This is a genomic window from Pseudomonas sp. R4-39-08, assembly GCF_003852275.1.
Classification (GTDB): domain Bacteria; phylum Pseudomonadota; class Gammaproteobacteria; order Pseudomonadales; family Pseudomonadaceae; genus Aquipseudomonas.
The window spans coordinates 858,951-973,156 of record NZ_CP027733.1; the positions used below are offsets into that span (position 1 = coordinate 858,951).

The window sequence follows — 114,206 nt, forward strand, 5'->3', positions numbered from 1 at the left end:
CGGCTCGCTGCCTTCGGGCAGCACGATGCGCTTGTTGGCGGCCTGGGCGCGCTGGATCAACTGGTAGCGAAAGACCGCCGGTGACAGGCGCATCTCCCGTGGGGTGCCGCAGCGCTGGTGCAGCCAGCGCGCATCGAGGTGGCTGGCGACGAAGTCGGTGATGATCTCCGCGCGCTCGCGGTCATCGATGGGGATTTCCTTATTGAGGCTGTTGAGCTGGTTGGCGGTGTCGTAGGAACCGGTGCTCACCGACAGTACCGGCAACCCGGCCTGGAACGCGCCACGGCACAAATCCATGATTCGCGGGTCGGGCAGGGTGTCGCTGGTCAGCAACAGGCCGGCCAGCGGTACGCCGTTGATCGCGGCCAGGCTGACGGCGAGGATGATGTCGTCGCGATCGCCCGGCGTCACCACCAGCACACCGGGCTTGAGCAGCTCCACGGTGTTGCGCATGGTGCGCGCGCAGATGATGATCTTGGTCATGCGCCGGGTTTCATAGTCGCCGGCATTGAGGATCTGCGCGCCCATCAGGTCGGCCACGTCGCGGGTACGCGGCGCGTTGAGTTCGGGCTGGTAGGGAATGCAGCCGAGCAGGCGGAAATCACCGCTGCGCAATAACGGCGAGTGCTCCTTGAGGCGCGCCGAGAAGGCCTCCATGCTTTCGTCGGTGCGCACCTTGTTGAGGATTACGCCCAGCACTTTCGGGTCTTTCGGGCCACCGAACAATTGGGCCTGCAGTTCCACGCGGCCGGACAGTTCGGTGAGCACTTCATTTTCCGGGGCCGAGACCAGGATCACTTCAGCATCCAGGCTTTTGGCCAGGTGCAGGTTGACCCGTGCCGCATAGCTGGCGCTGCGGGTCGGCACCATGCCTTCGACGATCAGCACGTCCTTGCCCACCGCGGCTTGCTGGTACAGCGTGATGATTTCTTCGAGCAACTCGTCGAGCTGGCCGTCGCCGAGCATGCGCTCAACATGGGCCAGGCCCAGGGGGTGCGGCGGCTTCAGGCCGTGGGTGCGCGCCACCAGTTCGGTAGAACGCTCGGGGCCGGTATCGCCAGGGTGTGGCTGGGCAATCGGTTTGAAGAAACCGACTTTCAGGCCGGCCCGTTCCAGGGTACGCACCAGCCCAAGGCTGATGGAGGTCAGACCCACACCAAAATCGGTGGGCGCGATAAAAAAAGTCTGCATGCGAATTCTCTGGAGGTGCATGGCTGGGGTGGCACTCTATGCGTGAGTGCCTACCGCGAATCAGGCGCCAAGGTTATCGTTATTCGGGGTGTTGCGCACACCAGCCGCACGCAAAGGGCTGGCCGATTTTTTCAAGGCGCTGCGCGGGGTCGAGCACCCAGGCGCGCGACTGCCATGGCGGCTGGTGGCGCAGATGCTGGGTGTGGCCGCAGGACAGCTCGACGACCCAGTGCAGGTCGTCGTCCTGGTGGAATCCGCTGATCGTCGAGACCGTTGGTCGGCCCCGTCTGTCCGGGTTCTGTTCGCTTTCGGGCAAATCCTTGTTTAGACTTGTCCGTTCTTCATTCTTATGCAAAAGGTCTCGCCCCATGACGATCGCCGCTAACAAGGCTGTCTCCATCGACTATACCCTGACCAACGACGCTGGTGAGGTCATCGACAGCTCCGCCGGCGGCGCGCCGCTGGTCTACCTGCAAGGCGCGGGTAATATCATCCCAGGCCTGGAAAAGGCTCTGGAAGGCAAGGCAGTTGGTGATGAACTGACCGTTGCCGTAGAACCTGAGGATGCCTACGGCGAATACTCCGCCGAACTGGTCAGCACCTTGAGCCGCAGCATGTTCGAAGGTGTTGATGAGCTGGAAGTGGGTATGCAGTTCCACGCTTCCGCCCCGGACGGCCAAATGCAGATCGTGACCATCCGCGACCTGGACGGTGACGACGTGACCGTTGACGGTAACCACCCGCTGGCTGGTCAGCGCCTGAACTTCCAAGTGAAGATCGTTGCCATCCGCGACGCTTCCCAGGAAGAAGTGGCTCACGGTCACGTCCACGGTGAAGGCGGTCATCAGCATTGATCGATGTTTTGATCAAGCGGTAGCAAAAACGCCCCGACTGGTTCGGGGCGTTTTTTTTGCGCGGTTGAAAATGCACCACTATTCAAATGTGGGAGGGGGCTTGCTCCCGATAGCGGTGGATCAGTCACTAGATGCGGTGGCAGACCCTCAGCCATCGGGAGCAAGCCCCCTCCCACATTTTGATTTATGCACTCCAGAAAACAAAAATGCCCCGCACCTTTCGGTACGGGGCATTTCTTAACTGATTCGCAACCTGGGCTGCGTAGCAGTTGTTACCACTTAGGCTGCAGCAGGAACGCTCAGAGCCTTGATGTGGCCATTCAGGCGGCTCTTATGACGAGCGGCCTTGTTCTTGTGGATGATGCCTTTATCGGCCATACGGTCGATAACTGGCACGGCCAGAACGTAAGCAGCTTGAGCTTTTTCAGCGTCTTTGGTGTCGATGGCTTTAACTACATTCTTGATGTAGGTACGAACCATGGAACGCAGGCTGGCGTTGTGGCTGCGACGCTTCTCAGCCTGTTTTGCACGTTTTTTGGCGGAAGGTGTGTTGGCCACCGTCGAGCTCCTCGAAAGACTTTTTAGGAAATAGCAAACAAAATAGGCCGCGAATCATGCCGATGACTTGATGGGTTGTCAAGGGCGGCTGATGCGAACTGCTGAGTGGTCGATCTGAAGAGGCGGGTGATTTATTTCCGGCGCTTGACCTGTAAACTCGCGAGCTTTGGCTCTGTGCTGTTGCAGGCGCGCAGTATCGCATAAGTAGGCGCTTTGTTCGCCTGCTCTTTATCTATAGGCGCAAACTCTTTCAATGAATCTGCTCAAATCGTTGGCTGCCGTCAGCTCTATCACGATGATCTCCCGGGTTTTGGGGTTTGTGCGTGACACCCTGCTGGCGCGCATTTTTGGCGCCAGTATGGCCACGGATGCCTTCTTTATTGCCTTTAAATTGCCCAACCTGCTGCGCAGAATCTTCGCCGAAGGCGCGTTCTCCCAGGCCTTTGTGCCGATCCTGGCCGAATACAAGACTCAGCAGGGCGAGGAGGCAACCCGCACGTTCATTGCCTACGTTTCGGGCCTGCTGACCCTGGTGCTGATGCTGGTGACCCTGGTCGGCATACTCGCCGCGCCCTGGGTGATCTGGGCCACGGCGCCGGGCTTTGCCAACACCCCGGAAAAGTTCGCGCTGACCACCGACCTGCTGCGCGTGACCTTTCCTTATATAGTGCTGATCTCGCTGTCATCCCTCGCCGGGGCGATCCTCAATACCTGGAACCGTTTCTCGGTGCCGGCCTTCGTGCCGACGCTGCTCAACGTCAGCATGATTATCTTCGCGCTGTTCCTCACGCCTTACTTCGACCCACCGGTGATGGCCCTCGGCTGGGCAGTCCTGGCCGGTGGCCTGGCGCAGTTGCTCTACCAACTGCCGCATCTGAAAAAAATCGGCATGCTCGTGCTGCCGCGCCTGAACCTCAAGGACACCGGCGTCTGGCGTGTGATGCGCAATATGTTGCCAGCGATCCTCGGGGTGTCGGTCAGTCAGATTTCCCTGATCATCAATACGGCGTTCGCTTCGCTGCTGGTATCCGGCTCGGTTTCGTGGATGTACTACGCCGACCGCCTGATGGAATTGCCGTCCGGCGTGCTCGGGGTGGCCTTGGGGACAATTCTGCTGCCGACCCTGGCGCGCACCTACGCAAGCAAGGACCGCCAGGAGTACTCGCGCATTCTCGACTGGGGCCTGCGCCTGTGCTTCCTGCTGGTGCTGCCATGCGCCTTGGCCTTGGGAATCCTGGCTGAGCCCTTGACGGTCTCGCTGTTTCAATACGGCCAGTTCGACGCCCATGACGCGTTGATGACCCAGCACGCGCTGGTGGCTTACTCCGTCGGCTTGCTTGGCATTATCGTGATCAAGGTGCTGGCGCCGGGCTTCTATGCCCAACAAAACATCCGCACGCCGGTGAAGATCGCGATTTTCACGCTGATCGTCACGCAACTGCTCAACCTGGTATTTATCGGCCCGCTGGCCCATGCCGGCCTGGCGTTGGCAATCAGCGCCGGTGCGTGCATCAATGCCGGCCTGCTGTTTTATCAACTGCGCAAACAACAGATGTATCAGCCGCAGCCAGGCTGGGGGGTGTTCACCCTCAAGCTGCTCGTGGCGGTCGCCGCGATGTCCGCCGTGTTGCTGGGCCTGATGCATGTCATGCCGGCCTGGGACCAGGGCCATATGCTGGAGCGCTTCATGCGCCTTGGCGTGCTGGTGGTGGCGGGCGTGGTGGTGTACTTCGGGATGTTGCTGCTGCAGGGTTTCCGCCTGCGCGATTTCAATCGCAAGTCCCTGGGGTAGAGAGTTTGTCGCGATAAAACGGCTGTTTTATCGAATCGATCCATTTGGCCTGTGCTGTTGCCTGTCGCCCGGGGCCGGGTGTGGTTATAATCGACCACTTTATGAGCAAGAAGCGCGTTATGCAGCTGGTTCGAGGTCTCCACAACCTGCGCCCCGAGCATCGGGGCTGCGTCGCCACTATTGGCAACTTTGACGGTGTTCACCGTGGCCACCAGGCTATCCTGGCCAGGCTGCGCGAGCGTGCGGTCGAGTTGGGCGTGCCCAGCTGCGTGGTGATTTTCGAGCCGCAGCCGCGGGAATATTTCACTCCCGAGACCGCGCCGGCCCGTCTGGCCCGCCTGCGCGACAAGCTGCAACTGCTGGCAGAAGAAGGCGTCGACCGCGTGCTCTGCCTGGCCTTCAACCAGCGCTTGCAAAGCCTGAGCGCCGCCGAGTTCGTCGACCGCATCCTCGTCGATGGCCTGGGCGTGCAGCATTTGGAAGTCGGCGACGACTTCCGTTTTGGTTGCGACCGCGTCGGAGATTTCGATTTCCTGCAACACGCCGGCGTCAACCAGGGGTTTACCGTCGAAGCCGCGCAAACCGTCGAACTGGACGGCCTGCGCGTGAGCAGTACCCAGGTGCGTAACGCCCTGGCCGCTGCCGACTTCGCCTTGGCCGAGCGTTTGCTCGGTCGCCCGTTCCGCATCGCCGGGCGGGTATTGCACGGCCAGAAGCTGGCGCGCCAACTGGGCACGCCAACCGCCAACGTGCAACTCAAGCGCCGTCGTGTGCCGCTGACCGGGGTTTACCTGGTGAGCGTCGACATCGATGGCCAATCGTGGCCGGGAGTCGCCAACATAGGCGTCAGGCCCACGGTTGCAGGTGATGGCAAGGCCCACCTGGAAGTTCACCTTCTGGATTTTGCCGGTGATTTATACGACCGGCGTTTAACGGTGGTTTTCCACCAGAAGCTGCGTGAAGAGCAGCGTTTCGCCTCCCTTGAGGCGTTGAAAACGGCGATCAATGCGGATGTCGCCGCCGCCCGTGCACTAGCCGCACCTAGCGCCCATCGCTAACCGAAGAGCCTTAAATGACCGACTATAAAGCCACGCTAAACCTTCCGGACACCGCCTTCCCAATGAAGGCCGGCCTGCCACAGCGCGAACCGCAGATCCTGCAGCGCTGGGACAGTATTGGCCTGTACGGAAAGTTGCGCGAAATTGGCAAGGATCGTCCGAAATTCGTCCTGCACGACGGCCCTCCTTATGCCAACGGCACGATTCACATCGGTCATGCGCTGAACAAGATTCTCAAGGACATGATCCTGCGTTCGAAAACCCTGTCGGGCTTCGACGCACCGTATGTCCCGGGTTGGGACTGCCACGGCCTGCCGATCGAACACAAAGTCGAAGTGACCTACGGCAAGAACCTGGGCGCGGATAAAACCCGCGAACTGTGCCGTGCCTACGCCACCGAGCAGATCGAAGGGCAGAAGTCCGAGTTCATCCGTCTGGGTGTGCTGGCCGAGTGGGACAACCCGTACAAAACCATGAACTTCAAGAACGAGGCCGGTGAAATCCGCGCCTTGGCCGAAATCGTCAAGGGCGGTTTCGTGTTCAAGGGCCTCAAGCCCGTGAACTGGTGCTTCGACTGCGGCTCGGCCCTGGCCGAGGCGGAAGTCGAGTACGAGGAAAAGAAATCTTCGACCATCGACGTGGCCTTCCCGATCGCCGACGACGCCAAGCTGGCCGAGGCCTTTGGCCTGGCATCGCTGGCCAAGCCCGCTGCCATCGTGATCTGGACCACCACGCCATGGACCATCCCCGCCAACCAGGCACTGAACGTGCACCCGGAGTTCACCTACGCGCTGGTCGATGTTGGCGATCGCCTGTTGGTGCTGGCCGAAGAAATGGTTGAGTCGTGCCTGGCGCGCTACGAGCTGCAAGGTTCGGTGATCGCCACCACCACCGGCACCGCGCTGGAGCTGATCAACTTCCGTCACCCGTTCTATGACCGCCTGTCGCCGGTATATATGGCTGACTACGTCGAGCTGGGTTCGGGCACGGGCATCGTTCACTGCTCGCCTGCCTATGGCGTGGACGACTTCGTGACCTGCAAGAAGTACGGCATGGTCAACGACGACATCATCAACCCGGTACAGAGCAACGGCGTGTATGTGCCGTCGCTGGAGTTCTTCGGCGGGCAGTTCGTCTTCAAGGCCGACCAGCCGATCATCGACAAGCTGCGTGAAGTCGGCGCGCTGATGCAGGCCGACACCATCAAGCACAGCTACATGCACTGCTGGCGCCACAAGACCCCGTTGATCTACCGCGCCACCGCGCAGTGGTTTATCGGCATGGACAAAGAGCCGGCCAGCGGCGAAACCCTGCGCATACGCTCGCTCAAAGCCATCGAAGACACTCAGTTCGTCCCGGCCTGGGGCCAGGCGCGCCTGCACTCGATGATTGCCAACCGTCCGGACTGGTGCATCTCCCGCCAGCGTAACTGGGGCGTGCCGATCCCGTTCTTCCTGAACAAGGAAAGCGGCGAACTGCACCCGCGCACCGTCGAGCTGATGGAAGAAGTGGCACAGCGCATTGAACAGGAAGGCATCGAAGCCTGGTTCAAGCTGGACGCCGCCGAGCTGCTGGGCGATGAAGCGCCGCAGTACGACAAGATCAGCGACACCCTCGACGTGTGGTTCGACTCCGGCACCACCCACTGGCACGTGCTGCGCGGCTCGCACCCGATGGGCCACGACAGCGGCCCGCGTGCCGACCTGTACCTGGAAGGTTCCGACCAGCACCGTGGCTGGTTCCACTCCTCGCTGCTGACCGGCTGCGCCATCGACGGCCATGCGCCGTACCGCGAACTGCTGACCCACGGCTTCACCGTCGACGAAAACGGTCGCAAGATGTCCAAGTCGCTGAAGAACGTGATCGAGCCGAAAAAGATCAACGACACCCTGGGCGCCGACATCATGCGCCTGTGGGTAGCGTCGACCGATTACTCGGGCGAGATCGCCGTGTCGGACCAGATCCTGGCCCGCAGCGCCGATGCCTACCGTCGCATCCGTAATACCGCACGCTTCCTGCTGTCGAACCTGACCGGCTTCAACCCGGCCACCGACCTGCTGCCGGCCGAGGACATGCTCGCCCTCGACCGTTGGGCCGTGGACCGTACCCTGTTGTTGCAGCGCGAGTTGCAGGAACACTATGGCGAGTACCGCTTCTGGAACGTCTATTCGAAGATCCACAACTTCTGCGTGCAGGAGCTGGGTGGGTTCTACCTCGACATCATCAAGGACCGCCAGTACACCACCGGCGCCAACAGCAAGGCGCGCCGCTCGGCGCAGACCGCGCTCTACCATATCAGCGAAGCGCTGGTGCGCTGGATCGCACCGATCCTGGCGTTCACCGCCGACGAACTGTGGGAATACCTGCCGGGCGAGCGTAACGAGTCCGTCATGCTCAATACCTGGTACGAAGGCCTGACCGAACTGCCGGCCGACTTCGAACTGGGTCGCGCGTACTGGGAAGGCGTGATGGCCGTGAAGGTTGCGGTGAACAAGGAACTGGAAGTGCAGCGCGCGGCCAAGGCCGTGGGTGGCAACCTGCAAGCCGAAGTCACCCTGTTTGCCGAGGACGGCCTGACCGCCGACCTGGCCAAGCTGAGCAACGAGCTGCGCTTTGTGTTGATCACCTCCACCGCCAGCCTGGCGCCATTCGCCCAGGCTCCGGCAGACGCCGTGGCGACCGAAGTGCCGGGCCTGAAGCTCAAAGTGGTCAAGTCGGCCTTCCCTAAGTGCGCCCGTTGCTGGCACTGCCGTGAAGATGTCGGCGTGAACCCGGAGCATCCGGAAATCTGCGGTCGCTGCGTGGATAACATCAGCGGTGAAGGCGAGGTTCGCCACTATGCCTGATGCAACCAGTCGTTTCGGACGTCTTGGCTGGCTCGTATTGAGCGTGCTGGTCCTGGTCATCGACCAGGTCAGCAAGGCTCATTTCGAAGGCACCCTGGAAATGTTCCAGCAAATCGTGGTGATCCCGGATTACTTCAGCTGGACCCTGGCCTACAACACTGGCGCGGCCTTCAGCTTCCTCGCCGATGGCGGCGGCTGGCAGCGCTGGCTGTTCGCACTGATCGCCGTGGTGGTCAGTGCGGTGCTGGTGGTCTGGCTCAAGCGTCTGGGCCGTGATGACACCTGGTTGGCCATTGCCCTCGCCCTGGTGCTGGGCGGCGCGCTGGGCAACCTGTACGACCGCATTGCCCTGGGCCATGTGATCGACTTCATCCTGGTGCACTGGCAGAACCGCCATTATTTCCCGGCGTTCAACTTCGCCGACAGCGCCATCACCGTTGGTGCAATCATGCTGGCGCTGGATATGTTCAAGAGCAAGAAAACCGGAGAGACCGTCAATGACTGATCAGGTATTGGCTGAGCAACGCATCGGCCAGAACACGGAAGTCACTTTGCACTTTGCATTGCGCCTGGAGAATGGCGACACGGTCGACAGCACTTTCGACAAAGCCCCGGCGACCTTCAAAGTCGGCGATGGCAACCTGCTGCCGGGTTTTGAAACGGCGCTGTTCGGATTCAAGGCTGGCGATAAGCGCAACCTGCAGATCCCGCCGGAAAATGCCTTTGGCCAGCCCAACCCGCAAAACGTGCAGATCATCCCGCGTTCGCAGTTCGAAGGCATGGACCTGTCGGAAGGCCTGCTGGTGATCTTCAATGATGCGGCGAATACGGAATTGCCCGGCGTGGTCAAAGCCTTCGATGACGCGCAAGTGACCATCGACTTCAACCACCCGCTGGCCGGCAAGACACTGACCTTTGACGTCGAGATCATCAACGTCAAGGCGCTGGTCTAAAATGTGGGAGGGGGCTTGCCCTAATGCCAGTCAGTTAAGGCTTTTTGTAGGAGCGAGCTTGCTCGCGAAAAACGTCAACGATAACGCGTGCTTCCTGAATAAACGCGGTGCCTGTGAGTTTTTCGCGAGCAAGCTCGCTCCTACAGACGGTGGTGTACGCTTAACTGACTGGCATTAGGGCTTACCCCCTCCCACCTTTGATCCCCATTGTCCTTTAGGTCAGCACAAACCTGGCCCAAAGTGGCTGCAAGACACGAGGCACAGCATGCAAATCAAACTCGCCAACCCCCGTGGCTTCTGCGCCGGCGTGGACCGGGCGATCGAAATCGTCAACCGCGCCCTGGAAGTCTTCGGCCCGCCGATTTATGTGCGGCATGAAGTCGTCCACAACAAGTTCGTGGTCGAAGACCTGCGTGCTCGCGGAGCCATCTTCGTCGAAGAGCTCGACCAGGTGCCCGATGATGTCATCGTTATCTTCAGTGCCCATGGTGTGTCCCAGGCCGTACGCACCGAAGCGGCCGGCCGTGGCCTGAAAGTGTTCGACGCCACGTGCCCGCTGGTGACCAAGGTGCACATCGAAGTGGCGCGCTACAGCCGTGATGGCCGCGAATGCATCCTGATCGGCCACGCCGGCCATCCGGAGGTCGAAGGCACCATGGGCCAGTATGACTCCAGTAATGGCGGCGCGATCTACCTGGTAGAAGACGAAAAAGACGTTGCCAGCTTGCAGGTGCAAAACCCTGAACGCTTGGCCTTCGTCACCCAGACCACCTTGTCCATGGACGATACCAGCCGCGTTATCGACGCCCTGCGCACCCGATTCCCAGCCATTGGCGGCCCGCGCAAGGACGACATCTGCTACGCCACGCAAAACCGCCAGGATGCAGTCAAGCAACTGGCCGATGAGTGTGATGTCGTGCTGGTGGTCGGCAGTCCCAACAGTTCCAACTCCAACCGTTTGCGCGAGTTGGCTGAGCGCATGGCGACGCCGGCGTACCTGATCGACGGCGCCGAGGACATGCAGCGTAGCTGGTTCGACGGCGTAGAGCGCATCGGCATTACGGCAGGCGCCTCGGCCCCGGAAGTTTTGGTGCGCGGCGTGATCCAGCAATTGCACGCCTGGGGTGCCACCGGCGCCGATGAGCTGGCGGGCCGGGAAGAAAACATTACGTTTTCAATGCCCAAGGAATTACGGGTTCGCTCGCTGCTCTGAACCCTGGAGGCTGCCTTAACTTCGGCATAGCGCCTGCTCGGTCTTGTCACTGCGCAGGCTGATACGCCCGCTGGGAGCGAGCACGACCTGATACAGACTCTGGGCCGGTTGTGTGTCGCACACATGCACGGTGCCGGCACGAAATCCCCCGCCCGCAAACACTGGCTCCCCCAAACCGCTGAAACGAACCTGGCTGCTGACCGGGCCGTTGCCGGCAACCGGTACTTGCCCGCTGTCCTGTCGCTCCAGTAGCACCGGATTCTCGTCGTCCAGGTGGCCGCGCCCACTGATATCCAGTATCACCCGCCATCCTTGGCTCCAGTCCTCATCCCGCGCATGGATCACCACCGCATGATTGCGTGCAATCGCCTCGGTGCGCGCGTAACGCAGCCCGTCGGCCAGTGCCCGGGCCACGCTTTGTCGCTGCTGCGATTCCAGCAAACCTTTGAAGTTGGGTATGGCCAGTTGCGCCAGAACACCCGTCAAGATCAATCCCAGCAGTAATTCGATCAGGGTGAAACCTCGTTGTGTCATGTGTGCTCCCTCCGTGGATGCGAGTGATCGTCAAGTGGCAGGCATAGGTATAGCGCTTGGTCCCTGGTGCTGAATGATGGCCTTTACGTCCAATGTATTTCCCTTTGTTCCGGTAGCGGCAGCGGTCGAAAACCGACGCTAGTCTTGGGACGCACAGCAGGTTTTTCCTGTTTTCCTGAGGCCTTCGACATGGATGACGACGGTATGCCTTTCTGCCGGAATACATTTTCTCTACGCGCTTTTTATCGGCACCAATCCGGCATGACGCTGATCGAGGTGCTGGTCGCGGTGCTGGTCCTGGCGCTCGGACTGCTGGGGGCCGCAGCGATCCAGCTCAACGCGCTCAAGACCACCGACAGCGCAAGGATGACCAGCCAAGCCAGTTTTATTGCCTACGACATGCTCGACCGTATTCGCGCCAACGCCGCTGTCGATTACTCCCAGGCTCGCACCGGCAGCACCTCGGCTACCAGCGTGCGTGACCTGGACCTGCGTGACTTCGAGGCCAATATCACTGGTTTTGCCGGCAAGGACGCCAAGGGTGCGATAGCGGCCAGCGGCGATGAGGTCACTGTCAGCATCAGTTGGGAGGATGTCAGGAGCAGACTGGGTGAGCGGCAAACCTTCACCCTGACCAGTCGGATCGCCAATGGGCAAGGGCGGTTGCAATGATCCGTCCTGCGCGAGGTTTCGGGCTGGTGGAGTTGCTGCTGGCGCTGGCCGTCGGGCTGGTGGTAGTGCTCGGGGCGAGCCAGGTGCTGATCGGTTCGCGGTTGACCCAGGCCAGCCAGCAGGCCGCCATGGTGCTGCAGGACGATGCGCGGTTCGTCCTGAGCAAGATGACTCAGGATATTCGCCAGACGGGCATGCTGGGGTGTCTGGCCACGGCTTTTATCGACAACGCCCCGGCGGCCTTTGATCGGCCGATTGGCTGGGAAGCTTCGGCAAGCGCAAAGTCACTGACTCTGGTGACCGCCAATGCCAGCGACAGTACAGGCAAGCCTGACTGGACGGTGGTATCCGACTGCAAAGAGGCCGCCCAGGCCTATACCGGGACGCCGTCTGGGATTGCGCCCGGGCAGATTCGTTTCGCTATACGCGAGCTCACCTACACCTATGAGACGGGTCAGTTGAAGATCAGTACCCCGTCAGCTCCGGCCAAAGCCGTACTGATGGATAACGTACGGGCCTTCGAGATCAGTTTTGGTGTGGCGGCCAGGCCTGAATCGACCGGCGTGGTGCGTTACGACAGCCACCCGGCCGACGCATCGTTGATACGCAGCGTGCGCATCCTCATGACCCTGCAAGACCCCACCGGGCGGGTGAAAGACCAGGCCTACGCCGTCGTGGCGGCACTGCGCAACCGGCTGGAGTAGGGCGATGACAATGATGCGGTGTAGCCAGGTGCGGCAGGCGGGGATGGTATTGCTGATCAGCCTGGTATTTCTGCTGTTGTTGTCACTGGTGGGGTTGTCGTCGATGCAGGGCGCGCTCGCTCAGCAGAAGGCGGCTAATAGCCTGTGGCAGCGTAATCAATCGTTCCAGACGGCTGAAAGTGGCCTGCGGCTGGGGGAGTCGGCGGTGCGCAGGGGCGGGCAGGTGATGCCGGTTTGCCAGTCGATCATCAGTTGCGCGCCGCCCGATGAAGCTTCATCGGTGGTGGGCGCCGGACACAATCCGGTCTCGGCGGTGACGTGGGTGGCGTTCAAGGACGGGGTGTATGGCGTTCAATCCCTGGGCGCGGGTTCGGGCCAGACACATTTGCCGCCGTATGCCCCAGCCGCGCTCTTCCGCGTGACGGCCGTCGGGCTGGGTGGCCAATCGCGCACCGTGCTGGAGGCTGTGTATGCGCGGGTGGAGGAGGGCGACGGCGAACGGTTTCGGCGAGTCTTATGGCGGCAACTTCAATAAGGAGCAATCGAATGGGCATGGATAGCCAGGGCTTTACCCTGATCGAATTATTGATCGCCGTGGCGATCATTGCGTTGCTGGGCGGAATCGCTTACCCCGCATATACCGTCCAGGTGAAAAAGGTCCACCGGGTGCAGATCGTCGCGCTGCTGGCCGAGCAAGCTCAGTACCTGGAGCGTTTTTACACGCGCAACGGCACTTATATTGATGCAAGCGGCGTCAGTACAGGCAACGATCACTATAGAATCAGCTCAGTCTTGAACCCTCAGGACTTTGCCTTGCTGGCCACGCCTGCCACGGGCTCTGTCATGGCGAACGACGCCTGTGGCCGGTTCAGCTTGACCAGCACCGGCATGCGGAGCAATCCGGGAGCGGCACCAGAGATGTCGCTCAAGGCATGCTGGGGGCAGTGATGAGAGTGCTGGATGAATGGGCGCCGGGCGCGCTTTTACCTTTTTATCGGCTGGATCAAATGATGGCTAAGCAACAGCGAGTAGTGATTGTCGGCGGCGGAGTGATTGGCTTGTTGACGGCATACAACCTGGCGAACCGGGGGCTGGCGGTCATATTGCTGGAGCGCGCCGGGCTTGGGCAGGAATCATCCTGGGCCGGCGGCGGAATTGTTTCGCCGTTGTATCCGTGGCGCTATAGTCCGGCGGTGACCGCTTTAGCCCACTGGTCCCAGGATTTCTACCCGCAACTGGCGCAACGGCTGTTCGCCGCGACCGGGGTTGATCCTGAGGTTCACACCACGGGCCTGTATTGGCTCGACCTGGATGACGAAGCCGAGGCTCTGGCCTGGGCTGCGCGTGAAGGCCGGCCCTTGAGCAAAGTGGACGTGTCGGCCGCCCATGACGCGGTCCCGGTGCTGGGCGGCGGTTATTCGCGGGCGATCTACATGGCCGACGTAGCCAATGTGCGCAATCCGCGCCTGGTCAAATCACTCAAGGCGGCGTTGTCGGCGCTGCCCGGTGTGACGATTCACGAGCAGTGCGAGGTCGCTGGATTTATCGTGGAAGGCGGCACTGTGGTGGGCGTGAATACGTCTGCTGGCGTCATCACGGGTGATCAGGTGGTGCTTGCGGCCGGTGCCTGGAGCGGGGCGTTGCTGGGAAAACTGGGCTTGGCGCTGCCCGTGGAGCCGGTAAAGGGCCAGATGATCCTCTACAAATGCGCGCCTGATTTTTTATCGAGTATGGTCCTGGTCAAAGGACGCTATGCGATCCCGCGACGGGATGGGCACATTCTGATTGGCAGCACCCTGGAGCATGAGGGGTTCGATAAAACGCCGACCGAAACCGCACTGGAAAGTCTCAAGGCTTCTGCGGTGGAACTGCTTCCCGCCCTGGCGGACGCCGAGGTGGTGGGGCATTGGGCGGGGTTGCGGCCCGGCTCGCCGGAAGGCATCCCTTATATCGGCGAGGTGCCCGGCTTCAAAGGCCTGTGGCTCAATTGCGGGCACTACCGCAACGGCCTGGTGCTTGCCCCGGCGTCCTGCCAGTTGTTTGCCGACTTGTTGCTGGGGCATGCGCCGATCATCGACCCGGCACCTTACGCGCCCGCCGGTCGACTTAACGCTGGATAGACTTCGGCCCTTGCTGCAGGTGCGCCTGGGTGCAATACCATTGCTGGCCCGAGCTCAGGGCACGATCCTGCGGCACATGCACGCCGCAATGGGCGCAACGCACCATCAGTGCGGCATTGGGTTCGCCGGTACGGGGTTGGCCGGACGCTGGGCTTTTAAATTTGCGCCAGAGCCATACCGCAGCGGCAATGACGGCGATCCAGAACAATAGACGAAGCATGATGGGCAGTTTCTCGATGAGGAATGCGCCAGTTTAGCCAAGGTCGCCATGGGCGCACAGCGCAATAAATATTCGCCCATGAAAAAGGGAGCTCCTGAGAGCTCCCTTTTGCGTTGCGTCGAACGGTCAGTCGAACACACCGAAGGTCATGTAGCTGAACCACGAGCGGTCCTGGTTGTTGCCCAGGGCTTGCGGCTCTTCCTCTTCGATCACGTCGCCGTTCTCGTCGTGCGGCTTGAGATCCGAAGGAATCGCGTCCTTGGCGTCCTGGTACTGCTTGATCACGTCCTGGTTGGCGCGTGTTTCGCCCGGCGGCAGCGGTGGGCGGGACTCGATCAGGCCCAGGGTGTATTTGCTCAGCCACGAACGGTTGTCGGCTTCGTCAACCTGAGGCACGAACTGGCCGTCTTTCAGGCTTGGGTGGTCCGGATAGTTGAGCTTCAGGGTTTCCAGGCTGGTGCTTGCCAGTTCGTCCAGGTGCAGGCGCTGGTAAGCCTCGGTCATCACGGCCAGGCCGTCGCCCACCGAAGGGGTTTCCTGGAAGTTCTCCACCACGTAGCGGCCACGGTTGGCGGCGGCCACGTACGCCTGACGGGTCAGGTAGTAGTGGGCCACGTGGATCTCGTAGGAAGCCAGCAGGTTGCGCAGGTAGATCATGCGCTGCTTGGCGTCCGGCGCGTAGCGGCTGTTCGGGTAGCGGCTGGTCAGCTGGGCGAACTCGTTGTAGGAGTCGCGGGCAGCGCCCGGGTCACGCTTGGTCATGTCCAGCGGCAGGAAGCGCGCCAGCAGGCCGACGTCCTGGTCGAACGAGGTCAGGCCCTTCATGTAGTAGGCGTAGTCCACGTTCGGATGCTGCGGGTGCAGGCGGATAAAACGCTCGGCAGCGGACTTGGCAGCTTCCGGCTCGGCGTTTTTATAGTTGGCGTAGATCAGCTCGAGCTGCGCCTGGTCGGCATAGCGTCCGAACGGATAGCGCGACTCCAGGGCCTTCAGCTTCGCTGTGGCGCTGGTGTAGCTATTATTGTCCAAGTCAGTTTGAGCTTGCTGGTACAGCTCGACTTCGCTCAGGTTTTCGTCGACGACGTCCTTGGTTGACGAGCAAGCAGCAGTCATGGCGAGGATGGCGATCAGCAGCAGGTGTTTCACTTGCATGGCGGCTTGCGTCCCTATGACGGCCGCTGTCTTGGGCGGGGCCGTCCTGTTATGATGAGCGCCCCGTTGAAAGCCTCGGGGCAAAAGACGCCGTATTTAACCACAAGCGCGCAGCCGAAACCAAAGGCTGTGCCACGCCTAGTCTGAGCATGTCCGATAAAATTGAACTTCGCGCAGAGGTGCCGTCCGAATTGGGCGGCCAACGCCTCGATCAAGTCGCCGCACAATTATTCGCTGAGCACTCGCGCTCGCGCCTTTCCGCCTGGATCAAAGACGGCCGCCTGACTGTGGATGGAGCGGTTATCCGCCCGCGAGACATAGTGCATGGCGGTGCGATTCTTGAGCTGACTGCCGAGCAGGAAGCCCAGGGAGAATGGGTTGCCCAGGACATCGAGCTGGATATCGTCTATGAAGACGACGACATCCTGGTCATCAACAAACCCGCAGGCCTGGTGGTTCACCCGGCTGCCGGGCACGCTGATGGCACCTTGCTCAATGCCCTGTTGCACCACGTGCCGGACATCATCAATGTGCCGCGCTGCGGCATCGTGCACCGTCTGGACAAGGACACCACCGGCCTGATGGTGGTGGCCAAGACCATTCAGGCGCAGACGCAACTGGTTACTCAATTGCAGAGTCGCAGCGTCAGCCGGATCTACGAGTGCATCGTGATCGGCGTCGTGGTGGCCGGGGGCAAGATCAACGCCCCTATCGGTCGCCACGGCCAGCAGCGCCAGCGCATGGCGGTGATGGAGGGCGGCAAGCAGGCCGTCAGCCACTATCGCGTGCTGGAGCGTTTCCGTTCCCACACGCACGTGCGGGTCAAGCTGGAAACCGGTCGTACCCACCAGATCCGCGTGCACATGGCCCACATCAACTTCCCGTTGGTCGGCGATCCGGCCTACGGTGGTCGCTTCCGTATTCCGCCGGCGGCCAGCCAGACCATGGTTGAATCGCTCAAGACGTTCCCGCGCCAGGCGCTGCATGCACGCTTCCTGGAACTGGATCATCCGACGAGTGGTAAGCGCATGAGCTGGGAATCGCCGCTTCCAGACGATCTGGTCTGGTTGTTGTCGCTGCTCAAGCAGGATCGCGAGGCGTTTATCGGATGAGTGACTGGCTGATACCTGACTGGCCCGCGCCGTCTCAGGTCAAAGCCTGCGTCACCACCCGTGCGGGCGGCGTCAGTGTGGCGCCGTTCGACAGTCTCAACCTGGGCGATCATGTCGAGGACAGCCTTGAGGCCGTCCTGGAAAATCGTCGCCGTCTTACCGATGCCTTCGGTATCCAGCCGGCCTGGTTGCGTCAAGTCCACGGCACCACTGTGGTCGAGGCCGATCCGGGCCGTATCGCCGAAGCGGATGGCAGTTGGACCAGCACACCCGGTATCGCCTGCACCGCGATGACGGCTGATTGCCTGCCTGCATTGTTCTGCAATCGGGCGGGCACCCGTGTGGCGGCGGCGCATGCCGGTTGGCGTGGGCTCGCGGCCGGGGTGCTGGAGGCAGCCTTCGACAGCCTGGGTTGCGACCCCGCCGACGTGCTGGTCTGGCTCGGCCCGGCCATTGGTCCGCAGGCCTTTGAAGTCGGACCCGAGGTGCGTGAAGCCTTCATGCAACAACTACCTGCGACTGCCCAGGCCTTCGTGCCCAGCTGTAATCCCGGCAAGTTCATGGCCGATATCTATCAGCTCGCCCGTCTGCGCCTGTCTGCGCGGGGCATTAGCGCTGTGTATGGTGGCGGTTTGTGCACCGTAACCGACCCGCGCTTCTTTTCTTATCGCCGCAGCCCACGCACGGGCCGGTTCGCCTCCCTTATCTGGCTCGAACGCTAGACTGTCCTGATCTGTATCAACCATCCGCTGCTTGAATCCCCCAGAATCCACCCCATCTATAGGGGTATCTGGCAGGTTTCTTCATTCAGGATGTTTCTACAGCTCCGGCCTGCTCAAAAGGAAGGTGACTTATGCGTATTGATCGTTTAACCAGCAAATTGCAGTTGGCCTTATCGGACTCCCAATCCCTGGCGGTCGGTCTCGACCACCCGGCAATTGAACCTGCGCACTTGATGCAGGCGCTCCTGGAGCAACAAGGTGGTTCTATCAAGCCCTTGTTGATGCAGGTGGGCTTTGACATTAACAGCCTGCGCAAGGAGTTGAGCAAAGAGCTCGACCAACTGCCGAAAATCCAGAATCCTACCGGCGACGTGAATATGTCCCAGGATTTGGCGCGCCTGCTGAACCAGGCCGACCGCCTGGCCCAGCAGAAAGGTGACCAGTTCATCTCCAGCGAGCTCGTGCTGCTCGCCGCCATGGACGACAACAGCAAGCTCGGCAAATTGTTGCTGGGCCAGGGCGTGAGCAAGAAAGCCCTGGAAAACGCCATCAACAATCTGCGCGGCGGCGAGGCGGTGAATGACCCCAACCACGAGGAGTCGCGCCAAGCCCTGGATAAATACACCGTTGACCTGACCAAGCGCGCCGAAGAGGGCAAGCTTGACCCGGTCATCGGCCGTGACGATGAAATTCGTCGCACCATCCAAGTGCTGCAACGCCGTACCAAGAACAACCCCGTGCTGATCGGTGAGCCTGGCGTGGGTAAAACCGCCATCGCCGAGGGCTTGGCCCAGCGCATCATCAATGGTGAAGTGCCGGACGGCCTTAAAGGCAAGCGCCTGCTGTCCCTGGACATGGGCTCGCTGATCGCCGGCGCCAAGTTCCGTGGCGAGTTCGAAGAGCGCCTCAAATCCCTGCTCAATGAATTGTCCAAGCAGGAAGGGCAGATCATTCTGTTTATCGACGAACTGCACACCATGGTCGGTGCCGGTAAAGGCGAGGGCTCCATGGATGCCGGCAATATGCTCAAGCCTGCCCTGGCGCGAGGCGAGTTGCATTGCGTCGGTGCCACCACGCTCAACGAATACCGTCAGTACATTGAAAAGGACGCGGCTCTGGAGCGGCGTTTCCAGAAAGTGCTGGTGGAAGAACCCAGCGAAGAGGACACCATCGCCATCCTGCGTGGCCTGAAAGAGCGTTATGAGGTCCACCATAAAGTCGCGATCACTGACGGCGCGATCATTGCGGCGGCCAAGTTGAGCCATCGCTATATCACCGATCGTCAATTGCCCGACAAGGCCATCGATTTGATCGACGAAGCGGCCAGCCGGATTCGCATGGAGATCGACTCCAAGCCCGAAGTGCTCGACCGCCTGGATCGCCGCCTGATTCAACTGAAAGTCGAATCCCAGGCGCTGAAGAAAGAAGAGGATGAGGCGGCGAAGAAACGTCTGGAAAAACTCCAGGAAGAAATCGTCCGCCTGGAGCGGGAGTATTCGGACCTCGAAGAAATCTGGACCTCGGAAAAAGCCGAAGTGCAGGGTTCGGCGCAGATCCAGCAGAAAATCGAGCAGTCGCGCCAGGAGCTGGAAGCCGCACGCCGCAAGGGCGATCTGAACCGCATGGCCGAGTTGCAGTACGGGGTGATCCCGGACCTGGAACGCAGCCTGCAGATGGTCGACCAGCACGGGCACAGTGAGAACCAGTTACTGCGCAGCAAGGTGACCGAGGAAGAAATAGCCGAGGTGGTCTCCAAGTGGACCGGCATTCCTGTGTCGAAAATGCTTGAGGGCGAACGCGACAAGCTGCTGAAGATGGAAAGCCTGTTGCACCAGCGCGTCATTGGCCAGGAAGAGGCCGTGGTGGCGGTGTCCAATGCGGTGCGGCGTACCCGCGCCGGGTTGTCCGACCCGAATCGCCCGAGTGGATCGTTCATGTTCCTCGGCCCGACCGGAGTGGGTAAGACCGAGCTGTGCAAGGCCTTGGCCGAATTCCTCTTCGATACTGAAGAGGCGATGGTGCGCATCGACATGTCCGAGTTCATGGAGAAACACTCGGTGGCGCGCCTGATCGGCGCCCCACCAGGCTATGTGGGCTACGAGGAGGGCGGTTACCTGACCGAAGCCGTGCGGCGTAAGCCTTACTCGGTGATCTTGCTGGACGAGGTCGAGAAGGCGCACCCAGATGTGTTCAATATCCTGTTGCAAGTGCTCGAGGACGGCCGCCTGACCGACAGCCACGGCCGTACAGTGGATTTCCGCAACACGGTGATTGTGATGACCTCTAACCTGGGCTCGGCGCAGATCCAGGAGTTGGTGGGCGATCGCGAGGCCCAGCGGGCAGCGGTGATGGATGCGCTGACCTCGCACTTCCGCCCGGAATTTATCAACCGGGTGGATGAAGTGGTGATCTTCGAGCCTTTGGCCCGGGATCAGATTGCGGGTATCACCGAGATCCAATTGGGACGCCTGCGTGCACGCCTAGCCGAGCGCGAACTGGCGCTGGAGCTGAGCAGCGAGGCGTTGGACAAGCTGATCGCGGTGGGTTACGACCCGGTGTATGGCGCACGGCCGTTGAAGCGTGCGATCCAGCGCTGGATCGAAAACCCGCTGGCGCAGCTGATCCTGTCGGGCAGCTTTATGCCCGGCACCCCCGTCAAGGCGACGGTGGAGAACGACGAAATCGTCTTCCATTAAGCCTGGCAGCCAGTGCTGTAAGAGGAGGCCCCGCATTGCGGGGCCTTTTTTTTCGATAGGGCGTTGAACTGTAAGGCAAAGGCTTGTAAAGTGCGCCCCGCAGCAACGTCAGCCCACGGGTTTCTTCTCCCCAAGAAGAAATCAGAAAGAAGCGCAAATCATTGTCTTAAAAGCAATTTAAAGGGTTGACAGGGGTTTTTAAGATTGTAGAATAGCGCGCCTCAGAGACGCTAACGTAGCGATACGGACAGGGTCGAAGAGAAGGTTTTACCGTAGTAAAAGTTGCACTTTGAAATATGTAGTTCCGTGATAGCTCAGTCGGTAGAGCAAATGACTGTTAATCATTGGGTCCCAGGTTCGAGTCCTGGTCACGGAGCCAATTTCAAACCGGGGTATAGCGCAGTCCGGTAGCGCGCCTGCTTTGGGAGCAGGATGTCGGGAGTTCGAATCCCCCTACCCCGACCATATTTGGGTCGTTAGCTCAGTTGGTAGAGCAGTTGGCTTTTAACCAATTGGTCGTAGGTTCGAATCCCACACGACCCACCATTTTTGAGACCAGTTAACGCTGGAATCAGATCTTAAGATCAGAGGCCAAAAGCACTGATCGAAGAAGGCGACTGAAAGGTCGCCTTTTTATTACCGGGGTATAGCGCAGTCCGGTAGCGCGCCTGCTTTGGGAGCAGGATGTCGGGAGTTCGAATCCCCCTACCCCGACCATATTAAAAATCCTCGTATTGAAAGATACGGGGATTTTTTTTGTCTGAAAATTATCTCAAGTTCAACACAGCACTAATGTGGGAGGGGGCTTGCTCCCGATAGCGGTGGGTCAGTTAAGTATTTTTACCTGACCCACCGCTATCGGGAGCAAGCCCCCTCCCACATGTCTCAGTGCAGTTTCAGACGCGGCTCAGTCCCCCGACCGATCTTGCTGCCCAGCATCAGCATCGCCGTGCGGAAAAAGCCATACAGCGCCATCTGGTGCATACGGTACAGCGACACGTAGAACATCCGCGCCAACCAGCCCTCCAGCATCACACTGCCGGTCAGGTTGCCCATCAAGTTGCCCACGGCGGAGAATCGCGACAGCGAGATCAGCGAGCCGTAGTCGGTGTACTTGTAGGTCGGCAGCTCCTTGCCTTCAATCCGCAGCTTCAGCGATTTGGCGAGCAATGAAGCCTGTTGGTGAGCGGCTTGCGCGCGTGGCGGAACATTGCGGTCGGTGCCCGGTTGCGGGCAGGCGGCGCAATCGCCAAAGGCAAAGATGTTTTCGTCACGGGTGGTCTGCAGCGTCGGCAGCACCTGCAGTTGGTTGATGCGGTTGGTCTCCAGGCCATCGAGGTCCTTGAGAAAACCCGGTGCGCGAATCCCGGCGGCCCACACTTTAAGGCTGGCCGGGATCACCTGGCCGCTGCTGGTGATCAGCGCGTCGGCGGTCACTTCGCTGACGGCCGAGTTGGTCAGCACGGTCACCCCCAATTTTTCCAGGGTTTTATGCACAGGCCCGCCAATCCGCTCCGGCAGCGCGGGCAATACCCGAGGGCCGGCTTCGATCAGGGTGATGTGCATGTTTTCCGGCTTGATACGGTCCAGGCCGTACGCTGCCAGCTCATGGGCCGCGTTATGCAGTTCGGCGGCCAGTTCGACGCCGGTGGCGCCGGCGCCGACGATGGCGACGCTGATCTGTTCAATGGTGTCGGTTTGCCCGGCGTGTGCGCGCAGGTAATGGTTGAGCAACCGCTGATGGAAGCGCTCGGCCTGCTTGCGGGTGTCGAGGAACAGGCAATGCTGCGCCGCGCCCTCGGTGCCGAAATCGTTAGTGGTGCTGCCCACGGCAATCACCAGGCTGTCGTAGCTCAGTACGCGCGCAGGTACCAGCTCCCGGCCCTCTTCGTCGAGGGTGGCGGCCAGTTGGATTTTCTTCTGTTCACGGTCAAGCCCGCTCATACGCCCCAGCTGGAACTCGAAGTGGTTCCATTTCGCCTGGGCGACGTAATTGAGTTCGTCTTCCGAAGAGTTCAGCGAGCCGGCCGCGACTTCATGCAGCAGCGGTTTCCAGATATGCGTCAGGTTGGCGTCCACCAGCGTGATGCTGGCTTTGCCGCGTTTGCCCAGAGTCTTACCCAGGCGGGTCGCTAGCTCCAGGCCGCCGGCACCGCCGCCGACGACAATAATACGATGGGTCATGGGGATATCTCGCAAGGCTAAAAGAAATCGGAGCAGTTACCCCCGCGAGCGCCAGGCAGCTCATAGCGTCAGGTAACTCAAAAGGCGGCTCAGCAAGCCGAGCCCGATCACCACCACCAGCACCACACCAAGGAGCAGCCACGGCCTGAAAGGCTTGCGCTCGACTCTGTGCTGGGAGAGTTGCAGGTACTCTTCGACATGCTGTTGGTCATCGGGTTTCAGGCGGCTGGTCATAAAGGCCTCGTCAGGTAGACGTTGCAAAAGGGCGCCACGTTACAGCCAGGGCATCAAAGGCTGATGCCCACATCGAACACTATGCTGCGGCCCAGGTTGTTGCGCAAGAAATCCGGCGCTTCCGGATGCGCGAACAGTACCCGCGCAAAGGTTGGCCCCACCAGCGACAGCGAGCGCCAGCCCTGGCGCAGATATTCGGTAGGCGGTGGGAAGTGGCTGTTGAGGTCCAGCACTTCGCGTTTGAGGCTGGTGAAGGCAATGAGGTCCAGTTCCCCCAGGTCCATTCCGCGTTCTTTGTAGTTGTGCGCTTTTTTGCGCAGGGTCGGGGCCAGGCGCAGGAGGAACTCGTGGGCAGGGATGCGCCTTGGCTTGGCTTCGCGGCGCACCAGTTGGCTCAAGGAAAAGGCGCTGCGCCGGCGCAGCAATTCGTCGCGCCATTCGTCGTTCAGCCGGCGGCCTTCGTCCAATACGAAGAACACCTCAAAACTGGCGTCGCGAAACAGCACGTCCGGCGGCTCCTGGCCGGCGGCGTGGAACTCCTCGGCGCGATAGGGCACGTTCAAGCCTTGCAACAGGCGCTGACAGACCCAACGCTCACGCTCCCATTTGCGGGCATTGGACAGGAACGCGTTGGCTTGTTCGGCTGCTACGGTGAGCAGGCGCAAATAATCTGAGTCATCCATAGGCGTAGCTTAGCGTTCAAATGATGACCGCAGGAAGACTCGTTGCGGGCCCAGCGTTGCTCAGCCTTACAGCTGGCTACCCTGTAACCTGGCGATGTAATCTGACCATCCGGCAGCGACTCTGGAAACGAGGCGTTCATGTACAGGATCAATGCGGCCAGGCCCATGACGGGCTATGAGGCGGCTAGACAGGTGAAACGGTGATCGGCGCGGCGGTACTGATGCCGCAGACCCTTGGCATCGGCTGGCTGTTGTATGCCCCGCTGGTGGTCTGGGCGATCTGGCGTGCGCCTTGGGTCGAGGTGTTTGCCGACCGACGGCGCCAGCATTTGCTGTTCGGCACGGTGTTCGCGCTGTTCATGTTATGGCTGGTGCGGCGGGATTTCGATACGGGGGTGTCTTACCATTTTATCGGCATGACCGCCGTGACCTTGCTGCTGGACTGGCCGTTGGCGATCGTGGGTGGGTGTGCCGCGCAGTTGGGTTTGGTCTGGCTGGGGCGTCAGGATTTCGCCGCAGTCGGTGCGAACGGCCTGCTGTTGATTGGGCTACCGGTGCTGGTGACCGAAACCTGTGCGGCGCTGGTAGAGCGGGCGCAACCGCGAAACCCTTTCGTGTACATCTTCTGTTCCGGCTTTTTGGCTGCCGCCTTGTCGGCGTTGCTGTGCCTGTTGGCCGGCCTGGGGCTGCTATGGTTCGATGGACGATTTGCGATGCCGGAATGGCTGGAAGACTTTGTAGGCTACCTGTGGCTGATCATCTTTCCCGAAGCGTTTATCAACGGCATGGTGATCAGTGCCCTGGTGGTGTTCTGTCCGGACTGGCTGGAGACGTTCAACCGCACCCGCTATCTCTCGGCACCCTGGAAGGATGACGATTCGCGGGGTTGATCCAGATCAAACACCGGATGGCCGCAGGGGCCCATGCTCGGCGAAATTTCAGGAGCACGAATCATGAGTGTGTACGAATGGGCACGGCAGGAGTTGCGCAGGAGCCAGGATGCCGCACAGGAAATCGGGTTTGATCCGGGCCTGACCCTGCGCGCCATGCTCAGCGCGGTGGTGGAGCAGAGCACGGGCGTGCGCAGCTTTGAAGACCTGGCCGACGAGTTGCAATACCTTGCGGAAAACCTCGACGACCAGCAGGAATACGCCTTTATGCGGCCTTAGTGGCGCGGCGGCAGGTCTTCGGAAAACAATTCGTCTTCGGCGTCAGGGGCCACCGGGATCTTGTGTTCTTCAGCAGCCCAGGCGCCCAGGTCGATGAGTTTGCAACGGTCCGAGCAGAACGGCCGGTTGAGGTTGTCGGGTTTCCATTCCACGGGGGCGCCGCAGGTTGGGCAATCGACGGTCAAGGGTTGGCTCATGATCGGCCTCCACGCAAAGTGAGATAAAAGTGGTGCAGTCGCTCGACCTCGCCGTGCAGCCAGGCAAGGTCCTGGTCATTGACCAATACGTCATCGGCATGGTTCAGGCGGTCTTCGCGGCTCGACTGGGCCTTGAGAATGGCCTGCACCTGTTGCTCGCTGATGCCGTCGCGCTGCAGGGTACGCTGAATCTGCAGGGATTGCGGCACGTCGATCACCAGGATCCGTTGGGTCATGCTGTATTGACCGGATTCGATCAGCAGCGGTGACACCAGAATCGCGTAGGGTGATCGGGCGCGCGCCAGATGGTCGCGAATCTCTTCGGCGATCAGCGGATGCAACAAGCCTTCCAGCCAGAGACGTTCGGCGGGTACGTCAAAAATCAATTTTCGCAACGCGGCGCGGTCCAGCTGGCCGTCCGGTTGCAGCACGCCGCTGCCGAAATGTTCGGCAATGCGCGCCAGTGCCGGCCGGCCGGGCTCTACCACCCAGCGGGCTGCATGATCGGCGTCGATCAGGTCGACACCCAACTTGGTGAAGTGCTGGGCCGCAGCGCTTTTACCGCTGCCGATCCCGCCCGTAAGGCCGAGAATCCAGGGTGTTGCAACAGGAGTGGTCATCTGAAACCGACAGACTGCAAATAGAAGTCGGTTATTTGACCACCCCAGAGCAATGCAATCCAGCCGGCAATTGCCAGGCAGGGGCCAAATGGCATCGGCACCGACGCTCCGGTCTTGCGCCAGCGCATCAGCAGCACGCCGACGAACACGCCGAGCAGTGACGCCATCAACAGCGTCATCGGCAGGATTTGCCAGCCACCCCAGGCTCCCAACAATGCGAGTAGCTTGAAGTCACCATGGCCCATGCCATCCTTGCCGGTGACCAGCTTGAACAGCCAGAACACGCTCCACAGGCTCATGTAGCCAAACACCGCGCCCCATAACGCATCGGGCAATGTCGCCAGCAGGCCCGCGCTGTTGACCATAAGCCCCAGCCATAGCAGTGGCAGCACCAATGCATCCGGCAGCAACTGGTGATCCACATCGATCAGGCTCATGCCCAGCAGCCCCCAACTCAGCAGCAGCACCGCGCCCGCCTGCCAGCTGAAACCGAAATGCCAGGCGACATTCGCGCTGATCAGCGCGCATGCCAGTTCGGTGAGGGGGTAACGCGCGCCGATGGTTGCATGGCAATGGCTGCAACGCCCCTTGAGCATCAGGTAGCTGAGCACGGGGATGTTTTCCCAGGGGCGAATCCGCTGGTCGCAGCGCGGGCAGCACGAGCCGGGGTGCATGAGGTTATAGACCGGCCCCGCCGGTACGACGGGCAGGCCGAGAATTTCATGGGCCTGGGCGCGCCATTCCCGCTCGAGCATTTTGGGCAGGCGCCAGACCAGCACATTGAGGAAACTGCCAACGATCAGGCCCAGCAGCAGCGCCACGCCCACAAACACCCAGGGCTGCTCGCCCAGCAACGCACTCAAAATGCCGACCCTAATTGAAACACCGGCAGGTACATCGCAATCACCAATGCACCGACAATGCTCCCCAGCACGACCATGATCAGCGGTTCCATCAGGCTGGTAAGGTTATCGACGAGGGTTTCTACGTCGGCCTCGTAATGGCTCGCGACCTTGTCCAGCATGCGGTCCAGCGTGCCGGACTCTTCGCCGATTGCTGTCATCTGGATCGCCATGCCGGGAAACAGCCCGCTGGCGGCCATGGATTGATTCAACTGCATACCCGTTGATACATCGTGGCGCATATGTTCGATTGCCTGTTTGAAAGGGCCGTTACCGACGGCGCCGGCCACTGAGCCCAGTGCCTGCACCAGGGGAACACCTGCCGCAAAGGTGGTTGAAAGCGTGCGGGCGTAGCGGGCGACGGCCGCTTTGTTCAACAGTTTGCCTGCCAGGGGGACTTTCAACAAACCCGCCTCCAACCCGTGGCGAAAACCCGGCGAAAGCCGGTAGGCGTGGCGCAGCGCGCCTATTGCCGCGCCCAGGCCCAGCGCCAGCATCCACCAGGCCTGTCGCAGAAAGTCGGAGAGGGCGATGACCCCCAGGGTAAAACCGGGCAATGGGCTGTCGACCCCGGCGAACAGGTTCTGGAATTGCGGCACCACCTGCATCAGCAACACTGCGCTGACCAGGCTGGCCACCACCAATACGGCGAGAGGGTAGGTCATGGCTTTCTTGATTCTGGTCTTGAGCCGTTGGCTTTTTTCCAGATGAATGGCCACTCGCTCCAGCAGCGTTTCCAGGGCACCTGCCTGTTCACCGGCGGCAATCAAATGGCAGTACAGCTCATCGAAATAACGGGGGTATTGGCGCAGCGTGCTGGCCAGGCTGTTACCGGCGGCGACGTGTTGTTTCAAACCCTCGACCAACTCGCGCAGCGCTCGGTTCTCGACGCCCTCGCGGATGATGTCGAAAGCTTGCAACAAGGGGATGCCAGCCTTCAACAGCGTCGCCAGCTGGCGGGTGAACAGGGCGATGTCGGCGGACTGAATCGGCGGAGCCAGGCTTGGCAGGCCCGACGATTTCCTGCGCACACGCTCGGGGCAGATGCCTTGCTGGCGCAGTTGCGCCTTGATCAGCGCCAGGTCATGCCCCGTGGTTTGCCCGCACACCCGGCGGCCTTTGCGGTTGATGCCTTGCCAGGTGTAGATCGTTGAGGTGTCGTTCATGTCGCCTTCGCACATGCAGGTTGAGAATTTACAGCTTAGTCAGAGGGCGGATGCAGGCCAGGCTGGCGTTGGCCGATAAAATGTCAGATTGTGCGTCTGGTACGCGATGGGCCACGCAGGGATGAGTACACTGGCGCCGCTGCACAATACGGGGCGCAGGACGCGCCTTGTCATGGTTCTATTCTGGAGAGTGAAAGTGATGCGTCAGAAAGGCTTTACCTTGATCGAATTGTTGATCGTCGTGGCGATCATCGGCATTTTGGCCACGATTGGCTTGCCCATGTACACCAAGCACCAGGCCAAGGCCAAGTTCACGGCGGGGTTGGCGGAAATCAGCGCGTTGAAGGCCGGCTACGAGGATGTCATCAACCAAGGCACGGTGCCCAAGCTTGATCTGATCGGCGGCAACAGTCCCACCGCCAATTGCAAGATCGACGTGACAGGCGATGTTGCGACGGGTAGCGGCTCCATCAGCTGTGAAATCCTTGATGCGCCTGCGCCCGTGCTGGGCAAGACCATCACCTTGACGCGCAGCGCCAACACCGGCTGGACCTGTGTAACCACGGCCGATGCGCAATACGTCGCCAAGGGCTGTGGCGCCAACGGAGCATGACGGCGACCGGGCGGTGAGCGAGCCGGTTGCCGCATGTTCAATGCGGTGCTAGCTTTAGCCCACCGCCCGTGTAGCTCAGCCGGTAGAGCAGCGCACTCGTAACGCGAAGGTCGCAGGTTCGATTCCTGTCTCGGGCACCAAGGCAACACTGTTTCAAGGGCCTGTTTCAAAGGCCTGTTTCAAAGGCAATGTTTTCAGATGATCCCAGAATGGTTCTGAAGGCCAGACGAGCGGGTATTCGCGCCCACTCTTTTGTATCTGCGCAACCTTGATGACCCAGATGCATCCCCATTCCTCGATCTAAGAGAACGACATGACCACGACTGAGATGACCCAGGAAGTTCGGCACCAAGCAGCACTCGACAAATACCTCGAGGCAACGCCGCAGCTTAAAGAAGAGATCAAGGACCTGAGCGCGGATGACCAGCGTGATCAGGTCCAGTGGGCATTCGAGGACGAGGCAGAAAGCCAGGGCCTCCAGCCTTGGGAACTGACCCTCAAATACACCTCTACACCGGAAGAGTTCGAAGCCACACGCCTTGTCTTGCACAAGGAGGCCGCCGAAGTGCTGGGCGTCGAATGGGAAGAGTACTGCGAGATGAACAACCTCGTAGTTTGAAGGCAGCCTGTAGGAGCGAGCTTGCTCGCGAAAAACGTTAACGATACCGCGTGAACTCTGAATGCACGCGGTGCCTTTGAGTTTTTCGCGAGCAAGCTCGCTCCTACAGTCAGGGCGCTTTAGATACTCAACCGCATCGACAAATCCACCGCCTTCACATCCTTGGTCATCGCGCCAATGGAGATGTAGTCCACGCCGGTCTCGGCGATGGGCAGCAGGGTGCTTTCATTGATCCCGCCGCTGGCTTCCAGCTTGGCCTTGCCCGCGTTCAGCCGCACGGCTTCGCGCATGTCGTCCAGGCTCAGCTCATCCAGCATGATGATGTCGGCGCCCGCCGCCAAGGCTTCGCGCAACTCCTCAAGACTCTCCACTTCGATTTCCACTGGTTTGCCCGGCGCAATCCTGTGGGCGGCGCCAATTGCCTGGGCAATGCCTCCGCAGGCGGCGATATGGTTTTCCTTGATCAGGAAAGCGTCATACAACCCGATGCGATGATTTTGGCAGCCGCCGCAGGTGACGGCGTATTTCTGTGCCAGGCGCAGGCCCGGCAGGGTCTTGCGGGTGTCCAGCAGCTTGACCTGGGTGCTGGCGACGAAATCCGCCAAGTATTGGGCACGGGTGGCGACGCCGGACAGCATCTGCAGGAAATTCAGCGCACTGCGTTCACCGGTGAGCAGCGAACGCGCCGGGCCTTCAAGGTGAAACAGCGGCTGGTCGGGACTGACACGCTCACCGTCGGCGACCTGCCAATGCACCGCGACGCGCGGGTCCAGTTGGCGGAATACCGTATCCACCCAGGCGGTACCGGCGATAACGGCTGCATCACGGGTAATGATCGTGGCCTTGGCCAGCCGTTCGGCCGGGATCAGCTGTGCGGTGATATCGCCACTGCCGATGTCTTCCAGCAGTGCGCGGCGCACGTTGGCTTCGATTTCGGCGGTGAGGTCAGCAAGACGCAGATTCGGCATAACAGGCTCCACAAACAAAGTGTCGCGATTATAGGGGTTGTGTGGATTGGAACCCAGGCTGGTCAGTCATTTAGCGCGCAGGGGCAGAGTTTGCTGGCGCAACCGCCCTCATTTGCCAGATAATCTCGCGCCTTGCAATTGGCGTCATAGCTTTGACGTCCTGATGGTGACCAGGTATTGGCAGCGCCCAGAGGGCTTGCCTGCGTTCCTTGCCCATCTCAACACCCGCCGCTTCAGGAGGCCAGGATGCACAATGACGGGAAGGTGGTGCCGATCAAGCAGGCTCAAGCCACGCCATCGCCGCTCGCACGCCTGCCGGTGGTGGTGTTGCAGGTGCGTGACAAAGCCGCGCAACACCTGCAGCAGGGGTTGCAGGAACTGTTCGATAACGCCGACGACACGTTGTTCGAAATGGCCGACAAGGCCCGTAGCACCGTCGACCAGCATATTTTCTTCGAGGCCATGCGCGACCTGCGCCTCAAGCGCAAGAACTTCGAGCGCGTGTTCATGGAGCAGCTGTTTGCGGGCTTCGCCAACCTGGGCCAGGCCGATAGCGTCGGGTTGCATCCGGTGCCGGTGGTGTCCTACGAGGTGACCAGCGGTACGCGGGCGGATGCGCGGGAAAAGGCCGTGGCGCTGGAGGCGATGCTCGGTCGCGTGCAACACCGTGACGGCTTGGCGCTCGGGCAATTGAGCGCGCGGTTGAGTGAGGTGTTGGGCAGGTGCATGAGCGATCAGGAGAACCCACTGGGCCCGGCACGGCTTTGTCAGTTTTTTCTGCAGGCGGGCCGCAGCCTTGGGGTGGAGATCCGGGTCAAGCTGATCATGCTCAAGCTGTTCGAGAAATATGTACTCAGCGATGCCGACCAGCTCTATGGCGACGCCAATCAACTGCTGGTCGCTACCGGGGTGCTGCCTGAACTCAAGAGCGTGCCGTCCCGTCGTGCCGGTGGGCGTGCGGCGCGTGAGCTTCAATACCAGGCCCGTGTGCCGGCTGCCGAACCGCCGTGCGACGAAAACGGCCAACAAGCCTTTGCCGCGTTGCAAGCCCTGCTGGTCGCGGTGCGCGGTAGCGTAGCGCCGACGCTTGAAGCCACTGCACAACCGCAACCCATCGCCACCCGAGACCTGCTGCGTCTGCTTTCGCATTTGCAACAATATGTACCGGAGCCTGCGGCGGAGGACGATTTCGACCTGCGCAACCAGCTCGAACAGTTGCTGACCCGAGTCAGCGTCAAGAGCGGCAAGTCGCGGGTGGTGGAAACGGCAGACGAGGATGTGATCAACCTCGTCGCCCTGCTGTTTGAGTTCATCCTCAATGACCGCAGTCTGCCCCACGCCTTCAAGGCCCTGATCGCGCGTCTGCAGATCCCGATATTGAAAGTCGCCGTGCTGGACAAGAGCCTGTTCAGCTGCGCCGGGCATCCGGCACGGCGCTTGCTCAACGAGATCGCCAGTGCCGCCCTGGGTTACAGCCCGCAGAATGGCGATCAGAACGACAGCCTGTACCTGCGTATCGAACAGGTCATCCAGCGCCTGTTGACTGAGTTCGTTGAAGACCCGGCGATTTTTTCGCAGTTGTTGACGCAACTGAGCCCATTCATTGAAGAAGAGCGTCAGCGCAGCGAGTTGCTCGAACAGCACACCCGTGACGTCGAGCAAGGGCGCCTGCGTACCGAGGTGGCCCGCCAGCGTGTGGCCCAGGCGCTCAACCGGCGGTTGTTGGGCAAGGCCTTGCCGCCGTTCGTGGTGCAATTCCTGCAACAAACCTGGAGCCAGGTACTGTTGCTGGCCACTCTCAAGCATGGCGAACAATCGGTGCAATGGCAGACCGAACTGCGCACCATGGACGACTTGATCTGGAGCGTCGGCCTGCGCGAAGACACCGAGGCCGGCCGGCATTTGCTCGAGCAATTGCCAGGGTTGCTCAAGGCATTGCGCGACGGGTTGGCCAGTGCGGCGTTCGATCCTTTCAGTACGCGTGAATTCTTTTTGCGCTTGCAGGCCTTTCACGTTCAAACCTGCGAAGGCGAGGGCGACGACAGGCTGATTGAAGTCCGCGAGCCCTTGGTTCTCGGCAGCCAGTTGTCGGACGCCTTGGAAGACCCGCCCGACGATGACCCGGACCTGCTCAAGGTTCACCAGTTACGGATCGGCGGTTGGGTAGAGTTCCAGCAGGGCCCGGACACCGCGCTGCGGTGCAAGCTCACCGCGATCATGGCGCCAACTAATCGTTATATTTTCGTCAGTCGCGCGGGGCTTAAAGTGCTGGAGCAAACCGCCGGCCAATTGGCCATGGCGTTCAAGCAGGGCGCCCTGCGCAACCTGGACGAGGGTTTGCTGTTCGAGCGCGCGCTGGCTGCGGTGGTTGGCAACCTGCGTCAACTCAATCGCGGCAAGTGATCGCAACGGCAGGGCGGAACGCGGCATACTGGTAACACTTCGTCTCATTCAAGGAGCCTGTATGCAGTTGGACCCCGTCAGCGGTTGGTTCGAGGGCATTCGCCATTGCCCTTCGCCCAACTTCAACGAGCGCCCGGCCGGCGAGATATCGCTGTTGGTGATACATAACATCAGCCTGCCCCCGGCGCAGTTCGCCACGGGCAAAGTGCAGGAGTTTTTCCAGAATCGCCTGGATGTCTCGGAACACCCCTACTTTGAAGGCATTGCCAGCCTACGGGTGTCTGCGCATTTTCTGATTGAGCGCGACGGCACGGTCACGCAATTTGTCGCATGCCGCGACCGGGCCTGGCATGCAGGCGTGTCCAGCTTTGATGGGCGTGAAGTGTGTAATGACTACTCCCTGGGGATCGAGCTGGAAGGCACCGACGAGCTGCCATTCACCGATGCCCAATACGCGGCGCTGATTGACCTGACGCGCCAATTGCTCGCAGCCTACCCTGGGATCACTGCCCAGCGTATCTGCGGTCACAGCGACATCGCCCCCGGCCGCAAAACCGACCCGGGCCCGGCTTTTGATTGGATGCGCTTTCGCGGCGCGCTGCAGGATGGAGGACATAAACAATGAGTTTTCTGGTGCTGGTGCTGGCGGTGTGGATCGAGAAGTTCTCGGCCTTGCGCCAGCGGTTGCAGCGCGACGGCGGCTGGCTGCATGAGCTGGCCAAGCTTGAATCGAGCCCGCGCATGGGGACGCGGCCGTGGCTGATCCTGCTGGTGCTGGTGGTGCTGCCCGTGGCCTTGCTGGGCTTGCTGCTGTTGGTGCTGGAACCCGTGGCCTATGGCTTGTTGGCGTTGCCGGTGCACGTGTTGGTGGTGATCTACAGCCTCGGCCGTGGCGATCTGCTGGCCGCGCTGGGGCCGTTTCGTGATGCCTGGCGGCGGGGCGATCTGCAAGCCGCCGAGCATGTGGCCGAGCGTGACTTGACGCTGGGTGCCGACAACGGCGCGCAGTTGCTCGAGCGGGTTCAGGGCTATTTGCTGTGGCAGGCCTACCAAAGCTTTTTCGCAGTGATTTTCTGGTATTTCCTGCTGGGCCCGGTGGCCGCTCTGGCCTACCGCCTGCTGGCGCTGGCCAGTGAACACAGCCAGAACCCGCTGGTGGCCGAGCGCGCCACGCAATTGCGTCATGCCTTCGACTGGCTGCCGGTGCGCCTGCTGGCGGCGAGCTTTGCCCTGGTGGGCAATTTCGTCGGGGTCAGTCGGGTGATGCTCCACGAACTGCTGAACTGGGATATCAGCGCAGCACAGTTGGTGGAAAAAGTCGGCCTGGCCGCCGCAGAAATACCGCCGCCAGCGGTGGGCGCCGAGGGCATCAACAGCCTTGATCGCCTGTGGGAACTGCTGCTGCGTGCGGCGGTGCTGTGGTATGCCGGCTTTGCCATCTGGACTGTGTTGCCCTGAGCCACTCGGCAGGGGTTAACCCCCTGCCGTTAACCTTACGTTACAAAACTCCCTTTGAAATTGAGCTATACAGACAGAGCGCCAAATAGTGGCTATCTGCCGCCGCCCTGCGCCTCAATAAAAATAAAAGAAAGGGGGATCACCCGTGAAGCGCTTGCTCTATCCCGCCGTCGCGTTGATGAATCGCCTGAGTTTCGGCATGAAATTCAGTCTGATCAGCGTGCTGTTCCTGCTGCCGATGCTGGCGACCAATTACTTTCTGGTGCGTGACGCCTGGGCTGAATTCCAGGGCACCCGCATCGAACTGCAAAGCCTTGATCTGCTCGGCAGCAGCCTGATAGTGCGTCGCGAGCTGGAGGCGCTCAATAACCAGGTGCAGATTAATACGACCCTCGGCCAGTCCGGCAAGGCCGGCGACCTTGAAGCCAGGATCGCTGCCGTGGAGCAGAGCGTACTCAGCCGTGTGCAGGGGCTCAGCGCGATGGCTACCCAGCCTGAGCAGATTGCGGCCTTCGACACCAAGCGTGACGAACTGATTGCCGCGTTCAAGGCTCAGCAACAGGAAACCTCACTGCTCAACAAAAGTGCGTTGATCGGCAAATTGCTCAACCAGGCCCAGATACTCAGCCAGATCATTGCCAGTCAATCCGGCTTGAGCCGTGATCCCCAGAGCGATCTGCGCCAGCTCAGCGACCTGATCACCGCCGTCACTCCACAAGTCACTCAGCTGCTGGGGGAGGGCCGGGCGATGGGCGCGTATTCCCTCGGCCAGGGTTTTATCAATTCATCCTCCAGCACACGCTTCGACGAACTGCTGCAGCAGCTGGAAAAACTCCAGGGCGAATATGCCTTGAAGCTGCAGGATGCGCTTGGCGCCAGTCATGCCGCGCAGGCAGCACTCGATACTGCGGCGCAAGCCAGCCGGGCCAGCCTCAAGCAGGGTGCGGAGTTGTTCGAAGAACAAGTGGTGGTGGCTGAAACCCTCGACACACCGTGGCAGGGCTTTTACGACGGCGTCAGCCAACTGATGGCCAAGACCTATCAACTGGATGACGCCACCCTGGCATTCCTCAAGCAGCAATTGGAGCAACGCCTGGCACAAAAGCGCGTGCACATGCTGCTGCTGGTCACGGCGCTGGCGGCGGTGTTTGCGCTGATTTTCTATTTATACGCGGGCTTCTATGCGTCCACACGCATGACCTTGCGCAGCCTCGGGGCGATGATGGACAAGGTGGCGGCGGGCGATATGACAGTCACCTTCGTTGCCGACAGTCGCGATGAGCTGGGGGACCTGGGCCAGGTATTCAATGGCACCGTGGCCAAGATCCACGACTTGATCGAACGCGTCGGGCACACGGTCGCCCAGGTCGAGCTGCAAGCCGGGCAGGTACAAACGGTGTCGGCGCAGAGCAACCAGGCAGTGGCCGGCCAGCGCAGCCAGATCGAGCAAGTGGCAACCGCGATGAACCAGATGTCATCCACCGCGCAGGAGGTCGCGCGCAGCGCCGCAGCCGCCGTCGGTAGCGCCCGCAGTGTCAACGATGAAACCGTCAGCGGCCGTGGGCTGGTGCAGTCCCAGCAAGGCAGCATCGCGCGCCTGGCCACGGAGATTGATGAGTCGGTGCGGGTGATCAACCAGTTGGCGGCCGACAGCCAGGCCATCAGCAGCGTCCTGGAAGTCATCAAAAGCATCGCCGCGCAAACCAACTTGCTGGCGCTCAACGCGGCTATCGAGGCCGCGCGCGCGGGTGAGCAGGGGCGTGGTTTTGCGGTGGTGGCCGATGAGGTGCGCACGCTGGCTCGGCGTACCCAGCAGTCCACCGAAGAAATCGAGCAGATGATCGGGCGCCTGCACAGCGGCGTCGGCGCAGCGGTCAAGGCCATGGGCGCCAGCCATGACACAGCCAGTGGCACGGTGGGGCAGTCGGAAAAAGTCCAGCAGGCTTTGGAAAACATCCTTGGTGCGGTAGGAATGATCGTCGATCAAAACCAGCAGATCGCCGCCGCCGTGGAGCAGCAAACGGCCGTCGCCCATGAGATCGACCAGAATATCGTCGCCATTCATCGTGCGGGCGAACACGCGGCGCAGGGTGCCGACCAGACCGAAGCGGCCAGCCGCGAGTTGTCGCTGCAGGTGACGCAATTGAAGCAATTGATTGGCGCGTTTCGCGTGTAGGAATTTTCGTTCGGATTTGATGCTGTCTGGCGTGACTGAACGCCATTGCCATCGACGAACCCTTTATCTGTACGTATTGCCACGCGTGCCTGCAGCTGTGTTGCCAGAAACAGCTGCGCCAATTCCGCGCCCTGGACCAATGGGCGCGGGTGCGGCCGAGCATGATCATGCTGACATGCGTGACCTTGCTGGCGGCACTGTTTGCTGAATGGCTGGGGTTACTCACGGTGATCGGGCAGTTCAATATTTCCCTGACGACGCTGTTGATCCATTGCCTGGTGCTGCGCTACGCCCGTCCTCGACAAAGGATGACCTTGAACCTGCAAGCCGTCAGCCCGCTACCAATTGAACACTTCGCGCGCGTTGCGTGTGCTCGCCTCAGCCAGCCGTGAAGCGCTGATACCCATCCGTTCGGCCAGGGCGTGGCAGATAGCCGGCAAGTGCGCGGGGCTGTTGCGCTGGCCCGGGTACATGGCCGGGGCCATATCCGGGGCGTCGGTCTCCAGCACCACGGCTTCCAGGGGCAATTGGGCCAGCACCTTGTGCATGCGCAGGGCCTGCGGCCAGGTGGCGGCGCCGCCCAAGCCGAGCTTGAAGCCGAGCTTGATGTACTCGCGGGCTTCTTCCTGGCTGCCGGCGAACGCATGAATGATGCCGCCACGCGGTAGGCGGATGCGCTTGAGCGTGGCGATCACTGCCGCGTGACTGCGGCGTACATGCAGCAAGGCCGGCAGTTGAACGTCCACCGCCAGTTGCAGCTGGGCCTCAAACAGCGCTTGCTGGCGCTCGCGGTCCAAGTGCTCCAGAAAGTAATCCAGGCCGATTTCACCCACGGCGCATAGCTGGCGATGGCCCTGCAGTCGCGTCAGCCAGTCGCCCAACTCCAACAGGTCGGCGGGGCGATGCTCATCGAGATACACCGGGTGCAGGCCGAAGGCGGCGAACAAGCCTTCATCCTCCAGCACCAGATCCCACAACCTTTGCCAATTTTTCTGATAAACACCTAGCAGCACCATGCGCCTCACACCCTGATCGCGGCTGCGGGCGAGGACTTCGTGGCGATCGCCATCGAAGTCCGCAAAGTCCAGGTGGGTGTGGGTGTCGATCAGCTCCACGCTCAGGCCTCGTGAATGCGCTGCTTGAAGGTGCGGCTGATCCCGTGCACGCCGGGCTGGTAGTGTTCTTCTTCAATGGCGGCCAGCGCCAGGCGCAGGGCGGTGTCGGCGATCAGTTGATGCTGCTGGGCCATGGCGTTGACCGGCAGCGGCAGGAAGTCCAGCAACTGAGTATCGCCAAAGGTGCCCAGGCGCAGTGGCCGTGACTTGAGTGGCACGTCGTGCAGTGCATCGAACACGCCTTGCAGCAGTACGTAGGACGTGGTCACCAGGGCGTCAGGCAAGTGCCCCAGGCGTTGCAGTAATTGCTCCATCAGCTGTCGCCCGCAGTCTCGGCTGAAGGCTTCGCCCTGTTCGATGATCACCTCACCAGTAAAACCGTGCAGGGCTTCACGAAAACCCGCGGCGCGTTCCTGGCTGATGCTCAGCTCCGGGCGCGCGCCGATCAGCGCGATTTGCTTGGGCAACGGTTGCAGCAGGCTGCTGGTGAGTTGCTGGCAGGCTTGGCGGTCATCGCTGACCACCGAGCAGAACTCGCTGGGCTCCATGACCCGGTCGATGGCGATCACCGGCAAGCCTTTGGCCTGCAGCTCGCGATAGCTGTCATCGCTGGCCGGCAAGCAGCTGGCGACGAACAACGCATCGCAACGCCGCGCGCGGAACAGTTGCAGCAGTTGGCGCTCGCTGTCGGCCTCGTCATCGGAGCTGGCGATCAGCAATTGATAGCCGCGCGCCCGCGCCCCCTGTTCAAGCAACTTGGCAATGCGTGCGTAACTGGGGTTTTCCAGATCCGGCAGGATAAAGCCCAAGGTGCGTGTGTGCCGGCTGCGTAATCCGGCGGCTTGTGGGTTAGGCGTAAAACCATGGGCCTGGACCACGGCCCGCACTCGCTCGACAGTCGCGTGACTGATGCGCTGTTGTTCGGCCTTGCCATTGATGACATAGCTGGCGGTGGTCACGGACACACCGGCCAGACGTGCGATATCACTGAGTTTCAAACCGGGATTTCCTTGTTTTTTAGAGCGTGCCCCGACATTTTGTTCAATCCTAACCGATTCCAGCCTGTGGCCAATGTGCCACAGCAGGCGCCGAGTGGCCCTTCAAGCTTGCGCAATTAACGCGTAATCTGCCATAAATTCTAGATTAAACGTTTCAGCAAGCGTATTTTTACGATGTTCGCCACTGAGTAGCTACTGCCAATTGACTGCTCAGTCAGTTGTTTCTGAACACCGCTAAGCTGATTTATTCAAAACAATACCTAGTGCGCACCTCGCACTAACTAGGAGAACGGCATGCTCGAGCTCACTGTAGAGCAGATATCCATGGGCCAGGTGGCGGTGGATAAATCTGCTGCCTTGCACCTGCTCGCTGAAAAACTGGTGGCCGATGGCCTGGTCGCCGAAGGTTATCTCAGCGGCTTACAAGCCCGTGAAGCCCAAGGCTCGACCTTTCTCGGCCAAGGCATTGCCATTCCCCACGGCACCCCGGAAACTCGCGATCAGGTGTTTTCCACCGGCGTGCGCCTGTTGCAGTTTCCCGAAGGCGTGGACTGGGGCGATGGCCAGGTCGTCTATTTGGCCATCGGCATCGCCGCCAAATCCGATGAACACCTGCGCCTGCTGCAACTGCTGACCCGCGCCCTGGGTGAAACCGACCTCGGCCAGGCACTGCGCCGTGCCGGTTCCGCCGAGGCCTTGCTGAAATTGTTGCAAGGCGCGCCGCAGGAACTGGCGCTGGATGCACAGATGATCAGCCTGGGCGTATCGGCCGATGATTTCGAGGAATTGGTGTGGCGCGGCGCGCGCCTGTTGCGCCAGGCCGATTGCGTGAGCAACGGCTTTGCCGCCGTGTTGCAGCAAGTCGATGCGCTGCCCCTGGGGGATGGCCTGTGGTGGCTGCACAGCGAACAGACGGTCAAGCGCCCGGGCCTGGCATTCGTCACGCCGGATAAACCCATGCGCTACCTGGGCCAGCCGCTTAATGGCCTGTTCTGCCTGGCCAGCCTGGGCGAAGCGCATCAGGCGCTGCTCGAGCGCCTGTGCGCCTTGCTGATCGAAGGACGCGGCCAGGAATTGGGCCGCGCCACCAGCAGTCGTGCCGTGCTTGAAGTGCTGGGCGGCGAACTGCCGCCCGACTGGCCCAGCGCCCGCGTCACCCTGGCCAACGCCCACGGCCTGCACGCGCGTCCGGCGAAGATCCTGGCGCAACTGGCCAAGCAGTTTGACGGCGATATCCGCGTGCGCATTGTCGACGGCCCGGTCGGCGCCGTATCAGTCAAAAGCCTGAGCAAGTTGCTGAGCCTCGGCGCGCGGCGTGGCCAGGTGCTGGAATTTGTCGCCGAGCCGACGATCGCGGGCGATGCGCTGCCGGCGCTGTTGGCTGCCATTGAAGAAGGCCTGGGCGAAGAAGTCGAGCCGTTGCCGACGGTCAGCGCCCAGCCCGTCACCGTCGACATCGAACCGGTCATCAGCGCGCCGCTGCCCGGCAGCCAGATCCAGGCAATTGCCGCCGCGCCCGGTATCGCCATCGGCCCCGCGCATATCCAGGTGCAACAGGTGTTCGACTACCCGTTGCGCGGTGAGACCTGCGCCGTTGAACGCCAGCGTCTGCACACCGCGCTGAGTGAGGTGCGTCGAGATATTGAGGGCCTGATCGAACGCAGCCAATCCAAGGCCATCCGCGAGATTTTCATCACCCACCAGGAAATGCTCGACGACCCGGAACTCACCGACGAAGTCGACACCCGTCTCAAGCAAGGCGAAAGCGCCGAAGCCGCGTGGATGAGCGTGATTGAAGCCGCCGCCAAGCAGCAGGAATCGTTGCAGGACGCCTTGCTCGCCGAACGCGCCGCTGACCTGCGCGATATCGGTCGCCGCGTATTGGCGCAACTGTGCGGCGTCGACACCGCTCAGGAACCTAATGAGCCCTACATCCTGGTAATGGACGAAGTCGGCCCTTCGGACGTCGCGCGCCTGGACCCGGCCCGTGTTGCCGGCATCCTCACGGCCCGTGGTGGCGCCACGGCCCACAGCGCCATCGTCGCCCGTGCCCTGGGCATTCCTGCGCTGGTCGGCGCCGGGGCGGCGGTGTTGCTGCTCAACGCCGGCACGCCTTTATTGCTCGACGGCCAGCGCGGCCGCCTGCACGTCGACCCCGACATCGCCACCCTGCAGCGCGCGACGGTCGAGCGCGACACCCGCGAACAACGCCTGCAAGCCGCCTCGGCGCAACGCCATGAACCGGCGCTGACCCGCGACGGCCACGCGGTGGAAGTGTTCGCCAATATCGGCGAAAGCGCCGGGGTTGCCGCTGCGGTGGAACAGGGCGCCGAGGGCATCGGGCTGTTGCGCACTGAACTGATTTTCATGGCCCACCCGCAAGCGCCGGACGAGGCCACCCAGGAAGCCGAATACCGTCGCGTGCTCGACGGCCTCGACGGGCGTCCGCTGGTGGTGCGCACCCTCGACGTGGGCGGCGATAAACCGCTGCCGTACTGGCCGATTGCCGAAGAAGAAAATCCCTTCCTCGGTGTGCGCGGTATTCGCTTGACCTTGCAGCGCCCGCAGATCATGGAAGCGCAATTGCGTGCGTTGTTACGCTCGGCGGACAACCGGCCGTTGCGCATCATGTTTCCCATGGTCGGCAGCGTGGATGAATGGCGCGCCGCCCGGGATATGACCGAGCGCCTGCGCCTGGAAATCCCGGTGGCCGACCTGCAACTGGGGATCATGATCGAAGTCCCTTCGGCCGCGCTGCTGGCACCGGTACTCGCCAAGGAAGTCGACTTTTTCAGCGTCGGCACCAACGACCTGACCCAATACACCCTGGCCATCGACCGTGGCCACCCGACCTTGTCGGCCCAGGCCGACGGCCTGCATCCGGCCGTCCTGCAATTGATCGACATCACCGTGCGCGCCGCCCATGCCCATGGCAAATGGGTCGGCGTGTGCGGCGAGTTGGCGGCCGACCCGCTGGCGGTGCCGGTGTTGGTCGGCTTGGGGGTGGATGAGTTGAGCGTGTCGGCGCGCAGCATTCCCGAAGTAAAGGCGCGCGTGCGCGAATTCAGCTTGAGCGAGGCCCAGGGCCTGGCGCAAAAAGCACTGGCGGTGGGTTCGCCCGCCGAAGTGCGTGCCCTTGTGGAGGCCGTGTAGATGGCAAAGATTCTGACCCTGACGCTGAACCCGGCGTTGGACCTGACGGTGCGCTTGGCGCACCTGGCGCCCGGCGCAGTCAACCGCAGTGAAACCCTGCTCACCCATGCCGCCGGCAAAGGCGTGAACGTGGCGCAGGTGCTGGCGGACCTCGGCCACGAGGTCAGTGTGGGCGGCTTTCTCGGCGCGGATAACCCCCAAGCTTTCGAAGCTCTGATCGCCAGCCGTGGGTTTGGCGATTCGTTCATCCGCGTGCCGGGCGAAACCCGCAGCAACATCAAGATTGCCGAGCACGACGGCCGGGTGACCGACATCAACGCACCGGGACCGTTGGTGAGCGAGCAGGCGCAAAAAGAGCTGCTCAAGATGATCGCGATGGTCGGCCCCGAATTCGACGCGGTGGTGGTCGCCGGCAGCTTGCCGCGTGGCGTGAGCCCGCAATGGTTTCAGGCACTGATCGAGCAATTGAAAAACCTCGGTTTGAAAGTAGCCCTGGACACCAGCGGCGAAGCCTTGCGCGCCGGGTTGAAGGCAGGCCCGTGGTTGGTCAAACCCAATACTGAAGAGCTCGCCGAAGCGCTGGACAACGCCACCGATGCCATCAGCCAGCTGCATCAACAGGGCGTCGAGCATGTGGTGGTCTCGGACGGTGCTGCCGGCGTGAACTGGTACAGCGCGGGCGCGACCCTGCAGGCCACGCCGCCCAAGGTGACGGTTGCCAGCACCGTAGGCGCCGGCGATTCGCTGCTGGCCGGCATGCTCCACGGCCTGCTGCGCGACGAAGCGCCTGAGCAGACCCTGCGCCGCGCCACGGCGATTGCCGCGATGGCGGTGACGCAAATCGGTTTCGGCATCAGCGATGACGCGCAGTTGGCGCGCCTTGAAAGCGGTGTCGATGTACACGCGCTGACAGAACAATAAGAGGGTTTGTGATGAAGTTAGCCATTGTTACCGCCTGCCCGAACGGCATGGTTACCAGTGTGCTGTGCGCTCGTTTGCTGGACGCCGCCGCACAGCGCCAGGGCTGGAGCACCAGTGTCGAAGTGGTGGACGTGCAACGCCCGGACAGCCAGCTGTCCCAGGCGACCCTTGATGACGCCGAATGGGTGTTGCTGGTCAGCAGCACGCCGGTGGATATGCACCGTTTTGTCGGCAAGCGCGTGTTCCAGAGCACGCCGGCCCAGGCGTTGGCGGATGTCGACGCGGTGCTGCGCCGGGGCGCAGAGGAGGCGCAGGTGTATGTGGCGACCGAGGCGCCGGTCGGGAATGTCCCGCGCATTGTCGCGATTACCGCTTGCCCCACCGGCGTGGCCCATACGTTCATGGCCGCCGAGGCCTTGCAGCAGACCGCCAAGCGCCTGGGCTACGACTTGCAGGTCGAGACCCAGGGCTCGGTCGGTGCGCGCACGCCATTGACGCCTGAGGCCATCGCCAACGCCGACGTGGTGCTGCTGGCGGCGGATATCGAAGTCGCCACCGAGCGCTTCGCCGGCAAGAAGATCTACCGCTGTGGCACCGGCATTGCCCTCAAGCAATCGGAAGCCACGCTCAACAAGGCGCTGGCCGAGGGCGCGGTGGAAAGCGCGGCCAGCGGTGCGGTGGCCAAGTCGGAAAAAACCGGCGTGTACAAACACCTGCTCACCGGGGTGTCGTTCATGTTGCCGATGGTGGTGGCGGGCGGCCTGTTGATCGCCTTGTCCTTCGTGTTCGGCATTCATGCCTTTGAGGAGAAGGGCACCCTGGCGGCGGCGCTGAAAACCGTCGGCGACCAGGCATTCATGCTGATGGTGCCGTTGCTGGCGGGCTACATCGCCTACTCGATCGCCGATCGCCCCGGCCTGGCGCCGGGCATGATCGGCGGGTTGCTCGCGGGCACCCTGGGCGCTGGTTTCATTGGCGGGATCTTCGCCGGTTTCCTCGCCGGCTACAGCGTCAAGCTGATCTCACGCGCGGTGCGCTTGCCGCAAAGCCTGGAGGCCCTCAAGCCGATTCTGATCATCCCGTTGCTGGCAAGTTTGTTCACCGGCCTTGCGATGATCTATCTGGTCGGCCCTCCGGTGGCACGCTTGCTGACCGGGCTGACGGATTTTCTCAGCACCATGGGCACCACCAACGCGGTGCTGTTGGGCATCCTGTTGGGCGGCATGATGTGTGTGGATCTGGGCGGGCCGATCAACAAGGCGGCGTATGCGTTTTCCGTCGGCCTGCTGGCGGCGTCGAGCGGCGCGCCGATGGCCGCGACCATGGCGGCCGGCATGGTGCCACCGATTGGCATGGGCATCGCCACCTTCCTGGCCCGGCGCAAGTTCGCCCAGACCGAACGCGAAGCCGGCAAGGCTGCGATGATTCTCGGCCTGTGTTTTATCTCCGAAGGGGCCATCCCGTTTGCGGCCAAAGACCCGTTGCGGGTGATCCCGGCCAGCATTGCCGGCGGCGCGCTGACGGGGGCGCTGTCGATGTACTTCGGGTGCAAACTGGCCGCGCCCCACGGCGGCTTGTTTGTGCTGGTGATTCCGAACGCGATGAATCATGCGCTGCTGTACCTGCTGGCGATTGTGGCCGGCAGTGTGCTGACCGGGTTGGTGTATGCGCTGATCAAGCGGCCGGAAGCGGCGGAGTTGGCGGCGGGCTAAAAATGTGGGAGGGGGCAAGCCCTAATGCCAGTCAGTTAAGGCTTTTTGTAGGAACGAGGCGGGCGGCTAGCCCTTGCTCGCGAAAAACTCACAGGCACCGCGTTCATTCAGAAAGCACGCGTTATCGTTGACGTTTTTCGCGAGCAAGCTCGCTCCTACAGACGGCGGTGTACGCTTAACTGACTGGCATTAGGGCTTGCCCCCGATAGCCATAGGTATCTACACAACTTTGTAGCCGCCACGGTAACCACGATGCGAAGCGAGCCGCTCTTGATCTTGCTCTTGATCTAGGCGCCCCGTTAAACCACGCTGGCCGTAATCCGATAGTGATTTGGGGGGTAAACCGGCAGGGATGCCGGTTTAGCCGCCCCGCGCCATGGATGGCGCGTGGCGGCGGCCCCCCAAATCAATGTCGGATTACGGGCACACCGAGCCTAGGCGAGGTGCCGAGTGGTGGGGCAAGAGCGTTTTGCTTACTTTTGCGCTTTTCAAAAGTGAGACGCCGTAAGGGCGGAACCCTAAGCCGCCGTTACCGCAGCAACGGATATGTACTCGCCCTGATCCAGCATCTCGGTCGGCTGTCAGGCCGCCATCGGGAGCAAGCCCCCTCCCACATTTGGATCTTCAGTGTCTGTGAGGGCGGTGTCATATCTGCTTCATCCCATCATGCTTAAGTTGGCCTTTTGATACTCAAGAGGGCACTGCATGAGCCACTTCGATCTCGGCCGTCGCCGCGTGATGCAAGCTGTCGGCGCCGGCCTGTTGTTGCCGGGACTGGCGCCGGCGGTGATTGCGTCGGTAAAGGACCGTCCGCTGCTCACCGATGGCGTGCAGTCCGGCGACCTGCTGGGCGACCGCGCGATGATCTGGAGCCGCAGCGACCGCCCGGCGCGGATGGTGGTGGAGTGGGACACCCGCAGTGTGTTCAGCAACCCACGCCGGTTCGTCTCGCCCCTGGCCGATAACCGCAGCGATTTTACGGCCCGCGTTGAACTCACCGGGCTGCCCGCCGACCAGGCGATTTTCTACCGCGTGCATTTCGAAGACGCCCAGACCGGCATCGCCAGCGAGCCGTGGTTCGGCCACTTGCGCAGCGTGCCGCAACAGCGTCGCGACATCCGCTTTGTGTGGAGCGGCGACACCGTCGGCCAGGGTTTCGGTATCAACCCGGACATCGGCGGCATGCGCATCTACGAAGCCATGCGCCTGCGCCTGCCGGATTTCTTTATCCACAGCGGCGACACCATCTACGCCGACGGCCCGGTGCCGGCGCAACTGGCCACTGAGGGCGGGCGTATCTGGCGCAATATCACCACCGAAGCCAAGAGCAAAGTCGCCGAAACCCTCGAGGAATATCGCGGCAATTACCGCTACAACCTGCTGGATGAAAACGTGCGGCGCTTCAATGCCGAGGTGCCGCAGATCTGGCAGTGGGACGACCACGAGGTGATCAACAACTGGTCATCGAGCAAACAGTTGGACGAGCGCTACCAGACCCGCGACATCAATACCCTGGTCGGCCGTGCGCGCCAGGCCTGGCTGGAATATTCACCCATGCGCCGGCAAAGCGCCGACGGCGGCGGGCGGATTTATCGCAAGCTCAGCTATGGGCCGCTGCTGGATGTGTTCGTGCTGGACATGCGCAGCTATCGCGGCCCCAACGACGACAACCTGGGCGGCGCAAAACCCTTCCTGGGGCGCGAACAGTTGGACTGGCTCAAGCGCGAACTCAAGGCCTCCCAGGCGCAGTGGAAAGTGGTCGCGGCTGACATGCCCATCGGCCTCGGTGTGCCGGATGGTGAAGTCAGCCCTGGCGTGCCGCGCTGGGAAGCGATCGCCAACGGTGATCCCGGCGCGGCCCAGGGGCGTGAGCTGGAAATTGCCGAGCTGCTGGGATTCCTGCGCGCACACCAGGTGCGCAACCACGTGTGGCTGACCGCTGATGTGCACTATTGCGCCGCGCATCACTACCACCCGGATCGGGCGGCGTTCCAGGATTTCGAACCGTTCTGGGAGTTCGTCGCAGGGCCGTTGAATGCAGGCAGCTTCGGGCCGAATCCGTTGGACAAGACCTTTGGGCCAGAGGTGGTGTTCGAGAAGGCACCGCCTGCGCAAAACACTTCGCCGTTTGCCGGGTTTCAGTTTTTTGGCGAGGTGCAGATTGATGGGCAGACGGCGGAGTTGACGGTGATCCTCCGGGACTTGGACGGAGTCTCGGTGTTCGAGCAAAAACTGCAACCCGTCTGAAAACTGTGGGAGGGGGCTTGCCCTAATGCCAATCTGTAGGAGCGAGCTTGCTCGCGAAAAACGTCAACGATAACGCGTGTTTTCTGAATGAACACGGTGCCTGTGAGTTTTTCGCGAGCAAGCTCGCTCCTACAAAAAGCCTTCCCCCTCCCACATTTGATCTTCAGTGTCTGTTAGGGATCAGTACACATCCCGGCGATAGCGGCCTTGCTCGATCAAGCGCTCCACTGTTTCACTGCCGAGGATATCCACCAGCGCCTGATCCACCCCCGTCGCCATCCCCTGCAAGCTGCCGCACACATAAATCGCTGCGCCATCGGCCAGCCATTTGCGCAACACGTCCGCCGATTCACGCAGGCGGTCCTGCACGTAGATTTTCTCCTCCTGGTCCCGCGAGAACGCCAGGTCCAGCAGGGCCAGATCACCACTGGCCAGCCAGCCTTGCAGTTCTGCCTGGCACAGGTAGTCGTGGGCGATGTGGCGCTCGCCGAACAGCAGCCAGTTACGCTGCTGACCGTCGGCGATGCGCGCCTTGAGCAAGCTGCGCAAGCCGGCCAGGCCCGTGCCGTTGCCCAGCAGGATCAGCGGCACCGCTGCTTCGGGCAGATGGAAACCGCTGTTGCGGCGCAGGCGCAGGCTGATGCCCGCGCCGATGGCGGCGTGTTCAGTCAGCCAGCCGGAACCCAGGCCCAGGCTGCCGTCCGGGTGGCGTTCCTGGCGCACGATCAGCTCCAGCACACCGTCGCTGGCAATCGAGGCGATCGAATATTCACGCAGGCCCAGCGGTATCAGCGCATCGACCAGTGCCTGGGCATGTAGGCCGACTAGGTGGGTGCGGTTGTCCGGCAATTGGCGCGTGGCCAGGGCCTGGTTGAGCGTTTGCGCCAGGCCTTCAATCAACACGCCGTCGCTGCCGGCCAGCCCCAGCCCTTCCAGGAAGTGCTCGACGGCTCGCGGGCTATTGCGCGGCAGGATTTCCACCAGGTCACCGGCCTGCCAACTGAGGGGCGAGGGCGGTGTGAGGCCCAGCAGGTACACGGGCGCGCCGACGCTGCCAGGGTTGAGCAGGGTGCGTTGGCGCAGGGTCCAGTGTTCGAACTGGGCGGTCTGCCAGGCCGCTGCCGGCGTGTGGCCGGTGAGCTGGCCGAGCTGCTGTTGCCAGGTCAGCAAGGCCTCGGTATCGCCGCTGTCGACTTCCACCGGCGCAAACAGCGGGTTGCCGCCCTGATGGGTCAGCCAGAAATGCAGGCGCCGGGCAAAGCCGCAGAAGTGTTCATATTGCCGGTCACCCAGGGCCAGTACCGAGTAGTTCAAGCCCTTGAGGGACACGTCCTGGCCGAGCACGCTGCGTTCGAAGCCACGGGCGCTGTCGGGGGCTTCGCCGTCGCCGAACGTGCTGACCACGAACAAGGCATTTTCCGACTGGCTCAGGTCGTGCTGGCTAAGCGTGCCCAAGGGCTGCACCTTCACCGGCAGACCTGCCGCCTGCAATTGCCCGGCCGTCTGCCAGGCCAATTGTTCGGCGAAACCGCTCTGGCTGGCAAAGCCGATCAACCAGGCCGGGGCATCGCTGGAGTGGGCGTCAAGACCCTTGCGTGCGTCCCTTACCTGGCGTTTTTTGCGGCGCCGGTCGAGGTACAGCAACCAGCCGGTAATGAAGAACAGCGGCATGCACAACGCGCTCAGGGTGAGCACGATCCGTCCTGCCAGCCCCCAATAGCTGCCGGTGTGCAGGGCATAGACGCTGGTCAATAACTGCGACTTATAGCTTTTGCTGGCGTAGCGCTCATGGGATTTGACCTCGCCGGTGGCCGGGTCGAGGTTGATCTGGTTCAGTGCACGGTCATGGGGTGAGTCTTCCAGCAGGTAATACACGGTGGCCGGTTGCCCGGCGACGGCCGGCATACGGATGTTGTAGGCGCTCAAGCCAGGCCCCGCGTTGCTGTAGATGCTGCTCCAGATGGCCTCATAGTTGGTCACGTAGTTGGCCACGGGCGCAGGGCCTGCCGGCGGCGGGCCGCGCTTGAGCGTGCGCTCGTTCTGCGGCGCATCGGACAGCAGTTGGGTCACGCCACGGTTGTACCAGTCGTACGACCAATACAGCCCGGTCAGTGCCGCCAGCAGATAAAACAGCAGGCACCAAGTGCCGAACACCGAGTGCAGGTCCCAATTGAAACTGCGGCCCTTTTTACGCCAGTCCAGGGTCAACCACACGCGCCAGTTCTTTACCTGGCGCGGCCAGCGCAGGTACAGGCCGGAGAGGCAGAAGAACAGCAGGATCAGGGTGCAGGCGCCAGTGATCGTGCGCCCGGTGTCGCCTATCGCCAGGAAGCGGTGCAACTGCAGGATAAAGCCGAATACATCCTGGCCGACGGCGTCGCCCAGGTAGTCGCCGGTATACGGGTCGAAGTAGCGTAGCGGGCCCCGGCGCTCGCCCGGCGGCGGGGTGAAGGACACGCGCCCGGCGTTGCCGCTGTCGCGTTCCACCCACAGCATCGCCACGGTGTTGCCTTCGGTGGCTTCCAGTTTGCGCACCAGTTCGGCGGGCGGCAGCACCCCTGCTTCGCGTTTTTCGACATGCAAGACGTGCGGGTTCAGCGCCCGCAGTATTTCATCCTGGAAGGAGTACGCCGCCCCGGTGATCCCCATCAAGGCCAGCACCAGCCCGGCAGTGATGCCGAAGAACCAGTGCAACTGGAACAGGGTTTTCTTCAACACGTCGGACCGCCTCGCTCAACTGGTTATGAATGCCACGGCGCGCATTATGCCGTGGCTTATCGAGAAATATTCTGTTTAGCATGCAAAAGCCCCACGCATCCGATGCGTGGGGCTCAAGTCGTGGCGCGCTTGCGCTTAGAAGTGGAAGCTGGTGGTCAGCAACGCCGTCCGACCGGCCGCCTGGTTGGCGAAGTGCGAGGCGTAAGCTTTGTCGTAGTAGGTTTTGTCGGTCAGGTTCTGCACGTTCAATTGCAGGTCGACGTTTTTAGTCAGCTTGTAGCTGGCCATGGCGTCGTAGCGGGTGTAAGACGGCACGTACACCGTGTTGCCCGCATCGCCGTAAACCTCGTCGACATAGAAGGCGCCGCCGCCGATGGTCAGCTTTGGCGTGATGTCGTAGGTGGTCCACAGACTGAACGAGTTCTTCGGCGTGTTGGGCATCTGGTTGCCAGTATTGGAACCGGCGCTCACCACGCCGTTACGCCCGTTGAGGCCGGACTTGACCAGTTCGCTGTCCAGGTAGGTGTACCCGGCGAACACTTGCCAGTGCTCGGTCAGCTTGCCGCTGGCGGACAACTCGACGCCGTCGACCCGTGATTCGCCGGCGTTCTCGTAGGTGAGCGCATCAACCAGCACGCGGGTGTTTTTCTTCTCGGTACGGAACACGGCAGCGGTCAGGGACAGGCGGTCGTGGAACAGGTCCCACTTGGTGCCCAGCTCGTAGTTGACCGTCTCTTCCGGCTGCAGGTCGCTGATGGCGGCACCGGCTGACAGCGGGTTGCCATCGGCGCCTTCACCCACCAGGCCACCGGCCGGAGTGGCCGACGTCGCGTAGGAAGCGTAGATACTGCCATTGTCCAGCGGCTTCCACACCAGGCCCGCCTGCCAGTTGAAAAACTGGCTGTCATCCTTGATTTTGCTGCGCCCGGTGGTGGCGTTGGTGTTGGCTTCGGTGTCGAAGGTGTCGTAGCGCAGGCCCACGTTCAGCAGCCATTTCGGGTCCAGTTCAATGGTATCGAACACATAGGCGGCGCGGCTGGTGGCCTTGGTGTTGGTGCCGTTGTAGTTGCGCGCGACGCTGCCGTTCCAGGCATCGTCCGGGTTCGGGTTGCTCAGCGAGGTGCACTGGCCGCCCAGGCTGCCCTTGGCCACGGTGCACACCGGGTTGGCGTTGGGGCTGACGGTGTAGCCGCTGACACGGGTTTCTTCACCGGTGAATTCCAGGCCGGTGGAGTAGGTGTTCTTGAAGCCCAGCGCCTGGAAGCTGCCGAACAGGTCGGTCTGGTTGGTGGTCGTGGTGGTGGTCGAGACGCGGCTGTTGGCACGACGCCACACAGTGCCGAACTTGTTGACGTTGAGCTTGCTGTCATCCGGCTGGGTGAGCACATAGTCCTGGCCGGTGCTGCCGTGGCGCAGGGTGTTCTTCAGCGTCATGTTGTCGTTCAGGTCATGCTCGATGGAGAACGTGCTGATGTCGGCGCGGGTCTTGCGAAAGTCGCGGCTCTTCAAGCCATAGAAATTGTTGCTGTCGCCGCCGTCGTCGGGTTTGTCATGCCCGTGGGCGGTGGCGGTCGACGAGCCGTAGCCATACGGCATTCCTGAATCCGGCAGGTCGTCGCTTTCCATGTGGTAGTAGCTGAGGTTGACGCGGGTCGGTGTGCCCAGGCCAAAGGTCAGCGACGGCGCCACACCCCACCGGTCGTAATTGATCGCGTCGCGACCGGCCACGTTTTGTTCGTGGCTCATCAGGTTCAGGCGAAATGCCGCGCTGTCGTCGAGGAACTGGCGGTTCACGTCGAGCACGTAGCGGCGGGTCTGGTCGGAGCCGTAGGTAAAGCCGCCGTTGGTGAAGTCCCGCGCTTGTGGGGTTTTGCTCACCAGGTTGAGGCTGCCTCCGGCTGAGCCGCGGCCGCCGAAGGACGAGTTCGGGCCCTTGCTGACTTCGATCGATTCAATGTCGAAGATCTCCCGGCTCTGGCCGCCGGTATCGCGCACGCCGTCCAGGTAGGTGTCGCCTTGGGCGTCGAAACCACGGATGAACGGACGGTCGCCCTGGGGGTTGCCGCCTTCACCTGCACCGAAAGTAATCCCCGGTACGGTGCGCAGTGCATCCTGCAGCGAGGTGGCGGCAGTGTCTTTGAGCACTTGCTGCGGGACCACGGTGACCGAGCGTGGTGTGTCTACCAGCGGTGCGGTGTATTTCTGCGAAGCGGCTTTTTCTACCTGATAGGAAGGAGTGACCTGCTCCTGACCGGTAATGTTGGTGGCGCCGAGGGAGATAGGGTTGCGCTCGCCTTGTTGTTCGGTGTTCTCCGCCGCCTGCGCCAAGTGGGCGGCTGAGCTGGCGCTGAGGGCTACGCCGATGGCCGAAGCCAGCATGCGTGGTGAACTGGCGGTGGTTGTTGGTGTGATGCGCGACATGACGTGTCCTTTCCCCAAGGATGTGAGGTCGCGGAATATAGGGCTAACAAGACTTTCTATCAATTGCGATACATTGCTATTCGCATCGAATTTACATTCTTTACACTTTTTGCTTACGGTTTTTACAGTCTCGTTCGTCTTGATGTTTTACACAGAGGATAAGAATCAATACCATTGGCACCCCTCTGATCGCAGGTATTGCCCCATGTTGCTGCATATTCCCGGCCTGTTCTCGCGCGAGGAAGTGCAGCGCATTCGCCAAGCCCTGGAAGCGGCCGAATGGGCCGACGGTAAAGCCACCGCCGGCCATCAATCGGCCAAGGCCAAGCACAACCTGCAATTGCCCGAAGGCCACCCGTTGGCCAAGGAAATCGGCGCGGCGATGCTGGAGCGCTTGTGGAGCAACCCCTTGTTTATGTCAGCGGCGTTACCGCACAAGGTGTTTCCGCCGTTGCTCAACTGTTACACCGCCGGTGGCAGTTTCGACTTCCATATCGACAACGCCGTGCGCCAACCCAAAGGCAGCCACGAGCGCGTGCGCACTGACCTGTCGTCCACGCTGTTTTTCAGCGACCCCGACGAATACGACGGCGGCGAACTGGAAATCCAGGACACCTTCGGCCTGCAGCGCGTCAAGCTTCCCGCCGGCGATATGGTGCTGTACCCCGGCTCCAGCCTGCACAAGGTCAACGCGGTGACACGCGGCGCGCGCTACGCCTCGTTTTTCTGGACCCAGAGCCTGGTGCGCGAAGACAGCCAGCGTACCCTGCTGTTCGAAATGGACGGCGCCATCCAGCAACTGAGCCGCGACGTGCCCGATCACCCGGCGCTGATCCAGCTCACCGGCACCTATCACAACCTGCTGCGTCGCTGGGTCGAGGTCTGAGATGGGCTTTTTATTGCGTCGCCAGGAAGTGCTCAACGTCGAGCAGCTGCAATCGATGCTCGATGATTCCCCGGTGCGTGCGGCCCAGGCGATCCTGATCGCGGCCAGGGAAGGCGTGGTCGATGCCCAGGCCTTGCTCGGGCAGATCCTGCTGGAAGGACGCGGCATCGCACGGGATGAAGCACTGGCGTTGCGCTGGTTCCGGATTGCCGCCGAGGGCGGGCATTTGATGGCGCGCAATATGATTGGGCGGTGTCTGGAGCATGGTTGGGGCTGTGCGGTAGACGAAGCGGCGGCTGCGCGGGAGTATCGATTGGCGGCAGAGGCGGGTTTGGACTGGGGCCAGTACAACTACGCGAATCTGTTGGCGACCGGTCGTGGAGTCGCTGAGGACTCTGTTAAGGCACTGGCGCTTTATCGCCAGGCGGCAGAGCAGGGCCATGCCAAGTCGATGAACCTGGTGGGGCGTTATCTGGAAGACGGGCAGTATTGCCCGAGGGATTTTGAAGCGGCCGTTGAGTGGTACCGGCGTTCAGCCGAAGCCGGGGATTTTCGTGGGCAGTTCAGTTATGCGGCAGTGTTGGCAGACGGTGGCCAAATCGAAGCGGCACTGGAGTGGTTGCACAAGGCGCTGGCAGGCGGGAATCTCAAGTTCTTACGGATAGCACACCAGACGCTGGCAGCGGCCAACCATCCACAGATTCGCGCGATGGCTGAAGCCTTTCGACAACGCGCTGCCAATCTCTCTTAGCTCATCTGAGCCAGACCGGGGCACAAAAAGCGGGTGCTGAAGGATCATCGGTATGCGTCGCGGTCAGGTTTTCTGGCGACGGCAGCGCTGCGTGAGCTATCTGCCTGACGCAATGCGCGACATTCCACCTGACAGCCATAAAAAAACCCATGACACGTCATGGGTTTTATACGCAGCGTGCTTACACGTAAAACGACTTCAACGGCGGAAACCCATTGAACTCAACCGCGCTGTAGCTGGTGGTATAGGCACCGGTCGACAGCCAGTACATGCGGTCACCAATGGCCAGATTCAGCGGCAGGCCGTACTTGTAGTTTTCGTACATGATGTCGGCGCTGTCGCAGGTCGGGCCGGCGATGACCACTTCTTCCATCTCGCCTTTCTTCTCGGTCCAGATCGGGAACTTGATGGCTTCGTCCATGGTTTCGATCAGGCCGGAGAATTTGCCCACGTCCGTGTACACCCAACGCTCGACGGCGGTGCGCGATTTACGCGCCACCAGCACCACTTCGCTGACCAGGATGCCGGCGTTGGCGATCAACGAGCGGCCGGGCTCGAGGATGATTTCCGGCAGCTCATCACCGAAGTCTTCCTTGAGGAAACGGATGATTTCCTCGGCGTAGGTTTCCAGGCTGTTGGTGCGGGTGATGTAGTTGGCCGGGAAGCCGCCGCCCATGTTGATCAGCTTCAGATGAATGCCGTCTTCTTCCTTCAAGCGTTCGAAGATCACTTTGACCTTGGCGATCGCCGCATCCCATACGCTGATGTCGCGCTGCTGCGAGCCGACGTGGAACGAGATGCCGTAAGGCACCAGGCCCAGGTCGCGGGCGAGGATCAGCAGGTCCATGGCCATGTCGGTCTGGCAGCCGAACTTGCGCGACAACGGCCAGTCAGCCGTGGTTGAGCCTTCGGTGAGGATACGCACATAGACTTTCGAGCCCGGCGCGGCCTTGGCGATGTTGCGCAGGTCGGCTTCGGAGTCGGTGGAGAACAGGCGCACGCCTTTCTCATAGAAGTAGCGGATGTCCTTGGACTTCTTGATGGTGTTGCCGTAGCTGATACGGTCGGCGCTGACGCCGCGGTCCATGACCTTGTCCAGCTCGTAGATCGACGCGATATCGAAGCTCGAACCCTTGTCTTTCAACAGGTCGATGATCTCGACAGCCGGGTTGGCCTTGACCGCGTAGTACACCTTGGCGAATTCGAAACCGGCGCGCAGGTCATCGTAGGCCTGGCTGATCATCGCGGTGTCGATCACCACGAACGGGGTTTCTTGCTTGTCGGCGAACGCCTTCATTTTGTCAAACGTGGCGCGCGCGAAATAGTCTTCGACGTTGATCGACATGCTGGGAACTCCTAAGGGCAAACTGTAGTAATCAATGGGTGCAACTGAACGTCCTCCGTATCCCCACTTTGGTTCGCCTACTTCCCAAGGCATGTCGCCGAAAGCAAAAAGGCCATGGGATACGCTTCCCTTGGCCTTGCTGTCTCGTCGTCAGTACTTGAGCCGGATGGATCGTTTCCAGCATGGACGTTCGGCGCGAACTTTAGGGCTTGATGGGCGTGGGATCAACTAAAAATGTCGCGTTTTTGCACGCGTTCGTCGCGCGACCCCGTGCAGCTACTATGTAACCGACCGGTGTGACGGATTGATGTTCCCCGGATGGGCGAATTGAGTGCATTTCCCTGACACCCTGCAGAGCCAAATGTGGGAGGGGGCTTGCTCCCGATGGCGGTGTGTCAGTTACACATTTATCAACTGACCCACCCTCATCGGGAGCAAGCCCCCTCCCACATTTTTTACCGCGTTGTGTCAGGCCAGTGCGGTCTCTGCAGGCGAAACGATACTGGTCTTGCCCCCACGCGACTTACCGGAACTCAGGTACTCGGCAATCGACTCCTGCGTCACTTCACCCAAAAACACCCGCTCGGCATCCATCACCGGTAACCACGAACGGTTGAACTCGTACATCCGCGACAGCAGGATGCGCAAGTGCTCGTCATACGCGGCGGTGGCGTTGAATTCGCGCAGGTACTGGCCGCAGGTACCGGTCTGACGGTGCAAGTCGCGACGGCGTACATAGCCCAGCGCCTTATTCTCGGCGCAGGTGACCACCACATAGCGCCGGTCGTGCTCGTCCATCAGCTCCAGTGCATCGGCCACCGGCGTTTCCGGGCTCACCGACGGCGCGTTGTCCGCGGCATCCTCGGCCTTCACCAGCAGCAGGCGCTTGAGGGTGCTGTCCTGGCCGACGAAATTGCTCACGAACTCGTCCGCCGGGTGCGCCAGCAAGGTATCGGGATGGTCGATCTGCAGCAGCTTGCCGGCGCGGAAGATCGCAATCTTGTCGCCCAGCTTGATGGCCTCGTCGATGTCGTGGCTGACCATGATCACGGTCTTGTTCAGCGCACGCTGCATCTCGAAGAACTCGTTCTGGATCATCTCGCGGTTGATCGGGTCGACCGCGCCGAACGGTTCATCCATCAGCAGCAACGGGGCATCCGCCGCCAGGGCGCGGATAACGCCGATGCGCTGTTGCTGCCCGCCCGACAGTTCACGCGGATAGCGATGCAGATACTGCTTGGGTTCCAGCTTGATCATGCTCATCAGCTCGCGGGCGCGGTCGTGGCATTTCTGTTTGTCCCAGCCGAGCAGCTTGGGCACCACGACGATGTTTTCTTCGATGGTCATGTTCGGGAACAGGCCGATCTGCTGGATCACGTAGCCGATATTGCGACGCAGGGTCACTTCATCGAGGTCGGTGGTGTCTTCGCCATTGATCAGGATCTTGCCCGAGGTGGGCTTGATCAGGCGGTTGATCATTTTCAGCGTGGTGCTCTTGCCGCAGCCCGACGGGCCGAGGAACACACAAATCTCGCCTTCGTTGACGGTCAGGCTGACATCGTTGACGGCGGTGACAGTCTTGCCGTTGCTTTGAAAAGTCTTGGACAGGTTTTGAAGTTCGATCATTTGAGCAATCCTTTTGGAGTCAGCGAGCGTTGCAGCCATTGCAAGAGCAGGTCGGCAAAGATGGCCAGGAGACTGACCAGTACGGCGCCGACGATCAGCATCGACATGTCGCTGCGGCTGATGGAAGCCAGAATCAGTACACCCAGGCCGCCGGCACCGATGGTGGCGGCGATGGTCATCACGCCGATGTTCATCACCACGGCGGTGCGCACACCGGCGAGGATCACCGGCACGGCAATCGGCAGCTCGACCATGCGCAGGCGCTGGGCGAAGGTCATGCCGATGCCTTTGGCGGCCTCGCGAATGCCCGGTTCGACACCGGTGAGCGCCAGGTAGGTGTTACGCATGATTGGCAACAGGGAGTAGAGAAACACGGCGGTGATCGCCGGCATCGGCCCCAGGCCCTGGCCGAACTTGGAGTAGAACGGCAGCAGCAGGCCGAACAGCGCGATGGACGGTACGGTCAGCAGCACCGTGGCGCTGGCCTGCAGCGGGCCGGCCAGGGTCGGGAACCGCGTCATCAGGATGCCCAGGGGCACGCCGATCAAGATCGCGAGGACAACCGCGACGCCGACCAGGGTGATGTGCTGCCAGGTCAGTTGCAGGACTTGGGCCCAATCAAGGTGGGAAAAGGCGTTGAGAAATTCCATGTCTTTTCCTCTTATTGATTGATCGGATGCTGGCGCAGGAAATCTGCGGCAACAGCGGACGGGCTTTCATGGTCGACGTCGACCCGCGCATTCAGCTGGCGCATGGTTGCGTCGTCGAACAGCGCGGCCAGTGGCTTGAGCTCGGCCGCCAGTTGCGGGTGCTGGTCGAGGTATTCCTGGCGGATCACCGGGGCGGCGGTGTAGTCCGGGAAGTAGTGCTTGTCGTCTTCGAGCAGCTTGAGTTTGAAGGCATTCAGGCGACCGTCGGTGGTGTAGACCAGGCCGGCAAACACCTGGCCGTTGCGCAGCGCGGTGTAGACCAGGCCTGCGTCCATCTGCCGGGTGTTTTTGCGCGTGAGGTTCATGTCGTACAGCTTGACCATGCCGGCCAGGCCGTCGGAGCGGTTGGCGAACTCGGTGTCCAGGGCGACCAGGCGGTGTTCCTGGGTGTCTGCGGCCATGGCGTGGGTGAGGTCACTGATGCTGTTGATCTCGGGATGTTCCTTGGCGACTTTCTCCGGCAACGCCAGGGCGTAGGTGTTGCTGAAGCGCGACGGTGAGAGCCAGACCAGGCCTTTTTTCGCGTCGAGTTCCTTCACGCGAGCGTAGGACTGTGCGCTGTCGAGTTTCTCGTCGATGTGGTTGTACGCCACCAGCGACACGCCGGTGTATTCCCAGATCAGGTCCAGTTGCCCGCTTTCCTGGGCGCTGCGCGCCAGGTTACTGCCCAGGCCACCGGTCACGCGGGCGTCGTAGCCCTTGGTGCGCAGATACTGGGAGGTGATTTCGGCGAGCAGGGTCTGTTCGGTGAACACCCGTGCGCCGATGCGGATTACCGGTTTTTCAGCGGCTTGCGCAAAACCTGCAAACAGCAGGGCGCAGCTCAATATCAAGGTCAGTTTTTTCATGTGATTTCCTTTGCCAAGCCTTAAGACGGACGCAACCCGCGTTCCAGCCAGAGGCGGCTGGCCATGGTCACCAGGCCGTCGAGCAGCAATGCCAGCAGTGCGGTGCATGCGGCACCGAGCAGCAGTTGCGGCTGGTTGTTCAGGGCGATGCCGGGGAAGATCAGACTGCCCAGGCTGTTGGCGCCGATCAGGAACGCCAGCGGTGCGGTGCCGACGTTGATCGCCAGGGCCACACGCACGCCACCGATGATGATCGGCACGGCGTTGGGCAACTCCACGCGAAACAGCACCTGGCGTGGCGTCATGCCGATGCCGGTGGCGGCTTCTTTCAGCGAGCCTTGAACGTTTTTGAGGCCTTCGTACGTGTTGCGCACGATGGGCAGGAGGGAGGCGAGGAACAGCGCGAAGATCGCCGGGCCGCTGCCGATGCCGAGGACGCCGAGGGCGATGGCCAGTACGGCCAGGGGAGGGACGGTGTTACCGATGTTGAAGATCTGCATGAAGCGCTCTGCACGCCCGACCATGTTCGGTCGGCTGAGCAGGATGCCGGCGGGGAGGCCCACAATCAGGGCGGCCAGCATGGAAACTAAAACCAGAATCAGATGAGCTTGCAGGTAAAACAACAAATCGTCGCGGTACAGTTCGATCGTGTTGATGCCGATCCAGTGGACCAGCAGGGCCAGGAGCGCGACGACAACCGCGCCTCCTATCAGCCCTTTGCCATAGCGAATAGCCACAGGCGGACTCCTTTTTTTCTTTTGTCGGCGAACACATTCTCCGGTGGCAATGCCATGGCTGGCTGCCTCTGAATGAGTTCGCGAAAAGCAGCTCGCCGATACTGGCAACGCAGTATGCGATCGAGCCATGAGCGCAGCCTCGTCAGGCTAACTTGCTGATTTTTCAGCCCCTGTTCCGAGTGCGATAGCAGGGGAGTGGACGTCTCTACCTTTTAAAAGGTTCCACACTTGGGAGCATTTAGCCACCCCCAATGGGCTCAACGGTGGTCTGTAACCCTGGGTTTGCGCTATACTCGCCGCCCTTTTTTGACTCACCTGCCAGGCGATTTCCCATGACCCACCAGGCCGCCGAAGTCGCGAAACGCCGCACTTTCGCTATTATTTCCCACCCCGATGCCGGTAAAACCACCATCACCGAAAAGCTCCTGCTGATGGGCAAGGCAATCGCGGTGGCCGGCACGGTGAAATCCCGCAAATCCGACCGCCATGCGACATCCGACTGGATGGAGATGGAGAAGCAACGGGGTATTTCCATTACCACGTCGGTCATGCAGTTCCCGTATCGCGACCACATGGTCAACCTGCTCGACACCCCGGGCCACGAAGACTTCTCCGAAGACACCTACCGCACCCTCACTGCGGTGGACTCGGCGCTTATGGTCCTCGACGGCGGTAAAGGCGTCGAGCCACGCACCATCGCGTTGATGGATGTGTGCCGTTTGCGCGACACGCCGATTGTCAGCTTCATCAACAAACTCGACCGCGATATCCGTGACCCCATCGAGCTGCTGGATGAAATCGAAGCCGTCCTGAAGATCAAGGCCGCGCCGATCACCTGGCCGATCGGTTGCTACCGCGACTTCAAGGGCGTGTACCACCTGGCCGACGACTACATCATTGTCTACACCGCCGGCCATGGTCATGAGCGCACCGATGTGAAAATCATCGAAAAGCTCGACTCCGACGAAGCCCGCGCCCACCTGGGCGACGAGTACGACCGCTTTGTCGACCAGCTCGAACTGGTACAGGGCGCGTGCCATGAGTTCAACCAGCAGGAGTTCCTCGATGGTCAACTGACCCCGGTGTTCTTCGGGACGGCCTTGGGCAACTTCGGCGTCGACCACGTACTCGACGCCGTCGTGAACTGGGCGCCAAAGCCCCTTGCCCGTGTCGCCAACGAGCGCACCGTGGAACCGGTCGAAGAGAAATTCACCGGCTTCGTGTTCAAGATCCAGGCGAACATGGACCCCAAGCACCGCGACCGCATCGCCTTCATGCGTATCTGCTCCGGCCGCTACGAAAAAGGCATGAAGATGCGCCACGTGCGCACCGGCAAGGACGTGCGCATCGGCGATGCCCTGACGTTCTTCTCCTCCGAGCGTGAACAGCTCGAAGAAGCCTACGCCGGCGACATCATCGGCCTGCACAACCACGGCACCATCCAGATCGGCGACACCTTCACTGAGGGCGAAGCACTGGGCTTCACCGGCATCCCGCACTTCGCCCCGGAACTGTTCCGCCGCGTACGCCTGCGCGATCCGCTGAAATCCAAGCAACTGCGCCAAGGTTTGCAGCAACTCGCCGAAGAAGGCGCGACCCAGGTGTTCTTCCCCGAGCGCAGCAACGACATCATCCTCGGCGCCGTGGGTGTGCTGCAGTTCGACGTGGTCGCCAGCCGCCTGAAAGAGGAATACAAGGTCGAGTGCTCCTATGAGCCGATCACCGTGTACTCCGCGCGCTGGATCGATTGCAGCGATAAGAAGAAGTTGGAAGAGTTTTCCAACAAAGCGGTGGAAAACCTGGCGATCGACGGCGGTGGTCACCTGACCTACCTGGCCCCGACCCGGGTCAACCTGGCGCTGATGGAAGAGCGCTGGCCGGATGTGAAGTTCAGGGCGACGCGTGAGCACCATTAAGGGCTGAGCGGTAAAGAGCAGGGCGAAGCTGTGATGGCTTCGCCCTTTTATTTAACTTTCTTTTGCCTTAATGCCCCGAACAAATTTCATTTTTAATGCGGACTTATAAACTCGACCAGCCCGCCATTTTGAAACGTCTTTTGGTGTTTGTTCGAAAAAACCCATGTCTTTCATTGTTCGAAGTGCACTTTTAATGGCTTCTTCGGTTATGGATGACCCAATATCACTGCAGATCTTTTGTGCCAACGAGTCAAGTGTGAATGGTGTCGCCTTACCTTTCAGTGCATCTAGTAGAAGATTGACCTGTCTAAGGTTTTCAGAAAGCTCAGGGTCTAACGTGATTGCATGAGCTAGTTCTTGCTTGGCATCGTTTATAAAATTTGTTGCGGCCGTATCATATGACTCAAAAATAGATGACTGCACTATTTTCCCATTCTCATCAATAGGGTTCGTTAGTTTTTCAAGGTGAGAAAAAAGCGATGTGATAAAGTTTAAAAATAGCCTTGGGTAGAATGTTGCCAGATGTTCATTATCCTGCGAAGAAGCATCGCGGAAATATGTTTTTATAAAGGTGATTGTTTTGATGTTGCTTCGGCGCAGATTGTCAGGAAATATTTGAAGTAGGAATGTTTCGCAGTCTTCTGTTAATAATTTGCCTAAGCAAATCTCTTGTTTGTGTTGTTCGATTTTTTTTATTGTGTCAGGGAATTTTTTCTGAACCCAAGAGTTGGATGCTATGCATGCTAGTGCATAATTCATTTGGGCTTGCTCGTCCCAGTACAAATCAATTTTTCTGCCTGAGGTTTGCTGCTCAATATTTTGACTTCCAATTGCTAAGTCAACACGTATAAAGAGTCTAATGCTCAATCGCTGGCGGAAATCACTGCTGTTTTGTACCGTATTCATACATAATAGGATGCCTTCAACAAATCTCTTCAGCTTTGTTGATGGTACGGCCGTTTCCAAGCCGTCTACTAATAGATTTATTTTCCGATTTCTAAGCTTGTCTACTACCTGTAAAGGCGAAGCAATCTGTGATAACTCTTGGAATTCAAGCCTGGCGTATCCTTGGAGTATAGTTTTATATTGTGAATTAGATCGCTCGGCTTCTAGTCGAGCAGCAATTAATGCCCACCAAAAAACCTCGTAATCTTCATTTGTGTTGCTGAGGATTGCCTTTATATAAGTGTCTGAGCTATTTGGTATGTTAGCGTCTATTTCGCCGTATTCGCTCGGCGACAATAAAGGAAGGCCAATTCCGCGTTCCACAGACTCTTTGAAAAGCCGACTTTTACCTGTGCCTTTTCGCCCAAATATATAGTTAAGATTCGAATCCTGCTGAAGAATCGACCTTGTCATATCAGACTCCACAAACCAGGTTTCATCTATGATGCCTGAGGAGGATGTCTTACTTTGAACAGCAATGTCCGGCGCTGGTATTTTGGCCGTAGGTTTGTTTATTCCAAGAATCTCTTTCAGTTGGCTAATAGCGTATATATTTTCAGTTTGAAGTTGAGATATTTTTGGAAGCGAACTGTTAAAAAAGGCGCGGTCATAAATCCAAGGAATATAATAGCGTTCTAATTCATCAGTAGGAAGTGGTTCAGGGTCTTCCGCATCAATGACTAAAGCTTCTGACAATATTTCAAGCAGCTTCTCCTTAAACTCTGCCTCGGCCTCAGTTGTATTGCCTTTCTTTTTTAGGTTGTCTAATGAGAAGGATACATACGCGCCAGGGTTTTTTGGGTTAAAAGAGAGTAGCGTTCTGATCCCTTGCATCCAGTTCGTTTGATTGTCGGGACGACTGAAAATTACGCAAGGACCGGGAATGGTACTAATGATTGGAATGACAGAAGTAGTAGCCCCTGTGCGGTGGTCAACTAAAATTGTGTCAAACTCACCATTTTGTACATTATCAATCTGAAAGATTTTTGTAAAAATATCAGCAAGTGATTTTGGATCTAAGCTACAGCGTAAGGAAAAAGCTTCATAATCCATCTCCCAATCTTCATTGGTAGGACGGCATCCAATAAAATAAACACCCGGTATTGTAGGGTTAGAAGTATAACTTGGTTCTTCTGCCCATCCTGCATACCCCATTAAAGAATTTTCAATTTCGATTTGTTCTATGCCGAAAATTGTATGTAAGGTTGGCGCTTCAATGTCGGCATCTATGACCAAAACTTTATGTCCGTTATCAGCGAGATCCCTCGCAAGAGCGCCTACAACAGATGAGCGTGCTTGTCCGCCTTTTTGTCCGTAAAAATGTATCGTGTTAGTGTTTTTAGTATTCTCATGCTTTATATTGTCTTTGAAGCAGCTGTTATGCTGTGAAAGCCAGTGATTGTTTAGCCTGTTATTTAGTAGAAAGCTATAGTCGCTTTCTAACTCTTCGCTTGTAAGTAAAAGTATTTGCGAGGCGCTGCTATGTATAATTCTCAGTAGTTCGATTTCGGAAATGGCGCATTTTTCCATAAATAATAGATGGCGCCGGTTTTCCTCTATGTTATCGAAATCTTCATGCGAAACTATTATGTAGATTGTTGGATAGTTAAAGCTAATGTTAGCACTTGGATAAGTATCGCGGATTTTTTTGAAAAGTTCTGATAGGGTTTTCATATGGCTTTCCCTAATGCTTTAAGTGTTTGTAATGTGCTTTTTACAACATTGTTCAAGTCAGACACTTTGGAGTGGTCGGTGATGTGGGAAGGCCAGTCGTTAATGAAGCGAATATATCTAACATTTGGGTATGACGCTAGCGAAAGTGTGCCAGTTCCTTTTATTGACTCGACATATATGTTATTAAAGGCAGTAGTCAGCTCTGAAATTCTTGAGCTCAGAGCGCCTGAGTGTGGTCCTCCAGCAGCGCTCTTGGACAAATTTTGTAATTTGTTTATTATGTCATGAGATTTTAAGGGTTTTATGTCGGAAAGTCTTAATTCAATAGCGATTAGCCGGCAATAACTTTCGACTAGATCACTTCCGCATGAAAACGCCTTCTTGAATTCTGTAATGTTTTGGATGTGTGCCACGGATGACTCCTGTCCGGCATTTTCTGAATGTAGGGCAGTTATGTTACAGGCTTGTACTAGGTTTGCCAAGATACAGATGAGAGGAGGGCGTCTGTGACTTTGCGCTTTGGTGTTTGAGGTTGTTTAATTATGTCGCGTAACGTGCATTTTTCTGTTGTGTTAGTTGGGCTTTTTTAACTTGTGACGCTATACTTTGAAGGTGTCGGTATTTGTAAAAGGGTGGTGCTATTTTAAAGCTAGTTTGGTGTAATAAGTTTAACTGTCGGAGGCTTTTTGAAAGATATTATATGGACGTTTTTTTCGAGCGCAGCAACGACATCATCCTCGGCGCCGTGGGTGTGCTGCAGTTCGACGTGGTCGCCAGCCGCTTGAAAGAGGAATACAAGGTCGAATGCTCCTACGAGCCGATCACCGTGTACTCCGCGCGTTGGATCGATTGCAGCGACAAGAAGAAGCTGGAGGAGTTTTCCAACAAAGCGGTGGAAAACCTCGCCATCGACGGCGGCGGTCACCTGACTTACCTGGCCCCGACCCGGGTCAACCTGGCGCTGATGGAAGAGCGCTGGCCGGATGTGAAATTCCGTGCGATTCGCGAGCATCATTAAGGGCTGAGCGGTAAAGAGCAGGGCGAAGCTGTGATGGCTTCGCCCTTTTTTATGCCTGCTGCAAAGCCAAAATGTGGGAGGGGGCACACTGTAGGAGCGAGCTTGCTCGCGAAAAACGTCCAGGCAACGCGTTCATTCTGGATAAACGCGGGGGCCCTGAGTTCTTCGCGAGCAAGCTCGCTCCTACAGTATTGAGGGCTTGCCCCCTCCCGCATTTGATCTTCATAACGCCACGAATTGGCGGGAATCCTGCTTCGGGTCTAGCGTTTACCCACCGACTGCAAAGGAGACGACCGTGCGAAATGCTCAAAGCGCCATCACCCTGGTATTGCTGGCCGCCCTGGGTCTGACGAGCCTTCCGGCATCGGCCGACGCCGGGGCGCCCCAGTGGAAAGACACCGGCCCGGTCACCAAGAAAAAGCAGAACGAGGTCAACTCGGGCAGTTGGAAACCGCAGCCCCAGCCCACAGACGTCAAAGACCCGGAAAACCCCATCAACGAAGGGGAAGACAGTGTCACCTTCGACGACGGCGAAACCTGATACCTGGCACGAACCGGGCATTGGGGCTAGCTTTTATCCTGGCGACGGTAAGCGCTGTCGTGCGGGATTTCGCTACTGACTGGACGGAGATCGACCATGAGTATTTTTCAACGCGGGGTGTTGTTGATCAAGGTGCTGGTGCTGTTGTCCTTGGGGATGTCGACAGCCTGGGCGCATAACCCGGTGCAGGGCGCAACGGTCGCGCAGGGCGTCCAGAGCATGGACTTGCAGTTGGCCAAGTCTGAAGCTGAGCCTGGCGATCAGGGCCAGGGCGGCAGCGAAGATGACGATGACGCCACAACCCACGAGCCGGACAGCGACGATTCGGACGATGAAGGCGACAGCCAGACTTAGATCGTGAGCAAAAAGAAGCCCCTCCCGCTCGGCTGATGCGCAACCTGGCGGGAAGGGCCGTAGAACTCAGACTTTGATCGTTCCCACGCTCCGCGTGGGAATGCATCCCTGACGCTCCGCGTCACCTCAACGGCGGGACGCGGAGCGTCCTAGGCGGCATTCCCCACGCGGAGCGTGGGAACGATCGTCAGGCGACGAATTGCTCCGCATAGTGGCAAGCCACCTGGCGATTATCCAACGGCCGCAACAGCGGCTCCTCGGTGCTGCAGCGTGCCGTCGCGTACGGGCAACGCTTGTGGAACGCGCAACCCGACGGCGGGTTCAGTGGGTTGGGCAGCTCGCCGACGATCTTGATCTTGGGTTTGTTCGGGTCTGGGTGGATGGTCGGCGTGGCCGACAGCAGCGCCTGGGTGTACGGGTGCAGGGGGCGGGCGTAGATGTCTTCCTTGGGGCCCACTTCCACCGGGCGGCCGAGGTACATCACCATCACGTCATCGGCAACGTGCTGCACCACAGCGAGGTTGTGGGAGATGAACACGTAGGCCGTGTTGAATTCCTGCTGCAGGTCCATGAACAGGTTGAGTACCTGGGCCTGGATCGACACGTCCAATGCCGAGGTCGGTTCATCCGCCACTAGCACTTTGGGTTGCAGCATCATCGCCCGGGCCAGGGCGATACGCTGGCGCTGGCCACCGGAGAACATGTGCGGGTAACGCTGATAATGCTCAGGGCGCAGGCCCACTTGCTTCATCATCGCCTGCACTTTTTCGCGGCGTTCGGCGGCGGACAGGTTGGTGTTGATCAGCAACGGCTCGCCGAGCTGATCACCGACTTTCTGCCGTGGGTTCAACGAGGCGTACGGGCTCTGGAACACCATCTGCACGTCTTTGCGCAATTGCTTGCGCTGGGCCTTGTCGGCACCGGCCACTTCCTGGCCGGCGATTTTAAGCGAGCCGGATGACGGCTCTTCGATCAGCGTGAGGGCGCGGGCCAGGGTGGACTTGCCGCAACCCGACTCGCCCACGACGGCAAGGGTCTTGCCGGCTTCCAGTTCGAAAGACACACCATTGAGGGCACGCACCGTAGCGTGGCCCTTGAACAGGCCACGGGACACTTCGTAGTGACGGGTCAGGTCGCGGGCGGTAAGAACGACGGCCATTACGCCACCTCCTGGTTCAAGGGGTAGAAGCAGCGCGCAAGGCTGTTGGTTTTCGGGTCAAGCGCAGGGCGCTCGGTACGGCAGTTCTCACGCACATACGGGCAGCGCGGCGACAGCAGGCAACCTTGCGGGCGGTCGTAACGGCCGGGCACGATACCCGGCAGCGTGGCCAGGCGTGTGGCGCCCAGGCTGTGCTCGGGGATCGCCTTGAGCAGCGCTTCGCTGTAAGGGTGCGCTGGAATGTCGAACAGTTGCGGGACCTGGCCGACTTCAACGGCCTGGCCGGCATACATCACGCACACGCGCTGGGCGGTTTCAGCCACCACCGCGAGGTCGTGAGTGATCAGCACCAGGCCCATGTTCTGCTCTTTTTGCAGGGCCAGCAGCAGGTCCATGATCTGCGCTTGAATCGTGACGTCCAACGCGGTGGTCGGTTCGTCGGCGATCAGCAGTTTCGGCTCGCCGGCAATCGCCATGGCGATTGCCACGCGCTGGCTCATACCGCCGGATAGTTGGTGCGGGTAGGCATCCATACGGCTGGAAGCGCCAGGGATTTCCACTTTTTCCAACAGTTCGATGGCGCGCTTGCGCGCTTGCTTGCCGGACATTTTCAGGTGCAGGCGCAGCACTTCTTCAATCTGGAAACCCACGGTGTAGCTGGGGTTCAGCGCGGTCATCGGGTCCTGGAACACCATCGCCAGGTCTTTGCCGACGATCTGGCGGCGCTGGCGGTTGCTCAGCTTGAGCATGTCCTTGCCGTCGAAGTTCAGGGCATCGGCGGTGACGATGCCGGGGTGCTCGATCAGGCCCATCAGCGCCATCATGGTCACGGATTTACCCGAGCCCGACTCGCCAACGATTGCCAGGACTTCGCCTTTGTCGACGGTAATGTCGAGGCCATCGACCACTGGCACGGCGGTCTCGTCGCCGAAGCGAACGTTGAGATTCTTGATTTCTAACAGTGACATGGGAATCTCCTCAGGCGGCGTTCTTGAGTTTCGGGTCCAGCGCGTCGCGCAGGCCGTCACCCATCAAGTTGATTGCCAGCACGCTGAGCAAAATGGTCAAGCCCGGCAAGCTCACGACCCACCAGGCGCGTTCGATGTAGTCGCGGGCTGATGCCAGCATGGTGCCCCACTCCGGCGTTGGCGGTTGTACGCCAAGGCCGAGGAAGCCCAGGGCGGCGGCATCGAGGATCGCCGACGAGAAACTCAACGTGGCCTGCACGATCAGCGGCGCCATGCAGTTGGGCAGCACGGTGATGAACATCAGGCGGGGCAGGCCGGCACCGGCCAGGCGCGCGGCGGTCACGTAGTCGCGGTTCAGTTCGCCCATCACCGCGGCGCGGGTCAGACGCACGTAGGACGGCAGCGACACAATGGCGATGGCGATCACGGTGTTGATCAGGCCAGGGCCGAGGATGGCGACAATCGCCACGGCCAGCAGCAGCGACGGCAGGGCCAGCATGATATCCATCAAGCGCATGATGGTCGGGCCCAGCAGGCGCGGGAAGAACCCGGCGAACAGGCCGAGCAGGATGCCCGGAATCAGCGACATCACCACGGAGGACAAGCCGATCAACAGCGACAGGCGCGAACCCTGAATCAGGCGCGAGAGCAAATCCCGGCCGAGTTCATCGGTGCCCAGCAGGAACTGGATCTGCCCGCCTTCCAGCCATGACGGCGGAGTGAGCAGGAAGTCGCGGTATTGCTCGCTCGGGTTATGCGGTGCAACCCAAGGGGCGAAGATCGCGCAGAACACGATCAGCAACATGAACAGCAGGCCGGCAACCGCGCCTTTGTTCTTGGAGAAGGCTTGCCAGAATTCTTTGTACGGAGACGGGTACAGCAGGCTCTGATCGACTGCTGACACTGGAGTAGAGGTAGTCATGGTCATGATCTCAGCGCTGGTGACGGATGCGTGGGTTGGCGAAGCCGTAGAGGATATCCACCACGAAGTTCACCAGGATCACCAGGCAGGCGATCAACAGAATGCCGTTTTGCACCACCGGGTAGTCCCGCGCGCCAATGGCTTCGATCAGCCATTTGCCGATGCCGGGCCACGAGAAGATGGTTTCGGTCAGTACCGCACCGGCCAGCAACGTGCCGACTTGCAGGCCGACCACGGTCAATACCGGGATCAGCGCGTTGCGCAGACCGTGTACGAACACCACGCGCGCCGGCGACAGGCCCTTGGCCTTGGCGGTACGGATGTAGTCTTCGCGCAGCACTTCGAGCATCGACGAACGGGTCATCCGCGCAATCACCGCCAGCGGGATGGTGCCCAGCACGATGGCCGGCAGGATCAGGTGGTGCAGTGCGTCCCAGAACGCGTCCGGCTCGTCGGCCAGCAGGGTGTCGATGAGCATGAAGCCGGTGCGCGGCTCGATGTCGTAGAGCAGGTCGATACGCCCGGAAACCGGGGTCCAGCCCAGGCTTACCGAGAAGAACATGATCAGGATCAGGCCCCACCAGAAGATCGGCATCGAATATCCCGCCAGGGAGATGCCCATCACCCCATGGTCGAACAGGGATCCTCGTTTCAAGGCCGCGATCACCCCGGCCAACAGGCCCAGGATACCGGCGAACAACAGGGCGGCGATGGACAGTTCCAGGGTCGCCGGAAAGAGTGCGGTGAACTCGGTCCACACGCTGGTGCGGGTACGCAGCGATTCGCCAAGGTCGCCCTGGGCGAGCTTGCCGACGTAATCCAGGTATTGCGCATACAACGGCTTGTTAAGGCCAAGGCGCTCCATTGCCTGGGCATGCATTTCGGGGTCAACCCGCCGCTCGCCCATCATGACTTCTACGGGGTCGCCTGGAATCATGCGAATCAACGCAAAGGTCAGCAACGTGATGCCGAAGAACGTGGGGATCAATAACCCCAGTCGGCGGGCAATAAAACTAAACATCTTGGTGTGTACCTCAATCAGCCGGTTAGGCAGGTTCGGCGCCGTCAGGGTCGACGGCGCCGAGCGTTTTTCTTATTTACTTCACCTGGGTGGTGGCGAAGTTATTAGTCCCCAGAGGGCTTTGGGTGAAGCCTTCTACGTTCTTGCGCATGGCGGTGAACAGTTTCGGATAAGCCATGGGTAGCCATGGTTGGTCCTTGTCGAAAACGTCCTGGGCTTGTTCATAGAGTGCAGCGCGCTGGGCGGGTTCAGCGGTGGCGCGCGCTTTGTCGATCAAGTCTTGAAACTCTTTGTTACACCAGCGCGCGTAGTTTTCGCCGTTTTTCGCTGCATCGCAACTCAGGTTTGGCGTCAGGAAGTTGTCAGGGTCGCCGTTATCACCGACCCAGCCAGCCGATACCATGTCGTGCTCGCCGTTTTTAGCGCGCTTGAGCATCTCGCCCCATTCCATGACTTTGATATTCACCTTCAGGCCAATCTGCGCCAGATCCGCCTGCATGCGCTGGGCGCCGAGCATCGGGTTGGGGTTGGTCGGGCCGCCGCCGTTACGCGTGAACAGGGTGAATTCGGTGCCTTCCGGCACGCCGGCTTCCTTGAGCAGGGCGCGGGCCTTGTCCAGGTCGCGGGGCGGGTTCTTCAGTTTGTCGCTGAAACCCAGCAAGGTCGGCGGGTACGGGCCGGTGCCTACCACCGCATTGCCTTTGCCGAACAGGGCTTCGGTATAGCCGGCCTTGTCGAACGCGATGTTGATCGCGTGACGCACCCGCGCATCGCTCATGTATTTGTGGGTCGTGTTCAACGCGGTGTAACTGGTGGTCATCGCCGCCAGTTCATCGACTTTCAGGTTTGGGTCTTTCTTGATACTTGGGATGTCATCCGGCTTGGGGAACAGCGCGATCTGACATTCGTTGGCCTTGAGCTTCTGCAGGCGCACGTTGTTATCGGTGCTGATCGCCAGGATCAGCGGGTCGACTGCCGGTTTGCCACGGAAGTAGTCGGGGTTGGCCTTGAAGCGCGCCTGGGCGTCTTTCTGATACCGGGTGAAGATGAACGGGCCCGTGCCGATAGGCTTGGCGTTGAGGTCTTCGGTCTTGCCGGATTTGAGCAACTGGTCGGCGTATTCCTTCGAATGGATTGAAGAGAATGCCATGCCCAGGTCGGCCAGGAAGGGGGCTTCAGGACGGGTCAGGGTAAAGACGACGGTGTGGTCATCGGTCTTCTCTACGCTCTTGAGCAGTTCCTTGAAGCCCATGCTTTCGAAATACGGATAGCCCACGAGGGACTTTTTATGCCAAGGGTGATTCGGGTCCAGCTGACGCTGGAAACTCCAAAGCACGTCGTCGGCGTTCAGGTTGCGCGTGGGTTTGAAATAGTCGGTGGTGTGGAACTTGATGTCGTCACGCAGGTGAAAGGTGTAGGTCAGGCCATCGGCGCTGATCTCGGGCAGGTCTTTGGCCAGCGCGGGAACGACTTCGGTGGTGCCGGGCTTGAAGTCCACCAGGCGGTTGAACATGGTTTCCGCAGCGGCGTCAGCGGTCACGGCGGTGGTGTACAGGACCGGGTCAAAACCTTCCGGGCTGGCTTCGGTGCAGACCACCAGCGGTTTGGCCGATACGCCGATCGCCACGCTCAACAGCGCAGCGGCCATGGCAGCTTGTAACGGGAGCATTTTCATTCAGAGCCCTCTGCAATCGATGGAGCCAGAAACGTGTAGGCGGCGGGCTCGTCCTGAGCCCGCCGCCTGCCTGGCGCTAATTAAAGAATGTTGAACGGAATGGTGGTGACCAGACGGAATTCCTTGATGCTGCCGTCGGACTGGAACTCGCTGCCACGGTGCTCAACATAGGTTGCGCGCACGGTAGTGGCTTTGAGTGGGCCGCTCTGCAGGGCATAAGAAGCGCCTACACCGTATTCCTGGTGCTTCTCGCCGTCCTGGGACTGAATGCCGTCGTAGGCGAACTTGGCCCGGCCGTTGTTGCCGGTGTAGTGGGTGCCGTCGATGCCCCAGCCGCGCGCCGAGTAGGCGTTGAACTTCAGGCCTGGCACGCCGTATTCGGCCATGTTGATGGCGTAGGCGATCTGGAAGGACTTCTCGTTCGGGCCGTTGAAGTCCGAGGTCAGGGAGTTGGCCAGGTAAATGCCGTTGGTTTCGTGCAGGTAGTCGAAGTACTCGTTACCGTTCACTTGCTGGTAGCCGAAGGTCAGGCTGTGTGCCTGGTGAGTCAGGCCCAGGGACAGGGAGAAGGTATCGTTGTCGATTTCCCCCATCTCTTTTTTGCCTTCATCGACAGTCTTGTAGTAGTTGAAACCGGTGGTCAGGCCCAGTTGCTTGGCGTCGCCCAATTCGTGGGTAGCACCGAAGTAGTACTGGTTCCAGAAGTCCTTCACGTTGGCGGCGAAGAAGCTGGTCTTCAGGCTTTTCAACGGCTGGTAGTTCACACCCAGGGTGGAGACTTTATCGGTTTCTGCGCCATTGCCGTATTCGCTGCGGAATTTCGACAGGCTCTGTTCGCTACGCGGTGACACGCGATCGAAAACGCCGCCCTGGAACGACAGGTTGCTGAACTCTTCGCTGTTGAAGCTCACACCCTGGAAGCTGGAAGGCAGCGCACGGTTGCCGATGGTATCGACGATGCCGCTGCTGAAGTTCTGGCGACCGGCGGTCAAGGTGGTGTTGGACACACGGAACTGCACGTTGGCCAGGCCCAGTTTGCTCCACTGATCTACAGCGTCGCCGTTGGAATCGGCCAGGGTGCGGTTGGAGCCGCCTTTGATGTCACGCTTGCTGCGGTCCAGCACCAGCGCATTGTACACCGCCACTTCGGTCTTGACGCCAACAGTGCCCTGGGTGAAACCCGAGCTGGCGTTGAGGATGGTGCCCTGTACCCAGTTGGTACGGTTACGGTCGGTCAGGGTTTGGCCATGCTTCTGGTAGGCGAAGGTGCCCCCACGGTATTTGCTTTCATGGGAGTACCAGTTACGCGTGGTACCGCCCAGGCTGAAATCTTCGATAAAGCCTTTGGCCTCGCTTTGCGCGCTGGTGCCGGCCAGAGTGGTAGGAACGAAGTCCTGGCTCTGCGTTTCAGCGTAGGCGGTGGCCGTGATACTGCTGATGGCCAAGGCCAGAAGCGCTTTGCTGCTCAGTTTCATGGGTGAAGCTCCTTTGGTTCTCTTTTTATGCCGGTCTTTTTAGGTGAACCGGCTATTGGGTGTGTAACTCGTTCAAGCTATTGCAAACGTTTGGCGTAGGAAAAATCCCAACAAAAGGCTGCACGTTTGCCGAAGGGCCGCTTGGCCCTTCGCCATCCGGTTATTTTTTCTTATGGGGTGATACTGACGCCCGAGAACACGTTGCGGCCGAAGGGGCTCACCTTGAAACCTTCGACTTTGGCGCTCAACGGCTGATTGACCGTCGAGTGGGCGACTGGCGTGATCGGCACCTGCTGCTTGAGCAGTTGCTGCGCCTGTTTGTACAGAACAGTCCTTTGTTCGCGGTCGGTCACGACCTTGGCTTGCTTGATCAGCTTGTCGTACGCTGGGTCACACCACATGGAGTAGTTGTTCCCGCCGATGGCGTCGCAGCTGTAGAGAGTGCCCAGCCAGTTGTCCGGGTCACCGTTGTCACCGGTCCAGCCGATCAGGCTGACATCGTGCTCGCCGTTCTTGGTGCGCTTGATGTATTCGCCCCATTCGTAGCTGACGATTTTTACTTTGAGGCCGATTTTGGCCCAATCGTTCTGCAGCATTTCCGCCATCAGCTTGGCGTTGGGGTTGTACGGCCGTTGCACCGGCATCGCCCACAGGGTGATCTCAGTGCCTTCCTTCACGCCGGCGGCCTTGAGCAGTTCCTTGGCTTTTTCCGGGTTGTAGGCGGCGTCCTTGATGCTGTCGTCGTAAGACCACTGGGTCGGCGGCATGGCATTGACCGCCAGTTGCCCGGCGCCCTGGTACACCGCATTGAGGATGCTCTGCTTGTTCACCGCCATGTCCAGCGCCTGGCGCACTTCGAGCTGGTCGAAGGGTTTGTGGCGCACGTTGTAGGCGATGTAGCCAAGGTTGAAGCCGGGCTTGGTCAGCAGTTGCAGGTTCGGGTCGGCCTTGAGCGCGTCGACGTCGGCGGGACGCGGGTGCAGGGTGACCTGGCATTCGCCGGCCTTGAGCTTCTGCACGCGCACCGAGGCGTCGGTATTGATGGCGAAGATCAACTGGTCGAGCTTGACCTTGCTGGGGTCCCAATACTGTTTGTTGGCCACATAGCGAATCTGCGAGTCTTTCTGGTAACGCTGGAACACGAACGGGCCAGTGCCGATGGGCTTCTGGTTGATATCGCTGGGTTTGCCTTCCTTGAGCAATTGCTCGGCATACTCGGCCGAGAGGATTGCGGCGAAGCTCATGGCGATGTTTTGCACGAACGCGGCATCCACCGTATTCAGGGTGATCACCACGGTGTGCGGGTCGGTTTTTTCGACCTTGGCAATATTCTTGTTCAGGCTCATGCCGTTGAAATACGGAAACTCGGTAGGGTAGGCCTTGCGGAACGGGTGGTCAGGGTCAAGCATGCGGTTGAACGTGAACAGCACGTCGTCGGCGTTGAAGTCGCGTGTCGGCTTGAACTCCTTGTTGCTGTGGAACTTCACGCCTTCGCGCAGATGAAAGGTGTAGGTCAGCCCGTCTTCGGAAATATCCCACTTGGTTGCCAGCCCAGGCACTACGTCAGTCGCCCCTTTTTCGAATTCGACCAGGCGGTTGTATAACGGCTCAGCGGCATCGTTGTCGGTGGCGGTGGTGTATTGCGCCGTGTCAAAGCCCGCCGGGCTGCCCTCGGAGCAGAACACCAGGCTCTTCTTTTCGGCGGCCTGAGCCGTGGTGGCCACAGCCAGCAGGCTGGCGGCAAACATTGCTGATAGAACGGTGGTATGGCGCATGACGATTCCGATCCTTGTGTGTAGTTATCAACAGCGAGCAATCCCTCAGGCCTGTAGCCAAGGGGACATCACTGGTCCCACATGCGGTAAGTGCCTTTCCCAAATTGGTACCTCTGTAGTCCTACGACGTTATGGGTCGCGGACTTCACAGTAAATGCGCCAAATCGGATTGACCCTGTAGGCAACGGAGGCACGAAGCGCAGTTCATTGCTGTAAGGCGGCAACGCTTGCGGGTGTGGTCTGTTTCCTACGGGTCTGGCAGATGTAATAACGGCGACGTTATGAGCGTCGCCGCTATCGATCCTTACTTGCCGCTTACGCTGACGCCATAGAAGGAGTTCAAGCCAAACGGGCTGATCTTGAAGTCCTGCACGGTGTTGCGCATGGGTTGATACACCGTCGAGTGCGCGATAGGTGTGTAAGGCAGTTCACGTTTAAGCAGTTGTTGCGCCTGTTTATACAGTTCGGTGCGCTTGGCAACATCTGTGGTCGCCTTGGCCTGGCTGATCAGGGCGTCGTAGTCTTTGTTGACGAATTTGGAGAAGTTGTTGCCGTTCAATGCCGGGGATGAAAACAGCGTGCCCAGCCAGTTGTCCGGGTCACCATTGTCACCGCTCCAGCCAATGATCATGGCCTGGTTCTCACCACCTTTGGAACGCTTGATGTATTCGCCCCACTCGTAGCTGACGATGTTGACCTTCAGACCGATCTGTTTCCAGTCGCTCTGCAGCATCTCGGCCATCAGCTTGGCGTTCGGGTTGTACGGACGCTGTACTGGCATGGCCCACAGGGTGATCTCGGTGCCTTCCTTGATGCCGGCTTCCTTGAGCAGTTCCCTGGCTTTTGCCGGGTCGTACTTGGCATCCTTGATAGTGGTGTCATACGACCACTGGGTTGGCGGCATGGCGTTGACGGCCAGTTGGCCAGCGCCCTGGTACACGGAGTCGATGATCTGCTGCTTGTTCACCGCCATGTCCAGCGCCTGGCGAACCCGCAGGTCAGCCAGTGGGTTCGGCGTGGTCTGGCCTTTAAGCACAGGCATCACGTTGTAGGCGATGTAACCCAGGTTGAAACCGGCCTGGTGCGGCATCTTCATGTCCTTGTCCGCTTCCAGTGGCTTGATGTCCGCCGGGCGAGGATAGGCCGTGATCTGGCACTCGTTTTTCTTCAGTTTCTGGATGCGGACCGATGGGTCCGTGGAGATTGCGAAGATCAGGTTGTCGATCTTGACGTCTTCAGGCTTCCAGTATTCCTTGTTGCCGGTGAAGCGAATATTGGAGTCTTTCTGGTAGCTCTTGAACACGAACGGGCCAGTGCCGATTGGCTTCTGGTTGATGTCGCTGGCCTTGCCTTCCTTCAACAGCTGGGCGGCGTATTCGGCCGACTGGATCGAGGCGAAGCTCATCGCCAGGTTCTGGATGAAGGCGGCGTCCACGGTGCCAAGGGTGAACTTGACGGTGTGGTCATCGACTTTTTCGATGTTCTTGATGTTCTTGTCCATCTCCATGTCGGAGAAGTACGGGAACTCAGTGGGGTAGGCTTTGCGGAACGGGTCATCCTTGTTGATCATGCGGTTGAACGTGAAGAGCACGTCATCGGCATTGAATTCACGCGTCGGCTTGAAATACGGGGTGGTGTGGAACTTGACGCCTTCCCGAAGGTGGAAGGTATACGTCAGGCCGTCCGGGGACACGTCCCAGCTGGTAGCGAGGCCAGGAATCACGGCGGTGCCGCCGCGTTCGAACTGGCTCAGGCGGTTGAACATGGTTTCGGCCGAGGCATCGAAGTCTGTTCCGGTGGTGTACTGGCCTGGGTCAAAACCGGCCGGGCTCCCTTCGGAGCAGAACACCAGGTTAGTTGCCGCTTGGGCAAACGGGGCTGCGGCCATAAGGCCAGCGCTCACTAAGAACGGAAGGACTGCGTGTTTAAGCATGTTGGCCTCATGATTTGTTGTCATTTTTGGTGGTGAGGGCGACCTCGTGAGTCGGCCTGCGGATACTTATGCAGGCGCCATACCCATTGCAAGATGTTGAACGGTTGCAAGCGCCAAACAGTGGGACGGGCGTACAAGAATGTCGCATTTATGAAAGTTTCGACATAAATGCATCTATTTGGCGGGTTTTTTCGGTGCGCCGCGCGCACCGAAAAGGCCCAACCGACGTGTCTAGTGCACTCGGTTGGGGCGTTGTTGTTACTTATCTAGACTCACGCCATAGAACGGTGTCAGCCCAAAGGGGCTGATCTTGAAATCGCGAACTTCCTTGCGCAGCGGCTGGAAAACCGTCGAGTTCGCAATAGGCGTTATAGGTACTTGTTCCTTAAGGATTTGTTGTGCCTGCTGATACCACTTGATGCGCTGCTCGCGGTCGTTGCTGACCTTGGCCTGCTGCACCAGCTTGTCATAGGCCGGGTTACACCATTTGGCGTAATTGCTGCCTTTGACCGCGGCACAACTGTAGAGCACGCCGAGCCAGTTATCCGGGTCGCCGTTATCGCCGGTCCAGCCGTAGATCATGGCGTCATGCTCGCCATTTTTGGCGCGCTTGATGTATTCGCCCCACTCATAGCTGACGATGTTGGCCTTGATGCCGACCTTGGCCCAATCCTGCTGGATCATTTGTGCCGACATGCGCGCGTTCGGGTTGGAAGCGCGTTGCACGGTCATTGCCCACAGGTTGATGGTGGTACCTGGTGCAACCCCTGCTTCTTTTAGTAGCGCCCGGGCCTTGGCCGGGTCGTAGGGGGCGTCCTTGATCGTCGGGTCATAAGACCACTGCGCGGGAGGGAGAGCGTTCTGCGCCAATTGTCCGGCGCTTTGGTAAACGGCCTTGATGATGGCCGGTTTGTCGATGGCCATATCCAGCGCCTGGCGCACCTTGAGTTGGTCCAGCGGCGGGTGGGTGACGTTGTACGCCAGGAAACCCAAATTGAAGCCGGCCTGCTGCTGCACGCGCAGGTTTGGGTCCTGCTTGATCACCTCGATGTCGGACGGGCGCGGGTAGCCGCTGACCTGACATTCACCCGCCTTGAGTTTCTGCACGCGCGCGGCGGCGTCAGGGGTGATGGCGAATACCAGGTTGTCGAGCTTCACGTCCTCGGGTTTCCAGTACTGCTTATTGGCAACGTAGCGGATCTGCGAGTCTTTCTGATAGCGCTTGAACACGAACGGGCCGGTGCCGACCGGTTTCTGATTGATGTCCTCGGCCTTGCCCTGTTCCAAGAGCTGGGCGGCATATTCGGCCGATTGCACCGAAGCGAAACTCATCGCCAGGTTCTGCACGAACGATGCATCAACGTTGTTCAGGTTGAAGCGCACGGTGTGTTCGTCGAGTTTGTCGAGACTCTTGATCGTGGTGTTCAAGCCCATGTCGGTGAAGTAGGGCGATTCGGAGGGGTAAGCCTTGCGAAACGGGCTCTCGGCATCCAGCAGGCGGTTGAAGGTAAACACCACGTCATCGGCGTTGAAGTCGCGGGTGGGGGTGAAGAAATCGGTGGTGTGGAACTTGACGCCGTCCCGCAGGTGGAAGGTATAGGTGAGACCGTCTGCGGACACCTCCCAGCGGGTGGCGAGGCCGGGCTCGACTTCGGTACCGCCGCGCTTGAACTGGGTAAGGCGGTTGAACACGGTTTCGGCGGAGGCGTCGAACTCGGTGCCGCTGGTGTATTGGCTGGGGTCGAAGCCGGCGGGGCTGGCTTCGGAGCAGTAGACCAGGGTGGTGGCCGCCTGGGCCAGTGGCGTGAAGGCCAGAACGCCGACGGCGAGAAGTAGCGGTTTGAAGATGACTCTTTCCATGATTCCCCCTGAAGTGACAGACATAAAGCGCTGCCCGAACTCAAACGAAGATAACCGAGGTTGTCGTCAATGTGGGGAGTGACGATAGGTTAAATTGCCGTCTGCACGGTTCAGACAGCGCACTTGTATTAGTCAGGCGCTTAGGGTCAGCTTATGAAAAATTGCACGGAAAGCGAGAGTTTGACGAGGTAAGGGGGTACATGGAAAGAGGCACCACCATCATCGTGATGCGCTACGTTGGTCGAAGCGAACGGGGTTGTATTCAAAGGTCCACCACTTCCACGGGTTCCAGTATGGGTTTTTCTTCAAGGTTCTGAAGTGCTTCATTACATCTTCATTAACATCGCGTTCGGCGAGAAGCCTGATGTCATTTCTGAGGCTGTCCGTCATCGTGATGTTTTTTTGTTTGGCTTGGTGTACATAGTGGTTTTCAATTTTGTCGGTGAAGCGCTTTATTGCTTCCGGCGTCACGCCCACCGTTACCGTGCCTTTATAACCTTTTACGGGGCGATCTATGAGTCGCTGGAACTCGGCGGCAAAGGATGCGGTACCGCCATCTGCAGAGCCGCATGATAGAAGGCGAACGTTTCCATAGTCTTGTGGGTTTATGCCTTGAAAACGTAAGGTGTCGAGTAAATCCTGTGGGGTATTAAGTTCCCCGTCATATATAACTTTAGCGATACCTGTGGCGGGATCGGATAGGCCATGCACCAGTATGTTCAAACGAGTGTCCTTGCCCAGCTTGGTGCTATCTACAAAGGTATAGAGTTGCTCATCGATTTCCTTGAGTTGGCTTATTTTTCCATCCAGCGTGCTGAAATTGTTTTTATCGGAGAATAACTCATCAATGCTCGGCGAGCCCTGGCGTGAAATCAGTTGTCTGAGGGTGGCGATTTTTTCGTCGGTTAGCGTGGGTGTGGGCGGGATGCCATTGTCTGGCGAGGGCGTTAGCCCGACATCGACGGGGTCTGTTTGGGTTGAAGCCTGCCTCACCCGCACTAATTCCAACTGATGTGTTTGCTCATCGGACTGCCACCTGTAATACGCGCCATTAGAGAAGTTCACCGGCGGTTCTTCTGCCCCGTGCACTCCGATGGGTGCAAGTTCGTGCGCCAGTTGCAGGCCGGATATGACTGCCGCGGCATTGCCGCCAACCCGATCCTCTGCGGTCTGGCCATAGAGGCCATCGTGCACGCCGAAAACGATATTGCCTGCATTGCCAACGATGGGTAAGTAACCAAAGGTGTTGCCCCAAAACTCTTTTGCCTCTTTCCAGTGTTGCTGAGAGGCGCCAAATACCTCGGTTTGGTCTGCCCACAATGCATTTTTCGCATTCATCGCCTGATAGTGAGGGGCAATGCCGTTTTTGAGGTCACCGAATTTCAGGTAGTAATCGCTGTCGCGCGATTGTGCGTAATTGAATAATTCTCGGACCGGCACGGCCTTATCCGAGAGGGGCCCTTTTCTCCCCGGAAACGTGGAATGCTTGTCTAGAATCAAAGCGGTGAGTACGTAGCCGGCGCTTACCCAGTGGGCGTCGTGACCGCCTTGCCTATCGCGGGCGTTGAAACGGTTGAGTAATTGGGCATGGTTATGTTTAGCCCAGTTTGCGAAATTGTCATCTCCGTCTATTTCACTGACGGTGCCGTTCTTCAAATCGATCATCAGGCCTTTGTTGGGGCGGTGGTCGTAATCACCGTGATAATTGATGTAGGGAATAAAGGCATACCCGGCCAATGGATAGCCGTATAGGTTTGGAATGACGGCGTTTCCACGGATTTCCAGTGTGCGAGTAATGGCAGCCTGAGCAGCAGGGGACAAACGTTCATAACTGTGTTTGTCGTTACGTAGACTTTGCAATGTTCCCTGCAACACATAGGCGTCTGCTTCGCCCGAGCGTTTTGCAAGTGCTCCCGAAGCGTCGCGCAGGGGGGCGGCGACATCATGTTCCCAATGATCTTGCAAATGGCTGCCCAGCACTTCCAGTTCGTCGATTTTGTTTTTGTCTTGCGCACTGATTTGCATACCCTGGAAGTTCAGCGGGCCACCCCTTGGAACCTTGTCATGGGCAAATGCTCCGGCTGCAATTTCCCAGGCAAAGTAGGTGCGTACGTCCCTATTGGTTTCCTCCTGGGGTGTGCCCATTCCTACATAGGAGTAGAAGGTGACCGTGACTTTCTCGTGGGGGTCGTAGCCAGCTGCCAACAACCCACCGCTGAAGTAACCGGCAGGTTCGAGGAACGGGCGAGTGTGCTGGAACTTGGTATTGCGCTCACCGTCGCTGCCGCTTTCGATGTGCTTGATTTGTGTGGCGACACGATCGGCGTAGGCTTGGATACGCTGCTCGCGTTCGTGCCGCGTATAGTTCGCCGTTGGCGGAATAACGTTGACTGAACCGTAGATGACGGTCTTGGAAGTATCAAGCTCATGCTCGGGTGTCGGTGCTGGAACTGGATGCAGTCCGAGCGAATTTTTAGCAGGGGGTGGGTCTACCCTTTCTTCCAGTGCCCTTTTTTGCATTGTGTGCGAGTCATCTATTCCCCGTTGCTGACGATTGTTCGTGGGCGGTGTGGGGAAGGAGGTAGGCGTGGGAACGAGAGCCGCCGCTATATTCATAATCAACTCACATTAATGATTGGATTAATAATCGCCGTTGACCGAAAAACAAAAGAATCGTTATGCGCAATGTCCTGTGGGTGGGATGTGTGTTAGTTGGATGGTTGTTCGATGCTCTGTTTCAAAGTAATTGTGGTCGCTACAGTGGGTGGATAATTAGGCGGCTTAAGTTCCGAGCTTATATCGAGGGTTTTTAACGAGAAGTCTCTAGGGTGTAACGGGGGAGTTGGAGAAAGTGACTGTAGTCTAAAGCCTTTGAGTTTGTCGTAACGGTCCTGGTGTTCCGTAGGCGGCAATAAAAAAGGCGTAACCCTTAAAGGATTACGCCTTGTTGGTATGTCGAAAACTTATTGCAAAACTTCAATGACACCGTCTGCGCTCATGTTGACCTGACTGGTGCCGGCCTCCACTTCAGGCGTGGGCGCTGAATCGGCCATGGCCGCTTTCATCATCATCCCGCCGCGCGCATACGGCTGTGGATAACCATTGGTGTTGAAGTTCAGGTTGACGATCTTGTAGCCCTTGCCGCCCAGCGCATCGGTGGCCAGTTGCGCGCGAGCCTTGAACGCGGCAACCGCGTCTTTGAGCAGCGCGTCTTCGCTGGCCTTGCGCGTGCTGTCAGCGATGGCGAAGTCCATGTTGTCCATTTTCAGGGTGTTCAACAGCTCGCCGGTGAGTTTGGACAGCGCCGGGAAGTCCGCGCTTTCCAGGCGCAGTTCGGCGCGTTCGCGCCAGCCGGTGATTTTTTGGTTCTTGCTGTCGTAGATCGGGTAGCTGTTGCGGCTGCCTTGGCGCAGGGTCACGGCCTTGACTTCACGCGCCTGGCCCAGGGCCTGGTTCATAGTGGTGGTGATTTCAGCGGCCAGCTTGGCCGGGTCGGCGTTTTGCGCTTCGGTGTAAAGAGTGACGATCATCTTGTCGCGCGCCACTTCCTGGCTGACTTCGGCGCGCAGGGAGATCTGGTTGTAATGCAGTTCATCGGCGGCCATGGCCGGCAGGCTGGCCAGGGCGCTGGCGCCGAGGGTGAGAACCGCTGCACTGCGAGTGAAACGAGACATGAAAGCTCCTTGGGATTGTCGTGTTCGGTATGACTGTAGACGGTGGCATCGGGTTCTTCGGGTTTACACATTCCCTACATCTTGCAGCAGCCCCGACGAGCGGTCATCTGCGCGCCTGCGTCAAAGAGCCACACGCGCCGTGCCAGGCGGTCTGCTTCGTTTATACTCGTGCCGATCCGCCTGCAGCGCTCATCGGGAGAGCTCATGCTCGCCGCCGTAAAACTGACTTCCGCCACCCGCCAGAACCTCTGGCGCCTGACGTTCATTCGCACCCTGGTATTGGCCGCACAGGCAGGTTCCGTCGGGCTCGCCTATTGGTTCGACCTGTTGCCGCTGCCCTGGCTGCAACTGGCGGTGACCCTCGGCTTCTCCACCGTGTTGTGTGCGTTTACCGCGATTCGGTTGCGCACCACATGGCCGGTCACCGAATTGGAATATGCCCTGCAATTGGCGTGCGACCTGTTTATCCACAGTGTGTTGCTGTATTTCTCCGGCGGTTCCACCAACCCGTTCGTTTCTTATTACCTGGTGCCACTGACCATTGCCGCCGTGACGTTGCCGTGGCGCTATTCGGTGGTGCTGTCGGGCATCGCGCTGACGTTGTACACCTTGCTGCTGGCGCAGTTCTATCCTTTGCAGACGTTTCCCATCGCCCGGGAAAACCTGCAGATCTACGGGATGTGGCTGAGCTTTGCGCTGTCCGCCGCCGTGATCACCTTTTTTGCCGCGCGCATGGCCGAAGAGTTGCGCCGCCAGGAAGAACTGCGCGCAATTCGCCGTGAAGAAGGCCTGCGCGACCAGCAATTGCTGGCCGTCGCCACGCAGGCCGCAGGTGCCGCCCACGAGTTGGGGACGCCGCTGGCGACCATGAGCGTGCTGCTCAAGGAGATGACCCAGGACCATCACGACCCGGCGTTGCAGGATGACCTCAGCGTGCTGCAGGAACAGGTCAAGCAGTGCAAATTGACCCTGCAGCAGCTGGTACGCGCCGCCGAAGCCAATCGACGCCTGGCGGTAGAAATGCAGGATGTCACCCAGTGGCTCGACGAAGCGCTGAACCGTTGGCACCTGATGCGTCCCGAAGCCAGTTACCGGTTCAGCCTGTTGGGCCAGGGCAGCGTGCCACGCATGGCGCCGCCGCCGGACCTCACCCAGGCCTTGCTCAACCTGCTGAACAATGCGGCCGACGCCTGCCCGAAGGCCTGGGCGTGCAGTTGGACTGGGACGCGGAAAACGTCACCATCAGCATTCGTGACCACGGCGCGGGCGTGCCGCTGGCCATTGCCGAGCAAATCGGCAAACCGTTCTTTACCACCAAGGGCAAAGGCTTCGGCCTCGGCCTGTTTTTGAGCAAGGCCAGCGTGACCCGCGCGGGCGGCTCAGTGAAGCTCTATAGTCATGAGGAAGGTGGCACGCTCACCGAGCTGCGCCTGCCCCGTGTCGCACGAGGAGATATCGATGAGTGACGAGATCCAAGTCGAAGGCGAAGAACTGCCGCATCTGTTGCTGGTAGATGATGACGCCACCTTTACCCGCGTGATGGCCCGCGCCATGAGCCGTCGCGGTTTTCGCGTCAGCACTGCGGGCTCAGCCGAAGAAGGCCTGGCCATCGCCCAGGCCGACCTGCCGGACTACGCCGCGCTCGACCTGAAAATGGACGGCGACTCAGGCCTGGTGCTGTTGCCCAAGCTGCTCGAACTCGACCCGGAAATGCGCGTGGTGATCCTCACCGGTTATTCCAGCATCGCCACCGCCGTCGAAGCGATCAAGCGTGGCGCGTGCAATTACCTGTGCAAGCCGGCGGATGCCGATGACGTGCTCGCCGCGCTGCTTTCCGAGCACGCCGACCTCGACACCCTGGTGCCGGAAAACCCCATGTCGGTCGACCGCCTGCAGTGGGAACACATCCAGCGCGTACTGACCGAGCACGAAGGCAACATCTCCGCCACTGCCCGCGCCCTGGGCATGCACCGGCGTACGTTGCAGCGCAAACTGCAGAAACGCCCGGTACGGCGCTGAACGAAGACTGAACAATCTGCCTCAGGCTGCACGGAGCCGTGAACCGATCGCCTATGATCGGTTCAAACGCCTGTCATAATTTCCTACCGAGCCTGAACGATGAATCAGAACGCTGAATACTCCGCGGTCAATGATGCGGTGCGTGGGCAATTCTTCCGCCGAACCTGGGCGATGATCACGCCGTATTGGCGCAGTGAAGAGAAGGGCCGGGCCTGGTTGCTGCTGGCTGCCGTGATTGGTTTGTCGCTGTTCAGCGTGGCGATCTCGGTGTGGATCAACCACTGGTACAAGGATTTCTACAACGCCCTGGAAAAGAAGGACACGGCCGCCTTCTGGCAATTGATCGGTTACTTCGGCGGCATCGCGGCCGTGGCGATCCTCGGCGCGGTGTATCGCTTGTACCTGACCCAGATGCTCACCATTCGCTGGCGTGCCTGGCTGACCGAAAAGCACTTCGCGCGCTGGCTTGCCCACAAGAACTACTACCAGCTGGAGCAGGGCGGCTACACCGATAACCCGGACCAGCGGATCTCCGAAGACCTCAATACCTTTACCACCAGCACCTTGAGCCTGGGCCTGGGACTGCTGCGCAACGTGGTCAGCCTGGTGTCGTTCTCGATCATCCTGTGGGGCGTGTCGGGCAGCATCGAAGTGTTTGGCATCACCATTCCCGGCTACATGTTCTGGTGTGCGCTGCTGTATGCCGCCGTGGGCAGTTGGCTGACGCACCTGATCGGGCGACGCTTGATCGGTTTGAACAATCAGCAACAGCGCTTCGAAGCGGACCTGCGTTTCTCCATGGTGCGGGTGCGTGAAAATGCCGAAAGCATCGCCCTCTATAACGGCGAGCCGAATGAAAAGCAGCGCCTGAGCTCGCGCTTCGGCAAGGTCTGGCACAACTTCTGGGACATCATGAAAGTGTCCAAGCGCCTGACCTTCTTCACCGCCGGCTACAGCCAGATAGCGATTATCTTCCCGTTTATCGTCGCCGCGCCGCGCTACTTCACCGGCAAGATCGAACTGGGCGAGCTGATGCAAATCAACTCGGCGTTTGGCAATGTGCAGGAAAACTTCAGTTGGTTCATCAACGCCTACTCGGAACTGGCGGCGTGGCGTGCCACCAGCGACCGTCTGCTGAGTTTCCAGCAGGCCATGAGCGACAACGAGCAGCGCGCCCCGGCCATCGATGTGCGCCCTGAAGGCGAACACCTGGTGATCAAGAATCTGGGCATGGACCTGGCCGATGGTCGTCACTTGCTCACCGACGCCGACATGATCGTGGAGCCGGGTCAGCGCGTGATGCTCAGTGGGCGTTCCGGCAGTGGTAAAAGTACGCTGCTGCGCGCAATGGGCCATTTGTGGCCAGCAGGGCATGGCAGCATTCGCCTGCCGGCAACGCGTTATCTGTTTTTGCCGCAGAAGCCTTATTTACCGATTGGCACGTTGAAGGCAGTGTTGAGTTATCCACAAGAGGACAGCGCCTACCCTGCGCAACGTTATGCACAGGTACTGGAAACCTGCCGCCTGCCGCATCTGGTCAGCCGTCTGGATGAAGCCAACCACTGGCAGCGCATGCTCTCGCCGGGCGAGCAGCAGCGCCTGGCCTTCGCCCGCGCCTTGTTGTTCGCGCCGCAATGGCTGTACATGGACGAAGCCACCTCGGCCATGGATGAAGAGGATGAAGCGACGCTGTATCAGGCGCTGATCGATGAATTGCCGGGGCTGAGCATCGTCAGCGTCGGTCATCGCAGCAGCCTCAAGCGTTTCCATGGGCGGCATGTGCGGATCGAGGGTGGGCGGTTGCAGGAACAGCAACCGGCCTAAGGTCATGTGGGTTCAAGTGTGGGAGGGGGCTTGCTCCCACATTGGATCTTCACTGAGCAACAGAAACGGCCCAATAAAAAGCCCGGCTGATCATCGATCAGCCGGGCTTTGTGTTGCTGGAAGCTAACTTACTTCTTCAAGCCGTAATGCTCATCCAGCATGCCTGGGGCGTCCGGCGTTTTTGGCGCGTAGTCCCGTGGCGGTTCCTGGTTTTCCCGGGGCGGGGTCAGGCGTTCCCGTGGGGTCTGCGGTGCATCGGAATGCAACGCGGCCAGCAGGCGCTGGCGGGTGATGTCGTCGAGGGCCAGGCGGTTAGCGCCATCGGCGAGATGATCCTGTACTTCCTGGTAGCTCTGGGTGAGCTTCTTGACCAGGGTCGCGGTGCTGTTGAAGTGGGTAACAACCTCGTTCTGATAACTGTCAAAACGTTCCTGAATGTCATCCAGCTGACGCTGCGTGCGGTTAGGCGCGGCATTCGGCAGCAGGCGAGCAACCAGGAATCCAATGGCGACACCGGCAACCAGGGCAAGAGTCGGCAACAACCAAACTAAGAGCGAGTGTTCCACGAGTCCTTCCTCTATAAACGGCTTTGCTTTACGTTAACGGCTCAAACCTGCGCTGTATACCGCGATTAAGCTCGCAATGATGCCATGCACAGACTTTTAGCTAGACGAGTCGACCCCTTGAGAGGTCACGGAGTTCATCCTTGCTCATGCGTGAAACCCCCGTTTTGATCGATGGCCCGGTGGGTCAATTGGAAGCCCTGTACCTGGATCACCCCGCCCACGCGGTCTGGCGCTGATCTGCCATCCTAACCCGGTGCAGGGCGGGACCATGCTCAATAAAGTGGTATCGACCCTGCAACGCACCGCCCGTGATGCCGGCTTGATTACGTTGCGTTTCAATTATCGTGGCGTCGGCGCGAGTGCCGGTAGCCACGACATGGCCAGCGGCGAAGTTGACGATGCCGAAGCGGCCGCCACGTGGCTGCGGGAAAAACACCCTGATCTACCGCTCACCCTGCTGGGCTTTTCCTTCGGTGGCTATGTGGCCGCCAGCCTCGGCGGGCGCCTGGAAGCCAAGGGCGAGAAGCTGGCGCACCTGTTCATGGTGGCTGCCGCAGTGATGCGCCTGCGTGACACGGATGTGCTGCCACATGATTGTCCGTTGACGCTAATCCAGCCGGAAACCGACGAAGTGGTCGACCCGCAAGTCGTCTACGACTGGTCAGGCGCCCTGAAACGCCCCCATGAGCTGCTGAAAGTGGCAGAATGCGGACACTTTTTTCACGGCAAGCTCACCGATCTGAAGGATCTGGTGCTGCCGCGCCTCTCGAATTGATAGCAGTCTGATAAGCGATTACCCATGACGACGCGTACCCGTATCCTCACCGGCATCACCACCACCGGCACGCCGCACCTGGGCAACTACGCCGGTGCGATCCGCCCGGCGATCCTTGCCAGCCAGGACGCCAATGCCGATTCCTTCTACTTCCTGGCCGACTACCACGCCCTGATCAAATGCGATGACCCGCAGCGCATCCAGCGCTCGCGTATGGAAATCGCCGCGACCTGGCTGGCCGGTGGCCTGGATGTGAACCGGGTGACGTTCTATCGCCAGTCCGACATCCCCGAGATTCCCGAACTGACCTGGCTGCTGACCTGCGTGGCCGCCAAGGGCCTGCTCAACCGCGCCCATGCCTACAAAGCCTCGGTGGACAAAAACGTAGAGGGCGGCGAAGACCCGGATGCGGGCATCACCATGGGTCTGTACAGCTATCCGGTGCTGATGGCAGCGGACATCCTGATGTTCAACGCGCACAAGGTGCCGGTGGGTCGTGACCAGATCCAGCACGTGGAAATGGCCCGTGATATCGGCCAGCGTTTCAACCATCTGTTCGGCAACGGTAAAGAATTCTTCACCATGCCCGAGGCGTTGATCGAAGAAAGCGTCGCCACCTTGCCGGGCCTGGATGGCCGCAAGATGTCCAAGAGCTATGACAACACCATCCCGTTGTTCACCAGCGCCAAGGACATGAAGGAGGCAATCTCGCGGATCGTCACCGACTCACGCGCCCCCGGCGAGGCGAAGGACCCGGACACGTCCCACCTGTTCACGCTGTACCAGGCATTTGCGAGCAAGGCCCAGGAGCAAGAGCTGCGCAGTGAACTGCTGCAAGGCCTGGGCTGGGGTGAGGCGAAGAATCGTCTGTTCCAGTTGCTGGACGGTCAATTGGGTGAAGCGCGCGAGCGTTACCACCAACTGATGTCGCGCCCGTCAGACATGGAAGATCTGCTGCTGGTCGGCGCCAAGAAGGCCCGTGCCGTGGCGGCACCGTTCCTCGCCGAGCTGCGCGAAGCGGTGGGCTTGCGTTCGTTCGTCAACCAGGCTGCGGCGCCGGTTGCCACCAAGAAAAAGGCGGCGAAGGCCGCGCGCTTCGTGAGCTTTCGTGAAGACGACGGCAGCTTCCGCTTCCGCCTGTTGGCCGCCGACGGCGAGCAACTGCTGCTGTCGCGCACCTTCGCCGACGGCAAGGCGGCGGGCGCGGTGACCAAGCAATTGCAAAGCGGCGGTACCTTGGACATACGCACCCAAGCCCTGGGCTTCAGCGTATGGCTGGGCGACGCGGCCGTGGCCGACAGCGCCGAGTTCGCCGACAGCGCGTCCCGTGACGCCGCCATCGCCGCCTTGCGCGTCGCGCTGACCCCCTCCGAGGATTAACCCGACCAAGGGTTGATTGCCATTATCCAGGGCCGTCGTTACAGTGACGGCCCGTTTTTGTTGCCTTGCTAACGAAATTATGACGCCCCTAGAACGATATCAAGCTGATCTGAAACGCCCTGACTTCTTCCATGACGCGGCCCAGGAAAATGCGGTGCGTCATTTGCAGCGCCTGTACGAAGACCTGGTCGCGGCTTCGCAAAGCAAGCAGGGCATGCTCAGCAAGCTGTTTGGCAAGAAAGACCGCACGCCGGTCAAGGGCCTGTACTTCTGGGGTGGCGTCGGCCGGGGCAAGACTTACCTGGTGGACACCTTCTTCGAAGCACTGCCGTTCAAGGAAAAGGTCCGCACCCACTTCCACCGCTTCATGAAGCGCGTGCACGAAGAGATGAAGACCCTGCCGGGGGAGAAGAACCCGCTGACGATCATCGCCAAGCGTTTCTCCGACGAAGCGCGGGTGATTTGCTTCGATGAGTTCTTCGTCTCCGACATCACCGATGCCATGATCCTCGGCACCTTGATGGAAGAGCTGTTCAAGAACGGCGTGACCCTGGTCGCCACCTCGAACATCGTGCCCGATGGTCTCTACAAGGATGGCCTGCAGCGCGCACGCTTCCTGCCGGCCATTGCGTTGATCAAGCAGCACACCGATATCGTCAACGTCGACAGCGGCGTCGACTATCGTTTGCGTCACCTCGAGCAAGCGGAGCTGTTCCACTTCCCGCTCAATGAGGCGGCCCACGACAGCCTGAAGAAAAGCTTCCGCGCGTTGACGCCGGAATGCACCCAGGCCGTGGAAAACGACAAGTTGATGATCGAAAACCGCGAAATCATCGCCTTGCGTACCTGCGATGACGTGGCCTGGTTCGAATTCCGCCAACTGTGCGACGGCCCGCGCAGCCAGAACGACTACATCGAATTGGGCAAGATCTTCCATGCGGTGATCTTGAGCGGTGTGGAACAGATGGGCGTGACCACCGACGACATCGCGCGGCGTTTTATCAACATGGTCGACGAGTTCTACGACCGTAACGTCAAGCTGATCATCTCGGCGGAAGTCGAGCTCAAGGACCTCTACACGGGCGGTCGCTTGAACTTCGAATTCCAACGCACCTTGAGTCGTTTGCTGGAAATGCAGTCCCACGAATTCCTTTCGCGCGGCCACAAACCGTAAGGCCGATGTAGATCAAAGTGTGGGAGGGGGCTTGCCCCCGATTGCGGTGGATCAGTCAGTACATCTGTTACTGACAGACCGCTATCGGGGGCAAGCCCTAATGCCAGTCAGTTAAGGACGAACACTGTACCTGTGGCGAGGGAGCTTGCTCCCGCTGGGCCGCGAAGCGGCCCCAAAAATGGGACTGCTGCGCAGTCCAGCGGGAGCAAGCTCCCTCGCCACAGGTTACTTTTTACCCTTTCTACTTCTTAACTGACTGGCATTAGGGCAAGCCCCCTCCCACATTGGTCCCGTATAAGCCGCTGCTTATGCCGCCTGCTGGAACTGCTGGCGATACTGATTCGGCGACAACTCCGTGTGCTGCCTGAACAACCGCGCAAAGAAACTCGCATCGTCGTAACCCACCTCATAGCTGATGGTCTTGATGCTCTTGCGGCTGCCCGACAGCAGGCCCTTGGCCGTCTCGATGCGCAGGCGTTGCAGATAATGCAGCGGCTTGTCGCCGGTGGCGGTCTGGAAGCGTCGCATGAAGTTGCGGATGCTCATGCCGTGCTCGCGGGCGACGTCTTCAAAGCGGAACTTGTCGGCGAAGTGTTCTTCGAGCCAATGCTGGATCTGCAGGATGATCACATCCTGGTGCAGCTTCTGCCCGCCAAAACCGATACGCCCTGGCGAGTAGCTGCGCTGCACTTCATACAGGATGTCGCGGGCCACGGCCTGGGCGATGTTGGCGCCGCAGAAGCGTTCGATCAAATAAATGTAGAGGTCGCAGGCGGAGGTGGTGCCGCCGGCGCAATACAGGTTATCGGCGTCGGTCAGGTGCTTGTCCTGGTTGAGCTGCACCTTGGGGAACCGTTCGCTGAAGGCGGTGAAGAAGCGCCAATAGGTGGTCGCTTCCTTGCCATCGAGCAGGCCGGCTTCGGCCAGCCAGAACACACCGGTGGCTTCCCCGCACAACACGGCGCCGCGTGCGTGCTGTTCGCGCAGCCAGGGCAGTACCTGTGGGTAGCGGGTGCACAAGGCCTCGAAGTCGTCCCAGAAGGCGGGCAGCACGATGATGTCGGCATCTTCCAGGCCGCCGTCCACCGGCATGATCACATTGCTGAAGCTGCGTACCGATTGCCCGTCGGGGCTGACCAGGCGCGTCTCGAATGCGGGCGTCAGGCCCAGGCCCTGTTGCTTGCCATACCGCAGGCTGGCGAGATGGAAGAAATCTTTGGCTTGCATGAGGGTTGAAGCGAAGACCCGATCGACGGCCAGGATGCTGACGCGCCGCAAGGGCGTGGAGATTTGGTTAGACATAATTTCATTTATTCTTATAGGGGAAAGTGGTCACCAGACGGCTGGATCGTCTTATTTTTTGTCGCATGTGTCCAGTGTCCCGTGACGCATTCGCGGCATAGGCTCTGTGAGCCCGTCCTTGTCCGACAATCCTCACAGGTGAGCCATGATTCCCAGAACCTTGTTCAGCCCGGAGCACGAACTCTTCCGCGAAAGCGTGCGTACCTTCCTCGAAAAAGACGCCGCGCCATTCCATGGGCAGTGGGAGAAACAGGGTTACATCGACCGCAACCTCTGGAACAAGGCGGGGGAGGCGGGGATGCTGTGTTCGCACGTACCGGAAGCATACGGCGGGCTGGGCGCGGATTTCCTTTACAGCGCGGTCGTGATCGAAGAGATCAGCCGCCTGGGCCTGACCGGCATTGGCTTTTCCCTGCATTCGGACATTGTTGCGCCGTATATCCTGCATTACGGCAGTGAGGCGTTGAAGCACAAGTACCTGCCCAAGTTGATCTCCGGCGAGATGGTCACGGCCATCGCCATGACCGAGCCTGGGGCCGGTTCCGACCTGCAAGGGGTCAAGACCACGGCGGTGCTGGACGGTGATGACTATGTGATCAACGGCTCCAAAACGTTCATCACCAACGGCTACCTGGCCGACCTGGTCATTGTGGTGGCCAAGACCGACCCCAAGGCCGGCGCCAAGGGCACCAGCCTGTTCCTGGTCGAGGCCGACACGCCGGGCTTCGATAAGGGCAAGCGCCTGGAGAAGGTCGGCATGAAAGCCCAGGACACCTCTGAGCTTTTCTTCCAGGACGTGCGTGTGCCCAAGGAAAACCTGCTGGGCCAGGCCGGCATGGGCTTCGCATATTTGATGCAGGAATTGCCCCAGGAGCGGCTGACGGTGGCGATTGGTGCACTGTCGTCAGCCGAGGCGGCGTTGCAATGGACCCTGGAATACACCCGCGAGCGCAAGGCGTTTGGCAAGGCGATAGCCGACTTTCAAAACACCCGCTTCAAGCTGGCAGAAATGGCCACCGAGATTCAGATCGGCCGCGTGTTCGTGGACAAATGCCTGGCGCTGCACCTGGAAGGCAAGCTGGATGTGCCCACCGCTGCAATGGCCAAATACTGGGCCACGGACCTGCAATGCAAGGTGCTCGATGAGTGCGTGCAACTGCACGGCGGGTACGGCTTCATGTGGGAATACCCTATAGCCCGGGCGTGGGCCGACGCGCGGGTGCAGCGGATTTATGCGGGGACCAATGAGATCATGAAGGAGATTATTGCGCGGGCGCTTTGATGCTCGTTCCCACGCTCCGCGTGGGAATGCCTCAGATGACGCTCCGCGTCATGGCTCTTGCAGCGGACGCGGAGCGTCCAAGCCGGCATTCCCACGCAGAGCGTGGGAACAATCAATCAAGGCGCCGGATTCGGATGATCCTTTTGAATCGCCTCAATCCCTTCCAGCACTTCCTTGGACAATTTCAAATCGGCACTGGCAATGTTGCTGTCCAACTGCTCCAGGCTCGTGGCCCCGATAATATTGCTGGTCACAAACGGCTGTTGCGTCACAAACGCCAACGCCATCTGCGCCGGGTCCAGCCCATGCTCCCGCGCCAGTGCCACATAACGGCTGCACGCCGCTTCCGACTGTGGGTTGAAATAACGACTGAAACGGCTGTACTCCGTCAGACGCGCCTTGGCCGGGCGCGCACCGCCTTCGTACTTGCCGCTGAGCATGCCGAATGCCAGCGGCGAGTAGGCCAGCAAACCGCATTGTTCGCGGATGGCAATTTCAGCCAGGCCCACTTCAAAGCTGCGGTTGAGCAGGTTGTAGGGGTTCTGGATCGACACCGCGCGGGTCCAGCCACGGGCTTCGGCCAGGGCCAGGAATTTCATGGTGCCCCACGGAGTTTCGTTGGACAGGCCAATGTGGCGGATCTTACCGGCCTTGACCTGCTCATCCAGCGCTTCAAGGGTTTCCTCCAGTGGGGTGAGGTCGTCTTCGTCCTTGTGTTTGTAGCTCAACTGGCCAAAGAAATTGGTACTGCGCTCCGGCCAGTGCAGCTGGTAGAGGTCGATCCAGTCGGTCTGCAGGCGCTTGAGGCTGGCGTCGAGGGCGTCGACGATATGCTTGCGATTATGGCGCAGGTAGCCATCGCGGATATAGTCGATGGTGTTGCCGGGGCCGGCGATCTTGCTGGCGAGGATCCAGTCGGCGCGATCGCCACGGCTCTTGAAGTAATTACCGATATAACGCTCGGTGGTGGCGTAGGTCTCGGCCTTGGGCGGTACCGGGTACATTTCTGCCGTGTCGAGGAAGTTGATGCCCGCGGCCTTGGCCCGTTCGATCTGTGCGAAGGCCTCTGGCTCGCTGTTCTGCTCGCCCCAGGTCATGGTGCCCAAGGCAATCGCGCTCACGTTCAGATCGGTCCGGCCCAGCTGTCGATAATCCATCGGGTACTCCTTCAGGGGAAAACATTCATAAAAGCAGGTTGAATTTTTTTTCGCAATCTGCATAATTGCCCACCTCTTTCTGCAGTGGAAGTGATGCGCCGTCTGCCGAAGAATCTTGCCGTTGAACGGACGCGCTGACCCGAGCCCCCGATAGCGTCTGTATCCGGCTGCCTTTGACCTTGTCAAAGTACGCACTATTCAGTAAGATCCGCCGTCTAATTTACAGGGCGGCCCCTGAGGCTATTAAAGAATGACAACTTTTACTGCAAAACCGGAAACAGTTCAGCGCGACTGGTTTGTCGTCGACGCCGCTGGTCAGACCCTGGGTCGTCTGGCCACTGAAGTCGCCAGCCGTCTGCGTGGCAAGCACAAGCCTGAATACACCCCGCACGTTGATACCGGTGACTACATTGTCATCATCAACGCTGAGCAGGTACGTGTTACCGGCAACAAAGCGCAAGACAAAATGTACTACCGTCACTCCGGTTTCCCAGGCGGTATCAAGTCTTCCAACTTTGAAGGCCTGATCTCCAAGAAGCCTGAAGCCCCGATCGAAATCGCGGTCAAAGGCATGCTGCCTAAGGGCCCACTGGGTCGCGATATGTTTCGCAAGCTGAAAGTCTATGCGGGCGCTGTACACCCTCATGCTGCTCAGCAGCCCCAAGAACTGAAGTTTTAACGGAATAGTTCATTATGTCGGCGACTCAAAATTACGGCACTGGCCGTCGCAAAACCGCAACCGCACGCGTTTTCCTGCGTCCGGGCACTGGTAACATCTCGATCAACAACCGCACTCTGGAAAACTTCTTCGGCCGCGAAACTGCCCGCATGGTAGTTCGTCAGCCGCTGGAACTGACCGAGACAGTTGAAAAGTTCGACATCTACGTCACCGTTATCGGTGGCGGTGTAAGTGGTCAAGCTGGCGCAATCCGCCACGGTATCACTCGCGCTCTGATGCAGTACGACGAAACCCTGCGTGGCGCTCTGCGCAAAGCTGGCTTCGTTACTCGCGATGCTCGTGAAGTTGAACGTAAGAAAGTCGGTCTGCGTAAAGCGCGTAAGCGTCCGCAGTACTCGAAGCGTTAATTCGCTTTACGTTCCACAAAAACGCCCAGCCTCCTCACGGAGCTGGGCGTTTTTTATTGCCTGCGATTTATGCACATTTTTCGCCGTGACAACTTGCCACATCCACAGACCCCCTATACTACAAGGCCTGGGGGTGGTGGCCCGGGCAATTCCCTTGTCATCCGTGGGGCTTTTCATTACCATCCGTCAAAATTTTTATAAGTAAAGATTCAACACTTAGTAGACGCCTGATTTAACAGGCCAAAAAGCTGATGGGAGAGGACTGAATGAGCAATGACGGCGTGAATGCAGGCCGGCGTCGCTTCTTGGTAGCAGCCACATCCGTGGTGGGTGCTGCAGGAGCGGTGGGGGCTGCGGTCCCGTTCGTGGGGTCATGGTTTCCCAGTGCCAAGGCGAAAGCCGCAGGTGCACCGGTGAAGGTGAATGTCAGCAAGATCGAGCCAGGGCAGCAGATGATTGCTGAATGGCGCGGCCAGCCGGTATTCATTGTTCGTCGTACCGAGGAAATCCTGGGGAATCTGAAAAAGATCGAAGGCCAGTTGTCTGACCCTAAATCCGAGAATTCCGACCAGCCCGCCTACGCCAAGAACGAAGTGCGTTCGATCAAGCCAGAGATTCTGTTGCTGGTAGGTCTGTGTACCCACCTGGGTTGCTCACCCACCTTCCGCCCGGAAGTCGCCCCTGTCGACTTGGGCAAGGACTGGGTCGGCGGTTATTTCTGCCCGTGTCACGGTTCCCATTACGACCTTGCCGGCCGTGTCTACAAGTCTCAGCCCGCGCCCCTGAACCTGCCGGTTCCTCCGCACACCTACGAAACTGACGATCTCATTGTCATTGGCCTCGATAAGGAGAACGCGTGATGAGCAAGTTCATGGATTGGGTGGATGCGCGTTTCCCCGCCACCAAGATGTGGGAAGACCATCTCAGCAAATATTACGCGCCAAAAAACTTCAACTTCTTCTACTTCTTCGGCTCCCTGGCGCTGCTGGTGCTGGTCAACCAGATCGTCACCGGTGTGTGGTTGACGATGAGCTACACGCCGTCTGCGGAAGAGGCGTTCGCCTCCGTCGAATACATCATGCGTGACGTCGAGTACGGCTCGATCCTGCGCCTGCTGCACTCCACCGGCGCGTCGGCGTTCTTCATCGTCGTCTACCTGCACATGTTCCGTGGCCTGCTCTACGGCTCGTACCAGAAGCCGCGCGAACTGGTGTGGGTGTTCGGCATGCTGATCTACCTGGCGCTGATGGCCGAAGCGTTCATGGGCTATCTGCTGCCGTGGGGCCAGATGTCGTACTGGGGCGCCCAGGTGATCATCTCTCTGTTCGGGGCGATCCCGGTGATCGGCAACGACCTGACCCAGTGGATCCGTGGTGACTATCTGATCTCCGGCATTACCCTGAACCGCTTCTTTGCCTTGCACGTTGTCGCCTTGCCGATCGTGATTCTCGGCCTGGTGGTGCTGCACATCCTGGCGCTGCATGAAGTGGGTTCCAACAACCCGGATGGTGTGGACATCAAGAAGCATAAGGACGAGAACGGCATCCCGCTCGATGGCATTCCATTCCACCCTTATTACACCGTGAAAGACATTGTCGGCGTGGTCGTGTTCCTGTTCGTGTTCTGCTCGATCGTGTTCTTTTTCCCGGAGATGGGGGGTTATTTCCTCGAGAAGCCTAACTTCGAACAAGCCAACGCGTTCAAGACGCCCGAGCACATTGCTCCGGTCTGGTACTTCACGCCGTTCTACGCAATCCTGCGTGCGATCCCCGACAAACTCATGGGCGTGATCGCCATGGGCGCGGCGATCGCGGTGCTGTTCGTGCTGCCGTGGCTGGATCGCAGCCCGGTCAAGTCCATGCGCTACAAGGGCTGGCTGAGCAAGATCTGGCTGTGGGTGTTCTGCATTGCATTCGTGATCCTGGGCGTGCTGGGCGTATTGGCGCCGACCCCTGAGCGCACGTTGCTGTCGCAGGTCTGCACCTTCCTGTACTTCGCCTACTTCATTCTGATGCCGTTCTACACCCGGCTCGAGAAGACCAAACCGGTTCCGGAAAGGGTGACTGGCTGATGAAAAAATTATTTGTTGCATTAGTGCTTGCGGCCCTGCCGCTTCTGTCTTTGGCTGCCGAGCATGGCGCGGAACTGGAAAAAGTCGACATCGACGTCGCCGATAAAGCCGCTTTGCAAGATGGTGCACGTACCTTTGCCAACTACTGCATGGGCTGCCACAGCGCCAAGTTCCAGCGTTACGAGCGGGTTGCCGATGACTTGGGCATCCCCCATGAGTTGATGCTGGAGAAACTGGTGTTCACCGGAGCCAAGATCGGCGACCACATGAACATCGGCATGAAACCGGCAGACGCCAAGGCCTGGTTCGGCGCAGCACCGCCCGACCTGACCCTGGTGGCGCGCGTGCGTGGCACCGACTGGCTCTATGGCTACCTTAAATCCTTCTACGAAGACCCCGCCCGCCCTTGGGGCGTGAACAACAAAGTGTTCCCGAACGTCGGCATGCCTAACGTTCTGGTCGGCCTGCAGGGGCGCCAAGTGGTAGGATGCAAGCAGGTCCAGGTCGTTGAAGACGGCAAGAAGCAATATGATCCGTTGACCGGCACGCCGCTGACCCATGAAGCGTGCGATCAACTGACCATCGTGCCCAAGACCGGTACGCTGAATGAAGAGCAGTTCGACGAGAAGGTCAAGAACCTGGCGACTTTCCTGGCCTACTCGGCCAACCCGGTCAAACTGCAGCACCAGCGCATCGGTACCTACGTCTTGCTGTACCTGGCTTTCTTCTTCGTATTCGCCTATCTGCTCAAACGCGAGTACTGGAAGGATGTGCATTGATCCAACCGTAAGCAATTGCTGTTAATCTTGCGCGCCCAGCGGCATCTCTGAACACGTAGCGTCGGTTGTTCCGGACGTTACAGAGATGCTCCCTGGGCGCGCTCGTTTTTGAGCTTTCGATAATTTCAACAAGCGAGGAGGACCGCCATGGGCGTGACCAACCGGTTGGCCTGTTACTCCGACCCCGCCGACCACTATTCCCACCGAGTACGCATCGTGCTCGCAGAGAAGGGTGTCAGCGCCGAGATCATCAGTGTAGAAGCGGGTCGTCAGCCGCCGAAACTGATCGAAGTGAACCCTTACGGCAGCTTGCCCACCCTGGTCGATCGTGACCTGGCGTTGTGGGAGTCAACCGTGGTGATGGAATACTTGGATGAGCGTTATCCGCATCCGCCTTTGCTGCCGGTGTACCCGGTGGCGCGCGCCAACAGCCGCCTGCTGATCCATCGGATCCAGCGTGACTGGTGCCGGCTGGTGGATGTGATTCTGGATTCACGCAGCAAAGAGCCGGCCCGTGTCGTGGCGCGCAAGGAATTGCGCGAAAGCCTGACCGGCGTTTCGCCGCTGTTCGCCGACAAGCCTTTTTTCCTCAGTGAGGAACAAAGCTTGGTGGATTGCTGCCTATTACCCATACTCTGGCGCTTGCCGATTATGGGCATTGAACTGCCGCGGCCTGCCAAGCCGCTGCTTGATTACATGGAGCGCCAGTTTGCGCGTGAGGCTTTCCAGGCGAGTCTGTCTGGTGTCGAACGCGATATGCGCTAAGGCTTAAGGAGCCGCTGATGAACTCCAGTCGACCCTACCTGGTCCGCGCGCTCTATGAGTGGATTGTGGACAACGATTGCACCCCGCACATGCTGGTCAATTCCGAATTTCCTGCGGTGCAGGTTCCGCAGGGTTTTGCCAGTGACGGACAGATTGTATTGAACGTATCGCCCAGTGCCGTGCGCCACCTGCACATGGACAACGAAGCGGTCAGCTTCGAAGGGCGTTTCGGCGGCGTGCCGCATACGCTGTTCGTGCCGATTGGCGCCATCCTCGGGATTTATGCCCGTGAGAATGGCCAAGGCATGGTGTTCGATCTGGAGTCGCCTTTCGAGGATGACGAAACGATCGAAGGCGAAGGCGGCGATGATGTGCCGCCACCCGATAACGAGCCACCGCGCCCTACGGGCCGGCCGAGCTTGAAAGTGGTGAAGTAAGCGGCTGTTGCCTTCGGGCGAGCCTGAAAAATGCCTCGGCGGTTGCCGGGGCATTTTTTTGCCTGCCGCGCAGAAGTGAAAGTCTCGACAGGAACGGTGATCGTACAACCGCCATGGGCTATGATGCGTCTTCAGTTCGCCGAGAAAGATGATCCATCATGGAAAACGCCAACGCCGCCCCACGTCTGCCCCGCAAGCGCCGCAGCCTTGCCCAGGAATTGGTCACGGTGTTGTCCGAACAAATCCGCGACGGCCAGCTCAAGCGTGGCGACAAGCTGCCCACTGAGTCGGCGATCATGGATGCCCATGGTGTGAGTCGTACCGTGGTGCGCGAGGCCATCTCGCGCTTGCAGGCGGCGGGGCAGGTGGAGACGCGTCACGGTATCGGTACGTTTGTATTGGACACGCCAAGCCCGAGCGGTTTCCGGATCGATCCGGCCACCGTGGTGACGTTGCGCGATGTGTTGGCGATTCTGGAGTTGCGTATCAGCCTGGAAGTGGAATCGGCAGGCCTGGCTGCCTTGCGCCGCAGTGACGAGCAGCTGGCGGCGATGCGTGCGGCCCTCGATGCCTTGAATGAAAGCGCGGCCCACGCGGGTGATGCGGTGGCATCAGACTTTGCGTTCCACCTGGAAATAGCGCTGTCCACCGGCAACCGTTATTTCACCGACATCATGACCCACCTGGGCACCAGCATCATTCCGCGTACCCGCCTGAATTCGGCGCGTCTGGCCCATGATGACCAGCAGCATTACATGGGACGCCTGAGTCGCGAACACGAAGAGATTTATGAGGCGATCGCGCGCCAGGATTCGGACGCGGCGCGTGCGGCGATGCGGTTGCATTTGACGAATAGTCGGGAGCGGCTGCGCCATGCCCATGAAGAGGCAGAGGCGCAGCGTGGGTAAAGTTGGGCTACGGGAATGGATTAGGGGACTGCTCCAGATAAATGACAATTTGGTTATTTACCTCGTCAAAAACCTTGCGCGTAACAATTTGTAAGCCAGCTATAGAATCGTTGACCTCGTCGCCAATTTGGGGCTCGTAATCCAGCGAGCGTGGCGTTTTACCTGCGGTGCTTACTTTAAAATTCTTACTCATGGGTCACCTCCAACGTTATGAGAAGTAGCGTGCCTCCAATACCGCACCGTCTCTAGACTCGTTCACACGGCGATCGGGAAGTCGAATCCAGGTTATGACTGAAAGTGAGTAGAGCACTACTGTCAGAATTGACAGTGGCGACAGACGGTTTATGCCGTGTGAGGCATTGAAAAAAAATTGGGGCTGCCTTGAGTACTGCGCTCACAGGTCACGGATTGCCCGCTCGATCTCTCAACTGACTTCCCACGTCAACCAGGCACCACTCAACTCCTCCCTAAGTGAACACTGACGATTTGCAGTTGACGAATCTTTTTATAGTTGTACGATGACGTACGACATCACCAAAACCAACAATAACCTTTCGACAGAAAGTCTTTACCCAGGGTGTTCGAATAATGAATCCACAAGAACTGAAGTCCATCCTCTCCCACGGTCTGCTGTCTTTTCCGGTGACCGATTTCAACGCCCAGGGTGACTTTCACCAAGCGGGCTATATCAAGCGTCTGGAATGGCTTGCCCCATACGGCGCCACCGCGCTGTTCGCCGCGGGCGGCACCGGTGAGTTTTTCTCCCTGGCCGCCAGCGAATATTCCCAAGTGGTGAAGACCGCTGTTGATACCTGCGCCACCAGCGTGCCGATTCTTGCCGGTGTCGGGGGCGCGACCCGCCAGGCCATCGAATACGCTCAAGAGGCCGAGCGCCTGGGTGCCAAGGGCTTGCTGCTGCTGCCGCACTACCTGACTGAAGCCAGCCAGGACGGGGTTGCCGCCCACGTTGAAGCGGTGTGCAAATCGGTCAAGATCGGCGTGGTGGTGTACAACCGCAATGTCTGCCGCCTGACCGCGCCGCTGCTCGAGCGCCTCGCCGAGCGTTGCCCGAACCTGATCGGCTACAAGGATGGCCTGGGTGACATCGAGTTGATGGTGTCGATCCGCCGTCGTCTCGGCGACCGTTTCAGCTACCTCGGCGGTCTGCCGACCGCAGAGGTTTACGCCGCTGCCTACAAGGCCCTGGGCGTGCCGGTGTACTCCTCGGCGGTGTTCAACTTCATCCCGAAAACCGCGATGGATTTCTACCACGCGATTGCCAAGGATGATCACGCCACTGTCTCCAGGATCATCGACGATTTCTTCCTGCCCTACCTGGACATCCGTAACCGCAAGGCCGGTTACGCCGTGAGCATCGTCAAGGCGGGTGCGAAAATCGCCGGCTATGACGCCGGCCCGGTGCGCACCCCGCTGACCGACCTGCTGCCGGAAGAATACGAAGCCCTGGCCGCGCTGATCGACAAGCAAGGCGCGCAATAACTTATCAACAAGGCCGCTGAGCAATCAGCGGCCTTTTGCGTCAGGAGAAGATTCGTGTCCCAAGCAAAACGTTTCGAGAACTACATCAACGGTGAATGGGTTACCGGCACCGACTACTGCACCAATATCAACCCGTCGGACCTTTCCGATGTGATTGGCGAATACGCCAAGGCCGATGTCGCCCAAGTCAACGCCGCTATCGAGGCCGCCCGCGCCGCATTTCCGGCCTGGTCCACCTCCGGCATCCAGGCGCGCCATGATGCGCTGGACAAAGTCGGCAGCGAAATCCTCGCCCGCCGTGAAGAGCTTGGCACCCTGCTGGCCCGGGAAGAGGGCAAGACCCTGCCCGAAGCCATCGGTGAGGTGACCCGCGCCGGTAACATCTTCAAATTCTTCGCCGGTGAATGCCTGCGCCTGTCCGGCGACTACGTGCCGTCGGTGCGCCCGGGCGTCAATGTAGAAGTTACCCGTGAAGCCCTCGGCGTGGTCGGCCTGATCACCCCCTGGAACTTCCCGATCGCCATCCCAGCGTGGAAAATCGCCCCGGCCCTGGCCTATGGCAACTGTGTGGTGATCAAGCCGGCCGAACTGGTGCCCGGCTGTGCCTGGGCCCTGGCCGACATCATTTCCCGCGCCGGTTTCCCTGCCGGGGTGTTCAACCTGGTGATGGGCAGCGGCCGTGTAGTGGGCGATGTGTTGGTCAACAGCCCGAAAGTCGACGGCATCAGCTTCACCGGTTCGGTGGGCGTGGGCCGTCAGATCGCCGTCAGTTGCGTGTCGCGCCAGGCCAAGGTGCAGTTGGAAATGGGCGGCAAGAACCCGCAGATCATTCTCGACGACGCCGACCTCAAGCAGGCAGTCGAGCTGTCGGTGCAGAGCGCGTTCTACTCCACCGGCCAGCGTTGCACTGCATCCAGCCGCCTGATCGTCACCGCCGGCATCCACGACCAGTTCGTCGCGGCCATGGCCGAGCGCATGAAGTCGATCAAAGTCGGCCACGCACTCAACAGCGGTACCGACATTGGCCCGGTGGTCTCCCAGGCCCAGTTGGACCAGGACATGAAGTACATCGACATCGGCCAGAGCGAAGGTGCGCGGCTGGTCAGCGGTGGCGGTTTGGTGACCTGCGATACCGAAGGCTACTACCTGGCGCCGACGCTGTTTGCCGACAGCGAAGCCGCCATGCGCATCAGCCGTGAAGAAATCTTCGGCCCAGTGGCCAACGTGGTGCGCGTGGCCGACTACGAGGCGGCGCTGGCCATGGCCAACGACACCGAGTTCGGTTTGTCGGCGGGCATTGCCACTACGTCGTTGAAGTACGCCAACCACTTCAAGCGTCATTCCCAGGCCGGCATGGTCATGGTCAATTTGCCCACCGCTGGCGTGGATTACCATGTTCCGTTCGGTGGCCGTAAGGGTTCGTCCTACGGTTCGCGTGAGCAGGGTCGCTATGCGCAAGAGTTCTACACCGTGGTGAAAACCAGCTACATCGGTTCGTAATACGCAACACAGACTCGCATCCCTGTAGGAGCGAGCTTGCTCGCGAAAAACTCAAGGGCACCGCGTGCATCCTGAATGCCCGCGTATTCGTTGACGCTTTTCGCGAGCAAGCTCGCTCCTACAGGGGGCGGCACACAACAAGACAATTACCCGCAAAAAAAATAATTAGTGGGAGTACTTCTACATGCAAGCGACCAAGCCGACCCACGTCCGCTATTTGATCCTGCTCATGCTGTTCCTGGTGACCACGATCAACTACGCCGACCGTGCAACTATCGCCATCGCCGGCTCCAGCCTGCAAAAAGACCTCGGCATCGACGCGGTCACCCTCGGTTACATCTTCTCTGCATTCGGTTGGGCCTATGTCGCCGGGCAAATTCCCGGCGGTTGGCTGCTCGACCGGTTCGGTTCGAAAAAAGTCTATGCCCTGAGCATCTTCACCTGGTCACTGTTCACCGTGCTGCAAGGCTACGTCGGTGAGTTCGGTATCTCCACGGCCGTGGTTGCGCTGTTCATGCTGCGCTTCATGGTGGGCCTGGCCGAAGCGCCATCCTTCCCGGGTAACGCGCGGATTGTGGCGGCCTGGTTCCCCACGGCCGAACGCGGTACGGCGTCGGCGATCTTCAACTCGGCGCAGTACTTCGCCACGGTGTTGTTTGCACCGCTGATGGGCTGGATCGTTTACCGCTTCGGCTGGCAGCACGTGTTTATCGTGATGGGCGCGATCGGCATCGTGTTCTCGCTGATCTGGCTGAAAGTTATCCACAGCCCGCGCCAGCACCCGATGATCAACACAGCCGAGCTCGATTACATCGCGGCCAACGGCGCGATGGTCGATATGGACCAAGACAAGGGCAAGGGTAAGAAAACCGACGGCCCGAAGTGGGATTACATCCGCCAGTTGCTGACCAACCGCATGATGCTTGGCGTGTACCTGGGCCAGTATTGCATCAACGGCATCACTTATTTCTTCCTGACCTGGTTCCCCGTGTACCTGGTGCAAGACCGTGGCATGACCATTCTCAAGGCGGGTTTCATCGCCTCGCTGCCGGCCATCTGCGGGTTTATCGGCGGCGTACTGGGCGGGGTGATTTCCGACTACCTGCTGCGCAAGGGCCATTCCCTGACCTTCGCTCGCAAGGCGCCGATCATTGCCGGCCTGCTGGTGTCCAGCAGCATCATTGCGTGTAACTACGTCGACGTTGAATGGATGGTGGTGGGCTTCATGGCACTGGCCTTCTTCGGCAAGGGCGTTGGCGCACTGGGCTGGGCGGTAGTGTCTGACACCTCGCCGAAACAAATCGCCGGCCTCAGTGGCGGCTTGTTCAACACCTTCGGTAACCTGGCGTCGATCACCACGCCGATTGTCATCGGCTACATCATCGCCACCACCGGTTCGTTCAAGTGGGCGCTGGTGTTCGTCGGCGCCAACGCGCTGGTGGCGGTGTTCAGCTACCTGGTCATCGTCGGCCCGATCAAGCGTGTAGTACTCAAAGAGCCGCCAGCCAAGGGCCCTGAGTTGACCAACCTAACCGAAGCGCATTCCTGAGGTTCGTGTGATGCAGTTGATTGAACATGCCGACTCGCCGCGCTCGATTCGTTTGCACGAGCGCGACAATGTAGTGATCGTGGTGAACGACCAGGGCGTCCCGGCCGGCACCGAGTTTCCGGACGGCCTGGTCACTGTGGAGTTCATCCCGCAGAGCCACAAGGTAACCCTGGAAGACATTCCCGAAGGCGGCCAGATCATTCGCTATGGCCAGACCATTGGCTACGCGCTGGCGCCGATCCCGCGTGGCAGCTGGGTGCAGGAAGACCAGTTGCGCATGCCCACCGCGCCGCCGCTGGACAGCCTGCCGTTGTCCACCGAGGTGCCTGAAACCCAGGCGCCGCTGGAAGGCTTTACCTTCGAGGGCTACCGCAACGCCGACGGCACTGTGGGCACGCGCAATATCCTCGGTATCACCACCACGGTGCAGTGCGTGACCGGCGTGCTGGACCATGCCGTCAAGCGCATCAAGGATGAATTGCTGCCCAAGTACCCGCACGTCGATGACGTGGTGGCGCTGACCCATAGCTACGGCTGCGGCGTGGCGATCACGGCCACGGATGCCTACATCCCGATCCGTACCGTGCGCAACCTGGCGCGTAACCCGAACCTGGGCGGCGAAGCCCTGGTGATCAGCCTGGGCTGCGAGAAATTGCAGGCCAGGCAAGTGATGCACGACAACGACAGCTCCGTCGACCTGAGCGAGCCTTGGCTGTACCGGTTGCAGGATTCCAGCCACGGCTTTATCGAGATGATCGAGCAGATCATGGCACTGGCCGAAGTGCGCTTGAAAAAGCTCGACCAGCGCCGCCGCGAAACGGTACCCGCGTCCGAGCTGATCCTGGGCATGCAATGCGGCGGCAGTGATGCCTTTTCCGGGATCACCGCCAATCCGGCGCTGGGTTATGCCTCAGACCTGTTGTTGCGTGCCGGGGCCACGGTGATGTTTTCCGAAGTGACGGAAGTCCGTGACGCTATTTACCTGCTGACGTCTCGGGCCCAGAGCAAGGAAGTTGCCCAGGAGCTGGTCAGGGAAATGGACTGGTACGACCGTTACCTGGCCAAGGGCGAGGCGGATCGCAGCGCCAATACCACGCCGGGCAACAAGAAGGGCGGGCTGTCGAATATCGTCGAGAAGTCGTTGGGCTCCATCGTCAAATCCGGCAGCAGCGCGATCAACGGCGTGCTCGGCCCAGGCGAGCGCGTCAAGGGCAAGGGCCTGATTTTCTGCGCGACCCCGGCCAGTGACTTTGTGTGCGGCACCTTGCAACTGGCGGCGGGCATGAACCTGCACGTGTTCACCACCGGGCGCGGCACACCTTACGGCTTGGCGATGGCGCCGGTGGTCAAGGTGTCGACGCGCACTGAGCTGGCGCAGCGCTGGCCAGACCTGATCGATATCGACGCCGGGCGTATCGCCACCGGGCGCGCGAGCATCGAAGAGCTGGGCTGGGAGTTGTTTCACTTCTACCTGGATGTGGCCAGCGGCAAGAAGCAGACGTGGGCGGAGCGGCACAAGCTGCATAACGACATCACCTTGTTCAACCCGGCGCCAATAACCTGAGACCGGGTCGCCTGCATCGGGGGCAAGTCGAATCGTCGCACCGCCCCTCCCACACTTGACCGCGTTCTAACGTTGAAATGCGGTCGAATGTGGGAGGGGCTTGCCCCCGATAGCGGTCTACCAGGCACCATCGAGCTGTATGGCTTATCATTAGCCAACTAACGACGCTCACCAAGGTTCCCCCGGCATGCTGGCAATCTTCCTCACCACGCTCACCATCACCGCGCCGGTGTTCGCCATGCTCTTCCTCGGTGTGCTGCTCAAGCGCATCCGCTGGATCAACGACAACTTTATCCATACCGCCTCGTCCCTGGTGTTCAACGTCACCATGCCGGCGCTGTTGTTTCTCGGCATCCTGCATGCCGACCTGCATTCAGCGCTCAAGCCGGGTTTGCTGATCTACTTTGCCGTGGCCACGCTGGTGAGCTTTGCCATGGCGTGGGGCTGGGCGATTCTGCGCTGCAAGCGCGAAGACCGGGGCATCTACACCCAGGGCGCGTTTCGTGGCAATAACGGGGTGATCGGCCTGGCGCTGGCTGCCAGCATGTACGGCGACTACGGTATCTCCCTCGGGGCGATCCTCGCGGCACTGGTGATCCTGTTCTACAACACCCTGTCGACCATTGTGTTGGCGGTGTACAGCCCGGTGATCAAGTCCGACCCATGGAGCATCTTCAAGAGTGTGGTGGCCAACCCGCTGATCATCAGCGTGTTCGTCGCGGCGCCGTTCGCCTATTTCCAGATCGGCCTGCCCGGCTGGCTGGAAAAATCCCTGCAGTACCTGGCCGACACCACCTTGCCGTTGGCGTTGATCTGCATTGGCGGCACCCTGTCCCTGGCGGCGCTGCGCAAGAGCGGCAAGATGGCATTGAGCGCGAGCCTGATGAAGATGGTCTGGCTGCCGGTGATCGCCACAGGGGGCGCGTGGTTGCTGGGCTTTCGTGGGCCGGAGCTGGGAATTTTGTTCCTGTACTTTGGCGCGCCCACGGCGGCCGCGAGCTTCGTGATGGCCAGGGCCGCCGAAGGCAATCATGAACTGGCGGCGGCGATTATCGTGATCACCACGCTGATGGCGGCGGTGACCACCAATATCGGGATCTTCGTCTTGCAGGCCGGTGGCTGGATCTAAGCTCTTTTCTGAGCGGTTATTGCGATTCCCTCTTGTGTTGGCGGTGCCAGGCGCGCAACGACGTGAACAACAGCCCCACCCCTAACGCCGGCAAGACGTAAAACAGCATCAAGTGTTCAAGCTTGGTGGCCAAGGGCATGCCGGTGGTAAACGCCATGACATGCAGGCCATACGCCAGGTACAGCCCCAGCAACACCAGGCCTTCTGCCCGCGTGACGCGGTAGCCGGTATAGAACACCGGCAGGCACAGGACGATGGCGCCGAGCATGACCGGCAGGTCGAAGTCCAGCGCGTTGGGCGAGACCGACAGCGGCGCAGGCGCCACCAGGGCGGTGAAGCCCAGCACGCCCAGCAGGTTGAACAGGTTGCTGCCGATCACATTGCCCACGGCAATCTCGCGCTCGCCACGCAGGGCGGCAATCAACGAGGTGGCGAGGCAGGGCAATGAGGTGCCAACGCCGATCAGCGTCAGGCCGATGACGCGCTCCGACAAGCCCAAATCGCCCGCCACCTCCACGGCCGCACCCAGCAGCAAATGCCCGGCCAGCACCAGCACCAACAACCCGCCGAGCATCAACAGCACGCTGCTCAGCCAGGGTGCCTTGGTCATGCTGGCCAGCGTGCGTGGGCGACGCGAGTGGCGCGTCTGGTAGTGCAGCACGCCGAGGTAGGCCAACAGCGCAACCAGCAGCACCAGGCCGTCGAACGGCGTCAGCGCCTCGTTGGCAGCCAGGACGAACACCAGCAGGCCGGCGACGATCATCACCGGAATATCCAGGCGCACCAAATGGCGCGACACCCGTAACGGAATGATCAGCGCGGACAGGCCCAGGGTGACGAGGATATTGAAGATGCTGCTGCCGATCACGCTGCCCACGGCAATATCGGTGTTGCCGGCCAGGGTGGCCTGCAGGCTGATGGCCATCTGTGGCGCGCTGCTGCCGAAGGCCACGATGCTCAGGCCGATGATCAACGGCCGCACCTTGAGGCTGGCGGCCAGGCGCACTGCGGCCCGCACCAGGATTTCCGCGCCGACGATCAACAGCAGCAAGCCGCCGACCAGTTCGAGCAGGCTCCAGGGTGAGAGGGCGTTCAATCCAAAAATGCTCAAGGCTGCCTCGATCAGTTGTTCAGGGCTTGCAGGCGAACCCGCGCGGTGCCGCTGCCGAGCATACGCAGTTGCTCGGCGGCCTTGCGTGAAAGGTCGATCAGGCGTCCACGGGTATGGGGGCCGCGATCATTGATACGCACCACCACAGACCGGTTGTTGTCGAGGTTGGTCACCTTGACCTGGGTACCGAAGGGCAAGCGCCGGTGGGCGGCGGTCAGGCCGTTCTGGTTGAACGCTTCACCGCTGGCGGTGCGTTTGCCATGGTGCTTGGCGCCGTAATAGGACGCGGTGCCGGTCTCGTCGTAGCCGTTGGGGTCGATGACGCCGCTGGCGCAACCGGTCAGCAGGGAAAAGACAGCCAGGAGGCCGAGTAGACGCTTCATTCCAGGTATTCCCGTATCAAATGTGGGAGGGGGCTCGCTCCCGATAGCGGTGGGCCAGTCACTGGTGTGTTGACCGAATCACCGCTATCGGGAGCAAGCCCCTCCCACAGGAGGTCCGAGTCGAGCATGAACACTCACTCGGTTCCTTCACCGCTATCAGCCCTCAAGCTTGCTTTTGAGCAATTCGTTGACTTGTTGCGGGTTGGCTTTGCCCTTGGACGCTTTCATCGCCTGGCCGACAAAGAAGCCGAACATCTTGCCGCGCTTGGCTTCGTCGGCTGCGCGGTATTGTTCGACCTGCTCGGCGTTCGCCGCGAGCATTTCATCGAGTACGGCCGAAATAGCGCCGCTGTCGGTGACTTGCTTGAGGCCACGCTTCTCGATGATGTCATCGGCACTGCCTTCACCGGCGGCCATCGCTTCGAACACGGTCTTGGCGATTTTGCCGGAGATGGTGTTGTCCTTGATGCGCAGCAGCATGCCGCCCAGTTGTTCGGCGCTCACCGGTGCTTCGTCGATTTCCAGGCCCTGTTTGTTCAACAGGCTGCCCAGTTCGACCATCACCCAGTTGGCCGCCAGCTTGGCGTCGCCGGCAATGCTCACGACCTTTTCGAAGTAGTTGGCTTGCTCACGGCTGGACGCCAAGACGCTGGCATCGTAGACCGACAGGCCGAACTGCGCCTGGAACCGTTCGCGCTTTTGCTGTGGCAGTTCCGGCAGGGTGGCGCGGATATCGTTGAGGAACGAGTCCTCCAGCACCACCGGCAGCAGGTCCGGATCGGGGAAGTAACGGTAGTCGTTGGCTTCCTCCTTGCTGCGCATGGCGCGGGTTTCGTCTTTGTTCGGGTCGTACAGGCGCGTTTGCTGGATTACCTTGCCGCCGTCCTCGATCAGTTCGATCTGGCGACGCACTTCGCTGTTGATCGCCTTCTCGATGAAGCGGAACGAGTTGACGTTCTTGATCTCGCAGCGGGTGCCGAACTCGACCTGGCCCTTGGGGCGGATCGACACGTTGCAGTCGCAACGCAGCGAGCCTTCGGCCATGTTGCCGTCGCAGATGCCCAGGTAGCGCACCAGCGCGTGGATTGTCTTGACGTAGGCCACGGCTTCCTTGGCGCTGCGCATGTCCGGCTCGGAGACGATCTCCAGCAACGGCGTGCCGGCACGGTTCAGGTCGATACCGGTGGCGCCGGGGAATTCTTCATGCAGGCTCTTGCCGGCGTCTTCTTCAAGGTGCGCACGGGTCACGCCGACACGCTTGATGGTGCCGTCTTCCAGCGGGATGTCCAGGTAGCCCTTGCCGACGATCGGCAGCTCCATCTGGCTGATCTGGTAGCCCTTGGGCAGGTCCGGGTAGAAGTAGTTCTTGCGCGCGAACACGTTGTGCTGGCCGATCTGGGCGTCAATCGCCAGGCCGAACATCACCGCCATGCGCACCGCTTCCTGGTTCAGCACCGGCAGCACGCCGGGCATACCCAGGTCGACCAGGCTGGCCTGGGTGTTGGGTTCTGCGCCGAACGTGGTGGCGCTACCGGAGAAAATCTTCGATTGGGTGGCGAGCTGGGTATGAATCTCCAGCCCGATCACAACTTCCCATTGCATAGTGTTCTCCTCAGAAGCCGGTAGGGGTGCGAGTGTGCCAGTCGGTGTTCAACTGGTACTGGTGCGCCACATTCAGCAGGCGGCCTTCCTGGAAATACGGGGCGAGCAATTGCACGCCCACCGGCAGGCCATCGACGAAACCGGCGGGCATGGACAAGCCCGGCAAGCCCGCGAGGTTGGCGGTGATGGTGTAGAGGTCTTCGAGGTACTCGGCGATCGGGTCGCCGGTCTTGGCGCCGATCTTCCAGGCCGGGTTCGGCGTGGTTGGGCCGAGGATCACGTCGACTTCTTCAAAGGCTGCCATGAAGTCGTTCTTGATCAGGCGGCGGATCTTCTGCGCCTTGAGGTAGTACGCGTCGTAGTAGCCAGCCGACAGGGCGTAGGCCCCGACCATGATCCGGCGTTGTACTTCCACGCCGAAGCCTTCGCCACGGGAGCGCTTGTACAGGTCGGTGAGGTCTTTCGGGTTTTCGCAGCGATAGCCGAAGCGCACACCGTCGAAACGCGACAGGTTGGAGGAAGCTTCAGCCGGGGCGATCACGTAGTAGGCGGGAATCGCGTGCTGGTTGTTCGGCAGGCTGATGTCCTTGATCACGGCGCCGAGCTTTTCCAGCTCCTTGATGCTGTTGTGCACCAAGTCGGCGATACGTGGGTCGAGACCGGCGCTGAAGTATTCCTTGGGCACGCCGATGCGCAGGCCCTTGAGCGACGTGTTCAGGCTGGCGCTGTAGTCCGGCACCGGCTCATCGATGCTGGTGGAATCCTGTTTATCGAAGCCGGCCATACCTTGTAACAATATCGCGCAGTCTTCAGCCGTGCGGGCCAGCGGGCCGCCCTGGTCGAGACTCGACGCGTAGGCAATCATGCCCCAGCGGGACACGCGACCGTACGTCGGCTTCAAACCGGTGAGGTTGGTGAAGGCTGCCGGTTGGCGGATCGAGCCACCGGTGTCGGTGGCCGTGGCGGCGGGCAGGAAGCGCGCGGCAACGGCGGCGGCCGACCCACCGGACGAACCGCCGGGTACGTGGTCCAGGTTCCACGGGTTTTTCACCGCGCCGTAGTAGCTCGATTCGTTGGCCGAACCCATGGCGAATTCGTCCATGTTGGTCTTGCCCAGGGTCACGGCCCCGGCGGTGGCCAGCTTGGACACCACTGTGGCGTCGTAGGGCGCCTTGAAGTTGTCGAGCATCTTCGAGCCGCAACTGGTGCGAATGCCCTGGGTGCAGAACAGGTCTTTGTGGGCGATCGGAGCGCCCAGCAGCGCGCCGTTCTCACCGTTGGCGCGACGCACGTCGGCGGCCTTGGCCTGGCTCAGGGCCAGCTCTTCGGTGAGGCTGATGAAGCTGTTGACCTTGGGATCCAGCGCGGCGATGCGCGCCAGCAGGGTCTTGGTCAGCTCTTCGGAAGAAAACGTTTTGTCGGCGAGACCGCGGGCGATCTCGGCCAGAGTCATGTGATGCATGAAAGGCTCTTTCCCTTTAGTCGATGACTTTCGGAACCAGGTACAGGCCGTTTTCGACCGCTGGCGCGATGGACTGGTAGGCCTCGCGGTTATTGCGCTCGGTCACGACGTCTGCGCGCAGGCGCTGACTGGCTTCCAGCGGGTGAGCCAGGGGCTCGATGCCGTCGGTGTCGACGGCCTGCATTTGGTCAACCAGCCCGAGAATGCTGTTCAGGGCTGCGGTGGTCTGTGGAAGATCGGCGTCATTGAGGCCAAGCGAGGCCAGATGCGCGATTTTTTCCACGTCGGAGCGTTCAAGCGCCATGGGATTCTCCAGTGGAAAACAGAACGGAAGGCGTCCGTGTGTTAGATTGTCGGAACACTACCGCATTTCTACGGTCATAAGGCCGCGATTGTGGGGGTTGGTGCACAGAAAGTCGGCCAATTTAGCACATTGGCGCCTTGCCCAAAATCCCTGTCGTTGTTAGAGTTTGCCGCACTTTTTTACCCACGCGTTGCCTAGGGTCCCTTTCCCATGTTCAAGAAACTGCGTGGCATGTTTTCCAGCGATCTTTCCATTGACCTGGGCACTGCCAACACCCTTATTTACGTGCGCGAGCGCGGTATCGTCCTGAATGAGCCATCGGTTGTGGCCATTCGGACCCATGGTAATCAGAAAAGTGTCGTTGCCGTTGGCACCGAGGCCAAGCGGATGCTCGGCCGAACACCAGGCAATATTGCTGCCATTCGTCCGATGAAAGACGGCGTGATCGCCGACTTCAGTGTCTGCGAGAAGATGCTGCAGTACTTCATCAACAAGGTTCACGAAAACAGTTTCCTGCAGCCCAGCCCTCGTGTGCTGATCTGCGTCCCGTGCAAGTCCACCCAGGTGGAGCGTCGTGCCATCCGTGAATCGGCCCTGGGTGCCGGTGCCCGCGAAGTGTTCCTGATCGAAGAGCCGATGGCCGCCGCAATCGGCGCCGGCCTGCCGGTTGAAGAAGCACGCGGTTCGATGGTGGTGGATATCGGTGGTGGTACCACCGAGATCGCCCTGATTTCCCTGAACGGTGTGGTGTATGCCGAATCCGTGCGTGTCGGCGGTGACCGCTTCGACGAAGCGATCATCACGTATGTGCGTCGTAACTACGGCAGCCTGATCGGCGAATCCACCGCCGAGCGCATCAAGCAGGAAATCGGCACCGCTTACCCGGGCGGCGAAGTTCGCGAAGTCGATGTTCGCGGCCGCAACCTGGCCGAAGGCGTGCCACGTGCCTTCACCCTGAACTCCAATGAAGTGCTGGAGGCTCTGCAAGAGTCCCTGGCCACCATCGTTCAGGCGGTGAAGAGCGCCCTGGAGCAGTCGCCGCCGGAGCTGGCTTCCGATATCGCCGAGCGTGGCCTGGTACTGACCGGTGGTGGCGCCTTGCTGCGCGACCTCGACAAGTTGCTGGCCCAGGAAACCGGCCTGCCGGTGATCGTCGCCGAAGACCCGCTGACCTGCGTGGCGCGTGGCGGTGGTCGTGCACTGGAAATGATGGATAAACACACCATGGACCTGCTCTCCAGCGAATAAGCTTGCCTGGATGGTTCATGCTCGGCCGGCAGGCAGCACTTTGCAGTGCTGCCTGCTGGCGTTTATCTTCTTCAATCTGCATCCAGGCCGGTTTGATGCCGTATGAATAAAGAGAACATTTGCCTGGGAGGAGCGGCCTATTAAACCGCTCTTCGCCAAAGGCCCCTCATTGGGCGTGCGCTTGTTGGTGCTGACCGTGCTTTCGGTCGCGCTGATGGTGGTCGACGCCCGTTTTGCGCTGCTCAAGCCTGTGCGTAGCCAGATGTCGCTGGTGTTGATGCAGACTTACTGGATCACCGACCTGCCGCAACGTCTCTACCAGGGCGTGGCCAGCCAATTCGGCAGTCGCACCGAGCTGATTGCCGAGAACGAAAAACTCAAGACCGAAAACCTGCTGTTGCAGGGTCGCATGCAAAAGCTCGCGGCCCTTACCGAGCAGAACGTGCGGCTGCGCGAGTTGCTCAACTCTTCGGCATTGGTCAACGAAAAGGTCGAAGTGGCCGAGTTGATCGGCATGGACCCCAACCCCTTTACCCATCGCATCATCATCAACAAGGGTGAGCGCGACGGCGTGGTCCTCGGCCAGCCGGTGCTCGATGCCCGTGGCCTGATGGGCCAGGTGGTTGAATTGATGCCCTACACCTCGCGCGTCTTGCTGCTGACCGACACCACTCACAGCATTCCGGTGCAGGTCAATCGCAACGGTTTGCGCGCGATTGCCAGCGGCACCGGTAACCCGGAACGCCTGGAGTTGCGGCACGTGGCCGATACCGCCGACATCAAGGAAGGCGACCTGCTGGTCAGCTCCGGCCTGGGTCAGCGTTTCCCGGCGGGCTACCCGGTGGCGACGGTCAAGGAGGTCATCCACGATTCCGGCCAGCCGTTTGCCATTGTGCGTGCCGTACCGACCGCCGCGCTGAACCGCAGCCGCTATCTGCTGCTGGTGTTCAGCGATAACCGCACCCCGGAAGAGCGCGCCAATGACGCCGCGCAGGCCCAGGAAGCGGAAGACAAGCAGAACGGCACCGCGCCTGTGATTCCCGCCACCGTGCCGAAACCGGCGTTCGTGGGGCCACCGGCGCCTGCGGTCGTACCCGTAACCGCAGCCCCCGCCGCCACACCGACCAAGCCGGCTGCACACAGCGCACGTCCGGCGAAACCGGCGGCGACCACCGCGCCTGCCGCCAGGCCTGCGACAACCGCCCCGGCCACCACGCGGCAGAGGGAGGAATAATGGCCAGTACTCATTCGCGCAATGGCTGGATTGTCTGGCTGACCTTCGCCATCGGCCTGTTGCTCAGCGTTTCACCGCTGCCACAATTCATGGAAATCCTGCGCCCGCTGTGGCTGGCGCTGCTGCTGGCGTTCTGGTCGTTGAACCTGCCGCACAAGGTAGGCATGGTCACGGCGATGTGCCTGGGCTTGGCGGAGGATGTGCTCTATGGCACCTTGCTCGGCCAGAATGCGTTGATACTCACCCTGATTACCTTCCTGGTGCTGTCGTTGCAGCAGCGCTTGCGCATGTTCCCGATGTGGCAGCAGTGCCTGGTGATCCTGGTGATCTTCGGCCTGGCGCAGTTGGTTCAGCTCTGGCTCAGCGCCCTGACCGGCAATCGCCAGCCTACTCTCGCGCTGGTGTTGCCGGCCCTGGTCAGTGCATTGCTGTGGCCTTGGGTCAGCTTTGGCCTGCGCGGGCTACGTCGTCGCTACAAAATCAATTGACGGATTGCGAGGCTCTGCCTGGTTACCGAACCCTACAGGGAGAGTCTGCAATGAATGTGCTTTATCTGGCCTCGGGCTCCCCGCGGCGACGTGAGTTGTTGACCCAGATCGGTGTGCCTTTCACCGTGGTCAGCGCCGCCATCGATGAAACGCCTCTTATTGACGAAACCCCCGTCGCCTATGTCGAGCGCCTGGCTCGAAGCAAGGCAGCGGCGGGTCTGGCTGCGCTCGAGCACAGCGCAGGCATCTGCGTGTTGGGTGCCGATACCGCTGTGATCGTGGATGGCAAGATTCTTGGCAAACCGGTGGATCAGGCCGATGCCTTGGCGATGTTGATGGCGTTGGCGGGGCGCGAGCATGAAGTCCTCACGGCCATCGCCGTTACCGACGGCCAGCGCTGTGAAACCCGATGTGTAAGCAGTCGCGTGGGGTTTCGTGAGATTTCTGTCCAGGAGGCTACGACCTACTGGCACAGTGGCGAACCCCAGGACAAAGCCGGCGGCTATGCTATCCAGGGGCTGGGCTCGGTGTTCGTGAGCGGGCTCAATGGCAGCTATTCCGCCGTAGTCGGCCTGCCGGTGTGCGAAACCGCGCAACTGCTCGGCCAATTCGGCATACCCTGCTGGCAAAACCTTACCGCGCGCTGAACGCCTCTACTTGCGCGCCAAGCCATAAGCGATCGGTCACTATTGTGAAAACGCCTGAACGAGACCCAGCCAT

99 protein-coding genes, 5 tRNA genes and 5 pseudogenes (2 of these 109 cut by a window edge) are annotated in these 114,206 nt (G+C 60.0%); 65 read left to right on the forward strand and 44 right to left on the reverse strand.

The window, feature by feature from the left end; genetic code table 11:
* Window positions 1–1,191, reverse strand: partial view of a phosphate acetyltransferase gene (pta, locus tag C4J88_RS03690; RefSeq protein WP_124406248.1) — the 5' portion only. The gene continues 909 nt to the left of window position 1, outside the view; 1,191 of the gene's 2,100 nt are visible here — the first part of the coding sequence; its start codon is at window positions 1,189–1,191; the stop codon falls past the left edge of the window.
* 79 nt (window positions 1,192–1,270) lie between these two features.
* Window positions 1,271–1,561, reverse strand: a complete 291-nt coding sequence (locus tag C4J88_RS03695; RefSeq protein ID WP_164485281.1) for a DUF3565 domain-containing protein — start codon at window positions 1,559–1,561, stop codon at window positions 1,271–1,273.
* On the opposite strand from C4J88_RS03695, the gene C4J88_RS03700 reads away from it, so the two are divergent.
* Window positions 1,560–2,045, forward strand: coding sequence for a peptidylprolyl isomerase (locus tag C4J88_RS03700; RefSeq protein ID WP_032886172.1), 486 nt, complete (start codon window positions 1,560–1,562; stop codon window positions 2,043–2,045). The two genes, C4J88_RS03695 and C4J88_RS03700, sit on opposite strands and share 2 nt — an antisense overlap.
* Window positions 2,046–2,324: 279 nt before the next feature.
* Here the strand turns inward: C4J88_RS03700 and rpsT are convergent, their stop codons facing one another.
* Window positions 2,325–2,603, reverse strand: coding sequence for a 30S ribosomal protein S20 (gene rpsT / locus C4J88_RS03705; RefSeq protein ID WP_003188401.1), 279 nt, complete (start codon window positions 2,601–2,603; stop codon window positions 2,325–2,327).
* Between the two features lie 253 nt (window positions 2,604–2,856).
* Here rpsT and murJ point away from each other — a divergent pair, with 253 nt between their 5' ends.
* From murJ to ispH, 6 genes are all read left to right on the forward strand, one after another.
* Window positions 2,857–4,395 (forward strand): murein biosynthesis integral membrane protein MurJ, encoded by a 1,539-nt coding sequence (gene murJ, locus C4J88_RS03710; RefSeq protein WP_124361224.1) that lies wholly within the window; start codon window positions 2,857–2,859, stop codon window positions 4,393–4,395.
* A 119-nt stretch (window positions 4,396–4,514) separates the two neighbouring features.
* Window positions 4,515–5,453, forward strand: coding sequence for a bifunctional riboflavin kinase/FAD synthetase (ribF, locus tag C4J88_RS03715; protein ID WP_010213269.1), 939 nt, complete (start codon window positions 4,515–4,517; stop codon window positions 5,451–5,453).
* 14 nt (window positions 5,454–5,467) lie between these two features.
* Window positions 5,468–8,299 (forward strand): isoleucine--tRNA ligase, encoded by a 2,832-nt coding sequence (ileS, locus tag C4J88_RS03720; protein ID WP_124406249.1) that lies wholly within the window; start codon window positions 5,468–5,470, stop codon window positions 8,297–8,299.
* On the forward strand, window positions 8,292–8,804 hold the full coding sequence (gene lspA, locus C4J88_RS03725; protein ID WP_124365775.1) for a signal peptidase II: 513 nt from the start codon (window positions 8,292–8,294) through the stop codon (window positions 8,802–8,804). Before ileS ends, lspA begins: the two co-directional genes overlap by 8 nt.
* Before the next feature lie 7 nt (window positions 8,805–8,811).
* The gene (locus tag C4J88_RS03730) at window positions 8,812–9,252 is read left to right on the forward strand and encodes a peptidylprolyl isomerase (protein ID WP_177412767.1); all 441 of its coding nucleotides are present in this window, start codon (window positions 8,812–8,814) and stop codon (window positions 9,250–9,252) included.
* Window positions 9,253–9,517: 265 nt separating this feature from the next.
* Window positions 9,518–10,465, forward strand: coding sequence for a 4-hydroxy-3-methylbut-2-enyl diphosphate reductase (gene ispH / locus C4J88_RS03735; protein ID WP_124365777.1), 948 nt, complete (start codon window positions 9,518–9,520; stop codon window positions 10,463–10,465).
* Here ispH and C4J88_RS03740 read toward each other — a convergent pair.
* A pseudogene (locus C4J88_RS03740) lies at window positions 10,419–10,999 on the reverse strand (GspH/FimT family pseudopilin). The gene ispH and the pseudogene C4J88_RS03740 sit on opposite strands and share 47 nt — an antisense overlap.
* Window positions 11,000–11,203: 204 nt before the next feature.
* Here C4J88_RS03740 and pilV point away from each other — a divergent pair.
* From pilV to thiO, 5 genes are all read left to right on the forward strand, one after another.
* Complete coding sequence (gene pilV, locus C4J88_RS03745) at window positions 11,204–11,671, forward strand: type IV pilus modification protein PilV (protein WP_124408586.1); 468 nt, start codon at window positions 11,204–11,206, stop codon at window positions 11,669–11,671.
* On the forward strand, window positions 11,668–12,375 hold the full coding sequence (locus C4J88_RS03750) for a prepilin-type N-terminal cleavage/methylation domain-containing protein (protein ID WP_124406251.1): 708 nt from the start codon (window positions 11,668–11,670) through the stop codon (window positions 12,373–12,375). The genes pilV and C4J88_RS03750 overlap by 4 nt, the downstream gene beginning before the upstream one ends.
* A gap of 4 nt (window positions 12,376–12,379) precedes the next feature.
* Window positions 12,380–12,910, forward strand: a complete 531-nt coding sequence (locus C4J88_RS03755) for a PilX N-terminal domain-containing pilus assembly protein (RefSeq protein WP_256659082.1) — start codon at window positions 12,380–12,382, stop codon at window positions 12,908–12,910.
* An 11-nt stretch (window positions 12,911–12,921) separates the two neighbouring features.
* A complete protein-coding gene (locus tag C4J88_RS03760) occupies window positions 12,922–13,323 on the forward strand; it encodes a type IV pilin protein (protein WP_124406252.1) in 402 nt (133 codons plus the stop codon).
* A gap of 62 nt (window positions 13,324–13,385) precedes the next feature.
* Entirely contained in the window at window positions 13,386–14,495 is a 1,110-nt protein-coding gene (gene thiO / locus C4J88_RS03765) for a glycine oxidase ThiO (protein WP_124406253.1), read from the forward strand.
* Here the strand turns inward: thiO and C4J88_RS03770 are convergent.
* Both C4J88_RS03770 and C4J88_RS03775 read right to left on the reverse strand, forming a co-directional pair.
* Entirely contained in the window at window positions 14,482–14,715 is a 234-nt protein-coding gene (locus C4J88_RS03770; protein ID WP_124406254.1) for a PP0621 family protein, read from the reverse strand. The two genes, thiO and C4J88_RS03770, sit on opposite strands and share 14 nt — an antisense overlap.
* A 126-nt stretch (window positions 14,716–14,841) precedes the next feature.
* The gene (locus C4J88_RS03775; protein WP_124356980.1) at window positions 14,842–15,867 is read right to left on the reverse strand and encodes an outer membrane protein assembly factor BamD; all 1,026 of its coding nucleotides are present in this window, start codon (window positions 15,865–15,867) and stop codon (window positions 14,842–14,844) included.
* A 149-nt stretch (window positions 15,868–16,016) separates the two neighbouring features.
* Between C4J88_RS03775 and rluD the strand changes: the two genes are divergently transcribed.
* From rluD to C4J88_RS03810, 7 genes are all read left to right on the forward strand, one after another.
* Window positions 16,017–16,979 carry a 23S rRNA pseudouridine(1911/1915/1917) synthase RluD gene (rluD, locus tag C4J88_RS03780; protein ID WP_016976299.1) on the forward strand — a complete coding sequence of 321 codons (963 nt, stop codon included), beginning with the start codon at window positions 16,017–16,019 and terminating at the stop codon, window positions 16,977–16,979.
* Window positions 16,976–17,701 (forward strand): peptidoglycan editing factor PgeF, encoded by a 726-nt coding sequence (gene pgeF / locus C4J88_RS03785; RefSeq protein WP_124365783.1) that lies wholly within the window; start codon window positions 16,976–16,978, stop codon window positions 17,699–17,701. Before rluD ends, pgeF begins: the two co-directional genes overlap by 4 nt.
* A gap of 131 nt (window positions 17,702–17,832) precedes the next feature.
* Window positions 17,833–20,397: an ATP-dependent chaperone ClpB gene (gene clpB, locus C4J88_RS03790; protein ID WP_124361235.1), complete on the forward strand. Its 2,565-nt coding sequence runs from the start codon at window positions 17,833–17,835 to the stop codon at window positions 20,395–20,397.
* Window positions 20,398–20,700: 303 nt separating this feature from the next.
* Window positions 20,701–20,776, forward strand: a tRNA-Asn gene (locus tag C4J88_RS03795).
* 9 nt (window positions 20,777–20,785) lie between these two features.
* Window positions 20,786–20,862: transfer RNA gene (locus tag C4J88_RS03800), tRNA-Pro, on the forward strand.
* Window positions 20,863–20,867: 5 nt separating this feature from the next.
* Window positions 20,868–20,943, forward strand: a tRNA-Lys gene (locus C4J88_RS03805).
* A 94-nt stretch (window positions 20,944–21,037) separates the two neighbouring features.
* A tRNA-Pro gene (locus C4J88_RS03810) sits at window positions 21,038–21,114 on the forward strand.
* A gap of 168 nt (window positions 21,115–21,282) precedes the next feature.
* Here the strand turns inward: C4J88_RS03810 and C4J88_RS03815 are convergent.
* Genes C4J88_RS03815 through C4J88_RS03825 form a run of 3 tightly spaced genes read right to left on the reverse strand, consistent with a single transcriptional unit; the run spans window position 21,283 to window position 23,498 of the window.
* The gene (locus tag C4J88_RS03815) at window positions 21,283–22,581 is read right to left on the reverse strand and encodes an NAD(P)/FAD-dependent oxidoreductase (protein WP_124361239.1); all 1,299 of its coding nucleotides are present in this window, start codon (window positions 22,579–22,581) and stop codon (window positions 21,283–21,285) included.
* Window positions 22,582–22,641: 60 nt separating this feature from the next.
* Entirely contained in the window at window positions 22,642–22,815 is a 174-nt protein-coding gene (locus tag C4J88_RS03820; protein WP_124361240.1) for a DUF3094 family protein, read from the reverse strand.
* 53 nt (window positions 22,816–22,868) lie between these two features.
* A complete protein-coding gene (locus tag C4J88_RS03825) occupies window positions 22,869–23,498 on the reverse strand; it encodes a DUF1780 domain-containing protein (RefSeq protein ID WP_124365784.1) in 630 nt (209 codons plus the stop codon).
* 200 nt (window positions 23,499–23,698) lie between these two features.
* Between C4J88_RS03825 and C4J88_RS03830 the strand changes: the two genes are divergently transcribed.
* On the forward strand, window positions 23,699–24,388 hold the full coding sequence (locus tag C4J88_RS03830; RefSeq protein WP_124406255.1) for an energy-coupling factor ABC transporter permease: 690 nt from the start codon (window positions 23,699–23,701) through the stop codon (window positions 24,386–24,388).
* A 63-nt stretch (window positions 24,389–24,451) separates the two neighbouring features.
* Complete coding sequence (locus C4J88_RS03835) at window positions 24,452–24,667, forward strand: hypothetical protein (RefSeq protein WP_124406256.1); 216 nt, start codon at window positions 24,452–24,454, stop codon at window positions 24,665–24,667.
* Here the strand turns inward: C4J88_RS03835 and yacG are convergent.
* Genes yacG through C4J88_RS03855 form a run of 4 tightly spaced genes read right to left on the reverse strand, consistent with a single transcriptional unit; the run spans window position 24,664 to window position 27,552 of the window.
* Complete coding sequence (gene yacG / locus C4J88_RS03840; protein ID WP_065887991.1) at window positions 24,664–24,864, reverse strand: DNA gyrase inhibitor YacG; 201 nt, start codon at window positions 24,862–24,864, stop codon at window positions 24,664–24,666. The two genes, C4J88_RS03835 and yacG, sit on opposite strands and share 4 nt — an antisense overlap.
* Window positions 24,861–25,484 carry a dephospho-CoA kinase gene (gene coaE, locus C4J88_RS03845; RefSeq protein ID WP_124365786.1) on the reverse strand — a complete coding sequence of 208 codons (624 nt, stop codon included), beginning with the start codon at window positions 25,482–25,484 and terminating at the stop codon, window positions 24,861–24,863. Before coaE ends, yacG begins: the two co-directional genes overlap by 4 nt.
* On the reverse strand, window positions 25,481–26,347 hold the full coding sequence (locus tag C4J88_RS03850; RefSeq protein WP_124365787.1) for an A24 family peptidase: 867 nt from the start codon (window positions 26,345–26,347) through the stop codon (window positions 25,481–25,483). The genes coaE and C4J88_RS03850 overlap by 4 nt, the downstream gene beginning before the upstream one ends.
* On the reverse strand, window positions 26,344–27,552 hold the full coding sequence (locus C4J88_RS03855) for a type II secretion system F family protein (protein WP_124365788.1): 1,209 nt from the start codon (window positions 27,550–27,552) through the stop codon (window positions 26,344–26,346). The genes C4J88_RS03850 and C4J88_RS03855 overlap by 4 nt, the downstream gene beginning before the upstream one ends.
* Window positions 27,553–27,751: 199 nt before the next feature.
* Here C4J88_RS03855 and C4J88_RS03860 point away from each other — a divergent pair, with 199 nt between their 5' ends.
* The 3 genes from C4J88_RS03860 to C4J88_RS03870 all read left to right on the forward strand — a co-directional run bounded on the left by C4J88_RS03860 (window position 27,752) and on the right by C4J88_RS03870 (window position 28,784).
* Window positions 27,752–28,165, forward strand: a complete 414-nt coding sequence (locus C4J88_RS03860) for a pilin (protein ID WP_124368933.1) — start codon at window positions 27,752–27,754, stop codon at window positions 28,163–28,165.
* 64 nt (window positions 28,166–28,229) lie between these two features.
* Window positions 28,230–28,305: transfer RNA gene (locus C4J88_RS03865), tRNA-Thr, on the forward strand.
* Window positions 28,306–28,478: 173 nt separating this feature from the next.
* Window positions 28,479–28,784, forward strand: coding sequence for a DUF6388 family protein (locus C4J88_RS03870; protein ID WP_124361246.1), 306 nt, complete (start codon window positions 28,479–28,481; stop codon window positions 28,782–28,784).
* Window positions 28,785–28,903: 119 nt separating this feature from the next.
* Here C4J88_RS03870 and nadC read toward each other — a convergent pair whose 3' ends face one another.
* Window positions 28,904–29,752 (reverse strand): carboxylating nicotinate-nucleotide diphosphorylase, encoded by an 849-nt coding sequence (gene nadC / locus C4J88_RS03875; protein ID WP_124406257.1) that lies wholly within the window; start codon window positions 29,750–29,752, stop codon window positions 28,904–28,906.
* 246 nt (window positions 29,753–29,998) lie between these two features.
* Between nadC and C4J88_RS03880 the strand changes: the two genes are divergently transcribed.
* The 5 genes from C4J88_RS03880 (at window position 29,999) to C4J88_RS03900 (ending at window position 36,181) form a co-directional block, all read left to right on the forward strand.
* Complete coding sequence (locus C4J88_RS03880) at window positions 29,999–32,155, forward strand: DUF1631 domain-containing protein (RefSeq protein WP_124406258.1); 2,157 nt, start codon at window positions 29,999–30,001, stop codon at window positions 32,153–32,155.
* Between the two features lie 61 nt (window positions 32,156–32,216).
* A complete protein-coding gene (gene ampD, locus C4J88_RS03885; RefSeq protein ID WP_124406259.1) occupies window positions 32,217–32,780 on the forward strand; it encodes a 1,6-anhydro-N-acetylmuramyl-L-alanine amidase AmpD in 564 nt (187 codons plus the stop codon).
* Entirely contained in the window at window positions 32,777–33,613 is an 837-nt protein-coding gene (gene ampE / locus C4J88_RS03890; RefSeq protein WP_124406260.1) for a regulatory signaling modulator protein AmpE, read from the forward strand. Before ampD ends, ampE begins: the two co-directional genes overlap by 4 nt.
* A 145-nt stretch (window positions 33,614–33,758) precedes the next feature.
* A complete protein-coding gene (locus C4J88_RS03895; protein ID WP_124406261.1) occupies window positions 33,759–35,789 on the forward strand; it encodes a methyl-accepting chemotaxis protein in 2,031 nt (676 codons plus the stop codon).
* Window positions 35,790–35,824: 35 nt separating this feature from the next.
* A complete protein-coding gene (locus C4J88_RS03900) occupies window positions 35,825–36,181 on the forward strand; it encodes a hypothetical protein (protein WP_124406262.1) in 357 nt (118 codons plus the stop codon).
* Here the strand turns inward: C4J88_RS03900 and C4J88_RS03905 are convergent.
* Both C4J88_RS03905 and cra read right to left on the reverse strand, forming a co-directional pair.
* Window positions 36,128–36,904 (reverse strand): TatD family hydrolase, encoded by a 777-nt coding sequence (locus tag C4J88_RS03905; protein WP_124406263.1) that lies wholly within the window; start codon window positions 36,902–36,904, stop codon window positions 36,128–36,130. The two genes, C4J88_RS03900 and C4J88_RS03905, sit on opposite strands and share 54 nt — an antisense overlap.
* 2 nt (window positions 36,905–36,906) lie before the next feature.
* Entirely contained in the window at window positions 36,907–37,902 is a 996-nt protein-coding gene (cra, locus tag C4J88_RS03910) for a catabolite repressor/activator (RefSeq protein WP_124361254.1), read from the reverse strand.
* A gap of 294 nt (window positions 37,903–38,196) precedes the next feature.
* On the opposite strand from cra, the gene ptsP reads away from it, so the two are divergent.
* From ptsP to C4J88_RS03930, 4 genes are all read left to right on the forward strand, one after another.
* A complete protein-coding gene (ptsP, locus tag C4J88_RS03915; protein WP_124406264.1) occupies window positions 38,197–41,055 on the forward strand; it encodes a phosphoenolpyruvate--protein phosphotransferase in 2,859 nt (952 codons plus the stop codon).
* Window positions 41,056–41,976: a 1-phosphofructokinase gene (gene pfkB / locus C4J88_RS03920; RefSeq protein WP_124406265.1), complete on the forward strand. Its 921-nt coding sequence runs from the start codon at window positions 41,056–41,058 to the stop codon at window positions 41,974–41,976. It abuts the gene before it with no gap.
* Window positions 41,977–41,987: 11 nt separating this feature from the next.
* Entirely contained in the window at window positions 41,988–43,688 is a 1,701-nt protein-coding gene (locus tag C4J88_RS03925) for a PTS fructose-like transporter subunit IIB (RefSeq protein WP_124365799.1), read from the forward strand.
* 705 nt (window positions 43,689–44,393) lie between these two features.
* Window positions 44,394–45,935, forward strand: coding sequence for an alkaline phosphatase (locus C4J88_RS03930; RefSeq protein WP_124406266.1), 1,542 nt, complete (start codon window positions 44,394–44,396; stop codon window positions 45,933–45,935).
* A 180-nt stretch (window positions 45,936–46,115) separates the two neighbouring features.
* On the opposite strand, the gene C4J88_RS03935 is transcribed toward C4J88_RS03930, so the two are convergent.
* Both C4J88_RS03935 and C4J88_RS03940 read right to left on the reverse strand, forming a co-directional pair.
* Window positions 46,116–48,653 (reverse strand): sulfite reductase flavoprotein subunit alpha, encoded by a 2,538-nt coding sequence (locus tag C4J88_RS03935; RefSeq protein ID WP_124406267.1) that lies wholly within the window; start codon window positions 48,651–48,653, stop codon window positions 46,116–46,118.
* A gap of 135 nt (window positions 48,654–48,788) precedes the next feature.
* Window positions 48,789–51,074 carry a TonB-dependent siderophore receptor gene (locus C4J88_RS03940; RefSeq protein ID WP_124406268.1) on the reverse strand — a complete coding sequence of 762 codons (2,286 nt, stop codon included), beginning with the start codon at window positions 51,072–51,074 and terminating at the stop codon, window positions 48,789–48,791.
* 205 nt (window positions 51,075–51,279) lie between these two features.
* Here C4J88_RS03940 and C4J88_RS03945 point away from each other — a divergent pair, with 205 nt between their 5' ends.
* The 3 genes and pseudogenes from C4J88_RS03945 to C4J88_RS27595 all read left to right on the forward strand — a co-directional run.
* Entirely contained in the window at window positions 51,280–51,960 is a 681-nt protein-coding gene (locus tag C4J88_RS03945; protein WP_124406269.1) for a Fe2+-dependent dioxygenase, read from the forward strand.
* A 1-nt stretch (window position 51,961) separates the two neighbouring features.
* Entirely contained in the window at window positions 51,962–52,711 is a 750-nt protein-coding gene (locus C4J88_RS03950; protein WP_124406270.1) for a tetratricopeptide repeat protein, read from the forward strand.
* 27 nt (window positions 52,712–52,738) lie between these two features.
* Window positions 52,739–52,819, forward strand: a pseudogene (locus tag C4J88_RS27595) (type II toxin-antitoxin system HicB family antitoxin); the annotation flags it as partial.
* Window positions 52,820–52,892: 73 nt separating this feature from the next.
* On the opposite strand, the gene C4J88_RS03960 reads toward C4J88_RS27595, so the two are convergent.
* From C4J88_RS03960 to C4J88_RS03980, 5 genes are all read right to left on the reverse strand, one after another.
* On the reverse strand, window positions 52,893–54,056 hold the full coding sequence (locus tag C4J88_RS03960; protein WP_124361263.1) for a type III PLP-dependent enzyme: 1,164 nt from the start codon (window positions 54,054–54,056) through the stop codon (window positions 52,893–52,895).
* Between the two features lie 468 nt (window positions 54,057–54,524).
* Window positions 54,525–55,682, reverse strand: coding sequence for a betaine/proline/choline family ABC transporter ATP-binding protein (locus C4J88_RS03965; protein WP_003171711.1), 1,158 nt, complete (start codon window positions 55,680–55,682; stop codon window positions 54,525–54,527).
* On the reverse strand, window positions 55,679–56,332 hold the full coding sequence (locus C4J88_RS03970; protein WP_124361264.1) for an ABC transporter permease: 654 nt from the start codon (window positions 56,330–56,332) through the stop codon (window positions 55,679–55,681). Before C4J88_RS03970 ends, C4J88_RS03965 begins: the two co-directional genes overlap by 4 nt.
* An 11-nt stretch (window positions 56,333–56,343) precedes the next feature.
* The gene (locus C4J88_RS03975) at window positions 56,344–57,240 is read right to left on the reverse strand and encodes a glycine betaine ABC transporter substrate-binding protein (protein ID WP_124406271.1); all 897 of its coding nucleotides are present in this window, start codon (window positions 57,238–57,240) and stop codon (window positions 56,344–56,346) included.
* Between the two features lie 20 nt (window positions 57,241–57,260).
* Window positions 57,261–57,977, reverse strand: coding sequence for an ABC transporter permease (locus C4J88_RS03980; protein ID WP_124365807.1), 717 nt, complete (start codon window positions 57,975–57,977; stop codon window positions 57,261–57,263).
* Window positions 57,978–58,309: 332 nt separating this feature from the next.
* Between C4J88_RS03980 and C4J88_RS03985 the strand changes: the two genes are divergently transcribed.
* Window positions 58,310–59,893, forward strand: coding sequence for a peptide chain release factor 3 (locus tag C4J88_RS03985; RefSeq protein ID WP_073524000.1), 1,584 nt, complete (start codon window positions 58,310–58,312; stop codon window positions 59,891–59,893).
* Between the two features lie 51 nt (window positions 59,894–59,944).
* Here C4J88_RS03985 and C4J88_RS03990 read toward each other — a convergent pair whose 3' ends face one another.
* Window positions 59,945–62,512 (reverse strand): AAA family ATPase, encoded by a 2,568-nt coding sequence (locus tag C4J88_RS03990; RefSeq protein ID WP_124406272.1) that lies wholly within the window; start codon window positions 62,510–62,512, stop codon window positions 59,945–59,947.
* Window positions 62,513–63,215: 703 nt separating this feature from the next.
* Here C4J88_RS03990 and prfC point away from each other — a divergent pair.
* From prfC to C4J88_RS04010, 3 genes and pseudogenes are all read left to right on the forward strand, one after another.
* A pseudogene (prfC, locus tag C4J88_RS03995) lies at window positions 63,216–63,530 on the forward strand (peptide chain release factor 3); the annotation flags it as partial.
* Between the two features lie 295 nt (window positions 63,531–63,825).
* Window positions 63,826–64,071 (forward strand): hypothetical protein, encoded by a 246-nt coding sequence (locus C4J88_RS04005; RefSeq protein ID WP_124365808.1) that lies wholly within the window; start codon window positions 63,826–63,828, stop codon window positions 64,069–64,071.
* 96 nt (window positions 64,072–64,167) lie between these two features.
* A complete protein-coding gene (locus C4J88_RS04010) occupies window positions 64,168–64,425 on the forward strand; it encodes a hypothetical protein (RefSeq protein ID WP_124365809.1) in 258 nt (85 codons plus the stop codon).
* Between the two features lie 187 nt (window positions 64,426–64,612).
* Here C4J88_RS04010 and C4J88_RS04015 read toward each other — a convergent pair whose 3' ends face one another.
* The 11 genes from C4J88_RS04015 to C4J88_RS04065 form a co-directional block, all read right to left on the reverse strand.
* Window positions 64,613–65,584 (reverse strand): peptide ABC transporter ATP-binding protein, encoded by a 972-nt coding sequence (locus tag C4J88_RS04015; RefSeq protein ID WP_124361269.1) that lies wholly within the window; start codon window positions 65,582–65,584, stop codon window positions 64,613–64,615.
* Entirely contained in the window at window positions 65,584–66,552 is a 969-nt protein-coding gene (locus tag C4J88_RS04020; protein ID WP_124361270.1) for an ABC transporter ATP-binding protein, read from the reverse strand. Before C4J88_RS04020 ends, C4J88_RS04015 begins: the two co-directional genes overlap by 1 nt.
* Window positions 66,553–66,562: 10 nt before the next feature.
* A complete protein-coding gene (locus C4J88_RS04025; protein ID WP_057724524.1) occupies window positions 66,563–67,474 on the reverse strand; it encodes an ABC transporter permease subunit in 912 nt (303 codons plus the stop codon).
* A gap of 10 nt (window positions 67,475–67,484) precedes the next feature.
* The gene (locus C4J88_RS04030) at window positions 67,485–68,495 is read right to left on the reverse strand and encodes an ABC transporter permease subunit (protein ID WP_124361271.1); all 1,011 of its coding nucleotides are present in this window, start codon (window positions 68,493–68,495) and stop codon (window positions 67,485–67,487) included.
* Window positions 68,496–68,571: 76 nt separating this feature from the next.
* Entirely contained in the window at window positions 68,572–70,170 is a 1,599-nt protein-coding gene (locus C4J88_RS04035) for an ABC transporter substrate-binding protein (protein ID WP_124403069.1), read from the reverse strand.
* 80 nt (window positions 70,171–70,250) lie between these two features.
* On the reverse strand, window positions 70,251–71,645 hold the full coding sequence (locus tag C4J88_RS04040) for an OprD family outer membrane porin (RefSeq protein ID WP_124365812.1): 1,395 nt from the start codon (window positions 71,643–71,645) through the stop codon (window positions 70,251–70,253).
* Between the two features lie 170 nt (window positions 71,646–71,815).
* Window positions 71,816–73,420: an ABC transporter substrate-binding protein gene (locus tag C4J88_RS04045; protein ID WP_124361274.1), complete on the reverse strand. Its 1,605-nt coding sequence runs from the start codon at window positions 73,418–73,420 to the stop codon at window positions 71,816–71,818.
* Between the two features lie 304 nt (window positions 73,421–73,724).
* Window positions 73,725–75,353: an ABC transporter substrate-binding protein gene (locus C4J88_RS04050; protein ID WP_124365814.1), complete on the reverse strand. Its 1,629-nt coding sequence runs from the start codon at window positions 75,351–75,353 to the stop codon at window positions 73,725–73,727.
* Window positions 75,354–75,611: 258 nt separating this feature from the next.
* On the reverse strand, window positions 75,612–77,213 hold the full coding sequence (locus C4J88_RS04055) for an ABC transporter substrate-binding protein (RefSeq protein ID WP_124406274.1): 1,602 nt from the start codon (window positions 77,211–77,213) through the stop codon (window positions 75,612–75,614).
* 219 nt (window positions 77,214–77,432) lie between these two features.
* Window positions 77,433–79,733 (reverse strand): hypothetical protein, encoded by a 2,301-nt coding sequence (locus tag C4J88_RS04060; RefSeq protein WP_372238000.1) that lies wholly within the window; start codon window positions 79,731–79,733, stop codon window positions 77,433–77,435.
* Window positions 79,734–80,176: 443 nt separating this feature from the next.
* Window positions 80,177–80,887, reverse strand: a complete 711-nt coding sequence (locus tag C4J88_RS04065) for an SIMPL domain-containing protein (protein ID WP_124365817.1) — start codon at window positions 80,885–80,887, stop codon at window positions 80,177–80,179.
* A gap of 204 nt (window positions 80,888–81,091) precedes the next feature.
* Here C4J88_RS04065 and C4J88_RS04070 point away from each other — a divergent pair.
* The 3 genes and pseudogenes from C4J88_RS04070 (at window position 81,092) to C4J88_RS04080 (ending at window position 84,730) form a co-directional block, all read left to right on the forward strand.
* Window positions 81,092–82,353 (forward strand): annotated as a pseudogene (locus C4J88_RS04070) (ATP-binding protein).
* Window positions 82,346–82,906 carry a response regulator transcription factor gene (locus tag C4J88_RS04075; protein ID WP_010565532.1) on the forward strand — a complete coding sequence of 187 codons (561 nt, stop codon included), beginning with the start codon at window positions 82,346–82,348 and terminating at the stop codon, window positions 82,904–82,906. The pseudogene C4J88_RS04070 and the gene C4J88_RS04075 overlap by 8 nt, the downstream one beginning before the upstream one ends.
* Window positions 82,907–83,005: 99 nt before the next feature.
* On the forward strand, window positions 83,006–84,730 hold the full coding sequence (locus tag C4J88_RS04080; protein WP_124406276.1) for an ABC transporter ATP-binding protein/permease: 1,725 nt from the start codon (window positions 83,006–83,008) through the stop codon (window positions 84,728–84,730).
* A gap of 128 nt (window positions 84,731–84,858) precedes the next feature.
* Here the strand turns inward: C4J88_RS04080 and C4J88_RS04085 are convergent, their stop codons facing one another.
* Window positions 84,859–85,296 carry a YhcB family protein gene (locus C4J88_RS04085; protein WP_057724532.1) on the reverse strand — a complete coding sequence of 146 codons (438 nt, stop codon included), beginning with the start codon at window positions 85,294–85,296 and terminating at the stop codon, window positions 84,859–84,861.
* Between the two features lie 146 nt (window positions 85,297–85,442).
* Here C4J88_RS04085 and C4J88_RS04090 point away from each other — a divergent pair.
* The 3 genes and pseudogenes from C4J88_RS04090 to zapE all read left to right on the forward strand — a co-directional run bounded on the left by C4J88_RS04090 (window position 85,443) and on the right by zapE (window position 88,625).
* Window positions 85,443–86,071: pseudogene (locus C4J88_RS04090) on the forward strand (alpha/beta hydrolase).
* Window positions 86,072–86,095: 24 nt separating this feature from the next.
* Window positions 86,096–87,451, forward strand: a complete 1,356-nt coding sequence (locus C4J88_RS04095; protein WP_124406277.1) for a tryptophan--tRNA ligase — start codon at window positions 86,096–86,098, stop codon at window positions 87,449–87,451.
* A gap of 79 nt (window positions 87,452–87,530) precedes the next feature.
* Window positions 87,531–88,625 (forward strand): cell division protein ZapE, encoded by a 1,095-nt coding sequence (gene zapE, locus C4J88_RS04100; RefSeq protein WP_124365820.1) that lies wholly within the window; start codon window positions 87,531–87,533, stop codon window positions 88,623–88,625.
* Window positions 88,626–88,931: 306 nt separating this feature from the next.
* Here zapE and C4J88_RS04105 read toward each other — a convergent pair whose 3' ends face one another.
* Window positions 88,932–89,852, reverse strand: a complete 921-nt coding sequence (locus C4J88_RS04105; RefSeq protein ID WP_177412769.1) for a GlxA family transcriptional regulator — start codon at window positions 89,850–89,852, stop codon at window positions 88,932–88,934.
* Between the two features lie 220 nt (window positions 89,853–90,072).
* On the opposite strand from C4J88_RS04105, the gene C4J88_RS04110 reads away from it, so the two are divergent.
* Entirely contained in the window at window positions 90,073–91,209 is a 1,137-nt protein-coding gene (locus C4J88_RS04110) for an acyl-CoA dehydrogenase family protein (RefSeq protein WP_124406278.1), read from the forward strand.
* Between the two features lie 116 nt (window positions 91,210–91,325).
* Here the strand turns inward: C4J88_RS04110 and C4J88_RS04120 are convergent, their stop codons facing one another.
* Complete coding sequence (locus tag C4J88_RS04120; protein ID WP_124365822.1) at window positions 91,326–92,366, reverse strand: NADP(H)-dependent aldo-keto reductase; 1,041 nt, start codon at window positions 92,364–92,366, stop codon at window positions 91,326–91,328.
* A gap of 250 nt (window positions 92,367–92,616) precedes the next feature.
* On the opposite strand from C4J88_RS04120, the gene rplM reads away from it, so the two are divergent.
* From rplM to C4J88_RS04160, 8 genes are all read left to right on the forward strand, one after another.
* Complete coding sequence (rplM, locus tag C4J88_RS04125) at window positions 92,617–93,045, forward strand: 50S ribosomal protein L13 (RefSeq protein WP_003171742.1); 429 nt, start codon at window positions 92,617–92,619, stop codon at window positions 93,043–93,045.
* Window positions 93,046–93,059: 14 nt separating this feature from the next.
* The gene (gene rpsI, locus C4J88_RS04130; RefSeq protein WP_003216038.1) at window positions 93,060–93,452 is read left to right on the forward strand and encodes a 30S ribosomal protein S9; all 393 of its coding nucleotides are present in this window, start codon (window positions 93,060–93,062) and stop codon (window positions 93,450–93,452) included.
* Between the two features lie 266 nt (window positions 93,453–93,718).
* Window positions 93,719–94,312 carry a ubiquinol-cytochrome c reductase iron-sulfur subunit gene (gene petA, locus C4J88_RS04135; RefSeq protein ID WP_034118089.1) on the forward strand — a complete coding sequence of 198 codons (594 nt, stop codon included), beginning with the start codon at window positions 93,719–93,721 and terminating at the stop codon, window positions 94,310–94,312.
* Window positions 94,312–95,523, forward strand: coding sequence for a cytochrome bc complex cytochrome b subunit (locus C4J88_RS04140; RefSeq protein ID WP_003171746.1), 1,212 nt, complete (start codon window positions 94,312–94,314; stop codon window positions 95,521–95,523). The genes petA and C4J88_RS04140 overlap by 1 nt, the downstream gene beginning before the upstream one ends.
* A complete protein-coding gene (locus C4J88_RS04145; protein ID WP_124406279.1) occupies window positions 95,523–96,302 on the forward strand; it encodes a cytochrome c1 in 780 nt (259 codons plus the stop codon). The genes C4J88_RS04140 and C4J88_RS04145 overlap by 1 nt, the downstream gene beginning before the upstream one ends.
* Window positions 96,303–96,449: 147 nt before the next feature.
* Window positions 96,450–97,067: a glutathione S-transferase N-terminal domain-containing protein gene (locus C4J88_RS04150; RefSeq protein WP_124361287.1), complete on the forward strand. Its 618-nt coding sequence runs from the start codon at window positions 96,450–96,452 to the stop codon at window positions 97,065–97,067.
* A 17-nt stretch (window positions 97,068–97,084) separates the two neighbouring features.
* Window positions 97,085–97,504 carry a ClpXP protease specificity-enhancing factor gene (locus C4J88_RS04155; protein ID WP_124361288.1) on the forward strand — a complete coding sequence of 140 codons (420 nt, stop codon included), beginning with the start codon at window positions 97,085–97,087 and terminating at the stop codon, window positions 97,502–97,504.
* 158 nt (window positions 97,505–97,662) lie between these two features.
* Window positions 97,663–98,412, forward strand: coding sequence for a FadR/GntR family transcriptional regulator (locus C4J88_RS04160; protein ID WP_016971564.1), 750 nt, complete (start codon window positions 97,663–97,665; stop codon window positions 98,410–98,412).
* Between the two features lie 7 nt (window positions 98,413–98,419).
* On the opposite strand, the gene C4J88_RS04165 is transcribed toward C4J88_RS04160, so the two are convergent.
* Window positions 98,420–98,605 carry a hypothetical protein gene (locus C4J88_RS04165; protein WP_124365823.1) on the reverse strand — a complete coding sequence of 62 codons (186 nt, stop codon included), beginning with the start codon at window positions 98,603–98,605 and terminating at the stop codon, window positions 98,420–98,422.
* A 395-nt stretch (window positions 98,606–99,000) separates the two neighbouring features.
* Between C4J88_RS04165 and kdgD the strand changes: the two genes are divergently transcribed.
* The 5 genes from kdgD to C4J88_RS04190 all read left to right on the forward strand — a co-directional run bounded on the left by kdgD (window position 99,001) and on the right by C4J88_RS04190 (window position 105,654).
* Window positions 99,001–99,912, forward strand: coding sequence for a 5-dehydro-4-deoxyglucarate dehydratase (gene kdgD / locus C4J88_RS04170; protein ID WP_057724545.1), 912 nt, complete (start codon window positions 99,001–99,003; stop codon window positions 99,910–99,912).
* Window positions 99,913–99,966: 54 nt separating this feature from the next.
* On the forward strand, window positions 99,967–101,412 hold the full coding sequence (locus C4J88_RS04175) for an aldehyde dehydrogenase family protein (protein ID WP_124369652.1): 1,446 nt from the start codon (window positions 99,967–99,969) through the stop codon (window positions 101,410–101,412).
* Window positions 101,413–101,596: 184 nt separating this feature from the next.
* Window positions 101,597–102,961 (forward strand): MFS transporter, encoded by a 1,365-nt coding sequence (locus C4J88_RS04180; RefSeq protein ID WP_124406280.1) that lies wholly within the window; start codon window positions 101,597–101,599, stop codon window positions 102,959–102,961.
* A 10-nt stretch (window positions 102,962–102,971) separates the two neighbouring features.
* Window positions 102,972–104,525, forward strand: a complete 1,554-nt coding sequence (gene garD / locus C4J88_RS04185) for a galactarate dehydratase (protein WP_124406281.1) — start codon at window positions 102,972–102,974, stop codon at window positions 104,523–104,525.
* A 187-nt stretch (window positions 104,526–104,712) separates the two neighbouring features.
* A complete protein-coding gene (locus C4J88_RS04190) occupies window positions 104,713–105,654 on the forward strand; it encodes an AEC family transporter (RefSeq protein ID WP_124361294.1) in 942 nt (313 codons plus the stop codon).
* Window positions 105,655–105,670: 16 nt separating this feature from the next.
* On the opposite strand, the gene C4J88_RS04195 is transcribed toward C4J88_RS04190, so the two are convergent.
* From C4J88_RS04195 to gatC, 5 genes are all read right to left on the reverse strand, one after another.
* The gene (locus C4J88_RS04195; protein WP_177412937.1) at window positions 105,671–106,726 is read right to left on the reverse strand and encodes a calcium/sodium antiporter; all 1,056 of its coding nucleotides are present in this window, start codon (window positions 106,724–106,726) and stop codon (window positions 105,671–105,673) included.
* 50 nt (window positions 106,727–106,776) lie between these two features.
* Window positions 106,777–107,148, reverse strand: a complete 372-nt coding sequence (locus tag C4J88_RS04200; RefSeq protein ID WP_124365828.1) for a septal ring lytic transglycosylase RlpA family protein — start codon at window positions 107,146–107,148, stop codon at window positions 106,777–106,779.
* A gap of 156 nt (window positions 107,149–107,304) precedes the next feature.
* The gene (gatB, locus tag C4J88_RS04205; RefSeq protein WP_124406282.1) at window positions 107,305–108,750 is read right to left on the reverse strand and encodes an Asp-tRNA(Asn)/Glu-tRNA(Gln) amidotransferase subunit GatB; all 1,446 of its coding nucleotides are present in this window, start codon (window positions 108,748–108,750) and stop codon (window positions 107,305–107,307) included.
* 10 nt (window positions 108,751–108,760) lie between these two features.
* Window positions 108,761–110,212 (reverse strand): Asp-tRNA(Asn)/Glu-tRNA(Gln) amidotransferase subunit GatA, encoded by a 1,452-nt coding sequence (gene gatA, locus C4J88_RS04210; protein WP_124406283.1) that lies wholly within the window; start codon window positions 110,210–110,212, stop codon window positions 108,761–108,763.
* 16 nt (window positions 110,213–110,228) lie between these two features.
* A complete protein-coding gene (gene gatC, locus C4J88_RS04215; protein ID WP_005784804.1) occupies window positions 110,229–110,516 on the reverse strand; it encodes an Asp-tRNA(Asn)/Glu-tRNA(Gln) amidotransferase subunit GatC in 288 nt (95 codons plus the stop codon).
* Window positions 110,517–110,726: 210 nt separating this feature from the next.
* Between gatC and mreB the strand changes: the two genes are divergently transcribed.
* The 5 genes from mreB to rng all read left to right on the forward strand — a co-directional run.
* On the forward strand, window positions 110,727–111,764 hold the full coding sequence (gene mreB, locus C4J88_RS04220) for a rod shape-determining protein MreB (protein WP_002555108.1): 1,038 nt from the start codon (window positions 110,727–110,729) through the stop codon (window positions 111,762–111,764).
* A 187-nt stretch (window positions 111,765–111,951) separates the two neighbouring features.
* On the forward strand, window positions 111,952–112,998 hold the full coding sequence (gene mreC / locus C4J88_RS04225) for a rod shape-determining protein MreC (RefSeq protein WP_372238009.1): 1,047 nt from the start codon (window positions 111,952–111,954) through the stop codon (window positions 112,996–112,998).
* Window positions 112,998–113,486 carry a rod shape-determining protein MreD gene (mreD, locus tag C4J88_RS04230; protein ID WP_124361299.1) on the forward strand — a complete coding sequence of 163 codons (489 nt, stop codon included), beginning with the start codon at window positions 112,998–113,000 and terminating at the stop codon, window positions 113,484–113,486. The genes mreC and mreD overlap by 1 nt, the downstream gene beginning before the upstream one ends.
* Before the next feature lie 50 nt (window positions 113,487–113,536).
* Entirely contained in the window at window positions 113,537–114,133 is a 597-nt protein-coding gene (locus C4J88_RS04235) for a nucleoside triphosphate pyrophosphatase (protein ID WP_124406285.1), read from the forward strand.
* Between the two features lie 71 nt (window positions 114,134–114,204).
* Window positions 114,205–114,206, forward strand: a 2-nt sliver of a protein-coding gene (gene rng / locus C4J88_RS04240) for a ribonuclease G (protein WP_124361301.1). It continues 1,456 nt past the right edge of the window; a 2-nt sliver of its 1,458-nt coding sequence is all that appears in the window; the start codon is cut by the window's right edge — 2 of its three bases fall inside, at window positions 114,205–114,206; the stop codon falls past the right edge of the window.

Coding starts and splice junctions, on each gene's coding strand:
- C4J88_RS03700 (WP_032886172.1), top strand. CDS start 1,560: ATGACGATCGCCGCTAACAAGGCTGTCTCCATCGACTATACCCTGACC.
- C4J88_RS03695 (WP_164485281.1), bottom strand. CDS start 1,561: ATGGGGCGAGACCTTTTGCATAAGAATGAAGAACGGACAAGTCTAAAC.
- murJ (WP_124361224.1), top strand. CDS start 2,857: ATGAATCTGCTCAAATCGTTGGCTGCCGTCAGCTCTATCACGATGATC.
- ribF (WP_010213269.1), top strand. CDS start 4,515: ATGCAGCTGGTTCGAGGTCTCCACAACCTGCGCCCCGAGCATCGGGGC.
- ileS (WP_124406249.1), top strand. CDS start 5,468: ATGACCGACTATAAAGCCACGCTAAACCTTCCGGACACCGCCTTCCCA.
- lspA (WP_124365775.1), top strand. CDS start 8,292: ATGCCTGATGCAACCAGTCGTTTCGGACGTCTTGGCTGGCTCGTATTG.
- ispH (WP_124365777.1), top strand. CDS start 9,518: ATGCAAATCAAACTCGCCAACCCCCGTGGCTTCTGCGCCGGCGTGGAC.
- pilV (WP_124408586.1), top strand. CDS start 11,204: ATGCCTTTCTGCCGGAATACATTTTCTCTACGCGCTTTTTATCGGCAC.
- C4J88_RS03750 (WP_124406251.1), top strand. CDS start 11,668: ATGATCCGTCCTGCGCGAGGTTTCGGGCTGGTGGAGTTGCTGCTGGCG.
- C4J88_RS03755 (WP_256659082.1), top strand. CDS start 12,380: ATGACAATGATGCGGTGTAGCCAGGTGCGGCAGGCGGGGATGGTATTG.
- C4J88_RS03760 (WP_124406252.1), top strand. CDS start 12,922: ATGGGCATGGATAGCCAGGGCTTTACCCTGATCGAATTATTGATCGCC.
- thiO (WP_124406253.1), top strand. CDS start 13,386: ATGGCTAAGCAACAGCGAGTAGTGATTGTCGGCGGCGGAGTGATTGGC.
- C4J88_RS03770 (WP_124406254.1), bottom strand. CDS start 14,715: ATGCTTCGTCTATTGTTCTGGATCGCCGTCATTGCCGCTGCGGTATGG.
- C4J88_RS03775 (WP_124356980.1), bottom strand. CDS start 15,867: ATGCAAGTGAAACACCTGCTGCTGATCGCCATCCTCGCCATGACTGCT.
- rluD (WP_016976299.1), top strand. CDS start 16,017: ATGTCCGATAAAATTGAACTTCGCGCAGAGGTGCCGTCCGAATTGGGC.
- pgeF (WP_124365783.1), top strand. CDS start 16,976: ATGAGTGACTGGCTGATACCTGACTGGCCCGCGCCGTCTCAGGTCAAA.
- clpB (WP_124361235.1), top strand. CDS start 17,833: ATGCGTATTGATCGTTTAACCAGCAAATTGCAGTTGGCCTTATCGGAC.
- C4J88_RS03815 (WP_124361239.1), bottom strand. CDS start 22,581: ATGACCCATCGTATTATTGTCGTCGGCGGCGGTGCCGGCGGCCTGGAG.
- C4J88_RS03820 (WP_124361240.1), bottom strand. CDS start 22,815: ATGACCAGCCGCCTGAAACCCGATGACCAACAGCATGTCGAAGAGTAC.
- C4J88_RS03825 (WP_124365784.1), bottom strand. CDS start 23,498: ATGGATGACTCAGATTATTTGCGCCTGCTCACCGTAGCAGCCGAACAA.
- C4J88_RS03835 (WP_124406256.1), top strand. CDS start 24,452: ATGAGTGTGTACGAATGGGCACGGCAGGAGTTGCGCAGGAGCCAGGAT.
- yacG (WP_065887991.1), bottom strand. CDS start 24,864: ATGAGCCAACCCTTGACCGTCGATTGCCCAACCTGCGGCGCCCCCGTG.
- coaE (WP_124365786.1), bottom strand. CDS start 25,484: ATGACCACTCCTGTTGCAACACCCTGGATTCTCGGCCTTACGGGCGGG.
- C4J88_RS03855 (WP_124365788.1), bottom strand. CDS start 27,552: ATGAACGACACCTCAACGATCTACACCTGGCAAGGCATCAACCGCAAA.
- C4J88_RS03860 (WP_124368933.1), top strand. CDS start 27,752: ATGCGTCAGAAAGGCTTTACCTTGATCGAATTGTTGATCGTCGTGGCG.
- C4J88_RS03870 (WP_124361246.1), top strand. CDS start 28,479: ATGACCACGACTGAGATGACCCAGGAAGTTCGGCACCAAGCAGCACTC.
- nadC (WP_124406257.1), bottom strand. CDS start 29,752: ATGCCGAATCTGCGTCTTGCTGACCTCACCGCCGAAATCGAAGCCAAC.
- C4J88_RS03880 (WP_124406258.1), top strand. CDS start 29,999: ATGCACAATGACGGGAAGGTGGTGCCGATCAAGCAGGCTCAAGCCACG.
- ampD (WP_124406259.1), top strand. CDS start 32,217: ATGCAGTTGGACCCCGTCAGCGGTTGGTTCGAGGGCATTCGCCATTGC.
- ampE (WP_124406260.1), top strand. CDS start 32,777: ATGAGTTTTCTGGTGCTGGTGCTGGCGGTGTGGATCGAGAAGTTCTCG.
- ptsP (WP_124406264.1), top strand. CDS start 38,197: ATGCTCGAGCTCACTGTAGAGCAGATATCCATGGGCCAGGTGGCGGTG.
- pfkB (WP_124406265.1), top strand. CDS start 41,056: ATGGCAAAGATTCTGACCCTGACGCTGAACCCGGCGTTGGACCTGACG.
- C4J88_RS03925 (WP_124365799.1), top strand. CDS start 41,988: ATGAAGTTAGCCATTGTTACCGCCTGCCCGAACGGCATGGTTACCAGT.
- C4J88_RS03930 (WP_124406266.1), top strand. CDS start 44,394: ATGAGCCACTTCGATCTCGGCCGTCGCCGCGTGATGCAAGCTGTCGGC.
- C4J88_RS03940 (WP_124406268.1), bottom strand. CDS start 51,074: ATGTCGCGCATCACACCAACAACCACCGCCAGTTCACCACGCATGCTG.
- C4J88_RS03945 (WP_124406269.1), top strand. CDS start 51,280: ATGTTGCTGCATATTCCCGGCCTGTTCTCGCGCGAGGAAGTGCAGCGC.
- C4J88_RS03950 (WP_124406270.1), top strand. CDS start 51,962: ATGGGCTTTTTATTGCGTCGCCAGGAAGTGCTCAACGTCGAGCAGCTG.
- C4J88_RS03960 (WP_124361263.1), bottom strand. CDS start 54,056: ATGTCGATCAACGTCGAAGACTATTTCGCGCGCGCCACGTTTGACAAA.
- C4J88_RS03965 (WP_003171711.1), bottom strand. CDS start 55,682: ATGATCGAACTTCAAAACCTGTCCAAGACTTTTCAAAGCAACGGCAAG.
- C4J88_RS03970 (WP_124361264.1), bottom strand. CDS start 56,332: ATGGAATTTCTCAACGCCTTTTCCCACCTTGATTGGGCCCAAGTCCTG.
- C4J88_RS03975 (WP_124406271.1), bottom strand. CDS start 57,240: ATGAAAAAACTGACCTTGATATTGAGCTGCGCCCTGCTGTTTGCAGGT.
- C4J88_RS03985 (WP_073524000.1), top strand. CDS start 58,310: ATGACCCACCAGGCCGCCGAAGTCGCGAAACGCCGCACTTTCGCTATT.
- C4J88_RS03990 (WP_124406272.1), bottom strand. CDS start 62,512: ATGAAAACCCTATCAGAACTTTTCAAAAAAATCCGCGATACTTATCCA.
- C4J88_RS04010 (WP_124365809.1), top strand. CDS start 64,168: ATGAGTATTTTTCAACGCGGGGTGTTGTTGATCAAGGTGCTGGTGCTG.
- C4J88_RS04015 (WP_124361269.1), bottom strand. CDS start 65,584: ATGGCCGTCGTTCTTACCGCCCGCGACCTGACCCGTCACTACGAAGTG.
- C4J88_RS04020 (WP_124361270.1), bottom strand. CDS start 66,552: ATGTCACTGTTAGAAATCAAGAATCTCAACGTTCGCTTCGGCGACGAG.
- C4J88_RS04025 (WP_057724524.1), bottom strand. CDS start 67,474: ATGACTACCTCTACTCCAGTGTCAGCAGTCGATCAGAGCCTGCTGTAC.
- C4J88_RS04030 (WP_124361271.1), bottom strand. CDS start 68,495: ATGTTTAGTTTTATTGCCCGCCGACTGGGGTTATTGATCCCCACGTTC.
- C4J88_RS04035 (WP_124403069.1), bottom strand. CDS start 70,170: ATGAAAATGCTCCCGTTACAAGCTGCCATGGCCGCTGCGCTGTTGAGC.
- C4J88_RS04040 (WP_124365812.1), bottom strand. CDS start 71,645: ATGAAACTGAGCAGCAAAGCGCTTCTGGCCTTGGCCATCAGCAGTATC.
- C4J88_RS04045 (WP_124361274.1), bottom strand. CDS start 73,420: ATGCGCCATACCACCGTTCTATCAGCAATGTTTGCCGCCAGCCTGCTG.
- C4J88_RS04050 (WP_124365814.1), bottom strand. CDS start 75,353: ATGCTTAAACACGCAGTCCTTCCGTTCTTAGTGAGCGCTGGCCTTATG.
- C4J88_RS04055 (WP_124406274.1), bottom strand. CDS start 77,213: ATGGAAAGAGTCATCTTCAAACCGCTACTTCTCGCCGTCGGCGTTCTG.
- C4J88_RS04060 (WP_372238000.1), bottom strand. CDS start 79,733: ATGCAAAAAAGGGCACTGGAAGAAAGGGTAGACCCACCCCCTGCTAAA.
- C4J88_RS04065 (WP_124365817.1), bottom strand. CDS start 80,887: ATGTCTCGTTTCACTCGCAGTGCAGCGGTTCTCACCCTCGGCGCCAGC.
- C4J88_RS04075 (WP_010565532.1), top strand. CDS start 82,346: ATGAGTGACGAGATCCAAGTCGAAGGCGAAGAACTGCCGCATCTGTTG.
- C4J88_RS04080 (WP_124406276.1), top strand. CDS start 83,006: ATGAATCAGAACGCTGAATACTCCGCGGTCAATGATGCGGTGCGTGGG.
- C4J88_RS04095 (WP_124406277.1), top strand. CDS start 86,096: ATGACGACGCGTACCCGTATCCTCACCGGCATCACCACCACCGGCACG.
- zapE (WP_124365820.1), top strand. CDS start 87,531: ATGACGCCCCTAGAACGATATCAAGCTGATCTGAAACGCCCTGACTTC.
- C4J88_RS04105 (WP_177412769.1), bottom strand. CDS start 89,852: ATGCAAGCCAAAGATTTCTTCCATCTCGCCAGCCTGCGGTATGGCAAG.
- C4J88_RS04110 (WP_124406278.1), top strand. CDS start 90,073: ATGATTCCCAGAACCTTGTTCAGCCCGGAGCACGAACTCTTCCGCGAA.
- C4J88_RS04120 (WP_124365822.1), bottom strand. CDS start 92,366: ATGGATTATCGACAGCTGGGCCGGACCGATCTGAACGTGAGCGCGATT.
- rplM (WP_003171742.1), top strand. CDS start 92,617: ATGACAACTTTTACTGCAAAACCGGAAACAGTTCAGCGCGACTGGTTT.
- rpsI (WP_003216038.1), top strand. CDS start 93,060: ATGTCGGCGACTCAAAATTACGGCACTGGCCGTCGCAAAACCGCAACC.
- petA (WP_034118089.1), top strand. CDS start 93,719: ATGAGCAATGACGGCGTGAATGCAGGCCGGCGTCGCTTCTTGGTAGCA.
- C4J88_RS04140 (WP_003171746.1), top strand. CDS start 94,312: ATGAGCAAGTTCATGGATTGGGTGGATGCGCGTTTCCCCGCCACCAAG.
- C4J88_RS04145 (WP_124406279.1), top strand. CDS start 95,523: ATGAAAAAATTATTTGTTGCATTAGTGCTTGCGGCCCTGCCGCTTCTG.
- C4J88_RS04150 (WP_124361287.1), top strand. CDS start 96,450: ATGGGCGTGACCAACCGGTTGGCCTGTTACTCCGACCCCGCCGACCAC.
- C4J88_RS04155 (WP_124361288.1), top strand. CDS start 97,085: ATGAACTCCAGTCGACCCTACCTGGTCCGCGCGCTCTATGAGTGGATT.
- C4J88_RS04160 (WP_016971564.1), top strand. CDS start 97,663: ATGGAAAACGCCAACGCCGCCCCACGTCTGCCCCGCAAGCGCCGCAGC.
- C4J88_RS04165 (WP_124365823.1), bottom strand. CDS start 98,605: ATGAGTAAGAATTTTAAAGTAAGCACCGCAGGTAAAACGCCACGCTCG.
- kdgD (WP_057724545.1), top strand. CDS start 99,001: ATGAATCCACAAGAACTGAAGTCCATCCTCTCCCACGGTCTGCTGTCT.
- C4J88_RS04180 (WP_124406280.1), top strand. CDS start 101,597: ATGCAAGCGACCAAGCCGACCCACGTCCGCTATTTGATCCTGCTCATG.
- garD (WP_124406281.1), top strand. CDS start 102,972: ATGCAGTTGATTGAACATGCCGACTCGCCGCGCTCGATTCGTTTGCAC.
- C4J88_RS04190 (WP_124361294.1), top strand. CDS start 104,713: ATGCTGGCAATCTTCCTCACCACGCTCACCATCACCGCGCCGGTGTTC.
- C4J88_RS04200 (WP_124365828.1), bottom strand. CDS start 107,148: ATGAAGCGTCTACTCGGCCTCCTGGCTGTCTTTTCCCTGCTGACCGGT.
- gatB (WP_124406282.1), bottom strand. CDS start 108,750: ATGCAATGGGAAGTTGTGATCGGGCTGGAGATTCATACCCAGCTCGCC.
- gatA (WP_124406283.1), bottom strand. CDS start 110,212: ATGCATCACATGACTCTGGCCGAGATCGCCCGCGGTCTCGCCGACAAA.
- gatC (WP_005784804.1), bottom strand. CDS start 110,516: ATGGCGCTTGAACGCTCCGACGTGGAAAAAATCGCGCATCTGGCCTCG.
- mreB (WP_002555108.1), top strand. CDS start 110,727: ATGTTCAAGAAACTGCGTGGCATGTTTTCCAGCGATCTTTCCATTGAC.
- mreD (WP_124361299.1), top strand. CDS start 112,998: ATGGCCAGTACTCATTCGCGCAATGGCTGGATTGTCTGGCTGACCTTC.
- C4J88_RS04235 (WP_124406285.1), top strand. CDS start 113,537: ATGAATGTGCTTTATCTGGCCTCGGGCTCCCCGCGGCGACGTGAGTTG.